Raw genomic sequence first — 115,343 nt, 5'->3', positions numbered from 1 at the left:
CAGCATGCCCCCGGGCGCGCCGCCGTTCCGTGCGAGGGTGCTGATCCACAGGCAGCCCTGGCAGCGCGCGTCCTGGGCCTCGTTGTTCCAGTACAGGACGGTGGTGACGCCGGTCCTGGCCAGCTCGATGAGGGCCGCCGCGTTGATGGCGATCCGCTTGCTCTCGGTCCAGGGGAGGCTCTCCGGCTCGACGTAGTACTCGTCCCACCAGATCGGCAGGTTCGTCTTCGAGCGCAGCCAGGCGTTGATGGCGCCGAGCTTGTCCAGTGCGGTCACCTCGTCGGGGTAGACGTCCCGGTCGTCACTGGCCGTCGGCCCGTCCACGGCGATGAAGTCGGCGCCGTGCTTGTGCGCCAGCCAGTAGTCGACGGCGTCGATGACGCGCTGGTCGACGCTCCCCCACGGCCCGCGCACCGTGGACCGGTGGGTGTCCCCGACGAAGCTGTACATCGGGATGTACGGCCCGCCGACCCGGGCGTCGGGGTTCACCGCCTTCACCGCGTCGTAGACCGTGTTGTAGAAGTCGGTGAAGTCCTCGTACCGCCAGCGGCCGGCCTTGGTGTCGAAGAAGCCCTTGAGCTCGTTCCAGACGGCGAAGTAGTGCACGTCCGGATAGCGCCGGGCGACCGTGGCGGCCAGTTCGGCGTAGTCGCGGTAGTGGTCCCGGGTCGGGGCGACCTCGAGCCTGCTCCAGTCCGTCTGACCGGACTTGCCGCCCTTCATCCAGTCGGGGGCGCAGCACAGGGTGATGATGGGAACGCCGTGCGTCTTCCTGACGTACTCGATGCGCCGGTCGAGGGAGCGGAAGTCGAAGGTCCCGGGCGAGGGCTCCGGGTTGTCCGCGCCCCACCCCATGATGTGCTGGTTCTGCAGCACGGGCCGGCGCGCGATGGCGTTCGCCGCGGTGCCGCTGGCCGGGCCCTCGTCGGCGCTGTAGTCGGTGTGCGTGAAACCCCACACCGGCCAGTCGGTGACACCGGGCGCCCCCACCACGCCGATCGGTCGCGCCTCCTCCCCCTTCGAGGTGGCCGCGCGCTGAACCGCGAACCCGAGGGTCGCGATCAGCGCCACGAACAGGGTGGCGAAGACGATCAGCATGGGCAGGCGCGAGCGGAAGGCCACGACGATTCGCCTCAGATCTCGTACGGTAGGCGCTTGATCCCGTTGTCGAAGCCGGACAGCAGGTACTCCGGCTCGCCGGTCACCCGGATTCCCGGCACGCGCGTGAAGAGCTCCCGGAACATCGCGGTCAGCTCCCGCCGGGCGAGGTTCGCGCCCAGGCACAGGTGCGGCCCCGGGCCGCCGAAGCCGACGTGCGGGTTGGGGGTTCGCCCGATGTCGAAGACGTCCGGGTCGGCGAACACGCTCTCGTCCCGGTTCGCGGACACGTAGAACAGCACGACCTTGTCGCCCTTGCGGTAGGACTGCCCGTTCATCTCGTAGTCGCAGGTCAGCGTGCGCCGGAACTGCATGATCGGCGACACGTGGCGCACGATCTCCTCGATCGCCCCGCCGATCCGGCCGTCGAAGTCGGCGAGCAGCCGCGCCCGCTGGTCCGGATGCTCGCTGAACAGCCTGAGCCCGTGCGCGAGCGCGTTGCGGGTCGTCTCGTTCCCGGCCACGAGCAGCAGGTCGAAGAACGCGCCCAGTTCGCGCAGCGACAGGCGCTCGCCGTCGACGTCGGCGGTCACCAGCGCCGACACCAGGTCGTCGGCCGGTCGTCGGCGGCGCTCACGGCCCAGCCGCGCGACCAGGCGGTGCAGCACGACGATGGCCTTGAGGTTGCCCGCCAGGAGGCGCAGCGTGCGGAGCCGTACGACGTCGCCGCGGACCCCGGAGTACTCCGTCATGGCGTCCACGCAGGCGGCGACCTTCGCGTGGTCCCGCTCCGGAACGCCCATCATCGCGCAGATCACCTTGATGGGCAGGCGCGCCGCGACGTCGGTCACGAAGTCGCCCGACCGGCGCGCTAAAACGTCGTCGACGATCTCCCGGGCGGTCGCCGCGATGTGCTCGTCGATGCGGCCCAGCCGACGCGGGGTGAACGCGCGCGAGACGATCCGCCGCAGCCGGGCGTGGCGTGGATCGTCCATGTTCACCATGGGCCGCCCGAACAGCAGGACGATCCACGGCGGCGGCTCGGGCGAGGTGGCCGCCGGCTCGCTGCTGAAGACCTTGGCGTTCCGGCTGGCGTGCAAGACGTCGGCGTGACGTACGAGCGCGTAGAAGCCCCGCCCGTCCCGGACGAACGGCACCCGCTTCTCCTTGACGAACACGGGCCGGTCGTATGAGCGCAGGCGCGCGAAGGCGGCCAGTCGCTCCTCGGCGGGGCGCGCCCAGAACTCGAGTGCGGCGAGGTCGACGTCGTGGTCCTCGGCCCGGGTTCGCGCGCCCATGAGACCCCCATCGCGGTTCGCGTGTCACCTCCTTGGACGCTAACCCCTGCGACCGCGGTTGACGCGGTATCGGCCGGATCGTGCCATAGGATGCGCGCGATTCAGCCAACGGCCGTGAAGGGGGCGTGCGTGAACCAGGTCCATCTGGCCGATCAGGTCGCCAGGGTTCGCAGCCGGGCACGGCCGTGGCGCTCGATCATCGCGACGGTGCTGGCCGTCCTCGCGATGGCCGGGTCGATCCTCGCCCGCCAGCAGTCCCGGCCGCCCGGCCAGCGGCTGCCCTGGCAGCTCGCGGCCGTCGGGTGCGCGGCGGTGTTCTGCCTGCTGGCGTTCGCCGCGACGCTGGGCCTGTCCGGCCGGGCCCGGGATCTCATGCTGCCCCGCTTCGGGACCAGCCACGCCACGATGGTGCGGCTCGTCCTCGTGCTGATCGGCGGGCTCACGACCCTGGTGGTCACGCTGCAGTTGTTCGGTCTGCCCGTGGGGCAGCTCGTGCTCGGCGGCGCGCTGACCGGTGTGCTCGTCGGCATCGCGGCCCAGCAGACCCTCGCCAACCTCTTCGCGGGCATCATCCTGCTGCTGTCGAGGCCGTTCACCGTCGGCGACGAGGTACGGCTGTCGTCGGGCCCGCTGGGCGGGGAGTTCCAGGGCACGGTGCTGGAGATCGGCCTGACGTACGTCCGGCTCGAGTCCGAGGACGGCGACTACCACCTCCCGAACGCCCAGGTCCTGTCCGCCGCCGTCGGCCCGCCGGTGGCGAACCCCGACGCCGAGACCGCCCCGGCCACGCCCGGCGCCACGAGCACACCCGGCGGCACGGCGACTCCGGGCACGCCGGACGCGGTGGGCACGGCCGCCGTGGCCGGCATCGCCGCGCAGACCGCCGCCGACGAGTCCGCGGAAGGCACCGGCCGCGGCCCGGACGGAGGCGCGACTCCTCAGCGGTGAGCGCCGCACCCGGCCGGAACGGAGGCACGCCCCCCGGCGGTGAGCGCCGCACCCGGCCGAGACGGAGACGCGGCCCCCGGCGGTGAGCGCCGCGCCGCGGTCGCCGCGGGCGGTCAGTGGTGCTTGCCGTGTCCGGGCTTCTTGTGCTTCTTCGGCCGCGGTTTCGGGCGCGGCTTGGGCCGCTTCAGCGTGGCCTGCGCCTTGGGCCGGGACGTCCGATGGACGGGCGGCGACGGCCGGGAGGAGACCGGATGCGAGGTGACCGGCGCGGAGGACGACGGCGTGGCCGCGGGGTGGTGCGGGGACGTGGGGCGGGCGAACCAGCCCACTCCCCCCGCCAGCAGGGCGATCGCCAGCCCCCCGACCGCCAGCGGGAGCGCCCGGCGACGCCCGGCCGGCTCGTCGGCCGTCGGCATGGCCAGCACCTGGGTCGCACCGCCCGGCGGGTGACCCATCCCGGTGCCGCCCGGCGGGTGGCCCATCGCCGCGCCGACCGGGTACGACGGGGGCGTCGCCGCGCCGACCGGGTACTGCTGGGGCAGCGCGACCCCGTCCACCCGGGTCCCGCCGGCCACGGTGACGCCCGGGTCGGCGCGCAGCCGGGCCGCCCGCTCGGCGACCAGCGCCGCGCCGGCGGGCCGCATCGCGGGGTCCTTGACCGTCAGCGCGCGGACCAGGTCGCGCAGACCGAAGGGCACGGACGCCGGAAGCTCGGGCAGCGGGGTGTCTCGGTGCGCGACGAGCACGGCGGTCGCGGGTCCCTCGTAGGGCGGTCGCCCGGTGAGCATCTCGAAGGCGATGATGCCCACCGCGTACAGGTCGGTGGCGGCCGTCGCCTGCTTGCCCGTCGCCTGCTCCGGCGCGAGGTACAGCGGGGTGCCCATGAGCATGCCGGTCCGGGTCAGCGGAATGGCGTCCACGGCACGGGCGATCCCGAAGTCAGTGATCTTGATGGAGCCGTCGCGGCCCACCAGCAGGTTCCCGGGCTTGACGTCGCGGTGCACGAGCCCGGCGGCGTGCGCGACCGCCAGCGCGGTCGCGGCGGACACGATGATCTCGAGCACGCGATCCGGCGGCATCGGCGCGTCCCGGGCGATCGTCGCCGCGAGGGACTCGCCCTCCACGAACTCCATGACGAGGTACGGCGGCTCGTCGCCCCGGCCCTCGTCGTAGTCGAAGACCTGGGCGATGCCGGGGTGCGACAGGGCCGCGGCGTTGCGCGCCTCGAGGCGGAACCGCTGGCGGAACTCCGCGCTGTCGGCGTACTCGCCGCGCAGGAGCTTGACCGCGACCGGGCGGCCGAGGGCGGTGTCCTCCGCCCGCCAGACCTCACCCTGGCCGCCGACGGCGACGCGCTCGACCAAGCGGTACCGGTCGCCGAGCACCGTGGTGGGGCCGAATGTGATAGTCATCGTTCGCGCCACGATACCGACCCGAACCGCCATGATTCACTCACTTCGGTCGGCGCTCGGCGGGCTCAGCCGGCGTCGGGCGCGGTGCTCAGGCCCAGGGCGTCCGCCATCGCCCGGGACTTCACCAGCGTCTCCTCGAACTCCGCGGCCGGGTCGGACGCCGCCACGATCGCTCCGCCGACTCCGAAGCCGACCGTCTCGGGCGTGACCACGATCGTACGGATGACCATCCCCAGGTCGGCGGCGCCGCTGAGGGAGAACCAGCCGAGCGCGCCGGAGTAGACCCCGCGCGGGCCGTCCTCCAGCCGATCGATGATCTCCATGGTGCGCAGTTTCGGCGCCCCGGTCATCGAGCCGCCGGGGAACGCCGCCCGTACGCAGTCGACGGCGGATGCGCCGGGCCGCAGCACGCCCCGGACGGTCGACACGAGCTGGTGCACCGGGGCGTACGTCTCGACCGCGAACAGGCGCGGCACGTGCACCGAGCCCACCTCGCAGACGGCGCCGAGGTCGTTGCGGACCAGGTCGACGATCATCAGGTTCTCCGCCCGGTCCTTGGCGCTGGCGCGCAGCTCGCGGCGCAGGGCGGCGTCCTCCTCCGGCGTCGCGCCACGCGGCCGGGTGCCCTTGATCGGCTTGGACTCCACGACACGGTCTGCGCCGACGGACAGGAAGCGCTCGGGCGAGGCGCTGAGCACCGCGACGCCCGGGAAGTCCAGCAGCGCCCCGTACGGGACCGGGCTGACCCGGCGCAGGAACGCGTACGTCCGCAGCGGGTCGGCGGCCACGGGGGCGACGGCCATGTTGGTCAGGCAGATCTCGTACGACTCGCCGTCGTGGATCTCCCGGCCGCACTCGGCGATCCGTTTGAGATAGGCGTCCTCGCTGTGCCGCAGCTCGAACGGCAGGGCGGGCGCGCGGTCCGGCGCGGGCGGGCGCTCCCCCTCGGTGGGCAGGCGGCGTACGAGCGCCTCGGTCGCGTCGAGCCACGCGGCGGCGCGCGGGTCGTCGGCGCCCTCACCGAGACACAGCAGGAAGCAGGTGTGCTCCCGGTGGTCGAACACCAGCGCGCGGTCGGCGAAGAGCAGCGCCGCGTCCGGCGTCGGAGCGTCGTACGCGGCCGTGCCGCCGGTCTCGGCCTTCAGCTCGTACCCGAGGTAGCCGACGTAGCCCAGGTTGAAGTCGAACGGCAGCCGCTCGTCCGGCGGCAGGGCGCGTTCCCGGAGGCGGGCGTCGAGGCGGTCGAAGAACGGTCCCGGCAGGAGCTCCGCGGGCCGCCCCGGCCGCTCGACCCGTACGGTCCGCTCCCGCACCCGGTAGGTGACGAACTCCGCCAGCGGCCCCGTGCCGTCCCCCATGATCGAGAAGCGCGATCCGACGGCGGCCCCGGCCGCGCCGTCCAGCCAGAAGCTCCGCGGCCGACCCGCGAACAGCTCCCGGTAGGTGGTCTCCGGATCCGGCGCCCGATCGAGCCGCCGCACCTCGAGCCGGTACGGCGGCTCGGCCGATGCGGGGGCCGGATCCGGGCCGGCGCACGCCATCCGGACGGGCGAGTGGGGGCGGTGCCCGCCGAGGTCACGCGAACCGACGAGATTGCGGGAGCCTCCGAAGTCACGTGAGCCGGTGAGGTCACGTGAGCCGACGAGGTCGCGGAAGTTGGCGAGGAGCTCCCGGCCGTACTCGGTCCCGATCGACTCCGGATGGAACTGCACGCCCCACAGCGGCCGCTCCCGGTGGCGTACGCCCATGAGGACGTCATCGGGCGTCCACGCGAGCGGCTCAAGCTCCTCCGACAGCGCGGTCACGGCCAGCGAGTGGTAGCGGACGGCCGTGAACGGCGAGGGGAGCCCCGCGAACAGGTCCCGCCCGCCGTGGTGGATCGGCGACGCGAGGCCGTGCACCGGCTCGGGGGCGTACCCGACGGTGCCGCCGAACAGCTCGCACAACCCCTGGTGACCGAGGCAGACCCCGAGCACGGGCCGGTCCCAGTCGCGGATCGCGCGGGCGCTGACCCCGAAGTCCCGCACCCGGCCGGGACGCCCCGGACCGGGCGAGATCACCACGCCGTCGAAGTCGCGCGGGTCGAGCGAGGACCATTCGACGTCGTTGCGGACGACCACGGGCGGCCGTCCGTTCACCTCGGCCATCAGGTGGAAGAGGTTGTAGGTGAAGGAGTCGAAGTTATCGATCAGGAGTGTTCGCATCGAGCGCGGGACCTCTCAGTGGTGTCCGCGGAGCTCACCTCGAAGGATATGCGCCCCGGAACTCAGGTGTCGCGAAGGATCCGCTGGAGGATCTTGACGGACGCGTTGGGCGGCTCCGCCTCGATGACGACGCGGTTCAGCACGTGCCAGTAGTAGTCGACGTCGCTCGTCTTCGTGGCGTAGACGGCGTTCGTGAGCTGCTCGAGGTAGACGACGTCGGGGATGTCGTCCTCGGGGAAGCGCAGCAGTGTGATCGGGCCGCCCGCCGCGGCGTGGCCGCCGGCGCTGAACGGCATGACCTCGACGGTGACGTTCGGCAGCTCGGCGACCTCGAGGAGGTGGCGGAGCTGGGCGCGCATGACGTCCGCGCCGCCGATCGGACGGCGCAGCGCCGCCTCATCGATCACCGCCCAGAGCTTCGGCGGGTTCGGCCGGTGCAGCAGGAGCCGCTGCCGCTTCATCCGCAGCGCGACGCGCCGGTCGATGACGGCCTCGGACTGCTCGCGGTGCGCGAGACGGATGACCGCGCGGGCGTACTCCGGCGTCTGCAGCAGACCCGGGATGAACTGCACCTCGTACGTGCGGATGACGCTGGCGGCCTGCTCCAGCCCGAGGTAGTCCTCGAACCAGCGCGGGACCACGTCGGCGTACTCCCGCCACCACGGCGGTTCGGTGGCCAGCTCGGCGAGTTCGAGCAGGGTCGCGCGCTCGGCGCCGCCGTCCACGCCGTACAGCGTCAGCAGTTCGGAGACGTCGCGCTGCTTGAAACCCCGCCGCCCGAGCTCCAGGCGGCTGATCTTGGAGTGGGACGCCTGGATGGCCGCGCCGGCGCTCTGACAGGTGAGGCCGCGCGCCTCGCGCAGCCTGCGGAGCTGGGCGCCGACGAGCATCCGCAGCACCGTCGGACCGGCCTGGCGGTAGGCCAGCAGAGCGCTGTCGGCCACGCCACCAGCGAGGGGGCCAGTGACCATGCCGTTTACTCTCCGCTCCACAGTCGTCGCCGACACTGATCGCCTTCGAAGCCTCTCACGATAGCCTCGGCGGTGCGAACCGGATTGGACGGTTTGCCCTATGGCATCCCTCCAGCGGCATCGAGGAAAGGTCTTCCCCGTGACCGACGACGTGCACGCAATCGATCGGCAGCCCTCCGGAACCGACCGCGGACTCCCCGAACCCGACCGGCCGGCCCCACCGGACATCGACACGACCGTGCCCCACTCGGCGCGGATCTGGAACTACTGGCTCGGCGGGAAGGACAACTACCCCGTCGACCGGCAGGCCGGTGACGAGTTCACCGAGATCTTCCCGGGCATCGTCGACGCCGCCCGTGCCGTCCGGCACTTCCTGGCCCGCGCCGTGCGCCATCTGACGGAAGAGGCCGGGATCCGGCAGTTCCTCGACATCGGCACGGGCCTGCCGACCGTCGACAACACCCATGAGATCGCCCAGCGGGTCGCCCCGGAGTCGCGGATCGTCTACGTCGACAGCGACCCGCTCGTCCTTGCGCACGCCCGCGCCCTCCTGACCAGCACCGCCGAGGGCGCCACCGACTACATCGACGCGGACGTGCGCGACCCCGACCGCATCCTCGAGGCCGCCGCCCGCACCCTCGACCTGGGCCGCCCCGTCGGACTGATGCTGATGGGGATCATGGGTCACATCGACGATCGGGAGGACCCGTACGCGATCGTGCGTCGGCTGCTGGCCGCCCTGCCGTCCGGCAGCCACCTGGTGCTGAGCGACGGCACCGACACCGATCCCGAGCGCCGGGCGGCGCACCAGCGGTACAACCGCAGCGGCGCGGTGCCGTACCACCTGCGCTCCCCCGAGGACATCGCCCGCTTCTTCGAGGGCCTGGAGCTCCTGGAACCCGGCGTGGTCCCGGTCTCCCAGTGGCGCCCCGAACACAGCCCCTTCGGCCTCCCACCCCGAGTGGAGACGTTGGGCGGCATGGCCCGCAAACCCTGACCGCCCAACACCCGGCGCGGACGCCCGGCCGAAACCGCCCGGTCCCGACCGACCTCGAGGGTCAGAGCTTGGTTCGCCTTGTCATAGGGCGGCGTGAAGTCGTAGGACTCGTTCTCCTTGCCGTTGGGGTCTTGGGCGAGGATCGTCCAACCCGGTAATCGCCGGTTGAAGTCCTCGTTCTGGTAGAAGGCAGGCCCATCCTGCGGGGTAGGCGTCGGCTCCGGACACGTCGTGGGCGACGTACCAGGTGGCCGGGCCGGCAAGGCGTTCGGCGGCTCTGGCCGTGCCGTCGGCGACGGCGACGGTGGGGCCGGGATCGGGCACGGCCGCGTCGTGGGCGCCGGTCGGCCGGTGCCCTATGAGCAGGACCGTGGTCGTGCTGGCGATCGCCGCTGCGGCGACCGCGGCACCGGCGCGGCCCAGTACGGCCGACACCGTCGCGGGGCCGCCTCGGCCGCTGACCGTGCGGGGATGGGGGCGGCGGTTACCGCGGCCGGAGCGGTAACGGCGGCCGGAACGGTGACGGCGGTCGGAACGGTGACGGCGGTCGGGGCGATGACTCCGGCCGTGGTGGCGGTACGCTCGGCGGCCGCCTCCTGCCGCCACCGCTCCCACATCCGCCAGTCCCGAGGCCGGGAGGGCGGAACCGGTCCGTGTCGCCTGGCCCGATCCTGCAGCGTCTCCACCAGGAATCTGAAGGCGGTGGGATCGCTCGGCACGGCTTTGCCGGACATCCACTCCGAGAGTGTCGCGACGGCCAGCTTGACCGGGGGCCGCTGTTGCCGGGCCAGGTCCACCAGCCGACGGTAGGACGGCCGTCCGGCCGCCTCGTGCAACCGCCGCAGTTCGCCGGAGAGTCGGGCCGGCGCCTCACCCATTCCACGCCTCCCCTGTGTGACCATTCGGATGCGGACAGTTCCCGAACGCCATGGTAAAGCGCCGCTGAGCAGGCCGGACACTGTTCGCCCGAACAGGCGACGGTGGCCGGACTCCTACCGGCGCGGGCTGAATCGGAGCCGTCCGACCTCGAACCGAAGGGACGCACGATGCGCATCACGATCAGTGGCGCGGCAGCCGCCGCCGCGGTGACACTGCTCCTCACGACCCCGAGTGCCGCCTCGGCCATGACGCCGGCCTACGCCGGAGCGGCCGGCCTCAGCGCCCGGGCGGCACAGACTCAGGCGTGCGCCGACCACGGCCGCAACGACGGGCCGGCCGGCCCGACCGGTGGCAACGCCCAGGAAAGGATCGAACGGGTGGTCGCCGCCGCGACATCGATGACCGGCAGGGGCCTGTCCTACTCCTGGGGCGCCGGCGGAAAAGGCGGACCGTCCTGCGGAATCGCCGACGCGAGCCCAGGCGGCCACCACGACTACAACGTCCTCGGCTTCGACTGCTCCGGTCTGACCCTCTACGCCTTCTGGAAAGGCACCGGCCTCGACATCGGCAGCAGCTCTTCAGCGCAGTACCGCAACGGCACCAAGATCCCGCGAGACCAGATGCGGCGAGGCGACCTGATCTTCTGGAAGACCCACGCCGAGCACATCGTCCACGTCGCCCTGTACCTCGGAAACAACAAGATCATCGAAGCGGCGCCGCCGCGTGGCACGAACAGCGTCCACGTCACCGACCTGTACTCCAGCGGAGGCGGCGACGTGGTGACCGACCACGCCGTCCGCTACATCGGCTGACGCCACTCTCCTGCCGGAGGCGTGGCGAGCCTGCCCCTCCCTGAGCGACGGCCCCCGCCGACGGCGGGGGCCGTCCGCTTCTCGCACCACGACCGCCTCCCCGGCTTACGGTCATCCGGCCGGGTGCCGCACGCGCCGGCACCGCCGGGCGGTGACGACCACCATGGCGATCGGCTTCCTCGTTCCTGGTGTGGCGGTGCCGGGTCGTACCGAAGGCTCGGGACAGGTCCGCCCCCCCAGCGGAAATCTGGGCGCTTTGCCCCCTTCTCGAATCGTGGTTCCCGAGCATTCGGTACGCCGTGGCCGGTCCGCAGTGACGGTGCGGCGGACGGCGAGTCGGGTCGCGATGCCGACCGGTGGCCCTCATCCGGCAACCGGCGTTCCCAAGAAAGCGGCGATCCTCAGGAATGTCGGTGCCGTACTGAAGTATCAGCCGCCATGACTGCTTGTGCTGACGACTATGCCTGGTTCGATGACTATCGGCGCGGTTGGCTATCTGAGATGTACTGCCTCACCTTGATCAAGGACCTGACGCCCGTCGAGTTCCTGTCGCGGCTCGACGCCGAATTTCAAGGTGATTTCACGGGCATGGACGCCTTCGCCGCCCGGGACATGGAGTTTCAGGACAGCCAGGACCTGTACGGCGACTACATGCTCGTCGGTGCGGCACCGCTCCTCGGCCCCGACGGCCCTTGGACACTGGCCGTGGAGATCAACGGCACTGTAGGGACCGACGATCGGCTCATGGCCACGGCCTCGGCCGGAACCCGGATCGTCTCCCACTACCGCAACGTCAACGCCCTCACCCTTTTCCACTGGTGGGAAGACGGTGATCTGCGCACCTCCTTCGAACGGCCGCGCAGTCGGTCCGGCAGCACTCCCGACGCCCTCCTGTCCGCCATGAGCCGCGTCGGATACGGCCTCGGTGCCGACGGATCCGACCCGGGCGTCCCAGGAAAGTTCGCCCTCGCCGAGGAACTCACCGGTGTCCGGATCACCGCCGATCTGCTGGACGACGCCACCTACACCGCCGGCATCGTCACGATGCCCGTCCCGGAGTGGACCAGCATCACCATCGACATACCCGACGCCAACGGCGAGCGCATCGGCAAGAAGGTGACCAGGCAAGAGGTCGAACGTGCGATGCGTCATCCATGAAGCCGGGGCTGGGTCTCCATGCCCGCTGCTGCTCACGCGGTCGACTCGCGGCCAGATGCTGCTGATGGCGAGTCCGCGTGACGGCACGATCGGCTGCTGGGACGTCGCCTCCGGAGAAGAGCGGTGGCGTGTCACCGATGATTCGTTCAGCTTCAGCCTCACGGCGGTACGCCTTCCTCAGGGCCGGATGCTGCTGGCCTCGGGCGGTGAGGACGGGATCTGTCGGCGGGATGCGCTGACCGGTGACGCGCTGCCGAGCAACCTGTGCCCGGGCGGAACCATCTGGTCGGTGGCGTCCGGGACCGTGCCCGGTGGAGAATCGATGGCCACGGCAAGAGCGCGAGGATGCCTATCTCCAAAGAGACGAACGCCTGGAATCCCTCCCCGCTCATCCGGTCGAATCGGGCGAGCGCGGCGTCGACGAACAGGAGTTGATCCGTGTCGCCTCGCCTACCGGTGCAGCGTCCACAAGCGTCGATTCCTTGCCGTGTCAGACGCCTGTAGGAGAGATGGGCCACCAAAGCGTTGCGCTCTGCGGGGGTTGTCCGTCACGTCCGTGGTGTGGCGGTGCCGGGCCGTACCGAAGGCTCGGGAAAGGCCCGCCCGCGGTGGAGATATGGGCATTTTGCCCTCTGCCCGAATAGCGGTTTCCGAGCATTCCGTACGCCGTGGCCAGGTGCGCGGTAACGGCGCAGCGGGCGGCGCGCCTGGCCGTGGCACCGCCCGTACGGCGCGGCTGCGCTCACCTCGCCGTACGACGCCTGGTCACCCGCCGCCCCGCGCAGCCCGTGGACGATCTGCGCAAGCGCCTCGAGGTATGGCGGCAAGTGCGGCGCTGCCGGCCTTGAGCGCTGTCACTGGCGTCCACTGCGGTGAGAGCGCAGCGAACGCCAATGATGCGTCGGCCGACGGATCAGGGTTTGCGGCCGACGCCGCCGTACAGGGCGACGTCCTCATCGGGCGTCAGCGGTGACACCTCGGGCCGCCACAGCGGGCACGACACCATCCCGGGCTCGATGGGGTCGAGGCCGTCGAGGAAACCGGCGAGCTGCCGCGGGCTGCGCAGGTGGTACGGGACCGCGCCGGTGGTGTTGTACTGGCGGAGCGCCTCGCAGTAGGCCGGGTCCGTGTCGACCCCGTCGCGGACCGCGAGGAAGCTGCCGGGCGGCAGCGGGTCGAGCAGGCGGCGTACGATCGACCGCGCCTCGTCGTAGTCCTCCACGTGGGCGAGGATCCCCATGAGGATCACCGCGACGGGCCGGTCGAAGTCGAGGGTCCGGGCCGCCTCCGCCAGGATCTTCTCAGGCTCGCGCACGTCGGCGTGGATGTACTCCGTCGCCCCCTCGGGAAGTCCGGTCAACAGCGCCTCGGCGTGCGCGAGGACGAGCGGGTCGTTGTCCACGTAGACGACCCGCGAAGCGGGAGCCACCCGCTGCGCGACCTCGTGGGTGTTGTCCACGGTCGGCAGGCCGGTCCCGATGTCCAGGAACTGTCGGACGCCGGCCTCTTCGGCGAGGTACCGGACCACGCGGCCGAGGAAGTAACGGCCGATCCGCGCCAGGTCGACGATCTGCGGGAACAGCTCACGGACGCGGTCCCCGGCCTCCCGGTCCACCGGATAGTTGTCCTTGCCGCCCAGCCAGTAGCCGAAGATCCTCGCCGAGTGCGGCACCGAGGTGTCGATCTTGGGGCGCTCGGCCGGCGGGGACAGTTCATCAGACATCGACTCAACTCCTGCCAAAACGGTTAACCCCAACGCTGCGAACGTAACCCACGCACCGGGGTTCACTCCTCCATCGGCACGGCGCGGCCACAGGTGGCCGGAGGCGGCCGCCGGAACCGGTGGCGACCGGCGCGACGACTCTGGGTCGACGTGAAGGGCAACGGCTACGCGATCCGAGGCGACACCGGGACGAGGACCCCGCGGACGGTTTCCAGACCCACCGGATCGTCGAGGGGTGGGGTACCGGCACCATATTCCGTGGCAACAAGATCGACTTGGCGGGCGGCGACGGTGGCACCAACGACACGGCCGGCGGCAACACGATCCTCTGCGACAACGAGGTGAGCGACGGTCGGCTCACCGAGGACGGCACGTGCGTCAACAAGTGAACCAAGGAGACAACTGCATGAACCCGAAGCCGACCGAGCTGCCCCGGCTCACCGTGATCGGCACCGGTTACCTGGGGGCCACCCACGCGGTCTGCATGGCCGCCCTGGGGTACGAGGTCCTCGGCGTGGACGTCGACGAGAAGAAGATCGCCAAGCTGGCCTCCGGCGAGGTGCCCTTCTTCGAACCCGGCCTGCCCGAGCTCCTCAAAAAGGCCCTCGACTCCGGACGCCTCCGGTTCGGCACGTCGTTCGAGGAGGCGGCGGCGTTCGGCGATGTCCACTTCATCTGCGTCGGCACCCCGCAGCAGCCGGGCTCAGACGCCGCCGACCTGACGTACGTCGAGTCGGCCGTCCGCGAGCTCGCCCCGCACCTGGAGCGCCGCGCCCTCGTCGTCGGCAAGTCGACGGTGCCGGTCGGCACCGCGTACCGCCTCACCCACCTGGTGCAGGAGCTCGCGCCCGCCGGCACGGAGGTCGAGCTGGCGTGGAACCCGGAGTTCCTGCGTGAGGGCTTCGCCGTCGAGGACACGATGCGCCCCGACCGGCTCGTCTTCGGCGTCGCCACCGACTGGGCGAACGAGCGGCTGCGCGCGGCGTTCGCCCCGATTCTGGACCTGGGCACGCCCGTCGTCCGCACCGACCTGGCCACCGCCGAACTGGTCAAGGTCGCGGCGAACTCCTTCCTCGCCACCAAGATCTCCTACATCAACGCGATGGCCGAGGTCTGCGAGGCGGTCGGCGCCGACATCAAGGACCTGGCCGACTCGCTCGCCCTCGACGACCGCATCGGCGGGAAGTTCCTGCGCCCGGGCCTCGGCTTCGGCGGCGGCTGCCTGCCCAAGGACATCCGCGCCTTCGCGCACCGGGCCGAGGAGATCGGCGTGGGCCAGGCCGTGTCGTTCCTGCGGGAGGTCGACGCCATCAACCGCCGCCGCCGCGCCCGTACGGTCGACCTGGTGCGCGAGCTGCTCGGCGGCCGGCTCGCCGGAGCGAACATCGCGGCGTGGGGGGCGGCGTTCAAGCCCAACTCCGACGACATCCGCGACGCGCCCGCCCTCGACGTGGCCCGCACCATGCACGGCCTGGGCGGCTACGTCCGGGTGTTCGACCCGGCCGCGCTGGACAACGCCCGCCGCGCCTACCCGGAGCTCCGCTACGGCGACAGCGCCCTGGACGTCGCGCGCGACGCCGACATCGTGGTGCTGCTGACCGAGTGGGCCGAGTTCCGCGAGGTCGACCCCGCAGCGCTCGGCGAGGTCGTCCGGCACAAGCGGATCGTCGACGGCCGGCACGCCCTGGACGCCGACGCCTGGCGCGCCGCCGGCTGGGAGTACCGCGCCCTCGGCCGCAACTGACCCCGTGGCGGCGCGGCCGGTGCGCCGGTCGCGCCGCGCTTCTTCTCCGCCTTCACCGAGCATAAGGCCTCGTTCACGCATTAGAGCTGTATCGAAAACGTTGCGACCCACTGACGTATCGAGAAAAGTGATCGACGCGCGGCGCGCTGCAGACACATGCTGCACAACCACGCATGAACCAGTCCCGGTCGAGAACGGCTCGCCAGCCACTTACGACCCCTTGACTCGATTCTCAGAAGGGCGAACCGAATGAACATCGGTATTCTCCGATCACGCGCATGCCGGCGTGTGGTCGCCGGTTCGATCGCTGCGGCCGCGATCCTGCCGATGGCGGCCGGCACGGCCGCCGCGTCTTCCTCCGCGTCCAGCGCGTTCCCGCGCGAGGTCGTCACGGCTCTCGCACATCTGAAGGCCACCGGATCCCTCAGCCCCACCGACCGCGCCGCCCTCCTGCGGCACCCCGAGGTGGCCGCCCAGGTGATCGAACCGCAGGCGGACACCTCCCTCCACAAGACGGTCGCCTCACCCATCTCCACGGCGAAGGTCAAGACGGGGTGCAGGCCGGTCCAGGACCGGTACATCGTCTACAAGACCCTGCTGGGGTTCAAGGCGTTCGAATGGCACAACTACCTGTACTACTGCATTCAGAAGGGCGGAAAGATAAAGCGCGTCGAGCGCAAGACCTACCTCAAGAAGTCCGACGGGACGAATTACCGGTCCGGGTACAAGATCAACAGTGAGGTCGGAAACAAGACCGCGCATTACAGCTCCGCCTACGAGGAGGCGGTCAAGAACTGCATCGTCAATCCCAAGGGCGGTGCGCAGCTGTGCACGAGGATCAACTACCCGTACAGCAAGTTCGTCGTGAATGGTAAGACCGGCAAGGTCACCTACTACTTCCGTAAGGGCTGACCGGGACCTCCCGACGCCTCGCGCGGGATCAGGGTCGACCGAGCGCACGGCCGCGCCCGCCGAGAGGGTTCTCGGCGGGCGCCGCCGTGCGCGTCAGCCGGTGACGCGGGTCGTGCGGTATGCCGGATCGGAAGCGATCTCGGCGTCGGTGAACCGATCCTGGACCCACCGCTTGGCCGAGAACAGGCGGGTCTGGTCGGTGTGGTGCGGCGAGCTCGGGTTCGCCGACTCGGAGTAGGTGAGGATCGTCGACGCCCGTGGCCCGGCCGACGTGAGGGACACCGCTATGATGAAGCTCGAGCCGGAGGTCACGTCGGAGTAGGTGCCGTCGGCCTGGAGCGGCAGGCTCGCGGGGTAAATGGCGTTGAAGCAGCCCTCGCCGCCCGGGCAGCCGGGGATCGCGATCCCGGCGTACCGCTGCGCGGCGCCCAGCGGCTCGTCCAGCGGCACCTTCAGCGCCGTCATCCGCTGGACGGTGTCCGCGAGGGCACGGCCGACCCCCGGATCGGCGGTGTTCAGGTCGCGCGGCGTGGTCACCGGATGCGCGGGATCGAACGGCGTGCGGAACAGCCGTGACGCCGCCGCGGCGAAGAAGAACGCCCGCCACAGGACGGCGCCCTTGCTGCCGGTGTCGGTGCGCAGGTCCCAGTCCGCCAGGACCCGGCACGCGGCGCGTACGTCCACCGACGTTCCGTCGGTCGCGGTCAGCGTCGGATGGGCGCGGCAGTAGGCCACGAGTTGGTCGCGCAGCAGCTCGGCGCTCAGGTCACGATCACCGAGCATGGTTCGCCGCAGGCTCGCCAGGTCGAAGCCGCGCGGTCCGAGCCCGTCCGTTCCGGCCAGCCGCTGCTTCACCATGTCCAGGCCGAGCCGGGTCCGCAGCGACCGCTCGGTGCCCGTGTCCCCGAAGACCTGCGGGAACCCGGTCAGCGGCGCGTCCGGGTTGGTCAACCAGGGGCTGTTGTTCGAGTTGGTCACATAGTCCGTACGGGACAGGCGCGGCGTACGGGAGGGCCCGAAGATACCCGGCTCGATCGCGTCCGGGTCGCTGCCCCACGCGCAGCGGGACGTCGACCCGTCCAGCGCCAGCTCCGGGCCGTCGACCGCACAGGTCTTCAACTGGTCGTCGGTGACGTGCGGGGCGACCGACGCGTCGGCGTAGTACGCGTGCCCGGTCGAGTCCGCCGCGATCGTGTTGGTGAACGGGATGCCCTGGTAGGTGTCCTGCGCCTTCCGCAGCCGCGCGACGCTGTCGGCCTGGTCCATCGCGAGCCAGGTGTTCATCGCCCGTACGTTGCGCGCGTTGACGTCCCGGATCGCGTACGCGTTCGTGGTCGTCCAGCCGTCCGCGACCACGGGCCCGTACCGCGAGTCGTACAGCGTCCGGCTGACGCTGCTCAGCCGTCCGTCCTTACCGCGCACCTGGACCGTCACGGTCCGCTTGGTCATCGCCTCGCGATGCCCGTCCACGACGTACGACGTGGGGTCCCCGGGCACGAGCGTCAGCCGGTAGAACGTGGCCCGCGCGGCCGTCGAGACGGTGTGGCTCCAGGCGAGATGCTCGGTGTGCCCGATCTCGACGAGCGGCGTCCCGTACAGGGCGACGCCGCTGACGTTCAGCCGGCCGGGGATCGTGAGCTGCACCTGGTAGAACCGGCCGACGCCCGCCCACGGGAAGTGCGGGTTGGCCAGCACCATGCCGCCCGTGCCGCCGCGCGTCGCCTCCCGACCCAGCCCGTACGCGTTGCTGCCCGCGTCCGCCTTCGGCAGGACGGGCGGCTTCGTCCGCACCGCCTTGCCCGCCGTGGGCGGCGCGGCGTCGACGATCGGGCCGATGGCCTGCTCGGCGCCCTCGAGCTGCGTGACCTGGTACATGTCCCGGTAGACGTCCAGCTCCGTCATCGGCCGTACCCACGCGGCACCCCGGCACGTGGAGTCGGGGAGCCGGGAGACGCCGGTGTCGCGGAGGTAGCGGTTGTAGCCCGCGACATAGCCGCGGACGATGTCCCGCACCTCCCGCGTCGGCCCGAGCGGCGCGGGCTGCGCGATGAGCCGCCGTACGGTGCCGGACCGCAGCTCGGCCCGCTGGTACACGTCACTGGCGAGGTTCGACGTGCTCACCAGCGGATCGTCGGTCGCGGCGTCCGGCCCGAAGTACCGCGACCGCTCCCCGGCCAGCGTGACCAGGTGCGACGCCATGACGCACAGGTTGTCCTGGGCGAACGCGTACCCTTCCCCGAACCCGAGACCGGCGTAGTCGGCCGCCTTGACGTGCGGGATCCCGTACGCCGTCCGCCGGATCTCGGCCCGATAGGGCCCGGTTGGCGCGGCCCCCGCCGGTACGGCGACGGCCAGGGGGAGTGCGGTGAGCGATGCCACCGCGCATGTGACGAGCTTCCATCTCATGGAGATCACCTCGGCCTCATGATCCGGCCCGGTTGCTCCTTTTACATCGCCCCTGCGACGGGTTCCGCCTTCCCCCAACGGATGACCCCGCCCACCCGTCCACCCCAGGTCGTACATCCTCGGACAGCCACAGACCATCCGAGGCGCCAGGCGTACACAAGGCCTCGACTTCAACGTCGATCGATGACGAGCAGACGCATGACATAGGCCACTGGAGTGCCCACAATGATTGCGCCGATCGCCCAGCCGTAGAGTTTCCGCGTCATGGGAACGAATCGCCTGGACAGCTCCGGCAACAGGACGCCGAGATTAACGGCTATCACGAGTGCGCCGAAGATTATCCGGCAGATCCAGTCCCCGACGTCCGGCCGGTAGTCGATGACATCGGGCGGCAAGAAGATGAAGAGGCCCATCGGCCAGGTCGCGAAGAAGACCAAGAGCCTTCGCAGATAGAGGAACTCGGACTGCACCGCTCCCACGACGGCAGCTTGGGCTATTAAGCCCACCTTCTCGCGACGCGACAACCCCATCCGTGATTCCTTCTTCTCAGTCATCATCACTGACTCTCCTCCTGCGAAAGCCGCTCTCTGAGTTTCGCCAGAATCACGTTCCCCTTGGCGACGACTTCTCGGCGCTTGCTCTCCGGGGCTCGCTCATAGTGCTTGCAGAAGGTCTGGAACGCCGTGGTGAATGTCGGGCCGTACGCGTCCGACAGCGCGGCCGCGCGAAACTCGGAACGTCCAGCCAACACGTCTCGCGCCATCTCCCGCAGCGGACTGTGCGTGGGGCCGGCGGCAAGGCTGCGGAGGCTCGACCTCACAAGCGCGGCGCGCGCCGGGTCACCGCCCGCCACGTCCATGAGCTCTGCCCACAGTGCGTCATCCTTCGCAGCAGACACATCGCTCCCTTCTAGGCAGCCTTCATGGGAGGCTTGTATCCGGATTTGGGCAGCGGGTGCTTGGCGAAGTCGGCGGTCTTCGAGGCCGACGTCTGCACGAAACCCACGAAGCCGTTGCCCACCTGGGTCGCTTTCTCCGGGATCATCTTCAGGCGTTCCCACATCTCCCAGATGCGCGCCGCCTCCACTCCCGAGATGATGCCGCCAACCGCGGCCCCGGCTCCGGTCTCGGCCGTAGCGGCGCCGCCTGCCGCCGCGGCCGACGCGATCAAGGCGGCGTCGATCATTCCTTTGATTATCCCGGCGGCCGTCTCCTGGAGGCGGCAGATTCCCATAGCCGTAATTTTGTATCTTTCGCCGAGCTGAGACAGCACCTCCTGCTGTTCCCCGGCCGCCTCACTGAAACCGTCGAAGTATTCCCATGCGGCGTCGGCGGCGTTGCCCGACCATGTGCCGTGGAGCTCGTTCGCGCCTTTCACCGTGTTGATGGAGATCGCCCCCATCATCTTGCCGACGTTCTCCAGGGCGCCGCCGCACTCGTAGCACTTCTTCCAGTCGCCGTCGAACCACTCCAGGAACCACTCGATCGGATCGTGTCCGATGAGGAGCTCGATCACCTTGCATGCCGCATTCGACGGGCTGAGGTAGTCGAAGACACCGCCGGGGTTGTTGACGAACTTCTGGAACGGCCCGAGCTCCGCGGTCTCGGGCTCCGTCAGGGTGGCCAGGGCATCGCTCGCATCGGCGAAGTTGTGGGTCGCGAGCGACATGCCGGTCAGATCTTGATAGTGGGACATGGTGAGGTCTCTATCCGACGGCGTGGAGCGCCTCTCCGGATAGGTCGCATCGACCCTGGCAGCGGTGGAGTGTTCCGTCGCCCGGTAATACTTCGCCGCATTCCTCAGACCTCTGTTGGAGGTGCTGGAGATGTCCTCGAGATGCCTGAGCATCTTGTCCACCGCACCGATGGCACGATCATGAGAGCCGGTGATCAGGGTCCAGATCCGCCCGGAGATGCCGCCGAAGTCCGCGCCGTGCTCGTCGACGTACGACTGCGCTTTCTTCGCGGCCGTCCCGACGCGCGAGACCAAGGCACCGTAGTGCTCGAGGTCGGCCGGGTGTACGGCGAGAGTGACCATACTAAGACCCCTAATCTGAATAAGACGCGTCAGGCATAAACAGATCCGACAATGCCGATCAACACATACGACGCCACCAGAAGACAGAATGCAATCAGGGACAAACGGTTCTTGCGACGCTCGTCCCCTGATCCGTTCATGGACATGACGGCGAGGACGTCAGCAGTGATCATGAGGCCGATGATGACGAAAAGCATCCCCCAAACGGGCAGCAAGTGGACCGAGATTTTCGGCGACGCACCACTCGCGAAAGTCGCCACGCCGGGCACCAGAAAAAGCGCGGTGAAGAAGAGCACCGCGAAGGCGACCTGCTTTCGCAGATCCTCCTTGCTCCTCTTCTGAAGTTGTCTCAACTTCACCCCATAGTTCGGCGGCAATGGCTTCTTCTGCCGTCCCATTCACCATCCTCCACCATCATGAGAGAAATTGCCGCCTGCGGCGGAATACGAAAACCCCGATACCGGCCACCAGCGAGAGAACCGCGATCCCTCCGACCGCGTACAGGATCGACGATGAGCCGCCGGATCCGCGGTGTGGCTTCGCCACGACCGAGTGGGGGGCCGAGGAGGTCGGGGAGGGTGTGGCGGTCGCGCTGCTCTGTTGCTCCTTGTCCCAGCGCTCGTAGACCGGGTTCGGCGCGTTCGCGGGCACCCTGTCGGTCAGCGCGTGGTACGGGCGGAGCAGCCCGTAGCCCGTCTGGAGGTCGACACCGGGGGGGCCGGTGTCGAGCGCCGATGCGATGATCCGCTGCACGACCTCCCGCCCCGACATCTTCGGGAACTTGGCCCGCACCAGCGCCACCGCTCCGGCCGTCAGCGCGGTCGATCCGCTGGTCCCGGAGGCGTTGCTGAACACTCCGGCCCGGCCGATCGATCCGGTGTCCACTCCAGGTGCGGCGACAACGACGTAGGGCTGCCGGGCAGTCTTCACCCAGGGTCTCGCCTGGTAGTCGACGGCCCCGACGCCGACGACGCCGGGGCATGATGTCGGGGAGGCGGTCGCGTTGGTCGTGTCTCCGTCGTTACCAGCGGCGGAGACCAGGACCACGTCGTGCTTGATCGCATAGTCCACCGCGTCCTGGGTGTAGTAATCACAGTGCAGAGGCCCGCGCGGGCTCACGTCCCCGGTCGACATGCTGATCACCTTGGCCCCGTGGTCGACTGCGTAGCGAATTCCCTTCGCTTGCGTGTCCTCGAGGGCGTAATTCGCGTTGTCCCGGTATACGGTGACCGGCAGGATTCTGACTCCCGGTGCGATTCCCATCATCGTCGGCCCCTGGCCGGCGATGAGAGCGGTCATACCGGTGCCATGGCCGCCGCCTTCCGCGTCGAAATCCGTGCGGCCGTCGTCCTTCCGCCCGGTCAGATCGGTTCCAGGCAAGACGACGTCCGCGAGGTCGGCGAGCCTCGCGTTCACTCCTGTGTCGAGTACCGCGACGGTGACCCCTCTGCCGGTGGAGAGCGGCCAGACCTTCTTTTGGATGTCCCAGGTCGAGAACCACCACTCCTCAGCACGAGGCTGAGGAGTGGCCCCGGCCACGGGCGTCCCGGTGAAGGTGACCGCCACCGCGCCGACGGCCGCGAGGACGCGGCGCGCCCAGAGCGCCGTCCGCCTAGCCATTCAGCAGCCGGTCGATGTCATTGACCTCTTCGACGCCCAGGTCGTCCAGCAACCCGGGGGACGCACTGGCCGCACTCTTCGAGGTACCCGCCGTCTCCTCTTCGGGGGCGATGATGACGTCGAGCAGTTCCTGGAGGCGTTCGGGATCCAAGATGTCCGACTCCTTGACCACCTCGAGCACCTCACCGGCAACTGCCTCGTCGTGCCGCGGCGGTGCCTCCCCGATCGTGCCCGACCCCGCCGTCTCTCCCCCGGTCCAGACGTCCTCGTCTTCGCCCAGCCAGCTCTTACGTCGCAGCTCGGTCTCCGACTTGCCGTCGGACCCGGCGGCCGTCGGCGTTCCGAGCGCCTGGCCGATGACGTCCTCCTCAGCACCCCACGTCGCCTCTTCTTCGGCGAGCCACGTCGTGCGCTCACGTTCGGTCTCCGTTGTCCCGGCCGCACCACCGGTTGCGCCCGGTGCGCCCGGTGCCCCCACCACTCCGCGCGCCGCTTGCGACGCCTCGGCCTCTTCTACCGCGGCGGCGCGGGAGGCCGCCACCTCCTCCGCACTGCTCATCCCGGACTCCGACGGCACTCTGCCGGACCCCGGACCGCCGCGGGGAAACGCGCCAGACCCTGGAAGCAGCGACGGTCCGCCGATACCGCCCGACGTGAGGCCGCCGACGGGGCTCGAAGGGGCTCCGCCGGACAGTCCCGAGGGCAAGGGGTTCCCGGTGTGCGGAGGTGTGGTGCCCAACCCACCACCCGTCGAAGGACCGCCGCCCGCGAGGTCCGCACCATGCCCGCCGTCCGGGATCGTGGGAAGCCCGTTTTCACTCCCCCGCGGAACATGTGGCAAGCGCGGCGAATGCGGCAGCCGGCCACCGGTCGGTGCACCACCGCCACCGCCACCGCCACCTACGCCACCACCGACTCGAGGAGAGCCGACGCCGGGACTGTAAGGCGTCTCCCTTCGATGACCGCCCAGAGTCGGCAGGTTCTGCTGCACCTTGTCCGGCATGGCGTCCCAGGCCGCGGCGATCTGATGGTTGACGGCCTGCATCACCCTGTTGGCGGCCGTCTGACGCCCCTCGTCCTCGGCTGGGCTGGCGCCGCCGGTCGGCCAGTTCGGCCATTGGAGACCTTTGAACTGCTTCAGTGCCGCACCGTAGGTCTGCAGCGCCGCACCAGCCTGCTGGCTCCGCCCGAACAACTCGTTCGCGGTCGCATACAGCTGCCCGAGCGCCTTCTGCGCCGCGTCGGCGTCGGCGCCCTCCCACTTCTCCGACAGCTTGGTGCCCACCACGTACAGCTCGTGCGCGACCATCCCCACGATCCTGGCCGCGTCGTTGTACGCCGCACCGGCGGTCGACACCTTCTCATGGTCCGTGGCCTCGAGAAGGGTCTGTATCTCGGTGTAGTTGTAGTTGGCGGGATGTCCCGACGGCCGCGCGCCCGTCTTGATCCGATACGTCTTGGAGCCGCTCATTCGTGTCCCCCGAATCAGTCCACGGACGGCGCGGTCCGCTGGGTCGGGATGGTCGGTGGCAAAGGCGGAGCCTCGCCGTCGTCCAGCCGCCGTGACGCCTTGGACGACGCTTCCTCGGCGTCGTTGTGATTGCGGTGCTGGGTGAGGAGCAGTTGGGACAGCCGCTTGCGGCCACATCTGTCGTACTCGGAGGTCAGGAGGAGAAGACATCGAGGACCGTCCGCTTGCCGTCGGGCGTTACCTGGATGACCGGGATGAGGCGGTGCGCGGGGTCGCCGGTCGGGCCGAGGTCGATGTCGCCGGACGCGCCGAGTACGCGGTTCGTGGCGTGCTGGGCGTAGAGCATGTTCCGGACGTTCTCCGGAATGGGGTCGTCCTTCCCCGCCGGACCGGTCGTACGGCGGATCGCCTGCGCCGCCGTGAGCATCGCGTCGTGCGCCATGATCGCCCAGCCGGTTCGCAGGTCCGCGACGTCGAAGTGCCGCCGGAACTCCGCGAGGAAGCCCAGGTACGCGTTGCGGGACGGGTTCCGGTCCCCGGCCAGCACCTCGGGGTCGGCCAGCGGCGCGTAGATGATCGAACCGGGTCCCGGGTAGTCCGCCATCGCCGAGGCGTCGGAGCCGGTGACCAGCGTGATCGGGCGACGGCAGCGCTCCGCGAGATAGCCGAACAGCGTCTTGATGAACTTCTGCCGCCCCGCGTAGAAGACCATGTCCGGCTGGTCCGAGCCGCAGATGTTGCTGGCGATGACGGAGAACTGGTTCGGCAGCCCCGGCTCGTCCGGCCGGTCCGCGGTGAAGACCTCCTCCAGCGCGTGGTGCCGTTTCAGGTACGAGTCGAGCGCGGGATTCCTGGTGAAGTCGGTCCGCAGCGACCTGGCGTACAGGTCGGTGGCCTTCTGGTCGGTCACCAGGGTCGCGGTGCGCAGGTCGTGCCGCTTGGCCAGCACCGTGCCGATCGCGTCGAGTTCGTCACCGACCTGCGGGTTGACGCGGGTGAGGCCGGGGATCGGGCCGCTGCCCAGGCCGACGGCGGTCCGCGCCGCGCCCTCGGTGTCGAAGCCGTCGCCGGAGATGACGTCCCCAACCATCGGGATCTTGGCCCTGGACAGTTCGAGGGCCGCCTGGACGGTCGCCGCGGTGCTGAGCGTCAGCCCGGCCACGGCGACGAGGTGGTCCGGCGCGCCGGTCATGTGCTCGAGCCGGCGGACCACGCGCCGCCACTCGCCCTGGTCGCCGCCCTGGTTGGCCAGGACGAGCCGGATCTGCGGGCGGTCGCCGCCGCCCTCGCCGCGGTTCGCACGGAGCTGCCCGACGTACGCGCCTTCGAGCTCGGGGATGATGCGGCCGGTCGCCAGGTCCCGCTCCGGGGCGGAGGAGAACGGTCCGAGGTAGGCCACGGTCACGTACGACTTGCCGCTGTGACGCACCCGCTGGTTCTCGTCCCAGATGGCCTTGAGGAGCGGCTTCCAGTTATTCTCCTGGCCTTTGGCGGCGAACCACGGGTGGTCGTGGTCGCGCCCGTCCGTCACCCCGATGCACTCGCCGTGGATCCGCGGCACGCCGGCGGCGCACCGCCCCAGCCGGCCGACGATCACGACGACCGTCGCGGCGACGAGGAGGAGCACGACCACGGCCGCGCCGGCGAGCAGCAGGCGGCGCCGGTGCCGGGGCCGTTCGAACGGGTTGTCGCCGATGGTCACGCTGTCGCCCTCCCGGAGTCGGCCGGCCTCAGTCCCATAGCGGCGCCTCGTTGCGGTGGTCCTGTGCCCGCAGCCGCAGCGCCTGCCGCCGGCGCGGGCAGAACCGCGTGATCGCGTCGTATCCGGCGGCGACGTCGTAGTGCAGGTCCCGGCGCCGTACGCCGGTGAGCGGATCGGTGACCAGCCACAGCGCCGTCACCAGCGGGGCCAGCGCCTGCACGGCCGGGGGCTCCTTCTCGGTGTCCGCCCAGGCGGCCAGCGCCTGCGCCTCCTCGGCGGGCTCGGTCCCACCGCTCGTACGGCGCGGCGCGGCCACGACGGCGTCGAGCAGTTCGAGCCACGACTCGCCGTCGAGCCCGGCCAGCCGGTGCGCGAGCCGCCGGGTCACCAGCGGGACGTCGCCCAACGCGAGGGCGTGGTACAGCTCGCCGGCCTCGTCCTTCTCGGCCTGCGCCGCGACGCGGAGCCGCTGGTGCACGGTCGACCAGTCGGCGGCGCCGTCGGCCGTGGCCAGGCGGCGGAGGAGCACCCGCCGCAGGATCGGCTCGAGCACCGCGGGCTCCGGTGGGTCGCCACCTCCCCACAGGTCCGGCGTGTGGACGGTCTCGGCGTCGGAGTCGAGCAGCCCGCGCGGCACGGTCAGGCGGTCCGCGTCGTCCTGGTGCCGGGCGGCCGCCGCGATGAGGAGCTTGTCGAGCTCCCGCTGCGTACGGTGGCCGAGCAGGTCGGCCGACAGCCGCTCGCCGACCGTGCCGGTGCCCGACGGGTCCGGCCGGTCGAGCAGGTCCCGCACGTCGTACGGCCCGTCCGGCTCGTCGGCGATCGCCCAGAGCAGGCGGCGGGTGCCGCCCGGGTGGCCGCCGGTGAACTGGTAGACCATCGCGGCGATGCGGCGGTCGTTGGCCGCCTGCAGGCCCAGCCCGGTCACCATCGTCGTGACCTGGCTCTGGTCGAGGTTGGGCAGCACGACCGGGTACCACCAGCGCGCGGCCGGGCCGCGCCGTCGCCGGTCGGTGCGCCCGGCGTTGTCGGGACGGGCGTACGGCCGGATGTTCCGGGCGACGCGGGTGGTCAGCAGCCCCCGGCTGGTGGCCACGAACATCAGCGGGTCGGCGGCGCGGCCGTCCGCCACCCGGTCCTGGCGGCTGCGCGCGAGGTCGAGGAGGAACTGCTGGCCGTCCCGCGTGTCGGCGTTGTCCAGCAGCACGGCGGCGGTGAACGGCTGCCTGGCCGCCTTCCGGTTTTCGAAGTTGTCCCGCAGATCCGCCAGGAACGCCGCCATGAGCAGGCCGTCGACCATCTCCCGGCTGTCGGTCTGGAAGCGGACGTTCAGCCGGATCAGCTCGTCGATGGGGTCCCGGCCCAGGCCGAGGTCCTGGTCGCCGTACCAGTCCTGGCCCGCGCCCAGCAGGAGCCGGCGGCCGCGCCGCCCGCTCGCCAGCAGGCCGTCGACGAGCAGCCCGGCGAAGTCCGGCACCGGGATCTGCTGCGGTATCCCGAGGATGGCCTGCAGTGGAGGCGCGACCCGCTGGACGAGTCCGCGCAGAGCCGCGACGTTGCGGTACTGCTCCAGGCGGGCCTTGACCTGGGCGTACGCCCGCGCGTGGTCCTTGACGTCGAGCTTCTCCTCCAGGACGGCGCGCCCGATGATGAAGCGGGGGAATCCGAGCCGCCCGTAGTCCCCGCATTTGCGATTGAGCTCGAAGGCGAGCGCCGCCAGCACCTCGTACCCCGCGACGCTGCCGATCGCCTCGAAATCGACGCGGGCGTACGGGACGTTCGCCTCGAGAAAATCACCGAGACAATCGAGCAGCGCGGTCTTCCCGCTGCCGCGCGGCCCCTCGAAGAGCAGGATGGGAGTCTCCCGCGTGGTGCGCTTCCGCCCCTGCTCAGGGCGTTCCATGAACTCCTGTACGACCAGGACGGCGCGGTCCCGGCCGAAGATCCGGGCACGCCCACCCGGCGGCATCGCCATTCCCGCCCCCTGTCTTTACCCGCACGCGAGATCGACCAGCGTAACTGCCGCCTTTCCACGGCAGCAATATGACGACATCGAGCGCCCAGCGGTTCATTTCCCGATTAAGATCGTCGATCGCCCGACGGGAACAGAGCGCCCAAAAACGGAAAACCGAAAAAGCCATTCCAGGCAAGTCGAATACACCCCCCTCACGCCTCGTTCGGCGCGCGATGGAGAATGCGGTCCACGGGCGCCGTACGAGGAGGGGGCATGGACGAGGTCGCGGAGTTCGCGGAGCATCGGCCGCGGCTGTTCGGTCTGGCGTACCGGATGCTCGGCGAGGCCGCCGAGGCCGAGGACGTGCTCCAGGACGCCTATCTGCGCTGGGCGGCGAGCGGGCCGGTCGAGGTCCCGGTGGCCTGGCTGACCAAGGTCGTGACGAACCTCTGCCTCAGCCGCCTCAGCTCCGCCCGCGCCCGCCGGGAGAAGTACGTCGGCCCCTGGCTGCCCGAACCGATCCCCACCGACGACGGCCGGCTCGGCCCGCTGGAGACGGTCGAACAGCGCGAGTCCCTGTCGTTCGGCGTCCTCATGCTGCTCGAACGCCTGACCCCGCCCGAGCGCGCGGCGTTCGTGCTGCGCGAGGCGTTCGGGTACCGGCACGCGGAGATCGCCGACGTCCTGGACATCGACGAGGCCCACGCCCGGCAGCTCTACCGCCGCGCCCGCGAACACGTCGGCGAACCCCGCCGGCGGTTCACCGCGAGCCCAGCCCACCGCGAGGAGATCGTGCTGCGCTTCATCGCCGCCGCGACGGAGGGCGACGTCGCCGGCCTGGAGAAGCTGCTCGCCGAGGACGTCGTCTCCTGGTCCGACGGCGGCGGCAAGGTCACGGCCGCCCGGCGCCCGGTCATGGGACCGTCCAACGTGGCGCGGATGATCTGCGGCCTGGCCGCTCACCCGCGCGCGGCCGGCATGGACATCGAGCTCCGCACGGTCAACGGCCGCCCGGCGGTCGTCCTGAGCGAGGCGGGCGCGCTGTACATGGTCCTGGCATTCGAGTTCGCCGACGACCGGGTGGCCGCCCTGCACTCCGTGCTCAACCCGGACAAGCTCGCGTACGCCGCCGCCCACGGCATGTGACCACCGTCACCCCCAGGGCTGTCACGAACCGGCGGGCCTACCGAGTCACCCCTGTCGACGGACATCCTCGGTGAAGGGGTGGTTGAGATGACGGCACGCATCCTGGTCCTCGGCGCGGGCTATTCGGGTCTGGTGGCGGCCCGGCTGATCGCCAGGGACCGCGGCGCGCGGGTGACGCTGGTCAACGCGAGCGACCGGTTCGTGGAGCGCGTACGGCTGCACCAGGTCGCGGCGGGCCAGGACGTACGGACGCGCGCGCTCGCGGACCTGCTCGACGGCGCGCCCGTCGACCTCGTCCTGGGCCGGGTCACCGCGATCGGCGCGGCGGAACGCGAGGTCGCGCTGGCCGACGGGCGGCGGCTCGGCTACGACACGCTCGTCTACGCGCTCGGCAGCAGGGCGGACGCCGAGAGCGTCCCCGGCGTCGCCGAGCACGCCTACCCGCTCGCCCTCAGCGAGGACGCCGTACGGCTGCGGGAGCGGCTCGCCGCCGGCGGCACCGTCGCGGTGGTCGGCGGCGGCCTGACGGGGATCGAGGCGGCCACCGAACTCGCGGAGACGCGGCCGGAACTGACCGTACGGCTGCTGACCGCCGGTCGCCTCGGCGCCACCCTGTCCGAACGCGGCCGCCGCCACCTGCGGCGCGTGTTCGACCGGCTCGGCGTGGACGTTCTGGAGAACGCGCGGGTCGCCGAGGTGCGCGCGGACGGCCCGCTGCTGACCGGCGGCGACCACGTGCCCGCCGACACCGTCGTGTGGGCCGCCGGCTTCAGCGTCCCCGACCTGGCCCGGAAGGCGGGCTTCGCCGTCGACGAGCGCGGCCGGACGCTCGTCGACGCGACGCTGCGCTCGGTGTCGCATCCGGAGGTGTACGCGATCGGCGACGCGGCGGCGATGCACCGGCAGGACGGCCAGGAGCTCCGCATGGCGTGCGCCACCGGCCTGCCCGCCGCCCGCCACGTGGCCCGCACGGTACGCCAGGGCCTGGGCCGGCGCGCGCCGGGCCCGTTCCGGTTCCGCTACCTCAACCAGTGCATCAGCCTGGGCCGACGCGACGCCCTGATCCAGTACGTACGGGCGGACGACAGCCCGGTCGAGTTCGTCCTCACCGGCCGCCTCGCCGCCCTGTACAAGGACGCCATCGTCCGCGGCGCCCTGGCAGCCCAGCGCCACCCGGGCCTGGTCGCCCTCACCCCCGGCGGCGGCCCCTCCCGAACCCGAATCGGCGCGGCCGACGTCTCCCGCCTCTCCTGACTTCATCCGCGTTCAGAAGCGGAATCCGAAGAGCCCTCCATCGGGTTGGTCGGTGAGATGTGGCTCGATGACGTATGGATCGGGGTCAAAGCCCACGGTCGCTGCTTTGTTCAGGTCATCCGAGTTCATGGTGACGATGTATTGCATCGACTCCGCTTCAGTGACCTCCGCGGCGAGTTCAAGGGCGCGGGCCACCTGACGTTCGTCGACACCGTCATAGAGGTGGCTGTCGTGAACGAGGAAATCCGGTCCACGTCCGGCTCGGTGTGCGGTCACCGCCAATGTCAGATCGAAGCAGAAGATGACCATACTGTGGATGCCCCGACTGCCGTCGTCCTCGATATGCGCTTCGATCTTCATGCGCTGCCGACTCGGCTGGAAGACGAGGTAGGGGTTCCCGCCGTCACCGTACAGTCGCCGGGCGTATTGGTTGAACAACGCGTTGGCATTATCGGTGACGGAGTCTCGCTCCTCGATGTCCGTCACCATTGCGTCCTCGAGCTCGAGCCGCTTGGCCTCGATCTCTCGCCGACTCGCCTCAAGTGTCTGAGCGGCCTGAAAGCGGTGGCGCAATGACTCGAGGTGGGCTTGCTCACGGGCGAGCGAGTACTGCAGAGCGGTCAACGCGTCAAGGGCGCCACCGGAGTTGAGAGTCCGAAGCAACGCCGCCTGGCGGTCTCCCAGCCGATCACGCTCGCGTGCACGCTGCTCCAACGCCCGCTCGGTCCGATCGATCTCGTCGCGGAGCTGCCGCTCACGATTGAGGACCACGGTGCGATGGAAGCTTCGGACCTCATCGAATCGGCGGCGCACCTCAGGTCCGAGGACGACGTTGAGCTGGTTGAAAGCCGATTCCAGATAACGATCGTCGGGCTCGTTCACATCGGCGGCCGCCTGCCGCATGTCCTGGAGGTTCCGCCGGTCGATGTCGTCCGCTGCGCGCAGCTCGCGGATCTGCTTGTCAAGCTCATCCGCTTCGCGGCGTATGTTCTCGTATTCGGGCACGACTCGGAACTCGTCGATCTGCGCCTGGAGCTCGTGGACCCGTTGCTCGACGGCGCCGATCTCACCGCGCAGCTCTGCGGACCGGCCGACGATCTTTCCCCATGCCGGGTCCTTCGCGGCTTCGACGAGCTTCTTCCGGGTCGCCTCTTGGTTGGACAGATTCCGATATTCCGCCGCCAGCCCCGAATCGAGCCCGAAGAGGTAGCACAGGTTGACCATCGCGTCATGGGGGGACTGCTGGGTCACGGCCTTGGTCGGGTCGAGGAAGCCGCCCCTGTCGACACGGCGCATCGCGAAGGACAGCATGGCGCGCCCGCTGACCTGGGCCGCTTCTCCGGGAACTCGGTAGAGGTCACGTTCGATGGCCCACTGCCAGTCTTTCAACGACACCTCGGCCGCCGGTTCGAATAGTCCTTCCGACGCGCTCCGCGTTATGTCGGGCTCAAGCCTGACCTTCCCGGGCTGCACTCCCGATCGACTGACCCGCAACGGACTCGCCCTCTCAGGCCAGTCCAGGGAGAGATCGAACGTGCATTCCCGAAGGCCCTCGCGTACCCACAGGGCCTTGTTCTCGTTGCGAGCGCCCAGGAGAAAGTGCAGTAGCTCGATGACACTCGACTTACCAGAACCGTTACGGCTGTCGGTGTCAGTGGAGATGTCGTCACGCTCGGCAACGAGCAGGTTCAGGCCCGGACCGAACTCGACCGTCTTGAAGCGCTGGTCGCCGGAGCCGAGTCTACGGAGCATCGCCGCGCGCCCGGAAGACGAGAACGTCGCGCTCCAGATCGACGAGACCCATCGCATACAGGGTGTCCAAGGCCAGCGCGAACCACCAGAAGGGAACAGGCGCGTGATGCCTGTGCTCATCTCGCCAAGCCAGCAGCCGCCGCCATGCTTGCGTGACCGTCACCGGCTGCCGGCCGGTGGCGAGCACGATCTGAGCGCTCACGGCCAAGAGCGCGCGCTGGGGCGCGACTCCCTTGGTAGGAAGAATCACGTGATCACCCCCATCTGCGTCGTCGGCGCCCATCCGTCGGGCGGCACCTTGAAGATCTCACACTCCCCGAAGAAGTACATGAGTATGACCAACGCGTTCAAGGCGGTGGCAGGCGACTGGGCCGCATTACCTAGAATGTGCCGTTCCAGCTCGGCAAGCACGTCGTCGGGGTCTTCGTAAATGCCGGCAACGATCTCATAGTGAGCCTTGAAGCCCTTCGCCACCTCGTCACGCTCGTTGGGGTCGAGGCGGTTCGCATAGTAGGCCTCGACGTGATGCACGTAGCACAGGGCACCCCGCATGCGGTACTTCGTGTCCGGCGAGAAGTTGTTGTAGTCCATCTTCTCGGCGGAGGGGCGCGGCACCTTGGGCGGTTCGTCCACCGGTTGCCGATAGGTCGCCAAATGGTCCAGCAACGGGATGAGATCGGCGAGAACGACTCCCGTGACGACCGGCTGGGCGGGGAACGGCCCCAGGAGGTCTTCGACCTGCCATCGCTCCAGTCGACACAACTCGTTGTAGAAGCTTCTGTGCCCGAAGTTCTCGAAGCTCAAGCGAGGGTAGGCGTTACGCGCATCGGCGAGCGCGGACGAGACAGCGGGGAGCATGCCCCTGCGGTCGTTGTGTACGAAGACGAAGGTCTTGAATTCACCGCCCCGTAGGGCGATGGCCTTCCGGACGTCCGTAGCGATCTTGGATTTTAACCGCGAAGGGTTCACCGCCTGCGGACCGTTACAAGCATAGAGCTTGCCGTCCGACAGAAGCAGGCCATCCGATCCTCGATCACCGAGGTTGCCGTGGGTACGGACATCCAAAAAGCTCGGATATCGGGCGCACATCAGATCATAGAAGAAGTCCTCGAACTCCTGGCCGTGGAGTTCGTCGAGCTTGGCGTTCAGCATGAACCGGATGGACGAACGCTCCCATGGCTCAAGTGATGACATCCTGCCCCCTCGGTCGACCCACAGCGCGCCCCTTTGACTCCCCGGCTGCGAATGTCGGCACAGATCCTATCCGCTCCCCTCATGTTGGACACGCCATTCCTGATCACCCGGCCAAGTTCACGGTCGGCGTCCGCCTGATTTTCGGCGCGACCTATAAGTGCTATTCAAATTGACCGGAATGAGCGCCGCCGTGCGCAACTCCACTGCCCGCCGTCCGCGGGCGGCGTGGTCGTACGGCCGCATCGGGCCTCGGAGACGGCGAGTCGTCCGTTCCGGGGCGGTTCGGCGCGTACGGTGGCTGACCGTGGAGGGCGATCTGGAGCGGCTGACCGCGTACACGTACCTGACCGTGCCGGACCGCGCGGCGTACATCGCGATCATGCGGGTCTTCACCTCGACGCTCCTGGCGGATCTGTCGGCGCATGACCTGGCCGAGCGGCTCGACGACCGGTTCCCGGTCGAGACGGTCGCCGCGAAGCTGGACGCGCTGACGACCTGGGGGAATCTCATCCCCAGCTCCCGGCCGGTGAAGGCGGGCAGCATCCGGGAGTACCACCGGGTCCGGTCCCGCTATCAGCTGTCCGCCCTCGGGGAGCGGATCCAGCGGCAGGCGGACGAGATCCTCATCAACGCCGACGCCGCGCGCGAGGTCAGCCGGGAGCTGCTCGCCCTCGTGGCTCGCGGGCTGGCCGAGCTGGAGGAGTCGACCGGGCGGCCGGGCGGCATCGACCCGCGCGAGGCCCTGGACCGCGTCTCGACACTCTTCGCGCAGTTCGGCCAGTTCGCCGACTCCGTACGCGACTTCTACGCCTACCTCGGCCAGGTGATCTTCCGGTACGACCTGGACGGCGCGGAGTTCACCGGGTTCAAGGAGCTGCTGCTGGACTACGCGGAGACGATCACCGATGAGGTGGCGCTGTTCGCTCCGCAGATCGAGGCGAACATCCAGGGCTTGTGGCCGCGGCTACCGGCCCTCCTGTCGAGCATCGACGCGGTGGACCAGGGCCTCGCGGCTCTCCAGGACGCCGACGTGCGCGTCCAGCGGAGCCGGGGCCGGGAGCTGGAGGACTGGACGGGACTGCGCGCGTGGTTCTTCGACGACACGGGCCAGGGCAGTCAGGTCGACCAGCTTCGCGACGCGACGTTGCGGGCCTTGCAGGCGCTGCTGGCCAACGCCAAGCGCATGATCCGCTCGGCGGGTGGCGGGCTGTCCCGGCGGCGCGACCTGATCCGCCTCGCGCAGTGGTTCGAAGGAGCCGACGACGCGACCGCCCACGACCTTTTCGTCGCGGCGTTCGGGCTGTACGGGGCGCGTCACCTCGGCGTCGCCCCGGACACCGACCAGGACGTGCCGGCGACGACGAGCTGGTGGGACGGACCGGCCGCCCGCGTACCCGTGGCGCTGAAGGAACGCGGTTCGCGCGCGCCCCGGGGCCGTACCGCCGGTCCGGAGGACTACACGGACCAGCGGGCGCGGTTGCGAGAGCAGGCGGAGGAAGAGGCCCGCCGACAGCGGGCCGCGGCGGCCGAGTTGCGCGCGGCGGGCCCGCGGCTCGGCGACGTACGGCTGTCGGGCCCGGCCACGCGGCTGTTCCTCGATCTGCTCGCGCGATCCCTGGCGGGGGCGCCTCCGGGGTTCGACGACGCGGAGACCTCCGACGACGACCTGGACGTCCGGCTCCGCCTCATCCGTACGGCCGGCGTCGAGACCGTCGTCCACGGCGCGGACGGCGATCTGATCCTCGACGGGCTGCGCGTCCACCTCGGCGCAGCCGCCCGCCCGGACCTGGAGGCGGCCGGATGACCGCGGGAGTGAGCGAAGCGAAGGAATCAAGAACACAGCGGGCCCGATCACTCCTCCGACGAAGGAGGACACATGAGTGACTTCGCCGACGAGCTGGCGGCCGAGCGGCGCGCGGCGGCCCGGCTGCTGCTGCGGGAGCCGCTGGTGACCCCGGAGACGCATCCGGAGGAGTTCCCGCTGATCCGGCGGCACGCGGACGAGCTGGCCCGGCAGTTCGGGCAGGTGCTGGGGTACCGCCTCGTCGTCGAGGCCGGCTTCGCGCGCCTGTTCAAGGCCGGTCTCGGCCGAAAGTCCGGCCGGTGGCTCGAGCGCGCGTCCGGGGCGCCGTTCACGCCCCGTACCTACGCCTATCTCGCGCTGGCGCTGTCGGTCCTGGTCACCGCGCCCGAGCAACTGCTGCTGTCGGAGATCATCACCCGTACGCGGGCCGCCGCCGCCGAGGCGGGCATCGACCTGGGCGAGCCCAATCGCATCGTCGAACGCCGCGCGCTGGTCGCGGCGCTGAAGCAGTTGATGACCTGGCACGTGCTGGCAGAGGACGAGGGGTCGGTGGAGTCCTACTCCGGCGACGGTGGCGCTGAGGCGCTGCTGACCGTCGACCGGGAGGTCGCGCGCCGCCTGGTGAGCGGCCCGATCGGCCGGGCCTCCTCGCTCGATGAGCTGATCGATCTGGCGGGGACGCCCGAGCACGCCGGTCCGCGGCACGCCGTACGGCGGCGGCTGGTGGAGACCCCGGTCGTGTACGTCGACGAGCTGACCGACGAGGAACGCGACTGGCTGCGCCGCAACCAGCGCCGCGAGCAGCGCGCGTTCGAAGAGTTCCTGGGCCTGGACGCCGAGATCCGGGCGGAGGGCGTCGCCCTGCTCGACCCGGCCGGGGAGCTGAGCGACATCGAGTTCCCCGGCACGGGGACCGTGCCCTGGGCCGCGCTGCTGGTACTCGAACGCCTGGTCGCCGAGCTCACCCCGGACGGCGGCTCCGCCGACGTCCCCGAGGGACGGATCGAGTCCGTGCTGGCCGAACTGGTCGATCGGCACCGCAAGGCGTGGGCGGAGCGGTACACCGAAGCGCCCGAACTGCTGTGCGGAGCCGTCACCGACCTCCTGTCGCGCATGCGTCTGCTCGACCGGTCCGGGGACGGCGCCCTGCGCCTGCTCGCCGCGGCCGCCCGTTACTCCCCGGAGGTGACGACGTGACCCCGCTGCCGAGGAATCCGCACCGGTTCCGGCTGAGCCGTGCCGGGATCCACCAGGTGTGGCAGTACGACGAGGAGTTCCTGTTCGGCGGTGGGCGGCTGCTGCTGCGCGGCAAGAACGGCGCCGGCAAGTCCAAGGCCCTGGAGATGCTGCTGCCGTTCCTGCTGGACGGTGACACGCGCAGGATCGACGCCGCCGGCGGCGGCAAGACGACGCTCAAGTGGCTGATGCTGGACGGCTGGACGGCCGGCACGAACCGGCTGGGCTACCTGTGGATCGAGTTCGCCCGGACCACCGACGACGGGACCGACGAACGCCTCACGCTCGGCACCGCGGTCCGGGCCTCCCGGTCGACGGGCGAGGCGAAACCGACGTTCTTCGTGACCTCGCTCGCCGTCGGCGACGACCTGCCGCTGCACGACCCCGCCCGCCGCCCCACGCCCGCCGAACTGCGGGAACTGATCGGCCCGGAGAACTGCTTCGACCGCGCCGCCGACTACCGCGCCCGCGTCGCCCGGGACCTGTTCGGTCTCACCGACCTGGCGCGCTACCGGAACCTCGTGCACCTGCTGTACGGGCTGCGCCGGCCCACGATCGGCGACCGGATCGAGTCCGGTGAGCTGGTGAAGGTGCTCAGCGACGCCCTGCCGCCCCTCGACGACGAGGTCATCGACAAGGTCGCCCGCAACCTCGACGATCTCGACACCGTACGCGACGAACTGGCGCGGCTGGAGCGGACCGACGCCGCGCTGACGACGTTCCTGACCGCCTACCGCGGCTACCTGCGCGGCGTCCTCCGCGGCCGGGTCGCCCAGGTGGGCGATGCGCTGGGCCTCCTGCGCGAACGGCGCCGCGCGGCCGGCGACGCCGAACGCACCCTCGCGCGGCTCAGAGAGCAGGAGGCCGAGGCGGAGGCCCGGGTGGCGAGCCTGGAGCAGACCCGCGACGCGGCCGACGCCGACCTGCGGGCGCTGCGGGAGAGCGCGGCGTACGGCGCGCTGAACGACCTTCGGGAGAAGCGCAACACCGTACGCGCCGTGGAGGACGCCGCGCGCAGTGCCTGGACCGCCGCCGACCTGGCCCGCCGGGGCGAGGCGACCGCGGCGGACCGGCTTCTCACGGGAACCGCCGAGATCGCCCGGGACCTGACCGACCTTCGCGGCTCGCTGCGCGACGCCCGCGCCGGCGGCCGCGCGTGCGGGATCGACGAGGCGCTGCTGGGCGAGCCGCCCGTCGGGACGGTCCGGACGCTGGCCACGGTGGAGACCGAGACCATCACCGATCCGGACGGCCGCGGCCAGAGTGTCGTACGCCCCGGTGGCGGAACGTTCCGCGAGGGGACGGCCGAGGACCTGGCGACCTGGCGGGACGGCCTGGCCGAGGCCGTCAAGGTGATCAAGGCGCGGCAGCGCGCGGCCGACGCGCTCACCGCGCGGCTGAAGGAGGTCGCGGACGCGGAGACCCGGGCGGCGGCCCTGCGCCAGGACGCCGAGCGCCTGGAGGCGCAGCTCAGCGGGGCACAGGACCGCGAGCGTGAGCGCGGCGTCCGCCTGATCGAGGCGTCCGCCGCGTACGCCCGGCTCGTGCGCGAGTGGGCGGACCGGCTGCCGGACGCGGCCACGATGCAGACGCTCGTGGCGCTGCCCGACGAGGACGACGACCTCCCGGTCACCGACCGTTGCCTGGATCGCGACATCCATGAGGCGGTCGCCCAGGCCGCGCACGAGGTGACCGACCCGGTGCTCGCGGCCTGCGACCTCGAACGCGACGACGCGGTCGCCCGCGAACGCGCCTTCGACGCCAGCCTGGCCGAGGCGCGCGCCGAACGGAGCCGCTGGGAGCGGCAATCCGATCCCGAACCGCCCCGCTCCCCGTACGCCACCGCCGATCGGCCACCGAATGGTGGCGCCCCGCTGTTCCGGCTGCTGGACTTCGCGGATGGGCTGCCCGACGCCGACCGCACCGGCCTGGAGGCCGCGCTGGAGGCGAGCGGGCTGCTCGGTGCCTGGGTGTGCGCCGACGGCACCGTGCTGGCCGCCGGCACGCGCGACGTCCTGCTGCGCCCGGGAACGCCCGTCGTGGGCCCGAGCCTGGCCGACGTCCTCCGGCCCGTACCCGCCGATGGGGTGAGCGCAACCGGCCTCTCGGGTCTGCTGCGCTCGATCGGGCTCGGCGAGACGGAGTCGGCGTCGAGCTGGGCGGCCACGGACGGCCGCTGGCGGCTCGGCGTCGCCCGTGGCGCGTACGGAAAGGACCACCCGGAGTACGTCGGCGCGGGCGTCCGCGCGGCGACCCGGCAGCGCCGGATCGCGGCCCTGACCGCGCGGATCGGGACGCTGGAGGTCGAGCTGGAGACCGCGCGGGCCGAACGCGGGCGGATCGAGAAGCGGCGCGACGCGCTCCGCCGGGTGCTGCGCGAAATTCCCCCGTCACGCGCCTTCACTGACGCGTGGACGGCATACGAGGAGGCCATCGCCGAGACGGCACGGCTCACCGCGGACCTGGCGGGCGTCCGCCGCGCGGCCGAGGACTCCCGCGCGGCCGCCGTGAAGCTGCGCGCCCGCGCCGAGGCACAGGCCGGCGCCGACGGCCTGCCCGCCGACCGGGACGACCTCGCCCGGATCCGCGCCGACCTCGGCACCCTGCAAGCCCGGGTCGGCACGCTCGGCCGCGACGCCGGACGAGTGCTGGACCGGCTGTCGGCGCACGGCGCGGTCCGCGGCGGCTGGGAGAAGGCCCGCGCCGACCGTACGCAGGCCGAGGGCGGTTACGCGACCGCCCTGTCGGCGCTGACCGCCGCGCAGCGCGAACTGGCCCTGCTGGAGGACTCCGTCGGCGCGAGCGAGCAGGAGATCCTCGCGCGGGAACGCGAGGCTCAGGACCGGCTGGACGCGGCGGCCCGCGGGCTTCCGCCGCTCAGGACACGGCACGACGAGGTGCTCAAAGAGCGCATCGAGGCCGGCGTACGCCGCGAGAACGCCCTGACCGACCTCGCCGGACAGGAGCAGATCGTCGTCGACGGCGGCGTCCGGCTGCGCCGCCCGCTCGGCCTGCCCGGCCTGCCGCTCGCCGCCGCCCTGGGCGACGTCGAGGAGCCGCTGCGCGCGTACGACACCGCGCAGGACGGCGACGTGCGCGCTCGGATCAGGGCGCTCAACGCTCTCGCCGACGACATCGCCACCCGGCTCGGCCCGGCGTCCGCCGACGTCAGCGACTCGCTGATCCTCCGCCGTGGAGAGGAACTGCGCGACAATCTGGCGGGCGGGTACGACGCGGGCGTCGACGAGGTGGACGGCGTGAAACGGTTCGCGCTGCACGACGACACCGGGGCGCACGACGTCGCCGTCGTCGGCACGCGCATCGGCACGGCCCTCGCCGAGGCCCGGCTGCGGCTGTCCACGCGAGAGCAGGAGGTGTTCGAGCGGTACCTGCTCGGCGAGCTCGGCGACCACCTGTCCCGGCAGGTCCTGGCGGCGCACAACCTCGTCGCCGCGATGAACGCGACGCTCGAGGAGGTCCGCTCCTCGCACGGCATCGGAACCCGCCTCGTGTGGGAGCTGCCGGCCGGCGCCGACGCCGACATCCGCGCGGCCGTCGAGCTGCTCCGCCGCCCGTCGGCGCTGCGCACCCGCGACCAGTCCGCACGGCTCCGCGACGCCCTCCGCCGCCGCATCGAGGACGCCCGGCGCGCCGACCCGTCCGCTGGATACGCCCTGCACCTGCGCACGGCGCTGGACTACCGGGCCTGGTTCGCGTTCCGGGTGAAGGTGACCGACGCCGCCAATCCGGACCGGGAGCGGGTGCTCAGTCACCGGACCGCGCTCAGCCAGGGCGAACAGCGCGTCGTGTCGTACCTGGTCCTGTTCGCGACCGCCGCGGCGCACTTCTCCTCGCTCGGGGACGCCGCCCCTGCCGCGCCGCGCCTCATCCTGCTGGACGACGCCTTCGCCAAGGTCGACGAGCCGACGCACGGACGGCTGCTGGGCCTGCTGGTCGAACTGGACCTGGACTTCGTCATCACCAGCGAACGCCTGTTCGGCTGCTTCGCGACCGTGCCGAGCCTGCACATCTACGAGTGCCTGCGCGACCCGCACGTCCGAGGCGTGGCCACCGTCCACTTCACCTGGGACGGCCGGCACAGACGTCTGGTGGGCACGTGACCGCGACCGGCCCCGAGATGACCGCGCGGACCCGCGCGTGGCTCGACCAGCCCGACCTCGCCCGGCTGTGGGACCGGCTGCACGACCGCCTGGAACGCAACGGCCTGCGGGTCCACGGCCGGCTGCGCCTCGACGGCGTCACGCCCGCCGAACGCGAGGCCCTGGCCCTCCTCACCGGCCGCCCGTACACCGGAGACACGATGTCGCTCGCCCTCGCCGACCTCGACGCGCAGCTCCGTACGGGGGCGGCCGAGCGCGGCCTCGTCGAGGTCGTCACGGAACTCCGCGGCCCCCTCACCGACCGCCCCGCCGCCCGCGACGCCCGCCGAGCCGCGGCAGAGGCGATCCGGTCCGCCGCGGACGACGCGCTACGGTCGTATGGCCTGGCCGACTCGGCATGGTCAAGGCCGTGGCTGGAAGAAGTACGGCGCGCCGGCACCTTGGCCAGACTCGCCCCGGACGACGCGAAGCGGCTGATCGTCCAGGCGGTCGACGTCATGGCGGGCCTGACCGGCCCGGCGTCCCCGGATCCGGCGGGCAGGCCAGGGCGCGGCGAACTCGCCGAACGTGTGACCGGAACCGCGCACGGCCTGGACGACGGCACCCTGCTGTCCCGGATCGTCCTGCGCGCCCTCGCCCGCTCTCTGGAGGTACCGCCACCGCAGGACGCCCGCTCCCGGCGCGAGCTGTGGGAGGCGGCCGGCGTGGCCGTCGACCGCGTGTCGACCACGGTTCTCACGCTCGGCCTCGCGCCCCTCGGCGACGAACCCGCCGTACGGCTGCTCCGCGACCGCACGCGGGCCGGCTTCGAGACCCACCTGACGCTGCGCGACCTGACCCGCATGACCTGGCGCCTCCCGCCGGACACCGAGGTCCTCGTCTGCGAGAACCCCCGCGTCGTCGAGGCCGCCGCCGACCGCGGCTGCACCCGACCGCTGGTCTGCGTATCCGGCAACCCGACGACCACCGCCCTCACCCTGCTCGACGCCCTGTACGCCGCCGGAGCGCGCCTCGCCTACCGTGGCGACTTCGACTGGCCCGGCATCGCGATCGCCAACCGTATGATCGGCCGATACACCGCGCGCCCGTGGCGCATGCGAGCGACCGACTACGAGCAGCACGTCGCCACGGCCCGCGACCGGGGCACCCCGCTTCCACCCCTGGCCGGCGCGCCCGTCGACGCGCTCTGGGACCCGGAACTGACGCCTGCCATGACCGTCCTGGGCGTCGCCGTCCAGGAGGAGTCGGCCCTCGAACTCCTCCTCGCCGATCTGCTCGCGCCCTGAGAGACACCGGTACCTCTAGGCTCCCGACTCATGTCCATTCGCTTTGACCAGACCGGCTGGGAGCAACTGCAGCCCGGCGCCTACCGGAACTCCGACGGCGACATCGCCGAGCTGCATGGCTTCGACATCCCGCCCAACCTCGCGGCACCGCTGGAGAACCTGGACGCGCTCCGGCGCGACACGGTGGCGCGCACGGCCGCCGCCGGCGGAGGTCTGATCGAGCTGGACCCGGTCACCCTGCACGGCCTCCCCGCGTTCCAGCAGATCGTCAAGCTGCCCCTGCCCGACCGGCCCGGCGTGGCCTACATCCCGTCCTTCACCCTGCCCCGGGCCGACCGCAGCCTGGTCTTCAAGTTCATGTGCCTCGAACAGGGCGTGACCGGGATGCGGGACGCGGTGGCGCTCGACCGCTTCATGGCCGAGCACGGGAACGGCCGGCCCCCTCAGGAGATGATGCGGTACTGGGCGCAGCACCCGTACGCGCCCGAGGTGCAGGGCGGCCTGCCGCGCAACTGGTCCGAGGACCCGTGGTGGGACCAGCACTTCCCCCAGCACCCGCTGTCCCGCGCCCGCCGCCTCCTCTACACCCTGGCCCCGACGATCGAGGTGCACCCGGATTTCCACGCGGCACCGCCCTGGCGCGGCTAGGCCCCGGAGCGCTCAAGCCTCCCGAACGGGTCTCACGTGGGCGCGGGGTCGCCGCCCTCCGAGTGGACAGGGCCCGCGTCCTGTGGGCAGGATCTCGCCGGCAGTCCCTGCGGCGGGAACGGCCGTGGCAGCATGGCCGCGCCGTTCAGCCGACGGGCACGCCGAACCACGCCGCCATCGGGCCGCACCGCGCCACCTGGCCCTCGCCGACCCAGTCCACGTGACCGTCCAGCCGCAGCAGTACGGCCGCCACGTCCGGCTCCTCACTGCCGCTGACGACATGATCGACCTGGTTCGTTCGCCTGCCGAGATTGACCGAATTCGCTTTGATGAGTCGTATGGCCGGCGTTCCGATGTTCTCGAAGGATGATCTGCTCGACCTCGCGGGCGACCGGTCGTATACGAGGGGTCAGGGCTACCTCGACGCGGTCACCGGTCTGGAGGCCACCGAGGCCGGCGTCACCGCCACCGTCTACGGCAGCGACGCATACGAGGTCAACCTGACCTTGGACGCCGACGGCGAACTGTCCGGCGACTGCGGCTGCCCGTACGGCATGGACGGCAACTTCTGCAAGCACTGCGTCGCCGTCGGCCTCGTCGTCCTGGAACGCGGGCTCGACCTGAGGCAGGCGAAGGCCCGGGCGGCCGGTAACGGCCGGCGGCTGGACGCCTGGCTGGAGGCCCTTCCTCACGAGCGGCTGCTCGCCCTGCTACGCGAGCAGATCGCCGAGGACCGGAATCTCCGCCGCCGTCTCGAGGTACGGGCCACCGCCGAGCAGGCGGACGCCGACCTCGACCTCGCGACCCTGCGCGCGCAGATCAGGTCGCTGCTCGACACCGCGCCCTACGGCCGGTACGGCTTCGTCGAGTACGCGGGCGCGTCCGGTTACGCGGCGCAGGTCGGCGAGGTCGCGGGCGTGCTGCGGTCGCTGACCGTCGCCGGGAAGGCGTCGTACGCGGTGCCGCTGGCCCGGGAGGCCATCGGGTACCTGTGCGACGTGTACGAGCAGATCGACGATTCCGACGGCGCCGTGGGCGAGGCCGGCGACGCCCTGGAGAGGGCGCACCGGGAGGCCTGCGCCGCCGCCGACCTCGACCCGGTGGAGACCGCCGAGTGGCTGGCCGGTCACATGCTCGGTGACTGGTCGAACCTGCCGGAGATCGACCTCGGAGACTACTGGTCGCTGCTGGGCGACTCGGGCCGGGCCAGGTTCATCGAACGGGTCACCGAGGCGTCGCGGAACCGCTCCGACTGGGCCGCGAAGTACCTCAAGCAGGAGATCGCCCGGGTCGGCGGCGACGTGGACACGCTGGTCGCCGTACTCGCGGCCGACCTCACCCCGGATGGCGGCACGCATCTGCGGATCGCCGGAGAACTCGACCGCGCCGGGCGGGGCACCGAGGCCTTGGAGTGGGTGGAGCGCGGACTGCGCGACACGGCCCGGTATCCATACGCCGATGACCGGCTCGCTGACTACGTGGTCGACCGATACCAGCGGGACGGCCGGCTCGCCGACGCGGTCGCCGTACGGCGGGAACGGTTCCGCGCGGCTCCGTCACTCGAGCGCTACCGGAAACTGCGCGACGCCGCGCACGCGGCCGGCTGCTGGGACACCGAACGTACGGCGGCGCTCGACCTGCTCGGCCGCGAGATGCCCGGGAACGACGCGGATCCGTTTTACGGCGGGTCGGTACTGGTCGACGTGCTGATCGACGACGGGGAGGCGAACGCCGCATGGCAGGCCGCGGAGGGCCGGGCGAACGAACGGCAGTGGCTCGCCCTCGCCGACCTCGTACGGGACGAGCGTCCGGCCGACGCGCTACGGGCGTACTTGCGGGCGATCGAACCGCGCACCCGCCGCACCGGGGACGGCAACTACCGGGAAATCGCCCGGCTGCTGCTCCTGGCCCGCGACTGCCACCGCCGTCTGGGCACCGAGGATGAGTTCACCGCGTACCTCGCCGCCCTGCGCACCGCCCAGAAGCGCAAACGGAACCTGATCAGCATCCTGGACCAGCGAGGACTCTGAGCCCGGTTGGAGGGCAGAGCCGCTCAGCCGCGGCCGAGCGGGCAGCGAGCGTCCCGATCCCGGTTGGGGCAGCAGATGACGGCGAAGCTCGCGAAGTCACCGCCGGTCAGCCACCAGGCCCAGACGACGTCGTTGCAGCGGGTCAGTGTGTCCAGGGCGGTGGCGGCCATGACGTCAACCGTCGGCGCGTACCGCTGCCGCTCGCGGTGCAGAATCAACGGCCCGGTCTCGGCGTACTGCCGCCGCAGCCAGGCGACCGCGTCAGCGGGGTCGTCCCAGGTGTCCTTGATGAATCGTTCGGGCTTGGCGAGCCAGGCGGCGGTGCGCTCGGGCGGGACGGGCGAACTGTCGAACCCGGCCCCGCCCGGCGACCGTACGGCGTCGTATGGCCGGACGGCCTCGCCGGACCCCCGGTAGCCGTACGCGTGGAAGTGCACGGCGCTCCCTCCCGTGGGCGCGGCCCGGGGCGATCCCCGGGACCGCCGCCCGTCACTCACGGTCGGCCCGCCTCGACGACCGCGACGAGAACGCACGCCTCGCCGTCCTCGCCCGTGTAGCCGCCGCACCGCGTCGTCTTGCGCCACGACACGCCGCTGAGCTGGTACTCCATGCTTTCACCTCCCCCCGGCCGTCGCGGGGGACCCGGACTCCGGGCAGGAGAGGACGGCCGTCGCGGGCGGTTCCGCGGCGAAGACGGCGGTGACCGTACGGCCCTGGTCGTTGCCGTGCCAGCCCCAACTGTCGGCGAGGAGCGCGACCGTACGCAGGCCGCGCCCGCACTCGGCGAACTCGTCCGCGTCGGCGACCGCCGGCTCGGCGGGGCCGCCCTGGTCCGTCACGGAGATCTCCGTACGGCCGGCCGCGTGGTAGACGTCGACGGTGAAGGAGCCGCCCTGCCCGGAGCGGGTGTGCCTTAACGCGTTGGCCACGAGCTCGCCGACGGACAGCAGGACCTCGTCCAGCCGCGGCCGCCCGGGCAGCAGCGTGGCGACGAACGCCCGTACGGCGTGGGCCTGGTCGGGGGTGCCGGGGAACACCGCCCGCCAGTACATGACCGGCGCGAGGGCGGCCGGTTCCGGTTGCGCGAGAAGCATGGACACCTCGTGGGGGTGGACGATCGGCGTCGTACCGCCGGAGTGCTTCTCACCTCACATGAGGCACACGCCTCGTCACAGTCGGTAGGCGGACCTGAAGGCCCGGAACCGGGATTCGCACGCGAGACCGCGGCACGCGGCCGATCGGCGAGCACCGTGCCGTAACCGTCACCGTGCGGAACGTTCGGCCGTCAGCTCGCGCTCCGGGGGCGGCAAAGCACGACAGACGGCGCATTTGGGAGACTGTGCGGATCTTGGAGTCTGTTTTCGGAGTTCTTGAATGCATCGCCGGGCTCTCATCTGCCTCCCGCTCGCTCTGCTGGCGCTGAACGCCTGCCGGGACAACGGCAAGTCCAACGCCGCCCCCTCGGCACCGCCGTCGGCCGCGACCACCTCCCCGACGGCCGGCCCGACGACGAGCACGCCCGTCCCGAGCCCGACGCACCCGAAGACGCACCGCCCCGCCCCTTCGCCGACCACCCACAAGCCGACACTGGCCGGACCGGGCAGGACCTGCGGCGTCGTCCAACCGCCCGGCAACGGCCCCGCTGCCGCGATCGGCGTACTCAAGGGACACGTCGACTGCTCCACGGCAGTGGCGATCTTCCGCACCTACTACCGGACGGACACTCCGAAGCAGGGCAGCGCGGGCGTGGCGACCGTCCACGGCTGGCGCTGCGCCAGCAACTCGGCCGCCCAGACGAACCTCACCGGCCGGATGTCCACCTGCCGGACCTCGACCATCACGATCGCCGCCGACGTCATCCCCTGATCAGGATCAACACCCTCGGCCGGCGCGCCGTCGAGCCCGCCGCGCGTGCCCGGAGCCACCGCGCTCCGGCCGGTGTCTCAAAGGCGGACGACCACCAGGGCGATATCGTCGGAGGCGCCGGAGCGGAGCCGGTCCAGCAGGGCGTCGGCCAGATCCTGCGGTGGCAGCCCGCGGTACTCGGCGAGGGCGGTGGTGAGCCGGGCCAGCCCGAGGTCGATGTCCTCATCGCGGCGTTCGATGAGCCCGTCGGTGTAGAGGACGAGGGTGTCCCCCGGGCCGTACTTCATGGTGGCCTGGGGCCGGGGGACGGCTTCGGAGCGGACGCCCAGCGGCGGGTCGGTCGCCTTGTCGAGCAGTTCATGACCACCGCCGGAGTGCGCGAGCACCGGCGGCAGATGACCGGCGCTGCTGTAGGCGATGATGCGGCTGCGGGGGTGGATCACGGCCTTGACGGCGGTCGCGGCGAGCGCCCCTTCCACGGAACCGGCGTACTGGTCCAGGGTCTGCAGCGCCTGCGCGGGGCTGTGGGTGTTCCGGACGGCACCGCTCAGGATGAACCGCAACGTCCCCATGATGGCGGCGGCCTCCAGCCCGTGGCCGACGACGTCGCCGACCGCCATGGACAGGGCCCCCTGGGGCAGGTCCACGACGTCGTACCAGTCGCCGCACACGTTCAGCGAGTCGGTCGCCGGCTCGTACCGCACCGCGATCTCTCGGTGCCGGGCCAGGTCCGGCGAATGCAGCATGCGGTCCTGGATGGCCAGGGCGACCTCACGTTCGCGGGCGTACGACTGGCGCAGCTCATCGTTCAGCCGCTGCAACTCCCGCGCCCGGTCGAACAACTCGGCCGCCAGCGCCTGCTCCCGCCCGCTCGGGTTCTCGTTCGACGGCCGGTCGCCGGAGTCGCAGAAGTCGACGAACGCGGTGACGTCCATCGTCCGCATCAGAAGGCACGTCAGCGCGCCGTCCGGGCCGACCACGGGGGTGTTGATCGACGACCACCAGCGCTCCTCGAACTCCCCAGGCCGCCCCGGCACCGGAACGTCATACCGGATCGGCGCCATCGTGTCGGGCCGGTGCGACGTCGCCACCCAGCGCAGCGAGGCCTCCAGCCTGCGCTTCCCGTCGCTGGAGGGACCCGCGGGATCGGCCGGGAAGGACTCGAACAGGTTCTTCCCGATCAACTCCCCACGGGTCCTTCCCGCCACCTCGAGAAGCGCCTGGGTGACGTCTGTGATCACAAAGTCGGGGTCCAGCACCGCATAAGGGGTCGGAGCGACCGCGAACAGCGCCCCATAATCGATCTTCGCAGTACTCACGGACCCCTGCCCGTCCTCCTGCCACCTGACGATTCACCCACCGAAAATGCTATTTCACGAGCCCCACTCCCGACGAGCACCGATCCGACACGATCAGTGCGGTACGGCGCGGCGATGTCGGCCTGGCCGTCTCGGGCTCGAAGTACTAGCGGAGGTAGGAGGCACCGTTGAGGTCGATCACCGCGCCGCTGGCCCACAGGGCGTCCGGCGAGGCGAGCCAGGCCACCGCGGCGGCGATCTCCTCAGGCTCGGCGACGCGACCGAACGGGCTCTGTGCCCGGATGGCCTCGCCCGCCGGGCCGGAGAGCATCGTCTCGACCATGTCGGTCCGCACGAACCCCGGGGCGACGGCCGCGACGCCGATGCCGTGCGGTGCCAGGGCGACCGCCAGCGACTGGGTCATCGCGTGCACCGCCGCCTTACTCGCCCCGTACGCGACGGCGACCGGCTCACCGCGGTAGGCGCCGCGCGAGCCGACGTTGATGATCCGGGCGCCCTCGGCGCCCTCCGGCCGGGTGCGCAGGTGCTCGACGACGCACCAGGTCACGTTCGCCGTACCGTGCACGTTGACGTCGATGACACGCCGCCAGCCCTCGTGCCACTCCTCGTACGAGGTCGCGTCGATCGGCTGATGGCCGTGGACCGCCGCGTTGTTGACCAGCACGTCCACGCCGCCGAGCCCGGCGATCGCCTCGGCGACGAACTCCTGGACCCGGGCCGGATCGGCGAGGTCACCGGAGACGACGACGTGACCGTCCCCCGGAAGCCCGGCGGCGACGGCACGCGCCGCGGTGACATCCGATCCGCAGTGGACGGCCACGGTGAAGCCGTCCGCCGCCAGCCGCGCGGCCACGGCCGCGCCGATGCCCCGCGATCCTCCGGTGACGAGTGCACGTTTTCCGGACACGCGATCCCTCCTTGCCAGATGTCCGACAAACGTAGCGGGCATCGCCACCGGGCATCGCTGCGCGGGTGGACAGCATCTCGAAGACCGCGGATCGCGGCCCGGAACTTCGCGACCGGCCAACAGGACCTGATGGTCGCTCACCTTTCAGGCGGGGTTCACCAGCTGATTGCGGCCGCTACCGGGAGGTGGTCGCTGCCGGTGGCGGGCAGCACCCACGAACGTACCGGCCGCACGCCTCGGACCAGGATCTGGTCGACCCGCACCATCGGGAACTCCGCCGGCCAGGTGAAGCCGAAGCCGCTCCCGGCCACGTCCTGAGCCGAACGCAGCCGCGCGGTGATTCCGGCGAACGCACGGTCGTCCATGGCACCGTTCAGGTCGCCGAGCAGCACCATCCGCGTGTTCGGCTCGGCGGCGATGGCCTTGGCGAGCGCGTGCGCGCCGGCGTTCCGCTGGCTCGTCCAGAAGCCGCGCCTGGGCATCACCCGTACGGAGCCGAGGTGAGCCACGTACACCGCCAGCGGCCCCCGGTTCGTGGTCACCGTGGTGCGCAGCGCCCGGACCGTGTGCATCGCCGGGTCGCCACCGATGTCGAGCGGCCGGGTGTCCGACAGCGGCAGCTTGCTCCACAGCCCGACGTTGCCCTGCATCGTGTGGTACGGGTACGCCTTTCCCAGCACCTTCTCGTACGTGACCGTGGCCTGCCGGGCGCGCAGCTCGGTGGGGTCGACCAGCCGCCGCGCATCGCTCTCCGCCAGTTCCTCCAGCGCCACCACATCCGCCCCAGACGCGATCAGGTCGCGGGCGGTCCCGACCGGGTCGGCGTTGCCGGCGCTGACGTTGTGGCTGACCACGGTGAGGTCGCCACCTGGGTGGGACTTGTCGCTGAGCAGCCCGCCGAAGAGGGCCGGCCACACCGTGACCGGCAGCAGCAGCGCGGCCACCGCGGAGGCGGAGCGGCGCCAGAGCGCCCCGGCCAGCAGCACCGGAACGAACAAGCCGAACCACGGCAGGAAGGTATCCACTAGGCTGCCGAGGTTTCCGATCCGGTTCGGGATCTGCGCGTGCAGCAGCATGACCAGGCCGAGAAGCAGCCCCAGCGCCGCGAGGACCAGGCCGCGCTTCCAGGGCCCCGGCCGGCAGCCGACGCGAATCGCCTGGCGGATGCCCGCGCGCCGGGTACCGGAGCCGGTATCCCGGCGACCGGCGCCGCCCTGTCCGGTCTCCGCGGTGTCCATCTGCTCCATCGTCTGTCCTTGTTCGCTGGGCCCTCGGGTTCGAGCCATACCGCCAGTCAAGTCAGGGTGGCGTTGCCAGCGTGTATGTGATTTTCGATATGCCGACGATATGCACCCACTTCTGACATCGAGAGCAGGCGTGTACTGATCGTCGAGGAACAGACCCCGGACCTTCCGCGCGCGCCTCCCGAGGTTCCAGTTGACGCTACATCTGTCACATAGCGGGCGTACGGTGCGATCATGGCGCTCACCGACATCACGCGCGAAGCAGTCCTCGCCGCGATCGGCGAATTCGACCGCCTGGGCCGGGACGTCTTCCTGGAGAAGTACGGGTTCGACTCTTCCCGCGGTACTGGCTCCTGCACGACGGAGCGCGCTACGACTCCAAGGCCATCGCGGGAGCCGCGCATGGCCACCTGCCCGGCAGGTCTCCCCTGGCGGCGAAGGACTTCTCCGGCGGCAGGGACCACGCGGTGACCGTCCTGCGACGCCTGGGCTTCGAAGTGACCAGCGCACCCAACACCGACTCGTCCGGCCTTCGAACCGCGGACGAGATCGCCGCGACCATCGGCGACCTGCGTCCTGCCTCGGCCTCCGGCAAGCCGATGCTGAAGCAGGCCGTCGTCCTCCTGTGGGCGATCGGCCGTGCCCGGGTCGGCCACGACCGGCTCCTGGGATGGGCCGACACCGTAGCCGCACTGACCCCGTTGCTGCAGACTCATCGCCGGAACGGCGAAAGCCGCCACGGCCGGCCGGACTACCCGATCGCCGCGCTGTTCCATGCCGGCCTGTGGGAGCTGCCCGGCCACACCGACGTCCCACGAGCCCACGGCAGCACTGTATGGACGTGGTTCACCGAGCAGGCACCCGAAGGCGGCCTACCGGAGTCCGTCTACGCGCTCGCCCGCCGCTCGGGCACGGCGCGGGTCCGGATGATCGACGCGATCACCTCCCGGTTCTTCGAAGACTTCGACGAGAGCGGCTTCCTCACCGCAGTCGGGCTCTACGACGAAGACGTCGCCACCGACGAAGCACCGCCGTCCGGAGACTCCGATCAGGAGACGGTGTCCGGGAGCATCCGCGCGGCCTCCGAATTCGACTACGCCCGTTTGTGCGAACTGGTGGCGCGCCGGGAGAAACGCACGTACGGGCAGCGGCGCACCAGGATCGCCAACGATCCGATCCGGATCAGTGCCGCCCGCGAAGCGGTCCTGCTCCGCAGCCGTGGCCAGTGCGAGAACCCCGGATGCTGCCGCCCGGCTCCGGATCTCAACGACCTGGGCCGGCCGCTCCTGGAGGTCGACCACATCGTGGGCCTCGCCGATAGGGGCCGCGACCATCCTGAGCAAATGATCGCGCTATGCCCCAACTGCCACCGGGTGAAGACCTCCGGGCGAACCCGCCATGAGCTCATCACCGTGCTGGCGCGTACGGCGAAGGAGCGCCACGATCAGTGGCTGACCGGGAGCGATCACCGCTGACCATGGCGGGACGGCGCAGCCCCGCCACGGAATCGTGGTCCGCGATGATCGGCCGTCCCGTGCCTCGCCCGAGTGTCAGACCTCCACCACATCCAAATCGGACCTCACGGCGATGTCCTCCTGATCAAACATCTCCAGGACTTCCTCGCCCTCGTAATCGATCAGGTCGTTCTGGACCGGCTTGCCTGTGGCCCGCTCGATGAGAGAGATGATTCTCCCCAGGCGTCTGTCGAAGAAGGCGTCGAAGTTATCGGCCCGGAGCTCTGCGGCAGCCACCAGGTGCGTCGCGACGACGGCGTTCAGTTGCGCCGGATTAATGCTCGCCCGCTTTTCGATCTTAAACAGGTACGCGGATGGCGCCACGCCACCGATGGCGCGGTTCGTGTCGGCTGAAAGCGGGGTCTTGTTGACGATGCTCTCCCGCAACGCCGGGTCGATGCCGTGGTCGATGCACCACTTCGACGGGAAGATGTGGTGAATATCCACCTTGAGGTCTACGTATTGCACCTTGTCGAGCGCCTTGTCGTACATCCAGTCCTTCGCACCCTGGGACAGAATAAGCGCGTAAATGCCCTTGTATGCCGCCGCGTTTTTGGTTCGCAGTGACAGGAGGCGCGATGCCGCGAAGGTGCAGTCCGCGACGGTCCGGGGCACCGCCGTCTCGAAGCCGCGCGCCCAGTTAGGCACGGATTCGACGTCACGCACGAAGCGCGTCTCGATCGTCGAGCCGTAGAGCTCGCCGAGGATGCCGCACCAGAACCACTGGGCGAGCTTGGCGCGTACGCCGTGCAGGTCGGCGTCGTTGCCGAGGACGACCTTGATCGCCGCGAGCGGGACCAGTTGCTTCGGGTAGGGGATGAACTTTGTCTCGAAAATGTGGTGGTCGGCAAGGAAGTTCGCGGTCCAGATGAAGGCGTCGCGGACGGGCTGGACCCACTCCAGATAGTCATCGAGGCCAAGCTTGAGCAGGTCCTCCTTCCGGGCGGAGACGGCGCGCGGCCGGTCGGAGGTGTCTTCCTTGGCCCGCTTCAGGGTCGCGAGGAGACTCACGGCCTGGAGGAAGTCGGTGTTCTCCACCGAGCTCAGGACGGGGTGTGGGGCGAAGGCCTGCTGCGTGGCCTGCCAGTCATCGTTGAGCCGAAAGTCGGTTCCGTGGGTGTCGTAGTACTTCTTGTCGCCGGCGAAAGTAGCGGTGAGGAGTTCGAACACGTTGAGCGGCAGGCCGCCCGTGTTCACCTTCTCGAAGACGGTGGCGACGGCCGCTTTGGTGGTCGTCTTGTCGAGCTCAATGGAGGGGATGGTGTACTTCAGGCAGGGCTCGATGACCTTAGCGTGGAACGTACTGGCCTGCTCCTTGTCGTCGCAGGCGAAGAGCCAGTTGACGGTCTCCGCCCCGGCGAAGAGAAGGCGAGCGGGGAAGTATCCCTCGGCGCGCTCGCGCTCGAGGGTGGACAGGTCACGCACGATGTCCTTGCCGAAGTTGCTGCGCAAGACACCGTCGCCGGGCATCGAGATGACCGCTTCGTCCATCCGGTCCTCGCCAAGCAGCGCCGTCTTCATGTGGATGTAGTAGCGGCGGTCCATGAGCTTGCCGCGGCTGTCCTTGGTGTGGACAACGCCGTCACCGGTCAGCGCTTGTGTGAGGGACGTAAGCCGCTGCTGGCCGTCGAGAAGCAGCAGGTTGGGTTCCGTACCGTCGGGGAGAGTGACGCCTTCGATGGAACGCGGCTTGAAGCGGATCTGATCGTTGCCCGTCTCCAGCATCATGACGACGCCGAGCGGATGACCGCGGAGGATGGTGACAAGAAGCTGACGGATGCGCTCGTCATCCCACTTGTAACTACGCTGGAAGTCGGGAAGCTGGACGTATCCGCTCGTCGTCCATTCCAGGTACTTGGCCAGTGGATGAAGAGGGGTTTGGAAGCCCAAGATCACTATCCCTTTCAGAACCGTGAGTTGAAACGAAATGCGGGGCGAACGGCGGGGTCAGTGCGACCGCGCCGCGACCGGGAGGAAGGCGCTCGGCTTGCCGTTCCAGGAGACGTACAGGTCGTCCCGGGCGCGAGTGCAGGCAACGAAGAGGAGCGAGCGTTCGGCGAGCATGTCGACCTCGTGCTGCATCCGGTCGACGTCGGCCGGGGTGACAGCGGGCTCGAACGGGAAGGCCCGGTCGTTGACGCCGACCGTAGCGACGCAGCGGAACTCCAGGCCCTTCATCGCGTGCATGGTTGCAATGCGCACACCGTCGTCGGAAGCATCGGGGCCGTCCTTGAGGGCGACCGCCGGAATGCCGGCGCCGGCCAGCCGTTCCTTGGCGCGCGCCCCGAGTTGGTGGAAGCGCGTCGCGATGGCGATCTCGGACGGCGCGACGCCGTCATCCACCCAGGAGCGGACCTTGGTGACCAGCGCATCGAGTTCGGCCGCCTGAGTGCCGGCCGGGACGGCGGTCGGGCGGCCGCCGTGCAGCGCGGAGCGGTACCCGGCGAGGGTGTCGGAGCCGCCGTCCAGGTCGTCGACCTGCTCGCCGGTCATGATGCCGGATGACCAGGCGAGGATCTCCTGGGTGCTCCGGTAGTTGATCTTCAGTCGGCTCGACCGGCCGACGACGCTGATGCCGAGCGAGCGCAGGGACACGCGGGTGTCGTAGATCCGCTGGTGCGGGTCGCTGGCGATGAACAGGTCGTCCGGTCCCTCGGCGACGACACCGCGCAGCACCCGCCACTGCGCGGGGTGGAGGTCCTGCGCCTCGTCGACGACGACGTGGTCATAGCGCGGACCGGCGGTCTTCAGCAGGTCGGCAGCGTCCGCGCACAGCTGCAGGTACGTCCGCTTCCCCTCGGCGCCGAGCCGTTGAGTGAACTCCTCGATGGCCCGCCAGACCTGCTCCCGCTGCGCGGCCTGGAGCGAGGCGCCGCGGCCGGCCCGTGACGCGCGGAGGTACTCCTCGATCGAGCCGATGCCCTGGGCCAGGACGACGTGCCGGTACTCCAGCGCCAGGAAGTGCTCGCTCCACGGGAGGTCGAGGCGGCGTACGATCCGCTGCCAGCGCTGGCGCGCGTCCGCGTCCGCATCGGGCGCCAGAACCGGTACGGAGCCCTGCTCCGCGGCGATCTGGTGGGCGACGGCGTTCACGGTGGTGATGTCGACGCGCTCCAGCAACGCCGGGTCGTCGACGAGCAGGGCGAGGTTCTCCCGGAGGGAGTCGGCGAGCGCGTTGGTGAAGGTCGTCAGGAGGATCCGGGTGTCGTCGTTCTTCTCCAGTAGGTGCTTTACCCGGTGGAGGGCGACGACGGTCTTGCCGGTGCCCGGCCCGCCGGAGACCTGCGCCGGTCCGCTGTACGACGGCCGGTAGGCCACCCGGCGCTGTGCCGGATGCAGGAAGATCCGCCAGGCGCTGAACGGCTTGGTGAGGATGTCCTCCAGCTCTTTCGGGCCGGACACGAGCGCGATGCGGTCGCGGGTGTTGGCGATCGCGGCGGCCAGGTCGGCCGGTTCGGCCGCGGCGGCCTCGGTGGCCGGGCGCCGTACGGACACGACATCGCGCCAGACCTCGTCCGGGCTGTGGCCCTCCGCCAGGTAGAACAGCACCTCGAACTGATCCTCGGGGAACAGCGTGGCGAACGCTTGCAGCTGCGGCTTGTCGATGATCGTGCGTACAGCCGGGAGCAACCCGTCGTCGATGCCGAGGCGCCGCAGCACGGCGTCGGAGTGCTTCTCGAACAGCAGCGACGGCGCCGACTCGGCCGCGCGCTGGAACATGGGGGTGAGCTCTTCGATGGCCGCGACGTTGCGCATCTCCAGCCCGCCCGTGGCGGCGTTGACGGTGGCGACCCGCTTCATCGCCCACTCGTACGCGGCGTCGTGCTTCATGACCCGCAGCAGCAGGAACGTTTCGCTCCCGTCATCCGGGGCGAGCACCACGCCCCGCCAGAATCCGGTGATCCGGATGCTGCGCATCCGCGGGTCACGCGCCTTGGCCACCGGCTCCAGGTGCAGGCCCTTGTCGGCGTAGAGCTCGGCGACGGTCAGCTGCTGGAACTTCTCCATCGCGCCCCGGACACCCTGCCGCACCGGCTTCTCCAGGCGCTCGTACTCCTCGAGGAAGCTGGTGGCGAATGCGAGCTGCGGCACTGATCCCCCCGGGCGACACCATTCACCGATATACGAAAACACAAGGTAATCGATCGATAACGAATCTTCAGCGCAGCGCGCCGACAAATCACCCCTTCCGCCCCCCGATGCCCATATCCGGCCACTAACAAAAAGGCCATATGGGTCCGACCGATCCACGATGATCAAGTGACTTCGCCTTGACGTCGCGTTAAGAGGTGGATTAACCGTAGGACGCTAGAGCCGGATGAGCCGACGCGCGGAGAGGCATCCCAGGAGACGGTGGACCGAAACAATCACCAGGGCGGCTACGCGGAGGCCCTCGTCCGGGTGCTGAGCGCCGCCGCCGGCCTGAGGCTCGCCAAACCGGAGCCCGACCTCGACGGCATCGACTTCTGCCTGTGGCCCGATCGCGTCGGCGGGCGCCGTGGCGCGCGGTCGACGCCGATCAACGTGCAGGTGAAGTCCGACTCGATCGCGGCCGGGGACGCCACGCACTGGCGCCACTACCTCAAGGTCCCGCACTTCAACGCCCTCGCCGACCCGGACACGACCTTCCCGACCTACCTGTTCCTGGTCATCGTCCCGTCGGAGCCGCGCCACTATGTCAGCCTGCACCCGGACGGCCTGCTGCTGCGCAAGAGCGTGTACTGGCATTCGCTGGCGAAGGACGGTCCGGTCGTCGACGCGAAAAAGGACGCGAAGAAGCGGGTCGATATTCCCAAGGCCAATCTGCTGACCGTAGATTCGCTTCGTACACTGGTGAACGCCGCCGACCCTGGTGGGGAGCCGTCGTGACCGCGAGCCGCACCGAGCTGGAGCGCCTCACGCCTGACGACATCGAGCGCTACCTGCGTACGTCCGGGTGGCGGCTGGTCGGGGACCTGAACGGCCGCGCGACGATCTGGGCCCTCGAGCCGGACGAACTCGAAGTGATCGTCCCGGTCTCGTCGCGGTTCCGCGACTATCCGCAGCGGGTCAACGACGTGATCCGTACGCTCGCCGAAGCCGAGTCCCGTCCCGAGTCGCAGATCATTCACAGCGTGACCGCCTCGTACGTCGACCGGCAGTACATTCGGACGTTCCCCGACGCACCATCAGGCATGATCTCGGCCGCCGACGCCGCCGAGGCCTTCCAGGGCGTACGCGAGCTGCTCATCGCCGCCGCGTACGCCGAGGAGACCCGCCGCGGAGAGCTCGTCCTGCCTCGCCGGAAGCCGAAGATCGTCGAGGAGTTCCCGGCGCGCACGCTCGTCACCACCGGGCCGGGCAGTTTCGTCATCGCCACCCACATCGAGCTGCCACGAAACGACACGCTCTTCCCCGCGACTCCGTTCGAACGCCGAGCCTCGGTCAAGCTGCGGGAGATGCTGCTCACCACCCAGGCGGCCGCAGCGGAGGCCGACGAGATCGCCGATCTGTCGCCGTTCGCCGAACGCGTCGAACAAGGGATATCGAAGACGCTGTGCCGCGCGCTGGCCCGGCTGGGTGGCACCGATCGTGATCAACCCGTCGAGATGCGGTTCGCCTGGGCCGGGGACGAGCCGATGAATCTCCCCACCGACCCCATCCGCTTCGAGGCGGATCAGATCACCATGCTCAGGCACGCCGCCGACGATCTGGGGCGAAAAGAGACCACTGAGCGCGCCATGTTGCACGGCCGGATTCAGGGACTCCGACGGGAGGGCCCCGACCAGCTCGGGTGGGCGGTGGTCCGTGGCCGGGTCAGCACCGAACGGGGCGATCTGCAACGGCAGGTCTGGGTGCAGCTACCGGCCGATGACTACGATCGCGCCTTGCGCGCCCACGGTCAGGACCTCGAGATCCGCGCGACCGGCAGCCTCAGACGCAGTGGCCGCCGCACCGAGCTGCAACACCTCGAACTGTTCCGAGTGCTGCCGACGTGAGGTCCGCAATCTCGCACCCGTACGCCCGTCATCCCGCCCTGCGGCAGCTCCCCTGATCCCACGAACCGGTGGCCGCCCGACGCCCCGGAGTAGGCCGGCCGGTCAGCCCTCGGCATCGGGCCGTGTGGGCACCGTCGAGGCACCCATCACTCAGGATCTCCTCTGCCCGCCCCGGGGCGTACCGGCCTTCCCTCCCGTCGGGGCGGCCGCTACCGCACCTCCTTGGCCCGTTTGCGTCCACGCGACGACGGCTTTCCGTCCGGTTCCGGCGACACCAGGATCCTGAGGGTCTCCTGGGCGTCCCGCCGGCGCCGCCGCTTTTTCGCGCGTGCGGCGGTGACCGCGACGACGCCGATGGCGGCGGCTTTGATCACCGCGGGCAGGCCCTGGGACGCCATCAGGGTGGTCAGGCCCGTGAGCACCGTCGCCGCCGTCATCGGTCGCCCCTCAGCCGCGCCTCGTACGGCTTCGGCAGCGCACCGGTGAGGAGCAACGGCGACAGCTGGTCGCGCAGCTCCCCGGTACGGCGGCTGATCTCCGCGTGGAGGGCCGCCTTCTCGTCGAGCGCGCTCAGGACGCCGCCGATCGCCTCTTGTACGGGCACGGGGGGCAGGACGAGGGGCATCTGCCGGATCGTCTCGGTGTTGATGCTGTAGATGGTCGAGTTCAGCGAGTTCTGCGCGATCCATTCCCGTACGAGCGGGTTCCGCAGGTAGTGCAGGAGGTAGCCGGGATGCACGTCATTCTGGTTCGGGCGGATTCGCAGGCACGCCGTGTTGAACAACCAGCCCGCGTGCTCCACGCCGATGAGCGCGTACTTGCCGATGCCGGCCGTTCGGACGCCGACGACGTCTCCGGGTTCGAGGCGGTAATTTCTCAGCTGTACGGCCGTCTTCTCGGAGACGTACGTGATGTCGTCCGCGACGATCCGGCCTTCGCCGATGTCCTTGGGGGCGATCAGCGGTATGCGGGCTTCGCCGGTGCCCGGCCTCGGCGGGGCACCGGGCGCTCCGCCGGACGGCCCGGCCTTCACCTCGCAGTACTTCCCGAGCAGGTCCGTATTCCAGTCGTCGGGCACGTCCCCGATCAGGGTCTTCATCGGAGCACCTCGCTCACCAGGTCGTCGACGAGGGCGTCCACCTCGGCCGCCCGGCGATGCAGGTCCCCCAGTCGCTCGTGGAGCCGGCGCGTCTTCTCCTCGGCGTCCGGGTCGGCGCTCGGCTCGGCGGTGACGTACCTGCTGGCCGCGAGGCTGCACGCCAGGTCCTTGATGGTCTCCGCCGAGGCGACGGCGGCGAACCCCTCATCGCCGCCGTACGCCGGACCGGTCCGCCGCCATTCCTCGTACGCTCCGGCGATCCTGTCGATGTCCTCCGGCCGCAGGGCGCGGTGTTTGCGATCGACCTTGGCGCCCAGCGTTCTGGCGTCGATGAACAGGACGTGGCCGGAGTCGCCCGGAGGGCGGTTCCGCAGCAGCCAGAGCGTCACGGGCACGGGCGTGGACCGGAAGAGCTGTTCGGGCAGCATGATGACGCAGTCCACGACACCCTTTTCGACCATCTTCTGGCGGATGCCGTACTCCTGGGTGTTGGCGGAGACCGCCGCGGTGTTCGGCATCAGCACGGCGGCCCGTCCGCGCGGGGACAGCTTCGCGACGGCGTGCTGCAGCCAGCCGTAGTTGGCGTTGTGCCGGGGCGGGGGCCCGAATCGCCGCCACCGCGGATCGTCCTTCGGATCGCCCCGGCTCCAGTCGCGCATGTTGAACGGCGGATTGGCGACGATGACGTCGAAGTTCCCGGTACGAGAAGGGTCCTCGCGCAGTGCGCCGCCCCGCCGGAGCTCCGTGTCCCTCGTCAGGTCGTGAATCGCCGAGTTGAGGGCGGCCATGCGCAGCGACCGCACGCTCATCGTCTGCCCGCTGAACGAGAGCTTCTGCGACGCCTCACCCCGTTCCTCGACGTGTGCGGCGGCGCCGGTTAGGAACGCGCCGTCTCCGCAGGCCGGATCGTAGACGTGGTCTCCGGGCTCGGGGGCGAGCAGGCGGACCGCCAGCTCGACGACGCACTCCGGCGTGTGGAACTCGCCGCCGCGTACGCGATCGTCCGTGGCGAACCCGTCGAGGAGGGCACGGCACACGACGGCCGCCCGTGTCATGGTCGGCGGCACGTCCCGGCGCTCGTCGGCGCAGACGCCGTCGAGGATCTGCACGACCTGGGCGAGTTGCCGATCCGTCCAGATTCTCAGCCGGACGTTCCGCAGGGCGTCACGGACGACGGGGTACCGCCGCTGATGCGCACCGAGGGCCTGCGCCAGGACCGTCCCGAAGGGGGGCGCCTCCTGGCCGGCCGCCCGCGCCAACGACGCCCAGCGCCCCGGGTCGTGGCGGCGCAGGTGGAGCAGCACGAGCAGCAGTTCTTCGTACGACTCCGGGTCTCCCTCACCGCGCCACTTCTCCAGGTTCTGCAGGAGATCCGGGGGCGGCTCCCACGCCGAGCCGGCGGCGGAGCGCATCGTCGCCTGCGCGGACGTCTGCCCGTGTTCCGGGTTCTCCGACTGTGGTATGAGACCGAGGCTCCTGGCGAACCGATCGCCGAAGGTGGTGCCGGCGGGCTCACCGGGCCGTAGCGCGTTCGCCGGAATTCTTCGGTGCATGAGCCACCGCGCCAGCGCTTCGACCTCGTACCGGTCTCCCTCATCGACCGCCCGGGGGAAGTCGGCATGCCGTTTCTCCCAGTTGTTCACAGCCGGTCTGCCGACACCTGCCGCTTTGGCGATCTCGGCTTTTGACAAGCGCCTGTCGCTTGCGTCTACCATCGAATCCGCTCCCCTGCCATCCTCGTCCGGCGAGAACAAGCTAGCGCGGAGCCTGGATAGCTCGCCATCGCGCACCATCGTGCGCTCAAAGTGTGAACTCTCCGGATCCCAAGGGTTCGGCAGTGGGCGGAGCGCGCGCGTGCGGGCCGGTAGCTCTCACCAGCGAGTGACGACTCGTCGATTCGCACGGGCGGTCACGGCGTCGAACGATCCCGCCGACCACCTGAAGAGGAACGACGGGTCGGCCCTTGGACGCAGAAGCCTTCCCGCCGTTCTCTCGCGCGCCTGCCGACGGGTGACTGGTCCACCGCTTACGAGGAGGGGCTTACGTGGGGTCGTGGCGGAGGCGCGGCACGGCGAAGGTCGCGTGCACGGTGCGGGAGCAGGGAGTGCCGCTCCAGAACCAGGCGGTGGCAAGGGTCGTGACGGTGAGCAGACCACGACCGCACTCGGCGAGACCGATCGGGTCGGTGGCATCGGCAAGGGGCTGGACGCGAGGCTCGGTGGGGGCGCCCTGGTCGGTGACGCTGACGAACACCCCCGCGGCGTCGCGGTGAACCGCCACGGTGAACGTGCCGCCGGGACGCCCGGATCCGGTGTGCCGGATGGCGTTGACGGCGAGTTCCCCCAAGACGAGGAGCACATCGTCCAGCGGCGGGAATCCGGCCAGCAGATAGGCGACGAATGCTCGGGCGGCCCCGACCTGGATCGGTTCGCCGGAGAAGGTGCGACGCCAGTACATGGGCGTGAAAGGCTCGTCGGAGGCGACAGCGGCGGCAGGCAACGACATCGGCTCCCTTGAAGTCGTAGGTGGCCGCGGGCGCACGCGGGCCTGATCGGGATCACCCTCGGCACAGCTCCGCCGGCCCGGCGCTTCGGGGTCGAGGTCGCGCGTGCAGGGCGGATGGTCGCCCTCGCCGCGACGGCCGACGAGTACGGAGCGAGCGGCCTCGGTGCAGGAAAGGCGATCACCGCGCGCTTCGATCAGCTTCGCGACCATCGGCCAGCACGCGGCGCAGTGCGGCGCGTTGACGTCGCCGAACACCGTGACAGCCACCAGCGACGGATGCGCGCAGCCGACGCACGGATCAGCGCACGCGTCCACGGGGAGGGACGACGACGGGTGTACGCGCCGTGGCACGCCGACGGCCTGGACGCGCACGCGACTCGTGAGCCATCGCCCGCTCCAACGGCCCGTCCCCGCCGTGCCCGCAACCATGCGATCCTCACCAGCGATTCGAAGGACAGGCCACCATGGCTCCGTCCGGTCGCCGTAAGTTCACACCGGCTGCTCGGCCTCGTACAGCCAGTCACCGAGCCTCGATGCGGGGATCCGCGATTCGCACGCGCTGTTGCGGAACCTCTTCCTCCCGCAAGCTCCCTACCGGAACATCAGGCGGCCGAACGTTCGGGTGCGGCACGGTACTCGTGCGCTCACCTGCGTCGATGTCCGCCGATTCCGGAGCGTGTTCGAACAACACCTGCTGTAATCGGACCCGACAGTCAGGTGATCGACGGCCCTCGGGAGGTCGAGGATGAGCAGCCCGTTCGTGCGCCGCCGGCGACTCGCCGCGGAACTCCGTACGATCCGCGAACAACACGGTATGACGGCCGACCAGCTCGCCTGCCAGATCCATCAGTCGCGCATGAAGATCTCGAAGCTGGAAAACGCGCACATCCGCCCTGACCTCGCCGAGGTAATGAAGATCCTCGACGTGTTAGGAGTCACCGGCGAGAAGTGGCACGAGATCGTCAAGATCGCCCGCGACGCCGCCGAACGCGGCTGGTGGGACTCGTACGGCGACGCGATGGGCGACCGGCAGCGGCTCTACGCCGACATCGAGTCGGGCGCGAAGACGATCCGCGAGTACCAGCCCGGCGCGATGCCCGGCCTCCTCCAGACCCCGGACTACACCTGGGCGCTGATCGAGCATGCCAAGGCCGAAGGCCCGATCACCTATATCCCCGAACGCCTCGTCGAAGCACGGTTTCAGCGCCAGCGCACTGTCCTCCGACCTGACGGCCCGGAGTACGAAGTCATCCTCGACGAGGTTGGCCTCCGCCGCTTCAGCGTTCCACCCGACGTGATGTACACCCAGCTCCACCACATCATCAAGGTCGCGGAAACTCAACCACGAGTAATCGTGAAGGTATTCCCGATGGTCACAGGCATGGTTCCAAGGCTGATGCCGAGGAGCCAATTGATCATCTTCGACTTCACCGACGAGAGCGATCCGACCATGGCGGTTACAGAAACCGTATCCGCAGACCTCTTCTATACCGAGACCAAGGAGGTAGCGCGCCACATCCGCAGGTATGAGTTCGTACGAAGTGCTGCACTCTCAGAGGTAAAGACACTTTCGTTCCTCAGTGAGCTTGCCGACCAGATCATCAGCGTGTAGGACCGAGATATGACCAGCAGCAACGCCGATTGGCGCAAGTCCCGTTGGAGCGAGCCGAACGCCTCCTGCGTTGAGGTGGCAAGCGTCACCAAGCCAAGCGTTCGAGTTACAGAACAAACGTGTCCAGAAGATTAAGCCACTGCCCGTACAGCTCACAAGGAACCCCCCTCGAGACCATCCGTGATCGTGACACTCCGTTCCGTTACACGTCAACCGGTGTCGGATGCCGCGGTCCATGGCCGGGATGCGGGTCGAGGATGCTTCGATATGGCTCGCCGGTACGGATCGCTTGCGCTATCGCGTCATAGGTATTCAAGATCAATGCCTTCGTCCGCTGGAAGCGTTCCGGATCGTTCCGCCGAAAGGCGCCAAAGGTGTCCATAATGAAGCCGACGTCATCCCGGCCCACCTGATACAGGTGGAAGTAAGCAGCCTCCAACTCGGATCTGATATGGAGACGGCGCTCCTCATCCCATATGAACGGCGGATAATCGTCCGACAAATCTCGCGCGAACGGCCTCATATCCCATGCCGTATAAGTAAGTTCCAGGACGCGCGCGTCGATCCAGTCGCCAAGGGTTTCCGACTTGCCCCATATCGCCCACTCTTCATAAATCTTCGGCGGAAGAGCAGGCAATTGCTTAAGAATAAAGTAGCTCATTGACGTACCAGCCAACTTTTGCCGAGCTACATAGTCAAACGCCAAAGAGCTAAGGTTAGCAGCCAGGCGCCATCCGCCATAGGTAGCGAACAGTAGGGGGAACTTATGCCCCACGGCCACACGAGGAATAACATCACAAATCATGGAGCGTTCATCAGTGCTCCGGGCGACATCCCGCCAACCGAGGAGCCAGCCATGGGGCCAAGAATCCTTAAGACGCTCACGAACCTCTGCTTCGGCGACCCAGTAGCGAGACAGAATACGAAAGTATGGGTCTCGCTTTTGGGTCAAAGTAAGCCTCGGCAGCGTGCCCATGTTGGCCTGAGCCCGAGTCTGCCCTTCGTACGTTCCGAGACGATGGTCGAAGTGATATACCATTTTCGCCTCGTATAGCGGGAGCATCGTCTCGCCATAACGAATGAAGCAATTTCCCCGGAACGTCCACCCAGCGGACTCCAGCTCCTCCCGGGTATGGAATAGACCGGAGTCGTTCGCCATATCGAACATCCTCATAAACGACAGATTCCACGGATTACTGCTAGGGATATCCCGCCATAGAACCGGAACACGACGGTAGATGCCGAGCGTGATCTGCGCATCCCTACGCGAGCGGAACAGCGGCGCAGTCCCAGTATTGGGATTGAGGAGCAGGATGTCCTCTGGAGGCATAACGAACCGGCGGGCCTCGATATCGGAAATTTTTCGAGAGCCGAAAGCGAAGTCGGCCTCAGGTACCTTCACCTCTCGGCCGCCGACCGTCAGAAGGCAAAACCGTACAGAGTGGTGCACAGCTCTGCTCAGCAGGAATTCTTCATTCTCGAACTCGAGGAGAGAAGCCAAACTGCTGCACCGCACCAGATCACTGAAGAAGGGTGCGGTAGTGGCATCAGTGGCGATTCCGGTAGGCAACACCAAGCCGCTACGCCCGTTCGGGCCGGTGACCGTACGCCCCGTCTCGGCGAACACCGAGTAGGTGTTTACGTCACCCTGGCCCGTCAGCGGATAACGACCAGATGAGCGCAATAGATGGCTCATTCCAGCTGCCTTACGCAGCTCGCTGTGGAAGTCGGCATACAGCGCACGGTCCGTGGGCTCTTCGCTCCCGGCCAGAGCTTCAATCAGCCTTTTGCGAGCAGCAGCGTTACGCGCCTTGGCAATTTTTTCGTCGCGGGCGGCGAAGAACTCTTGCTCTTGGAGCTTCACTCGCTCCCATGGAGGGTTCCCCAGCACGCAGGAAAAGCCACCTTGCCAGCCGGTGTATGGGTTGGCGTCATCAGCGGCATCGTCTCCGACCCGGAAGATCGTTGGGAACTCCAGGTACCAATGGAAGAAGGCGTACCGCTCGGCCAGTTCCCGCACCTTCGCCTCGGTGTCCTCGGTGGGGATTGCCCGGGGGTACAGCTTGGCAGCCTCCTCGTCTCCTCCGAAGATCTGAAGAGTGGCAGTGGTGACGGAGCGGGGGGCGGCCGGGAATCTGGGCCAGACGAACGCAGCGCACCAGGCGTCGGCGACGCGCTTGCGAACGGCTAGGTCGGGTGATTCTTGAAGCGCCGTATAACGGCAGGCCTGCTTATGAATGTCGGCCAGCGATGCCGAGGACATCCGGTCGAGCTCTCCTACCTGGGAAGCTAGGTCCGTAGTGTCGACCGGCACCACCGGCCCATCGAAGAGTGAGACTTCAAGCTCGATCTGACCGGAACGCTCAGTGGTGTTCTCTTTTCGAAGCTGATTGACGATTTTCTTGTCGTCACCGATGAGCGGCTTATACGCTGCGTCTGGAATGCCCTTAAGTAGCAATGCCGGTGTGGTTCCGAGCAGGGCGTTGCCGACCTTGAGGTGGGCGTCAAGGAAGCCGAGCGGCTTGCCCGGCTCCAACGCCTCCAGCCAGAGGGAGACCTTCGCCAGCTCAATGGCCATCGGGTTGATGTCGACGCCGTAAATGCAGCGGGTGACGACCTCGCGCAGCGCGCGGCGGACCTCTTCGTTCGAGGGCTCGGGGTCACCGGTCCGGACGAAGGCCAGTCGCTTGGCGATGCGGCGAGCGGCGGCGACGAGGAAGTGGCCGGAGCCGCAGGCCGGGTCGCAGATGGTCAGCGCGAGCAGTGCGCGCTCCTGCTCCTCGACCGTACGGCCGGACTTCACCGCGTCGTCGATGACCGGTTCGAGGGCGGAGTCGAGCAGCACATCGATGAGGGAACTGGGCGTGTAGTAGGAGCCGCTGGTCTTGCGCTCGTTGCCGCCGAGCTCCCGCAGGCTGAACGTCCGCTCTGCCGGGTCGTACTTGGGGACGTACGACAGCAGCCACTCGTACACCGAGCCGAGTTCCTCGGCACCGAGGTGCTTGAAGTCGACGCGGCGGATGCGGCGGGCCTTCTCATCGCGCACCCGCGACAGCGACCGTACGGCCGTGAACAGGTGCTCGTTGGCGAGGGAGCAGCCGTGCAGGGCGGTGTCCGCGCCGGTGAGTTCGAAGATGCCGCCGAGGGCGGGGAGACCCAGCTCGGGGCGGCCGCATTCCTGGCCGAGGCCGTCCAGGATGAGGGTTAGCGCCTGCCATTCGTCGGAGTGCCGGCCGCCGTGGCGGCGGGCGGCGAGGCGGCGCAGCCGCTCGGTGGAGAAGTACGTGGCATACCGGTCATGAGCCTCCTGGGAGGCCGCCGGGTCGAGCAGGACCTCGCGATCCTCGGCGACGAACAGGAACAGCAGCCGGTAGACCGTGCGCAGCAGTGCCCGGTGCAGGGTCTCGGGCGTGACCTCGTCGTACTGGCGGTCCTCCAGTGCCTTGCGCAGCTCTTCGTTGTCCGGGTGCTGGATGAAGCCGGTGCCGAGGGTCTCGATCGCCGTCTTGACCGTCTTCCGGAGCTCTTCCAGGACGCGAACGCCGGAGTCGATGGCCTCCTGGCGCCACTTCTCCAGCCAGCAGGACGCCGGGCCGGCGTCCTCGCCCTGGGTTTCGAAGCGGGAGACGTGGGCGACGCGATACAGCAGTAGGAAGGCGTCGAACGCCTCGCCCTCGAAGATGGCCTCCAGGTCGAACTCGACGTACGCGGAGCCGGCGAGCGCGCTGGAGTCGCGCAGTACCCGCAGCAGCCTGCCGTTGGTGACGATGCCCCACAGGGCGGCGTCGCTGCGGTTGAGGTACTCCTGCACCAGCGACTGCGGGGCCGAGTCGGCCGCTCCCGGCACGCCCTTGGTGCGCTTGTCGAGGGCGACGCCCCAGCCGAGCTGGTGGATCGGGACGTGCTGCCACTGGTGGCTGATGGCGAACTGCTTCTCGCCGTCGTCGCTGGTCAGTCCCCCGGCGGGGGTGTGCGGCAGGCGGCCGAAGCCGAGCTCCTGGAACAGCCGGCCCAGCCAGTACTCCCGGGTGACGCCGATCGCCGGGTCGTCCTCGGGGAGCTTGGCAAGCTGGTCCTTGAACGACGCGTACCGGCCGCGCAGGTACGTCCAGGCGCGTTCGGCCGCGTCGACGACGGTCTCGTCCTTGCCGAGGTGGTAGGCGGCGGGCGCGGTGCCGGACAGGCTGTTGCCGGTGGACAGGCGGCGCAGCGTCTCTTCGGGGAGCAGGCCGCCGACGGAGGCGACGCCGACGGGGAGGGTGCTGGTGCGGCTCATCGGGAGACCTCTCCGGTGATCGGCAGGTAGACGTACAGGCCGAGGACGTCGGCGTCGGGTTCGGCTTCGACGCGCAGGCCGCGCCGGATCGCGCCGACTGCCTCGCGGACCCGCGCGTGCGACGCGCGCAGGGCGTCGGCGAGGTCGGCGCCGTACTGCTCCAGGTGGGGGCGGATGGCGTCCAGGCCGTCCAGGACGCGGGTGGCGGTGGACCGGGCGAACTCCGGCGCGGTGTTCTCGTCGGCTCGTGCCTCGAGCAGGGCCAGGGCCTCGTCCTCGGTGAGCCATTCGGCGTTGGCGGGGCTGCCGCGGAAGGCGAGCACGCGGGCGTCCTCGGCGATCTGCTGGCGGCGTCCGCCGTCGCGGGTCGGCAGGTACAGGTGGAAGCGATAGCGGACCAGCAGCAGGGTGGTGCGCTTGGGCACGGACCTCGTACGGATGACGCCGCTGCGGCGGGCCGGACGCTGCCAGCCGTCCAGTTTCGGGTCGAGGGCGGCGTCCAGGACGAACCGCGCGACCGTGCCGACGGCCGCGTCCGTACGGACGAGCGCGGCCTCGCCGCGTTTGACCGGTGGGAGCGGGCGGAAGGCGATGGTGCGCGCGTGCTTGGCGCCGAGCACGGCCTCCAGGCCGCTGAGCAGCGCGGACGGCAGGCCGGCGGTGTCGGCGGTGAAGCCGCCGTCGGCCGCGGGGGCGATCTGCCCGCGCAGCTTGACCAGGGCCGTCTCGGTGAACTCGGTGACCTCCGCGCCGGAGCCGAGCACGGCGCGGACCTCGGCGACCTCGCGGGCCACGTCCTCGGCGCGGATGGCGTGCTGAGCGAAGCGGGCCCGGGACGCCTTCTCGCGTTCGGCGGCGCTGACCCACTCGGCGTGCAGGTCGTCGCGCCGGGAGGTGACGCCGAAGTCGAGGGTGAGCTGTTCGGCGTCCTCGCGGCGCAGCAGCAGCCCTTCGAGGACGGCGTTGACCACGCTGTCGGACTCGTCGAGGACCGCGACGGACACGCCGGTGGCCTTGCGGATCTCGGCGTGCTTGCGGATCAGGACGTCCAAGACGATGCCGTCGATCTGGTTGTCCGCGCCGTACAGGGTGACGGCGCGGACGACGTCGCGGCGCTGGCCGTACCGGTCGACGCGGCCCTCCCGCTGCTCGTGGCGGGTCGGGTTCCAGGCCAAGTCGTAGTGGATGACGGCGTCGAAGCCCTCTTGGAGGTTGACGCCCTCCGACAGGCAGTCGGTCGCCACCAGCACTCGGCGCTCCGGCGGCTCCCGATCCTCGATGTCGTCAGCGGTGGCGCCGGAGACCAGGCGCTGGACGCGGGACTCGCGTTGCGCCGGGGACAGCGTTCCGGTGACGGCGGCGACGGCGGTGTTCTTGCCGAGCGCGGCGGCCAGGTGCTCGGCGACGTATTCGGCGGTGGGGATGAAGCGGCAGAAGACGATCGGGTTGTAGCCCTTTTTGAGCAGGTCCTTGACGATGGTCGTCAGCTCGGTGAGCTTCCTGTCGGCCTTGCCCTCCAGGGCATCGGCCTGCTTGGCCAGCCGGCGCAGCCGCTGCTGCGGGGCGCCGCCGGAGCCGTCCTCGGTGTCCGCGCCGGGTGCGGCGTCGACGACCTGGGTCGAGTCGTCGTCGGTGAGGTCCAGGACGGCGGCGCGGCCGAGCGTGTCGGCCTCCTCCTTCGAGGTCGCCTCCAGGTTCGCCGCGCGGGTGCGGAGGGTCTGCGCGGCGGCGCGCGGCGACGACGCCAGGGAGCGCAGCAGCGCCAGCGCCGACCACCAGCGGACCCGCTGCCGTACGACGCCGTCGCTCTCGTCGAGCGCCTGTTCCCGGGCGTAGTCCAGGACCGCTTCGAACAGCTTCCGGTAGTCGGTGGACAGCTTGTAGGAGACCTCAAGGCTCTTGCGGTCCTTGGGGAACGGGGTCTCCTCGCCGATGAAGGTGCGGATGTCGGCGCGGCGGCGCTGGACGAAGTGCCGGGCGAGCCGCCGACGGCCGGCCTCGGTGTCCAGCTCGACGGTCTCCAGCTCCGGGTCGAGCAGGCCGAGGAGGGTGCGGAACGACTCGTCCTTGCCGCTGTGCGGGGTCGCGGTCACCAGCACCAGATGGCGGTCCCGGCCGTCGGCCGTCTGCTTCGTGGCGATCTCTTTGACCAGCTTGTAGCGGAGTTGCCTGCCGTCGCGGCCACCGGTCGAGGCGGCGGGAACGCAGGTGTGCGCCTCGTCGACGATCACCAGGTCCGGGCAGTGCCGGACGAACTCGTCACTGTGCTTCGGGTTCTTGATGTAGTCGGTGGAGACGATGACGTTCGGGTATCGGTCGAACAGCGACTCGCCGACGTCGAGGGAGCGTTCCAGCCGCCGTACGGTGGAGGCCAGCACCAGCTCGGTCTCGATGCCGAACTTCGCGCGCAGCTCCCCCTGCCACTGCTCGGCCAGCGCCGGGCTGCACAGCACGGCCAGGCCGGTCGCCTCGCCCTGGGCCAACAGCTCCGCGGCGATCAGCCCGGACTCGATGGTCTTACCGATGCCGACGTCGTCGGCGATCAGCAGCCGTACGGTCTCCTGCCGCAACGCCATCAGCAGCGGCACGAACTGGTACGAGCGGGGGTCCACGGCGAGCTGCGCCAGGGAGCGGAACGGGCCCGCGCCGGAGCGGAAGCCGATGCGCAGTGCCGAACGCAGCAGCCCGGCGGACGACTGGTCACCCAGGTCGTCGGCAGTGGGCGGCGGGAAGCTGGCCGGCTCGACCTTCTCCAGCGCCGGGAGCACGCCGACCAGGTCGTCCTTGGCACCGCCCAGCGGGCGCAGCACCAGCAGGTCGGCGTCCGAACCGGGCTGCACGACCCATTCGCGTCCTCGGGCGCGTACCAGTGCACCGGGGGCGTATCGGACGGCTTCCGGCGCGTGGGTGCTCATGAGTTGACGTGTCCTCTCGGGGGGTCGCCGCGGCTCAGTTCTCGCCGGGCCCGAAGATGCTGCGGTTCTCCTGGACGACGCGAAGCCAGTCGTCGTCATGGCGGAAGCGGATGACGTGCCAGCCCGCGTCGATCAGCCGCTCCTCGGCCTCCGCGTCGCGGGCGGCAACCGGGCCGGTGTGCGCCGGGCCGTCGACGAAGACCGCGACCTTGGCACCGGGGAGCCGGTAGACGTAGTCGGGCTGGGCGACGGCCTCGGTGACCAGCACCTGCTGCTCGGTGGGCAGCCGGTAGCCGCGCCTGCTCAGCCAGGTGATGAGCTCGCCCTCCAGGCGGCTGTCGGCCTTCTCGATCAGCTGCTCGGCCTCCTCCTTGCGCCGGACACGGCCGGCCGCCAGGCGAAGCAGCAGGTCGCGGACCGTACGCCGGTCGATCAGGTGGTGGACGCCCTGATTCCCGAACGACAGCAGGCAGTCGTAGCAGCCGCGCTCGCAGCGGGTGCGGATGAGCGGGCCGCCGAGGTCCGCGCCGGTGTCGGGGTCGAAGTGCGCGATGCGCAGGGCCTCCCGCGCGACCCGCGCCAGCTCCCCCGGCTCGGCCTGGAGGCGCCGCAGCACGCCGGCGCCGCCCTCGGCGCTCTCGATGAACAGCATGCGCATCCGGTCGGGGCCGACGTCGGGCGGCAGCGGCTCGCTGTTCAGCTCCGAGTCCTCGAGCTGGAAGACCGCCTCGATGCCGCGTTCCAGCGCGTACTGCAGCGACGTCGCGACCTCCACCGGGACCGGCTCGGCGAGGGTCAGCACCAGGATGTTACGGCGGTCCTCGACGTACGGGATGACGCGCTGGCGTCGTTGCGTATCCTCGGTCTCGCCCTCGGCCAGGCCGGTCTCCTCGTCGGTGATCTCGGTGCCCGGCGTGGGCTTCTTGGGGTCCCGCGACGGGAGCCAGCGGCCGTTGACCGTGTCCAGCCAGAATCCCGTCTCGGGGTTCCGGCCCCGGCGGTATCCGAGGTTGGCGACGCGGACCGTGGCGCTGTCGCCGTAGCTCAGCTTGGCGACGCGGCCGTCCTCGTCGGCCGCGACGGCGTCCAGGCGTCCCTTCCGCCGGCCGTGGTCCTGGAAGCGGTAGGACGTCTCCAGCTCGAACCCTGCCCTGCGGCGCTCCTCCTCGTCGGACGAAATGCGCTCGCGCCGCTCGGTGAAGACGGTGTGCAACTGCATCAACCCGCTGACCGCCGTGGGTAGCGGCATGTCGCACATCTCGCAGCGGTCCAGGCCGGGTTCGGGCGTGTGGTGGTAACCGCAGTTGCCGCACCGGCGCGCCTCGCCCGTCGCGACCTCGCCGCTGGCCTCGGTCGGCACCTGCACGCGCCGGACCTGGAACGTGCTGCCCTCGTGGTAGATCAGCGCGCCGGGGCCGAACTCCCGGATCGCGATGAAGCGGGAACGCTGCAGGTACTCGCCGTCCCGGTCGGCCTTCAGGCCGCCGCGCCCGGGGATGTACGCGGCGAGTGGCAACCTCGGGAACGAGTAGCCGGGCAGGAAGCCCTCGGAGGCGAGATAGCGGTACGGGTTGAAGTCCGAGAGGATCTCGCCGTCCTGCTCGTTGCGCAGCAGCCGGAGCTGGGTCTCGGCCTCGGCGCGGCGGCGCTTGGCGCGGTTCCTGGCCTCCGTCGTGAGGGTGTAGTCGTCGGCGCGCAGGTGCTGGGTCTCGCGCTCGGTCTTGGCCTTCCGATAGAGGTCACGCCACCGCTCGCAGGCGGCGTCGAACGCGCCGGGCGCCGACCGTACGACCCGTTCCAGCCACTCGTCGTCCCACCAGGAGGTCTCCTCGTCGAGCATCTCCTCCAGGCCGGCGAGCATCCGCTGCGCGCGGCGCAGGGCTCGGTCCTGGGCCTGCGAGTCGCGGAGCTGGTCCCGGACGTGGCCGTGCAGGGCCAGCTTCCGCTCGTCGGACAGGTCGATCAGTTCGGGCATCGCCCGGCCCAGCGGCAGGTCGGTCTCCGCGAGCCAGATGGCGTGAACGTGCGAGCGGATCAGGTCCTCGTTGCTCAGGTCGAGCCGCGGTGGGGCCACCGCACCGGCCACCATCTCGTCCGAGCGCCGGAAGTAGTACCGGTCGTGACTGTTGCCACTGGCGCAGTACGTGGTGACGAGGGCCGCCTGCCCGGACCGGCCGGCCCGGCCGCTGCGCTGCGCGTAGTTCGCGGGCGTCGGTGGGACGTTCCGCATCGTCACGGCGTTGAGGCCGGCGATGTCGACGCCGAGCTCCATCGTCGGCGAGCAGTACAGCAGCGGCAGCTTCGCGTCGCGGAACGCCCGTTCGCGATCCTGCCGGACCGGACCGGGCACCTGTGCGGTGTGCTCGCGGGCGAACAGGCCGGCGAAGCCCCTCGACCGGTTCCGGTAGAGGTTCCGGAAGAACGGGTTCACGCGCGGGCGGTTGTCGGTGCCATTGAACTGCCAGCGCAGCGGATCGGCCACGCCGTACTCTCCGCCGCCCGCCCGCCAGACGATCGCCGCAGCGTTGATGCGGTAACCGGGTGCGCCGCCGTCCCGGGGCTGAACGACCTCAGCGGCCAGCCCGTGCACGGCCAGGACCTTCAGCAGGTCGGAGATGATCCGCTGCGCGTCGTCGGTGTCGACCCGGTCGGTCCAGGCGGGGAAGCGCCCCTGTCGGCGCAGGTAGCGGCCGAACCTGCTGCGGCCCGACAGGTTCAGCTCGCTGCGGCTGCCGCCGGCCCGGCCGGACCGGGCGAACGCCGTGCCGACCGGCGCCATCTTCTCCCGCTCGGCGAGCGCCCACGGGTCCTTCAGCTGCCGCGACAGCCGGCTCATCTCCTCGAACCCCAGGTCGGTGAGGCAGTCGACGTCGATGGCCAGGACCCGCCGCATCTCGTCGAGCAAAATCCGCGTCAGCTCCGCGCGCAGCTCGGCGTCAGCGGTACGCAGCGGACCGTACGTGCCGTCCCACACGTTCTCGATCGCGGCCAGCTCGTCGAGGTCGGCGTAGTCGATGCTGATCAGGCCGGTCTGCTCCAGGTTGGGCATGGTGACCCGCCAGCCGCGCTCCAGGTCGACGTACAGCCGGTACGCGACGACGTCCCGAAGCGCCTTGTCCGTGCGCCTGCGCTGCGTCGTCAGCTCTTCGGGGTTGGCCGCGTAGTCGGCGTGGCCGAGGCCGAGCTGGGCGGCCACCGCCTGGGCGACGTTCTCATGGTGCAGGCCCTCGTCGCCGGCCGCGACGGCGGCCCGGTAGAGGGCGCCGCGCAACTGGGCAACCTGCGCGAAGTCGTTGAAGTGGCCGGCCTGCAGGCTGGCGTCCTGCCGGTTGTCGACGAAGGTCAGCAGCTTGCGGGCGTTCTCGCTCAGCTCCTCCGGCGGCATCTCCTGGAGGCTGCGGACGACGCTGCCGCTCAGCACCGACACGGCCGAGCTGCGGCCCTCCTGGTCGAGCCGGGCCAGCTTGCCGAAGTCGTTGCCGCGCATCTGGTCGTACGCGACGCCGCAGCTCAGGCAGAAGCCGAACGGCGTCGGGATGAACGCCGCCCGTACGCCGCCGGTGCCGCCGAGATCGCGGTCGAGGATCGTCCCGTCGGGCAGGACGTTCAGGACCTGCGGCACGTACTTACGCCGGGAGGAGAGCACCTCGGGGTTGCCGCCGGAGTCGACGGTAAGCCAGGAGTCGGGCAGCCGCTGCTCCGCCAGGACCTGGGCCAGGCTGTCCGGCCACGGGGCGCCCTCGGAGATGTAGAGGTACCCGGCCTCACCGTCCTCGTCACGGCGGTGCCGGATGCGCGGGCGGCCGCCGCTGTCGTCCCGCGCCACCGACAGGTACTCCTGGCCGCACTGGCGGCAGAAGGCCAGCGGAAGCAGCAGCTTCTCCGGCTCGCCCGGGACCCACAGCTGGTAGTCGCGGGTGATGTGCCGCGTGCCCTCCGATTCGAGCGAGACGTAGACCGTCTCCCCCTTGGACAGGAACTGGTGCAGTCGGAAGGCGAACAGCGCGCGATTCTTCTGGGGATGCAGGGCCTCGGCGCCCGCTCGGAGCGTCGTCTTGATCGCATCGCCGCAGTCGCCCTCGTCCCGTCCGGTGAGCGCCGCGAGGTCGGCGGCAGCCCGCCGGATGGTCGTGGGACGACGGCGGATGAGTCGGCCGGTGCCCTTCTCGGTGTCCAGGCCGAAGGTCGACTCGATCCACCGGGCGAGGGGGTCGCGGGTCAGCTCGTCGTACGTCGCCTTGGACGTCGGCTCGGCGACCTTGGCCGCCAGCTCCGCCGGGTCATGCCGGCCGTCCTCCGTGGCCCGCCGCAGCGTCTCGCCGATGACCCGGTCCGGCTCGATCGGGACGCCGAACACCTTGCTCGCGACGTCGGCGACGTCGCGTCGCTGGTCCTCGCTGCTGCCGCCGCTGGCCATGGTCGCGGACGTGCCGACGCACTGCAGGTCGGGAGCCTCACACGCGTCGCGGACCCGGCGCACCAGCATGGCCACGTCGGCGCCCTGCCGGCCACGGTAGGTGTGCAGCTCGTCGAGCACGAGAAAGCGCAGGCCCGCGGCCGCCCGGATCAGGCCCTTCCGCTCGCGCGGACGCGTCAGCATCAGCTCGAGCATCATGTAGTTCGTCAGGAGGATGTCCGGCGGGTCGTCGAGGATGTCCCGGCGCTCGGCCTCCGTCTCCTGGCCGGTGTAGCGGGCGAACCGTACGGGCTCGCGCCCCTGCCCGTAGCCGTGACGCAGGTACTTGGCCAGCTCCTCTCGCTGGCTGTTGGCCAGCGCGTTCATCGGGTAGACGATGATCGCCTTGACGCCGCCGTGGATGCCCTGGCCGCGCTCGCGCAGCACTCGATCGACGATGGGGACGACGTAGGCGAGCGACTTGCCCGATCCGGTGCCGGTCGTCAGGACGTAGCTCTCCCGCGTACGGGCGGCCTCGATCGCGTCGCGCTGGTGCTGGTAAAGCTCCATCGGCTCGCCGTCGAGGGAGTCCTCGGGCTTGTCCCTGCGGAAGATCCGCTCGCATTCGGGGTGGAGCACGTCGGCCTTGACGAGATCCGAGACCGTTCCGCCGCTCGCGAAGCTCGGGTTGAGGGAGAGCCAGGGGTCGGGCCACTGCTCGCCGTCGTCGAGACCCTCGCGCACCTTGGCGGCGATGTTCTCGTCCCTGACGCTGACGGCACCGGAGGTGAACGCTCGGTAGTCGTCGATGAGCTGCCCATGAACCCGAAAGACGTCCACGCACTCCCCTTTGCACCCCGCGCACGCCTGCGGTCCGCCAGGATGCCCCGACACTCTCCTGCCCGCAGCAACTTCGTCACGCAAGTTACCGATAAAGGCGCGAATCGTCGATAGTTAGACCTCGAAATGTTATTCGGAGGCCACAATCCGTCGATTCGAGCACATACCAGGGCAGGAGCAGAGAGAAGCCCTCGCGGCCGAACTACGGAACTTCAATGCCGGATATCGACAACCGTCGAACGCGAGAACAACTCGATCCGTCTCATGTGAATCAGACGCCGAACCCTCGAGATCGGTTGACACAAGCGACCATCGTCGCCCTGACCTGGGGGAACTTCTCTAGAAATGATCAGCCCCGTGGTGACGCCTTGAAGATGCACGTCTCGTGCCATTCGAGGAAGTCCCGATTGGGACGGTCGGCGGCGCGCTCGGGCACGGCGATCGGCTGGCCGGCTCGCGCGTAGAGCTCCTCGCCGTCCTCGAAGTCCGCCTGCAACCGTGGACTGACCTTGAGCCGGTAGTCCTGGTCGACGCTGAGGTAGCCCTTGTCGAACAGGACATGCACGTCCGCACGCAGCAGCAGGCCGTTGTCCAGGCTGTGCAGACCACCCTTACTGACCGGGAGGATGTGCGCGGCCTGGAGGGTCGGGCGGATTCGGCTGCCCGTAATCGCGCACCGCCGACCGTACGCTTCGAGCACGGCCGTCTTGAACGAGCCCTGCCCGAGGCGGCGAGGCTGCAGGCGAGGGTCCCCCAGCACAGGCCCGGGCAGATGCCATGGCTTCGAGTCGTCTATCTCGACGTCGTATCCGAGTAGTCGAGCGGCCAGGCGAGTGAGGTAGGCGGCCTCTGGGTGTTCCTTGAGGTCGTACCCCCTCCCCTGCACGAGGTTGCGCGCGAAGTCCTGGGGCGGGTCGGCCTCCTCCCCCGCCGGGAAGAAGCGCACGTCACGGACCAGGATGCATCCAATGACCGGATCGTCACCGACCGCGATCGGGTTGTCCCTCCGGTTGGCGTTGAGGCGTTGCCGCAGCTCATCCAAGCTCGCCGCGCCATTGGCCTCGCCGAACAGGTCCCACGCCTCCGACAGGGGAAACCGCTCGAAGCCGCTGAAGAATCCACCACCGACGATCCGGTTGTGCGGCGCCTTGGTCTTGAAGAAGAACGGATCACCTCGGCCGAGCGCCCTGAACTCAACCTTGCTGGACGGCCGCCAGAAGTTGACCTCACTCAGCTCCGGGCGTTCGGCAAGGAACCGATACCACGGCCCGTCTGTGACCCCGACCCACGCTTTCTTCACCCATCGGATTATCCGGATCTAACGATCATCTCGCCAATATCGGGCACTGCGCTTCTTATAACAGAATTCGTCCTTCTGATGGTTCTGGGCGGTATCGCGCGAACGTTTCGGCAGCATCTTGCCGCACAGGCATACCGAAACGCCGGGAGGACACTCGTTCCGCTGCACTTGCACATCTCACGGGAGCGACATCGATCGACCTCCGCTCGATCAACCTCCTTCCAGGAGGGGGCGGCGCCAACGGCCCGGGTCTCCGGCCAGTCGGCGCGGATGTCCATGGCGGTGAGGCGACCGAAGTTGACGCCGGCGAAGGGGACGGCGATGTACCGGACCTGATGTGCGCGACGCCGGCGGGGCTGACGGTCACCAGGGCGAGCCGGTAATGAGAAGCCGCGTTCCTGCCGGTGAGGACCTCGTTGGGGTGACGTAGAGGTCCCCACCCGCAGGGAGGCGAGGGGACGGCACCGACGGCCTGATGTTTGGCCGAAGCACAAGCTGCTGCCGTCTTGCCGGGTACGACCCCGGCCACTCGGGCACCGGACACGAGATCCTCGGGCCTCGCCCGTCGCCTCCAGATCGACGGCCTGCCTCAGGTCCTATCAACGAGCACGACATCGCTGATGAGCGCGACGTCGACGCCGCTTGTGGCCTTGGAGGTCACATTCCCCGTCGCAGGCTTCTCGTTTACCATCGCTCACGCTGACCCGTCGACCATCTCCGTAGCGAGGCATGGACAGAACAGAGCGCGAACAGGTTCGTCACCTTGTAGCGGATTTCCGGCGATGGAGTGAACAAGCCACCGACGTACGGTCCTGGCGTCAGGCGATCTCGGACAGCGCCGACAGCGTCGAGCAGGATCTGCTCGCCCGCAGCCTCGTGATCGACCGGACGGGCGAGTCCGCCTGGCGGGTCGTTCCGCTCGGCAAGGACGACACCGGGATCGTCCGGCATCTTCGGGAACGCGCCAACCTGCCGGTGATGACATCCGCCGACCAGTCCCTGCTACGGCTGCTCACCGAAGATGTGCCTCGCGCTCTCGCGGACGTGGCCCGCGGGCTCGGCGTACGCCGTTTCCTCAGCGGCTCGGCGAAGAAGCAGACGGCCGACGAGGCGGCTGAATTCCTGCGCAGCCGGCATCCGACGGTCATCGGGGCAGACGCGCCGCAGCGCCTGGAGCAGCTCGGCGTCTTCTCCGCACCCGTCGACCGGGCGGACTCCGGATTCGAGGCACTGCTCGACCCGGCCCTCCGCTTCTCCCTCCTGCCGGGGCCGAGCGGTCCGAAGCCCGAGCTCCTCGACCGGTCCGCCGTCGACGGCCTGGCCGAGGCCCTGGGCACCATCGACCGCGCCGTCGCGGGCGAGGCCTCGTACCGTTCGGCCGCGCTCGACGCGGGGCAGCAGGTCCGGGCCGCCGACGTTCGGCGGATGCTGGAGGAGATGTCGGTCGAGGCGTTGAAGGCGGCCACCGGTGAGCGCCTCCGGCTGGGCGCGCTCACCCAGGCGGGCATCCGTACGGTGCAGGAGGTGCTGGACCGGGACGGCTCGCTCCAGACGCTCTCAGGCGTCGGGGAGACCTCGGCACGGTACATGCTCGGAGCCGCGCAGACGATCTGGCAGACGACGTACGACGAGATGCCCGTACGGATCGACGTCGACGACCGCCGCCCGGAGACCACCGAGCTGCTGCGCCGCCTCGCCGAATGGGACGCGTACCGGCAGACCCGTGGCGCGGCGGCCGACCTCGAGCGCGCGGCCGAGCTCGCGCCGTTGCGGGCGGCGATCGGCCGTAGGACGAGTCATCTCCTGGTGATTCCGACGGGAACGCTCGCGGTCGCGGACCTGCGCGAGAGCATCGACATCGTCAAGCGGCGCGCCGAACTGCTCGGCGCCTCCGCCTCACCCGGCCGCCGGAAGGATGTCGCCGCGGACCCGTGGGAGGACTTCCTCGCCCGGCCCGCCGACTACTTCGCGATGCTCGCCGAGCTCGGGTTCCTCACCGAGGACGAGGACGCGGTACACGGCGATCTCCCCGAGGAGATCGTCAAGGCCGTACGCGACCAGGCGCTCAGCGGCGAGTACCTGACCGCGTCACTGCGCGGCTACCAGAGCTTCGCGGCGCGCTTCGCGCTCGTGCAGCGCAAGGTGATCATCGGAGATGAGATGGGCCTCGGGAAGTCCGTGGAGGCCCTCGCCGTACTCGCCCACCTGCGCAGCCGGGACGAGACGCACTTCCTCGTCATCTGCCCGGCGGCGGTGGTGACCAACTGGATCCGCGAAGTGACGGGCAAGTCGAAGCTTCGGGCGCATCGGGTGCACGGGCCGGAGCGCAACCGCGCGGCCCGCGCCTGGAGGCGCGATGGTGGCGTCGCCGTCACGACATACGAGACCTTGGCGTGGTGGGAGCGGGCCCTGGCGCAGATCGGCGATCTGGCGTGCGTCGTGGTCGACGAGGCGCACTACATCAAGAACCCGGAGGCCCAGCGGACGGTCAGGACGAAGCGCCTCATTGAGCGCTACGACCGCGCGATCCTCCTCACCGGCACGCCGCTGGAGAACAGGGTCGCCGAGTTCCGTAACCTGGCGTCGTACGTCCGTCCCGACCTCGTCGTCGACGCCACGGGACTGTCGCCGCGGACGTTCCGACGGCAGATCGCGCCCGCGTACCTGCGCCGGAACCAGGAGGACGTACTGACCGAACTCCCCGAGCTCATCGAGGTCGAGGATTGGCTGCCCATGTCCGCGGCCGACGCCGACCGCTATCGCACCGCCGTCCGGCGTTCCAACTTCATGGAGATGCGCCAGGCGGCCATGCTCCAGGGTTCCCGCTCCCAGAAGGTGCGGCGACTCATCGAGATCGTCCGCGAAGCGGAGGCGAACGAGCGGCGGGTCATCGTGTTCTCCTACTTCAGGGAGGTGCTGGACCTGGTCGCCCGGTCGCTGCGGGGACCGGTGTTCGGGCCCCTGACGGGGTCGGTGTCAGCGGACCAGCGGCAGCAGATCGTGGACGAGTTCTCGGCGGCCGAGCACGGGGCCGTCCTGGTCGCCCAGATCGTGGCCGGCGGCGTCGGGCTCAACATCCAGTCCGCGTCCGTCGTCGTCATCTGTGAGCCGCAGCTCAAGCCCACGAGCGAGGCCCAGGCCATCGCCCGCGCGCACCGGATGGGGCAGGTGCAGTCGGTGCAGGTCCACCGGCTGCTGTCCGAGGACAGCGTCGACCAGCGGATCGTCGAGCTGCTAGCGCGAAAGAAGCGGCTGTTCGACAACTTCGCCCGGGTCAGCGACCTGGCCGACTCCACTCCCGAGGCGGTCGACCTGTCCGAGGCCGAACTCGTCCGCCAGGTCATCGCCGCCGAACGCCAGCGCCTCGCCGAACGCACCGCCGCCGGAAGCTGAACCGCACGCCCTCCCGCAGCGGCGAGGTCGCCGGGACGGCCACGCTGCCGGTCTTACGCGGAAGGTCGTTGTCCGAGCCGTGTCGCGGTGTGATGCTCTAAGCCGAACGGGAATCAGGCGGAGACGCGATGAAGCGACCTTGGGAGGCCGACCCGGCAGCCGGGTTCAGACGGCGCCTCGGCAAGTCGACCCTCGAACTGGGGAACACGAACGCCACCCCGGCGTGCCCTGACATCTGGGAACTCGACAACGGCGATATCGCGGTGATCGGCCGCGACCTGACCGAACAGTACAAGGCACGCCTGCCCGAGGACGTCAGCATCGTTGCCGACGAACGGCTGGTCATCATCCCACGGAACATGCTCATCGCCGCCAAGCCGCACATCCCTGATGCTTGAGCGGGTCGCGGGGCTCCCCGGTGTCGGGCTCAAACTGGACGACTATTTCACCGACTTCGACTCGCGCCTTTGGCAGGTCGACTCCACCTGGAAGCTCGAGAGGCGCCAGAGCTTCCGGGAACCCGACGTGCCGAGTTGGGTGGCATGGGCCGAAGGTGACCGAGAGCGTTCTCTGGCCCTCGCCGAGGAGATGCGCGCCGGCATATCCGAGCTTCAGCGGCGCCTCGACGCACACGGCATCGTCCAGCGCCGAGTGCGAATCGTCGATCTGCCCGCGACCGACTACCTGTGCTGGGAGCTGACCGTCCTGCGAATCCGAGCCGAACTCGGCGAGCGCATCAGGGTGCTCCCGTCCTCCGCTCTGGCAACCCTGGAGGCTTCCGGCCCGTTGCCCGAGGTGATCCTGCTCGGTGAGCGCGTCGCCTATCAGGTGCGCTACGCCGATGACGGCGTCGTCACCGGCGCCAAGCTGATGACCGAACCTCGGGTCACGGCCGCATGCTTGTCCGAGATGGCAGGTCTGTGGGACCAGGGCGAGGACCTCGGTGTGTTCCTGGCGCGGACGAACGTACTTCCCAGCGGGCGTTCCTAGGATCGGGTGAAGAGCCCATGGCAGGGCGGTTACGACGGACGACGTCGACGGGGCTGCTCTTGCGGCGCCTCGTCGCCATCGCGCTCGCGGCCGTCTCCATCATCCTGGTCGCCATCTCGCCACTGGCGCTCGACTTGTTCGGTGGAGATACGGGGTCGTGGGCTCGGCGAGGGAACATCGGACAGACCTACGGTGCCGCCGCCGCTCTGCTCTCCGTCCTCGCGCTGGTCGGAGTGGGCGCGTCACTTGTCTTGCAGGCGCGCGAGTCGAAGGCCGACCGCGAGCAGGCGTCGCGGTCGGTCCATACGGACCTGCTCAAGATGGCGATGGACGACCCGGCGTATCTGGAGTGCTGAGGTCCGTACTACTCGACCGACGATCCGGTCGAAACCCGTCAGGCGCTGTACGTGAACATGATCGTCTCGTACTGGGAGAGCAGGTACGAACTGGGGCAGCTCACCGAGACTCATCTGCGCGCGGCGGCGGCCCACATGTTCCAGTCGGCACCGGGTCACCGTTTCTGGGCCGACGCACGATCCGTACGCGTCGACACGGCCGAAAGCCGTAGGGCGCGGCGATTCCATCGGATTCTGGACGATGAGTATCTCAAGGCGGTCACGCCTGGGCCTTTTGTCGGCGGTGAGCAACCAAGTGCCTAGCGGAAGATGGCGAGGATCCTACTGATCGGCTGCAGGAGGAAGCAGTGGGTCATTGGCCTGTACGGCGATATAGGTCTCCGCTGTCGCCCCTTCCAGGACGGACGGGTCATCGACGACGACCTGCGGACGACGACCGGCAGTCAGATTCGACCAGGATGACTCACCCGCGTCTCGGTATGCGCGGCGAACATCCGACCGAAGCCGCCCGCGCCGTTCGTCCATCAGCTCTCGATGCTGCGCACGCCGCTGATAGCGGAACTCGACCAATTGGTCGTCGTCTTCCGCAGCCGACGTGTCCGGGACTTGTGGGATGCCCGATGGATATCCGGCCTCTTCGGGTACCTGATAGCGCGTCGGCGGTTCAGGGGGAAGGTCAACGTCGCTGGCGACCTCCATGTGCTCCTCATAGAGGCGCGCGCAGGCAGCGAACAGCTGGCGGGACATGCCTAGTCGCACATCGGTTCCCGGGACTCGCCCTACCAGGAAGGCGCTCGCATCCGTATTGCGCCGAAGATCCGACTCGTCTGTCAACCGCCGCGCCCTGAGCTCGTTGCGGACTCCGATCGTTTCGGGGTCGGCCTCCAACGGAGTCAGGAAGCCCGTGCGCATGCGCGGTCTGTTCCGGCGGGCGGCGCTGAGCGGCACCAGGCGCAGATCGGCCTGCGGACCGTAACGAAGGTTCAAGTAGACGAGGAGCTGCGCCTCGGCCACGGCCAGCAGCGCATCGTCATCCTCGTCAAGGTGGTCTTCCGCGTCGGATTCGCCATCGGAGGGCGACGAGAGAGTCGGACCGTCGTAGTACGACCCACCATCGATTGCCAGGTCGTCGATCGTCATGAACACCTGGTCGTGCAGGGACGTACCGCAGAGCAACAGCCGGTGCGGCTCATCACCCATGAGTTTGCTGCCCTCACGCAGCTGCTCCGCCCCTTCCCGAAGCTCGGGTAGGCCTATCTTTCGCGCGGCCTTGGCTTCGATCAGCCACCAACACTGCGCGTCCAAAGGATGCCTTCCCCAGAGGTCCGGCCGACGCTCGTACGGACTGTCGAACCCGGAGATGTCGTTCGGGCCTCGTGTCTCAGCGTGCGTGGTGGCACCCAGCCCCATCAGTCCGCAGCACGCCCACTGCGCCATGGTCATCCCGAGTCGATACGCGAAGGCGGCCCGAGCGCTCCTCTCGGTGCCATGCTCATGAGCGATGCTGGCTACCAATCGACGGCCGGCGTTATGCGGGTAGGGCTTGAACTTGGCATCCTCCAGAGACAGGTACGCCTGCAGAGGCGAGATACGGGCCAGCAACTCCTGACCTGCCAGCTGCGGCACCATCTTCAACCAAGGGGTGACGTCTCGCCCCACCTCGGCGGCGTGTTTGATGATTTCTCGCCAAATCGTCGTCACCAGGTACCAGCCATTCGGCGGTACACCACCCGGACCTGGCCATGGTTCGCGCGCCCAATGCCAGTGGGGCGTCGGTCGCCTCGCGGGCGCGGAGCGTACGAGGACCGGGACATCGATCCTGTCCTGGGCATCCAGAACGGCGTCGATGGCGTTGTGCGGCGGCTGCATACTGCCAACCTTTCCGAAGACACGACACTGGGACAGGCGATTCGCACTATGTAAGGTCTGGCGGATCGGTCCGGCGACGGCGCGCTGGGCGGGGGGCGAGAATGAGCGAGCGGACGCCGCCCAGCGCTTTCCCGGACGAGAGTCGTCAGCGTCGCTTGGGTGGGGGCTTAGGGAGGCCGATCAGGACGTCGAGGTCAAGGTGTTCCTTGCAGAGGTACTTGATCTCTTCGCACTCCATGATCTGAATGCGACCGTGGCGGGCGGCGAACGCGTGGCCGTCCTTGGTGACCCACGAGGTAGTGATCATGATGCCTTTGGTGGCGTGTTTGTCCTCCATGACGCCGGCCAGCGCTCGTACGGCCTCGACGTTGACGGGGCCGCTGTAACGCTTGGCCTGTATGACGCACAGTCCGCCGAAGACCGGATCCTCATTGATGGCGACGGCGTCGACGCCGTCGTCCTTGGACGCCTGGGTCACCCACGACTTCATGCCCATCGTCTCGAACAGCTGACGGGTGAAGTGCTCGAACTCGTTCGGCTTCATGTCAAGCAGGTCGGGGCGGGAGTCGAGGCCGGCGACGGCGTCCATGCCCTCGACGAACTTGTACTGCGACAACAGCGCCTCGAAGTCGACGACCGGTCGCACGGCCTCCAGGTCGTACGGGTGCTGGGAGATCAGCGCGTTGAGCTTCTTGAGGCAGGCGACAGGGTCCACATCGGCAAGCACGAAACTGGAGAACAGCCCCTTCTCCGCACTGACACTGAGCAGACATGGCCGGACGGGTTGACCGGTCGCGGGGTCGGTGGTGGACACGTGCCCGTTGAACGACGCGACCTCGATGATGCCGACCGGGTCGCCGGCGAAGACCTCATGCAGCGTGCGCAGCGCGACCTGAGCGATGAGACGGGCGTACCGATCCTTGATCTCCTTAACCGATCGCGCGGCCTTGTCGATCTGGTCGCGGGTCTGTACGTACTTGTAGTCACGTTCGGCCGGGATGACGGACTGCGGCGGTAGCTCGTACTCCACGACCAGTTCCCGGGGCTCGGGCCGGTAGATGGCACGGGTGCGATGCGGAAAGCCCTCCGGGTACGGCGATGAGTCGAGGACGAGGGTGAAGAACCGCGCGACGGCATCAGAGTCACCGGCGCGAACCTGGCGCTCGAACTCATCGATCTCGGCGTTGTGGCGACGGATGCCCTCAGACTCCGTCGCCAGCCACTGGTCGTAGGCGCGGCGTCGTTCGTCCAGGAGCCGCAGGCGATCGGCCTCGACGGCGGCGTGCCGGGCGCGCTCACGCTCGTACGCCTGGCGAGCCGCGGCCTCCTCGCGCTCGTACCGTGCACGGCCGCCGAACAGGTTCCCGACTGCGCTCGGCGGCCGGGGCGGGACCCACTGCGGTTGAGGCACCGGCCGGTCGAGTCCCTCCGGTTCGAACGGCGGCGGCTGGAATGTGCGCCGCAACGACGCGAACGAGGCGTCCGGGCGTCGCCGGACTCCGGCGACGAGCACCGAGTCCAGTTCCTCGATCCTCTCCTGGAGATCCGCGGCCAGGTCGGCGGCCTCCGCCTTGCGTTCTTCGATGTAGAGCCGCTTGTGTTCACGTTCGTCCTGCGCGGCCTGCCGTGCTGCTGCACGCCGGGCCTGCTCACGTTCCCGCTCCGCCTTCTTCGCCGCTTGCGCGGCGGCACGGTAGGCCTGCTGCTCCAGGCGTTGCCTACGTGCCCGCTCTCGTTGCAGATCCGCCCATACTCCCCGCCGCTTCGCCATGCGCCTCTCTCTGCCCCCGTTGGCTCCGAGTCCGATTTACCAAGAGTTACGAGAAGTGACCGTAATCGCGGGAAGCCGGACGTAGGGTGCCGATCGCTGACCGCTTTCGGTCAACCACCGGTCCTTTCCGGTCGAGGCGGTGGTCGTAGTGACTCTCAACGCAGGGGAACGTACCTGAGCGCCCGCCGGAAGCCATGCTCCAGCCTCGAGCGGGGGAATGTTGTACGTCGGTTTCGTCGCGAACAGCAGCGGCAGCATGCACTTTTGTGAACTGCGGTTACATATCTGGACGATTGTCGTCAGCCGACCTGACCGCGCGAGGCGGTGGATCGTCCACTCTGTCCGGATCTCGTTGTCGCGTAGACCCTGCTCAACGTGTTGTGGGATGGATCTCGAGTGAGACGAGGAGCCGCCATACGTCGGTGGACGGATCGCGATCGAGGAAGGGGCAGTCCGGAGCGTGTCCGGAGCGGGCCGCCCACTGCTGCGGAGATCGAGTTCCGACATCTCGGTCGACCGGAGCGGTGACCGCCCTGCTGGGAGCACAGGAACCGTGAGGGCAGGACTTCACCAGACCGCGGGCCCGCGCAACGGCGTTGTCCTGGTTCCTTTCCAGGGCGTCGCGTCGAGCCGCCTCGATGCTCTTGTCGCTTCTCTTGCCGTAATCCTTGAACGCGGCATCGGCCTGCCGCAGTTTTTCGATGACGACCTTGCTGCTCCCGCTCTGCGTCCCTCCGAAGGCCTGGAAGTGCAGTAGTAACCACAGGTCGAAGGACGGATGTGAGAAGGCAAGGTCGACGTTGCAGGCAGCGGCATCCTTGACGGCTTCGAGGATGTCGTGATGTTCATCGCGGTCGAACAGCGCCCAGGCTTCATCCTCCGCAGCGATCTCGCGTACCGCTTCGACGGTCTCGCGGGGAAGCATTCCGTTCTTACGGTAGACCGGTTGGATACGGAAAGGCGTGTTGCCAGCATCGCCGTACCGCTCGTTGAGGTACTCCAGGTAGTCGGGCTCGGTCGACTCACCCTCGCAGGCCACGTACACAACGCGTACACGGCGGGACCGCCCGCCGGCTCGGCGCACCAGCGGGCGTTCATCCTCCAGATGACCGCGCCTTCTGCGCTTGCCTCGCCCGTCCCGCGGCTCGCTCCGCCGAGTCACGCCGTCACCTCGTCTCCATGCCGAGACAGCGCCCGAACGATCTCTCCGGCGGTGACCCGCGGCACTCCGCCGTACCGGCCCCGCAGGTAGGCCCGCTCGATGTTCTCCTCCTTGCGCGGCTTCGCCTCGGTCAGCGGGTACAGCTCCGTTTCACCGGATCGGTTCTTCACAATGAGCCATATCTGGTCTCGTCCGATCGGGCGGTCGAGGACCGCGTTCCCCAGCAACGTCGCGTCGTGCGTCGTGAAGATCAGCTGTGCTCCGTGCGGGTTCGCGTCCGGATCCTGGAAGATGCGTACGACCTCGGCCGCCAGCATCGGGTGCAGGCTTGAATCGAGTTCGTCCACGACAAGAACCGACCCTTCGTCGAGCGCGATGAGCATCGGGCCCAGGAATCCGAACCAGGCGTGGGTTCCGAGGGACTCCTCCATGAAGTCCATCGGAGCATCGCCACCGTCAGGGGTGCGGTGGCGCAGCTCGACCTTCCCGGTCTCCGGGACCACGTGGAAGCCGGTCAGCCCCAGGTCGGCCATCTGCAGCATCCGCACGATGCGCCGGGCGTAGTCGGCCCGCTGGTCGAAGTCGGTCATCAACCGCATGGTGAAGTTCGTCCGCACTCTGACGTCCGCGTCGGGTGCGATGAACAGCAGGTTGTTCACGAACCAGCGGTACAGCATCGACAGCTGCGGATCGTTGAGTGCGGCACCCGTGGACAGGAACAGGGCGTTCGGCCGCGTGAGCGATACAAGATCGTCACGGCGCCCTTTGAAACCCGTGCCGCGGAAGATGAACTCCCCACCCTCGGATTCCGGTCTGTCCGCCTCACGGTCGAACCACACGTTGCGACGGCCGTGCGGGTACGCGTGGAGCCACTCGGCCTCCACTCGCTCGTCTGACAGCTCGAAGCCGTAGGTATAACGCACCGGCTCGGGTCCCAGGACGAGATCGACCTCGAACAGGCTCGTCTCCTCACGAGACGTGGGGTCGAGCTTGAAGGGCTCACGCGGCACCACGTCGGGCACCTTCGCCCAATCCGCGAACGAGTCCAGCACCGCTCGCCGCATGAACCACAAGCTCTTTATCAGATTGGACTTGCCGGAGGCGTTGGCCCCGTACAGGGCGAGCACCGGAAGCGCCGGCACGTCCCTGCCCTTGTAGTGAAGGCCGGTGTCTCGGGCGGTGCCCTCGTTGAACTCGGTAGCGATCAATGACAGCTCATGCTCGCCACGGATCGATCGATGGTTGGCCACGCGGAAACGGAGCAACATCGCCGACCTCCTGATAGCAGGCTAGTCCTCCTGGCATGTTAGTCGCGGTCTCATGCACGAATCACGCATGAAAACGCCTGAGACCGACTCTAGACGGCCGCCTACACGCCCTTGAGCTCCTCGGCGAGGTCGGAGCGGCCGTACGTGGTCATGACGTGGGCGGTGTTCTCGATGAGGCGTTGGCGGTCGATGGCCTCCAGGCCGGAGACGAAGCGTTCCAGCACCTCGGCGACCTGCAGCAGGTTGTTCACGCGACCGTCGTTTGCCGTGGTGAGGGCGGCGAGGCGGTCGAAGGCAGGGCCCATGTCCGCGAGCTTCTCAAAAGGCGTTCGGGGTGGTCGGCCAGCCACCAGGCACACGCCATGACCGGGTCGGCGAGGACGTGGTCCTTGAGGAGTCGCATGTCGTCCAACTTCGCGCGGTTCTGCTCGCTCTCCCGCGCCGTCCTCATCGTGTCCTCGTCGACCGCGATTCTGACGGTCGCGTGGGTGATCACCGCGGGGCTGTGGGGCACCTGGTGCGGATAGCCGAGTCGGGCGTTCAGCCGGTGCTCCGCCGCGAGCGGGTCGAGGACGGACATCTGGGCGGTGATGGTGGACGCGAGGGTGCGCGCGTGATCTCGGGCAGCGTCCTCCGGGTTGCGGTGGTGCGCGCCGGTGACGCGGTTCTCCCAGGTCATGTCGATGACCGCGCTGAACGTCAGGCCGTCGATATCGCTGGGCAGCCGTGCCGCGAATTGGGTCTGATGCTTGGCGGCGCGCTCGAGGAGGCCGCGGAAGAACTGCCGGAAACTCGATCCGGTGTCGTACGAGGTGGTCATGCCGTGCCTTCTCCTTCCTGGGCGGACAGCAGCGGGTCGGCTGATGAGGCGGTCTCGATGAGCGTTCGGCGGAGGGCCGTACGGTCCGGCGTGGGGTCGTCCGTCTGGGCGTACCAGGCGTCCACCGCGCGGACGAGTCTCGGCAGATAGCGGGCGTCATCTCGGGCCGCATGGCCGAGGACGCGGACGACCGTGCGGGGGCGGTCCGCGTCACCGGTCTGCAGAGAGGTGAGGGCGTCGTCGAGCCAGGCCGCGATGAGCGTACGGGCGCGGTCCGTCGTGGCGGGTTCGACGAGTGCGGCGCGCCAACCCTTGCTGAGCGCCTCCGCGAGGCGGCTTCTGCTGCGCCGCGCCGCCTCGCCGATCACGGCCAGGTGGTCCTGGTCGTCGCGGGTCTGCACGACATCGAGGAACGCCTCGCAGCCGACGGGCCGGCCCTTCGTGCCCTGTAGCCAGATTCCGAGGCCGTCGAGGACTCTCGTCCGCATGCGGTCGTCGCCGGCCAGGTCGGTGACGGCCTGCCGTACGGCGCTCCGTACAGTCTCGTGCTCGACGGCGGCGAGATGACGCAGCCGGGTGAGCGCGTTCTCAGGGTAGACGGTGCCGTACTTGGCGCAGGCCTCCGCGACGGCGGTCAGCGTTGCCGCCGCGCCTCTGCGGTGGTAGGCGCTGTCGTACATCCACTGACGCGCCCCGCGGCCCAGCGCGGTGTCGACCGCCGCTGCCATGCCGAGCACCTCGACCGCGAGCGGTCGCAGCCCAGATGTGGCCGACCAGGCCTCCGCCGCCCGCCGCAGGAGGTCCAGGTCGTCCCGGCGGGCCGCCAGTTCCGACACTGTACGGGCCAGCCGGGCGAGGACGGACGGGGCATTGGGATCACCGCTCAGCCGCTGGGGCAGTTCGACCGTCCACTCCCGTACCTGCTGCCATGCCTCGGGATAGGTCCGCGCGACGTAGTCCAGGACCGACTCGGCGAAGGCGGGCTTGACGAACCGTACGATGCCGTCATCGCAGCTGGTCTCGGCTCCGTCGCGCAGGCAGCGGGTGCCCGCGCCGGCGAGGCCGTGGCCTTCCTCGGTGGGGAGCCCGAGCTTCTCCGCCAGCGTGGTCGCGGCCTGGTACGCCGCCTGTTCAGGGGCGGTCTCCACCATGGCGACGGCGATGAGGCGTACGCGTTCCCGCAGGTCCAGCACTGATGGGGCGAACCTGGTCTGGAGGTGCCCTCCCAGTTCCGGTACGCGTCGATGAGGGCGGCGACGGCCGCTTCCGTGCGGCCGTGGACCGCCATGGTGGGCGGGATCAGCTTCACGAGCCGTACGACGTCCGCCGGGCGGGCGCCCTTGACGGTGGGTTCGAGGTCCTGGCGGTCGCGCCACCAAGCGGCCTCGGCTGGGCGGAGGTGCGCGGCCAGGTTCCGGCGGAAGACGCCTTCGGGCGAGGAGGTCGCCGCCGGCATCACGGCCATGACGGGCGGCGTACGGGTCCGGGTGGCGCCGCTCGACCTGGCCGACCGGGCGTCGATCGCGGCGTTCACGGCCGCGTGGGACGAGCCGCTGCACATCCTCGTCGACAACGCGAGGGTGATGGCCTCGCCGGAGACGCGGACCGCGGAGGGGTGGGAGCTGCAGTTCGCCACGAACCACCTCGGGCACTTCGCGCTCACCACCGGCCTGCACGGCGCGCTCGCGGAGGCGGGCGACGCCCGGGTCGTCGTCGTCAGCTCGGTCGGGCACATCAACGGCGAGGTGCTGTTCGAGGATGTCAACTTCGAGCACCACCCGTACGACCCTTGGGCCGCCTACAGCCAGTCGAAGACGGCGAACATCCTGTTCGCCGTCGAGGCCGCCCGCCGGTGGGGCGCCGACGGCATCGCCGTGAACGCCCTCAATCCCGGACGCATCGACACGACGAATCTCGGCCGGCACATCGGGGAGCCCACGAACGCCCCGGCCTCGTACGAACCCGGCCGGAGCAGCGGTGTGTCGTTCAAGGACATCGAGCAGGGTGCCGCGACCTCGGTGCTGCTCGCCGCCTCTCCCCTGGTCGAAGGCGTCACCGGGAAGTACTTCGAGGACTGTCAGGAGGCCGAACCCCATCGGCCGGGCGTACGGCGCGGCATCGCGGACCACGCGCTGGACCCGTCCAAGGCGGCCCGGCTGTGGCGGCTCTCGCTCGACCTGCTCGCCGCCGCCGAGCAGCGATCCTGACCGTCCATGGCGCTACCGCTCGTACGGGTCGTCGGCGGGCAGCCAGGCGTCCGGCTCGTTAAGCCCGAGGTCAGCGACGCCCTCGATCAGGGCGTCGGCGGTTGCGAACACGGCGGGCCGTACCTCGCCGCCGCGCCGCCGAAGCGGTCCGAGCCGGGGAACTGGCCGTCGCCAGCCACCTGTTCCGGCTCTGGCACCCGGTCGGCGAACGGCGCAGCATCGGCATCGGGGCGCGCCACCGACGAGACCGAACTGCACGAGAAGGTCCTCGGCACCCTGCCCCTGCATGACTGGATGACCTTCGCGGTCACCGCGCTGAACCCCCACGCTAATGATCCGGGCCGGGACGACGCTGCCGGCTGACCACGAGACGCCCCGTCCCCTGTGGCTCGCCGTTGTCGCCCCTAAACGGTGAGAGCCGCGCTTCGGCTCCCCGCCGCCTTCTCGCGGCGGGGAGCCGATCGCTTCCCAAGCGAAGAACTGCCGGAGTCGGTTCGTTAGGCTTAGAGAGCATGACCGAGTGGTGTGAAAAGTGCGGGCTTATCGTCGGTCTCGGCTGTGCGTGCAATCTTGCTCCCGTCGGGCGGCATCGCCCGAACGAGAGCCGCTGGAGCCGGTTCAGTCCCGACACCCTGCTGATCTCTAGCCGCAATATGGCTCATGTTCCCGGTGCCTGCGAGCACATGACCGAGGAACAGGTCCTCAACCCGGAGAACGGCTGGGGTTGGATTCCCAATCCTGATCCAGCTCTCTGGGACCGCATCAGCGCGGGACATCCCGTGCAGGCCACTGAAGGCGACACCTCCCGCGCTGCCAGGTCCCGCTGCAAAGACTGCGCGGCCACCCTCGCCTCCTGAACCATTAGGGTCATGGTGGCCAAGACGCCGGGCTGAACACAGCAGATTGGGCTATACGCTCCAGGATTACGCAGGAGGCGTATCGTGCAACTCGCCCTTTCTCATGGGGTACTTGTCACGCCTTGAGCGGTGGCGGCGCGTACGGTTCGGTGAGCGTGTGCCGGGCGGTGTCGAGGATGAGCGAGCGGGCGAGTTCCGCCGGGGCGTGGGCGCCATGCGGGAGGAAGACCACGTGGTCGCGGAAGCAGTAGCGGGCGGTCGACCAGACCTTCCACGCCATCTCGCGGAGCGGGGCTCCGCGGCGGAAGGCGCTCATGCGTACGTAGCCGATGACCATGCAGATCAGGCCCGAGAGCCATAGCGGAAGCGTCATGAACAGTGGTGCGATGACGGCGGCCCACATCGGTGCGGGATGCGACGAGCTGTGGTGTGCGCTCAGGGAGACCAGCACGAACAGCGCCGCCAGCGGCACGCCGCTCAGCGTGAGGATCCAGCCGATGGTGACCATGCCTCGCGGCGGCCGTACCACCGGGAGACTCAGCATCCCCGCCAGGTTCGAGCTCGCCGTGCCGTACGCGCGGTAGCCCCGGACGTACGCGCTGCTGTACGACGTCTGGGACGAGACGATGCCGGGCACCGGCTGGGTCTGCTCGGTCATGCGGCAGACCGGGCAGGCGTTCGGAGCCGGGCCGAAGTCCATCCGCGAACCCCCTGAGTGATCTGCCGAAACGGCCATGCCGACAGGAACATATCGGACGTTGATCAGCCCCGTACTCAGACGATCGGGTAGGCGGACTGGAAGGCGAGGCGGCGGTCGGCGTCCGCGACGATCCCGGTCAGAAGGTCGTCCAGGTCCATGAACGCCTGCCAGGTCTCCTGCCCGCTCGCCTCCGTCAGGTGGTCGACCACCCGCTGCTCCAGGTCGGGGACGCGCTTGGCCTTCCAGACCTTGTCGGCGAGGCTGACCAGCAGGTCCTCGAGCGTGGTGCCGGGTTCGGTCCAGGCGGCGTGCGTACGGGCGAAGCGGGCCAGGCGCTCTTCGACTCCGTGGTCCAGGAGCAGGCGGTGACCGGCCTTCTCGTGGGCCGATCCGGGGCCGGAGAGCTCATCCACATGGACGGTCTTGCCGATGTCGTGGGTGGCCGCGCCGAACAGGACCGCCTCGCGGTCGGCCGCCACGTTGCCGTGGTCGCGGCCGAGCCGGTCGAGGATCTGGTGGGCGACATCGTGGACGGCGCGCAGGTGGGCGGCGAGCCTCGGTGGCGCGTCCAATGCGCGGAGCAGGGCCTCGGCGCGTGGAGGAAGCGGACGCAGGTCCGGGCCGGGCTCGGTGAGGGCACGCTGCAGGGCGGTGGTGGCCACCTGATCACCGTAACCAGCGACCTCCCCCCCAAGATCAAACAGCACTCCGGAACATGTCAAGATCGTCTTATGTGGACGAACCGGTGTGCACGCCCCGATCCGGCTTCCCCGTCCCTGCGCCGTGGTCCCATGACCGCGGTCGAGTTCGTGGGCGCGTGACCATGGCCGTTGAGGACAACGAGGTGATGGGTCGGCTGCTCCGCCCGTACGTGCTGGCCGCGGGCGAGGGAGAGAGGGCGGCGGCGCCCGAGGGCTCGGTCATGAGGCTCAAGGCTTCCGCGGAGTCGACCGGTGGCGGGCTGGGGCTGCTGGAGGGCGTCGACGCGCCCGGCTTTGCCACGCCCCTGCACCGGCACGACGTCGCCGAACTCTGGTACATCCTCGACGGGCACTATGACTTCTACGTCGCCGGCGAGTGGGTGTCGGCCGGCACTGGAGCGGTGGTCTTCGTGCCGGGCGGGCTGGTCCACGGCCTGCGTGCGGGGTCGGCGGGCGGGCGCAAGCTGACGATGATCGTCCCTGGCGGGCCGGAGGGCTTCTTCCGTGACGTGCATCGCGCGATCGAGGAGGACGCGGCGATGCCGGAGCGGATCCGGGAGTTGGGGGCCGAGTACGGCATCGAGCTGATCGGCCCCCTTCCGGAGCGCTGACCCGCCTCCTCGGGGGTGAGCGGTAGACCGGTCGGCCATGTACGGTCCGACGCGGATGGCGTTATCCGGCGGCGCTCATCAGGTCCACGCCGCTCTGCTGGCGGGCCGCGTCGGTGGAGTCGAGCGGGCCGGCCCAGTGGTAGCCGTACTGGTCGAGCGGGTTGCGGTCGTGGGCGTAGGCGGAGTCGGCCTGGCGGTTCAGGTAGGCGGTGTACGGGTGGTCGCCGAGCGCCTTGTTGAGGGCGGCCAGGCCGCGGGCGTACACGCCCTTGAACGACGGGCCGTCCGCGCCGCCGTTGGACTGGGGTTCGCCCGGGTCGGCGAGGATGCCGTTCGGGTTGAGGGTCGGGTCGGTCGTCGAGGCGCCCGCGAGCGTACGGGCATCGGTGAGCACGCCGGCGTCGCCGGTGGCGCGGTACAGCTCGGTCAGGCCGTTCAGGATGACGCCCTGGTTGTAGGTGTAGACCGGCTGGCCGTTGTTCTTGCACGTCGACGTGGTCAGGCCGTCGTTGATCAGGTGAGCTGAGTTGATCAGCCCGGAGGCCTTGAACCAGGACCATTCGTTCTTCGCCTGGGTCAGGTACTTGGTGTCGCCGGGGATGCGGTTGTGCAGGGCGGCGGTGAGCTGCAGGTACAGCTCGTTGGTGATGGCGTTCTTGTAGTCGCGCTGGGTTCGCCACCAGACGCCGCCCCCGCACGTACCGTCGGAGTACGACGTCATCCAGTCCGCATCGGTCTTGGCGGTGGTCAGGTAGCGGCTGTCGCCGGTCAGATCGTAGGCGTCCACCCAGGCCAGGCCCCACCAGCCGGTGTCATCCATGTAGTCGTTGCGAAACCGGCCGCCCTGGGCGGACAGGTTGTCGTCGTACGTGGTCGCGATGGCGTATTTGTAGCTGCCCATTCCGCTGACCCGGACGTTGTCGATGACGGCGGTCAGCGCGTTCGCGGAGTTCCACCAGTTGGTGGTGATCCACAGGCCGGTGCCGGCGTTGTAGTACATCATCAGCGCGGTGGCCGCGGCGGTGGACCGGCTGCCGGCGTTCCAGGTCGTACGGGCCCACGGGGTGCAGGCGATCTCGACGCGGTCGCCGGCCTTGCCGCAGGCGCGTACGGCGCCGACACCGCGGTTGTTCCAGTCGTCGACGTTGTACATGAGGGTGCGCCGGCCGCGTTGGCCGCTCGGGACGGTGGTGTCGCCGAGCTTGCTGCCCTGGCTCCAGCTCTGGCCGCCGTCGAAGGAACGGTCCAGCCACACCTCGTCGGCCGGGTTGCCGTTGTCGATGCTCGCCCAGGCCATGTCGTCGGCGTCGTCGAAGTGCAACGCGATCTGCCGCGAGTAGATGGTGGCCTGGACGGGCGTACGGTCGCCGGCGGTCAGCGCCGGGTCGCGGCCGTCGCAGTACTTGTCGCAGATGGACGTGGCGGCCGCGCTGTTCCCGGCGAGTGCGGGGATCACGGCGGTGGCGAGGAGGGAGGTGGTCGTCAGCAGGCGGATGAACCGGCGAACGGACGGGCGGGCGGGGCTCCGTCGGCCTGGAGCGGGGAGGGAGGACGACATGACCGACTATTGATCCGGACCATTAGTCACGTCAATGGTCAAAATAGGCGTAGATCTACGGACCTCAGCGGTTTTCATCGTCGTGAGGCGGCGCACACCGGCGAGAGCACTGAGCGGACCGACGAGATCGTCGCCGGATTCGATCAGCACTCTCTTGGTCGTGTCGGGGCTGCTCCTCACGTGCATGGTCTGTGATCGAGCGGGCATCAACGGGCCGTCAACGATCAAGGGTCGATCGGTCTTTCTCCGGGGTGGGAGTGGTCAGGGTGAGTTGCCTGTTCAGGGTCGGTGAAGAGACCGTCTGGGCCCCGTCCGCGGAGGCCGGCCGGCTGTACGTCGGAATGACGAAGTGCCTCGCGGCGGGCGGGGGTCGGGCGACCGGCGTCAGGACGGTCGCCGAGGACGTCTTCGAGATCGACCCGCAGCCGTTCGACGCCCTGGTCGAGGTGGCCTACAAGGAGTACTTCGCCTCGACCAACCAGGTGTACCGAAGCCAGCTCCACGGCTGGCTGCTCACGTCGCTCGTCCTGCTGGCGCGGGCGGGCGTCACGGTGACCCCGTCCACCGAAGAGGAGCGCGAGTTCGTCGAGGACATCTGCGAACACGCGAAGGCGATGCCCTCCTAGCCAGGACCCGCCCGGTGGATCTTGTCGTGCTCTACGGCAGTGCGGAGACCGGGCTGATCACTGTCCGATGGCGACGGGTTCGTCACCCAGGCCGGCCGAGTCGGTGGCCGGGAGGGCTCCGGTCCGCTGCCCGTGTCATACCGAACGCTCGGCGACTGCGGTTCCGGACGGGGTCAAAGCTCGCATGTAGGCACCGCAGGTGGGGTTTTGCCGAGCTTCCGGTACGGCCCCGCACGAGGTTCCCGAGGACAAAAGGGACGATCTCCGCAGATCGCATGCCCGGGTCGCCTGTCGTCTTTCACCTGCGTCTACTGAGAGGAGAATTCGTCTCGCCTGAGTGGACGCCACCAGAAACGACGCCCCGCCCGGCGGGCGGACCGTTCCGTCCGGCGACGCACGCAGGCCTCACCACGCCGCACAGGCACAGATCGACCAGCACGCGATCCACGGGCGGCCTGCGTCGCCGACGCGCGGAGGTTGTCGACGTCCGTCGACTTGAAGCCCGCGCCGCCGAGCGTGCACTTGTCCTTCTCGGACTTGGCGCTGAACGAGACCGTGGTCTCGGGCATGGCACTGCCGTCGTCGAGGCCGATCGAGGTGTCCTCGTCGTTGACCGTCCAATCGGCCGGAACGTCGTAGGACAGGCCGTTCTTCTCGGAGGCGACGACCACCTGCCAGCCCGGCACCACCGGCGGGAAGCGGCCGCTCGGCGTCGGCGTGGGGGTGGGGGCGACGTACGGAGTGGTCGGGGCCGCGACCGGATGCTTCTTGCCGTCACCCCGGCTGACGAGCACGATGGCGACCGCGCCGACGATGATGAGGACCGCGACGACGGCCACGATGATCAGCGGCGCGGCGGATCGGGAGGCGGGAAGCCGGGTGGTGGAGGCCCGCCGTACCCGGCGCCGGGTGGGCCGCCGTATCCGCCTCCGGGCGGCCCCTCGGCGCCGCCGCGACGGCGTCGGTGCCGGCCGCACCGCCGACGGTGCGGCCGGGCGTCCCGACTACGTCTCAGGAGACGATGGTCAGGTGGTGCCGTACCACACGGTCGGAGAGCAGTACTGGGCGACGCAGAGCTCGAAGTAGATCTTCTTGTGTTCCTTCATGTTGTATTTGGCGTGGTAGACACCGACCAGGGTGGACCAGTCCTTGCGGTGGATCGTCTCGCTGCCCTTGTATCGCCACAACAGGTGAACGGTTCCACTGACGTGCAGGTTCTCGTTGTAATAGACGTCGAACTTGTCACCCTTGGGGTGGAACACGACCCCGGCGGCGTTCGAGTATCCCTGGGCGTTGACGCGGGTCCAGTTTCGGTGGGAGCTCGCGGCGTTCGCGGCGGTGGCCCCCAGAGTCATGCTTCCGAGCGTGAGCGCCGCAGTGGCCCCGAGTGCTGCCAGTGAGGTCTTCAGCGTAGGCACTGTCCTACCTCCTCCGATGTGGCCCCCGTTTGACCACATCTTTGACAAGCAGCGGACATTAGCATTTTTCGTGCCGTTTTCCCGCACTTTCCGGCGAGTGGCCGGATGAGGACCGGGTGAGGCGGTGCGGTTACCAGGCGGCGCGTTGCCAGCGGTTCTCTGCGGCGTGGGTGAGGACGTGGTGGGTGGCGTCGGTGACCGTGATCGCGATGACCTCGCCGTAGCTGAGCAGCAGGTGCTGTCCGGCGTGGTCGAACGCCAGGCGGACCTCGTCCGGGTCGTCCCAGGAGCAGGGACGCTGCCAGAGCACGCGAAGTGGACCTCCGTCGACCGGCAGCACCGCGACGTTGAACGTGGCACCCTCGTCGCCGGTGTACGCGAGGGCCAGCCGCGATCCGTCCGCCGAGAGCTCGGCGGCGCGGAGCTGGTGGATGCCAAGGTCGCCGTCCTCGACGAGCAGGACACCCGAGGATGGGGTGCGCGACCGGACGACTCGACGGTGCTGCGGGCGGCCGGTGGCTCCGACGGTGAGCATCGCGAGGTCGCGGTCCGGACCGGCCGAGATGCCGAGCACGTGGGCGGCCGGGTCGAGCGGCCAGACGCGGACCGGGCCGTCGCCGGACGCGGGCGCGACCAGGAGGTACTCCTCCCGCTCGGTGTCACCGGCGTCGAGGGCGAGGAAGATATCCGCGCCGTCGGGCGAGATGGCCAGGTCGATGGCGCGGCCGTGGCGGATGGGCGGGAGCGGCACCGGCCGGACGCCGCGCGCCTCCGTGATCGCGTAGAGCCTGGACGGTGCCGCCGGGTCGTCGATGGAGTGGGTGGTGGCGGCGATCGTGTCGCCCCGGACGGCGATGGTGGCGTCCCAGCTCTCGCCCGGCGGCGGAGCGACGTGGACGGGATGGCCGTCGGGGGCGGCGTGGTGGACGACCAACTCCTGCGGGATGGATCCGTCGTTTCGCCCGCCGATCGTCACAAAACGCCCTATGCCCATCCCAACTCCAGCAAATGATGTCCCGCCGCGAACCATGATAATTCAAAAACACTGCAATAGAGATTCTTGAATGTCCGAAACATGGCAATCAAAGATCATCTGCCCCACGCTCGAAAACTTGATCCGCGTCTTGCGCATAGCCTAGGATTACCGACTGTTAACCATCGGATTACACAGCGCGACAACGGGCCGCATGCGGCGGTCCGAGTAAGTGGTCGACAGGCCCGAGGAGGCGATGCACCATGGATCTTGCGGACAGGCTCTTATCACTGACCGTCACCGCCACCTCGCCCGATGGGCGGATAAATGCCACTTTCGGCGATCGAGGCGGAAGAATAGAGCTCGCATTTCGCCCGGGTGACTACCGGCACTACTCCGGGACCTCGTTGGAGCAAGAGCTCTCCCGGTTGGCGATGCGGGTCATGGCGGGATATGTGCGCGCCCAGACGAAGCTCATCGACGCGGCGGTGCCGGACGTGCTGCACGACGACGCCATCGAATACGGGCTCGAAGACCGGGAGTTCCGCCGGCACCTCGCGGCGATCAGGACGGCCGCCACATCACCCGACGGGCGGATCACCGTGGTCAGTCAGGCGCTCGTGCGCTGGGACGTGCGCATCGCGGACGGCACGGTCGGCCGAGTTTCCGAGGACGCGTTCACGGCCGGTCTCCTCGCCGCGTTCCATGAGGTCCTGACCCGTCACCAAGCCGAGGTACGGAGGCTCAAGGACGAGCACTACGGCTCAGGCATCGACGACACCACACGCCGCCGACCCGGTCCTCCAGGGCGGCACACACTGCGGTAGACACGACGGGAAGGCGGCGACCTTGGCCGGCCACAGGAATCCGATTCGCACTGCTGTGCCCGACCGTGTAACGGGCGACCGAAGCGCTCGGTCGGCACGTCGCACCGTCGCGGTCGTCGCACTCATCACGCTGGCGACCGCCTGCGCGTCCTCGCACCGTCCCGGGGACCACCGCACACCGCGCGCGCAGCCGTCGACGCACGGACCGTCGTGCGCGGTGCGGGTCGCGGAGTCGGCGGTCACGCGCAAGGACCACTACACGGTCGGCGAGCGGGACCAGCAAAGCGACCTGTTCCTCGTCAGCGCGATCCTCGAGAATCCGTGCCGGCGGACCGCGACCAATGTCAGGTTCGTCGTGTCAGCGTTGGACGACCAGGGACACGAGCTGATGTCCGTGGGCGGACCGGTCCAGGCCCACCTCACCAGTTCGCTGATCATGCCGGGTCAGCGGGCCGCCAGCTGGACCTACTTCGACCGTCGGCAGGCACCCGATGGGGTCCCGAGCGTGAGGGTTCAGCCGGATCCCGGGCCGTTCGGGGGCGGAGTCTGCTGGATCGATCCGTCCACCTCGGGTTACCAGACGGTTTCCCGCGCCACCGACGTCACGGTCGGGAAGCGCGATAACAGTCGAACTCTGCTGAACGGTCGGGCCGACGTGTCTTTCACGGTGACGTGGACTCCCGCTGAGTCATCCCCGGGAAGACGCGGAGCGTCCGTGATCTTCCGAGACTCGTCCGGGAGGCTGCTCGACGTCAACGGCCAGGGCATCGGCCCGGACCTTAAGCGCGGTCAGCGGGTGCGCTTCACCGCGTGGGTTCCGAAGGACGCCGACCCGGCGCGGACCGACGTCCTACTGGACCCCGACCCGGTAAGTCCCGGCCTGCCGGTCTACAGCCCGTCGTCATCATGCCTGCCGGGTTCGTGACGGGCGGCGTCCGGCGATCCATCTCTGATCCAGCGCACCGACAAGAACCGAGGACGGAATGACCGATCCACTCTTCGTCGTAGAGCTCACCCATTTGCTGGCGGCCGGAAAAGTCACCCTGCCGCACCTGGCCTGGACATATGCCACGTTGAACAATCGCGTCGCCGACACCACCGGCTATGACAACACCGCGTTCGCCTCCTGCCCCGCGACCGGAGGAGCGCAGGACCAGCTTCGCGCGCCGTGGACCGCGCTACGCAACCGACTCCAGGATGTCCTCGGCCGGTCGGCCAAGAGCTTCGAGGCGGCGGGCACGGCCATCGTCCACATCGCCGCCCATTACGAGGCTGCGGAAGCCGACGCCGCGGCGCAGGTCCGGAAGGCGTGGCGCGGTGGAGCGCCCGACGAAGTCATCAGCATCCCTGCCGACAAGGTCCTGCCCGCGCCACCGCCCCGCGTGATCATGACTCATGACTGACGGAGGGATGCGGCATGTCATATCACCATGCTGACGAGATGAGCGCGTGCGGCCGGCAGGTGCTGGAGGCCGCGCTCAAGGTGATTCGGCACAACTACAGCGCCACCGTAGACCCGTACAGGGGACAGGCCGAGATGAACCAGGTCAACACCGAGTACGCGGGCGTCCCTCAACTGTTCGCCTCGTACGGCATGACCGACCCGGCCACGTGCCAGGCGGCGGTCGATGACCTGTTCAGCGTCGCCGACAACATCGACCCTGCGAACGCTGTGAAATTGGATCCGCGGAGCGGGAACTCCGGCAAACAGCTCCTGAGCCCGCTGCCCAAGCACACCGGAGGATGGACCGACCGCCTATCGATCGCCGAGCGTACGCACGACATCGGCACCCATCTTCAGAACTGGCAGGGTGCCGCGCGGGCTCAGTTCGACACGTTCTTCGTCAATCACATCGACACGGCGATCCCACTGCAGGCTGCGCTGGCCAGATCGCTGGCGCTCATTCTGCAGGCGCATCAGGAGATTCGGGCCCGCGCGAACGCCGACGTCTGGGAGATCGGGCAGAAGACCATCCAGGCGCTGCACGCGGAGCTGGCGATGTGCGACTGCTCCCCTTCCACGATCACGGCGACCGTCACCGTTGGCACCGCCGCCGCCTCGGTCTTGACCGCCGGCGGTGCGCTCGCGGCGACGATGGCCGCCTTCTCATTCGCCAATGCGATAGCCAATGCCTCGATGGCGGGATCACGCGAGGACAAGGCGAAGATCTCGGGCGGAACCCCGCTGGCGATCCTCGCCAACATGCGGACCGCCATCGGCAAGGTCAAGCAGGCGATAGCCGATCAGGAGCGTGAGTTGGCCGCGCTGACCAACACGTTGGCGGACAACGTCGCCAGCGTCGGGGAGCGCATGGAGATCCCCTCCCCGAACGACGCTCCGGGGTTCCGGACCGCCATCCGGAACCCCGACAGCCCCTGCGGTTTCCGCCCCACGTCGAGGTGACTCCGCCCTCGACCCGCAGGGCCCCAGCTCAGGCGGCCGGGGTGATGGTGACGGGGGTGGACTTCGTCTGGGGGCCGGCGGTGACCGTGACGGTCACGGTTCCGGGGCGGAGGGCGGTGAGGGTGCCGGTCTCCGGGTTCAGCACCGCGAGGACGTCGTGGCGGTGGCGGGCGGCCTTGGTCTCCTCGGGTGACGCGGTCACCAGGAGGCCCGTGCCTCCGCTCCAGGTCACGCTGGCCGGGTAGCGCAGCGGGAACTTCAGGCCGAAGCCGCTCGTCAGGCCGGTCGCGGTGACCTTCTCGGCCCCGCCCACGGGCAGTGGTCCGGGCGCTGGCAGGTCGATGCCGTCGATCAGCGGGCGGCTCTCCGCCTGTAGCCAGTCGCGCGTCCCCGGGTCCGGGAGCCCGGCGGGCACCTTCCCCGGGTGCGGGTCGACGCCGACGCGCATCCAGCCGAAGAAGCCGCCCTGGTCCGGGGAGCTGTACGGGGTCTTGCCGACCGCCGGGGTGTTCACCTCGAGCACGCCGTCCGCCCGGGTGACGGCGGCGGTGTGGGCGTGGCCGCTGAACAGCGCGATCGGTTTGCCGGACTCCTCCCTGAACGTCGCCAGCCACCGCTCGACCAGCCCGGCCTCGAGCTGGTCGGTGAGCTGGGAGTCGCCGGCGCCGGACGGGTCGTGCGGCGGATGGTGGAACACCACGACGACGCCGGTGACCGTACGGTCGGTGGCGGCCTTGTTCAGCTCGTCCTGCAGCGCGGGGATCTGGTCCCAGTCGGAGGTGCGCAGGCTGCCGCTGTGCGAGTCGAGCAGGATGAAGCGCGTGCCCTTGTGGTCGAACACCTGCCGGGTCTTGCGCCCGGTCGCGCTGACGAAGTTGTCGAGTCCGCCGCTGGACCCGAGGCCCGCCTCGTGGTTGCCGGGCACCCAGTAGACGGGCAGGCTCGCCGGGACGTGATCCTTCAGCAGTTGCTGGGCGAACGCGAAGTCGGCCGGGCTGTCACTGTCGACGAAGTCCCCGCCCAGCAGGAGGAAGTCCGGCTTGGCGGCGACGGCCTGGTCGAGGGCGGCGGCCGCCTGCTTGGCGGCGAACGAGTCGGCGCCCGCGGCGGCGCTGACGTGCAGGTCGGACATCAGGGCGTACGTCCAGCGGCCGGCGCCGACGCCGCGCTGCTCCAGGACGTACGGGTCGGAGGCGGGCGGCTCCTGTGCGTCGGGCTGCTCGCCGACCTGGGCGGCGAGGGCGTCGAACTCCAGCTCCCCGGCGTCCTTCTTGTCCTGCGCGGTCTCGACGACGTAGAGGTTCAGCAGCGTGATCGGGGTGGCGAACCCGGCGGGGAGGGTGCCGGTGACGCGGCGCCAGCCGGTCCAGTCGACGCTGAGCGCGAACGTGAACGGCACGTTCGTCGTGCCCTGCGAGCGGAGGGTGGCGCGCAGCCAGTGTTCCTTGCCGTCGCCCTTGACCCACAGGGCGAGGCCGCTGGCGCCGCCGGGCAGGGTGAGCGGGGCGGGCTGGACGACGGCGTACCCGGCGGAGGTGCTGGGCTGGCCGGTGAAGTCGTACGTCAGGCGCAGCGCGTGGTTGCCCGCGGGCGCGCCAGGGCGGTCGGGGGCCGGGGCGGTGGTGACCTTGGCGGTGCCGCGCGCGGCCGACGCGGTCCACTTCTCGTCCGGTTCGAACTCGGCGAGGGACTTGTCGATGAGGCCGACCGCGATGGGCACCTTGGCGGTCACGCCGCGCGCGGTCGCGGTGAAGGTGGTGCCGGTGCCGGTCGCGCCCGGCCTGCCGGTGACCTTGAGGTCGCCGTCGGGTTCGGCGGTGACGTCGATGGCGTCGTGGTCGTAGGAGAGGGTGACGTCGCGCGGGGCGACGGGGGCGCTGAAGCCGTCGGCGTCGTAGCCGGTCAGCCCGATGCTCGTCGCGGTGCCGGGCTGCAGCGTGACGGCGCGGCTGGTGAAGGCGAGCCGGTGCAGCGGGCCGAGGACGCGCAGGTCGTGCTCGCCGCTCGCGGCTCCGGCGCGGGCCCGCAGCCGGCCCGCGCCCGGCGCCGACGCGTGGAAGACGCCGCCGCTCACGTGCCCGAGCCGGCCGGGGACGGCGTTCCAGGAGACGTGCCGCCCGCTCGCGGACACGGCCGCGTACGTCTCGTCGTAGCCGGCCGCCGCGACGTCACGGGTCAGGCCGGGGAAGACGCGGTCGGCGCGCGGCCGTACGTCCAGGCCCTGCAGCGTGCCCGAGCCCTTGCGGCTGAACAGGCCGACGCCGTTCGGGACGGGCCGTTCGTTGCCGTCGGACGGGGTGTTGACGACGCTGACGCCGGAGTCGCCGGGGCGGCGCGCGACGGCCTCGGTGGAGCCGCCGCCGTCGAGCATGTACGCGTCGCCGGCGCCGAGGCGGGCCATCAGCCGGGCCGTGTCGTCGAAGGACAGTCCCGCCGAGAAGCTCGACGATCCGTCCACGGCGACGAGGAGCAGGCGGCGGCCGCCGTCGCTCCAGCCGATGGCGGTGCGGGGTTTGAGGGCGTCGTTGCCGGTGCTCGGCGGGAAGTCGACCGCCTCGCCCTGGTGGACGAGGACCGCGCCGCTGCCGAGCGCCGTCTTCAGCTTCGCGTCGGTCTTCGGGGCGAACGCGATGGCGGCGGAGTCACCCGGCCGGGCGGTGGCGAGTTGTTGCGCGGCGGCGCCGCGGCCGAGGAGGACGAGGCCGTCGTCGGGGACGGGCGTGGTGGTGAGGTGGTCGTTGACCGCGGTGACCTTGCCGCCCGCGACGACGACCTCGGTGTACGGGCCGGAGTCACGGATGAGGGTGCGCAGGCCCGGTCCCCACTGCGGGGTGAAGGCGTCGATGCCGTCGGCGGGCACGCCGGCGGAGTTGAGCGCGGCGAGGGGATGTTCGGTGCCGGCGACGGTGACGGTGCCCTGGATGGCGAGGTCGGCGAGGCGGGCGAGGCCGTCCGTGCCGATGGCCGCGACGGTCGACGGCTGGGCCGTGCCCTTGCGGAGGGTGCCGTTCTGGATCTCCGGGCCGATGGCGGCGTTGGTCTCGGTGATGTCGAAGTAGTCGCCGTTCACGGCGGCGACCGCGCGCTGCTCGTCGGCGGCCTGGGCGAGGGGCCGCGCCTCGCTGACCTTGCGGCCGACGAGGTCGACGCCGACCGAGTGGTCGCTCAGGTCGGCGCTGAGGACGTGGACGCGCGTCCAGCCGGTGCGGCCGAACGTGTCGAAGGTGGTGCGGACGATCCCCGGCGCCACGGGCTGGTCGACCCGGTCGGCCTCGACCGACTCGCCGGGCACGGCGGTCTGGTAGGAGGGCGCCGGGACGCGCGGCGGCCGCTCGGCCCAGGCCGGAACGTTCCAGGCAGGTGCGCCGAGAACGCCGAGGGCGAGGGCGCCTGCGGTCAGCAGGGATCGTACGCGCATGGGGGCCTCCGTGGGGGTGCCGCAGGAGGTTAGCGCTCCGTGGCGGTGGATCACTATTACCGATCTTGACGGGTCGCCGTCGCGCAGATGAACATCTTTCGCCACGAGGTTTCTTCCGCGAAAAAGATCGTGTTCCGGTACGATCCGGGAACCGGCCTTTGGTGCGATCCACCAGCGATCCCCCTATTTCAGAGACCGGCATACGACGACGTCCCGGCCTGTTCTCGGCGTGCCACCCCGCCCCTTTTCTGTGGATCGATCCCTGACGCGGCACCGTCGAAGATCGTGGCCGGTATCCGACCGGCCGTCCCCCGTCCGACGCCGCCCGCCCTCCGAGGCCGGCACCGGACGCGGCGGACCGGCATGAACGTGAGGAGATCGAATGAGGTCGTTCGGCCGACGAGTGCTGCCGATAAGCTCGGTGGCGGCGCTCATTCTGGCGGGCGGCGGTCTGACGGACGCGGCGGACGCCGCGCCGGCACCGCCGAAGCCGGGCGCGAACCTCGTCGCGCGACCCGCGACCACGGCCATGGCGCCGAAGGTGGCCGCCGCCGCGGCGGCCGCGGCTCCGACGTCGGCGAAGCTGTCCCTCAAGGGGCAGTACCAGGCCACGAACATGAACTGCGTGCCGACCTCGTCGTCGATGAGCCTGTCGACGTTCGGCGTCTCGGTGAGCCAGACCACCCTGGCCAAGCAGATGGGGACCAGCGCCACCAAGGGCACCACGGGCGCCCAGGCGCGGCCCGTGCTCAACTCCTACGTCGACCCGCTGGGCTACTCGTACGGCTTCGCGGACGCCTCGACGTCCTCGAGCCTGATGGCGAAGGTGTCCTACGACGTCGGCGTGCTCAAGCGGGCGCCCGTGCTCGGCGTGTGGATGGAGAAGCTGCCGTGGAACTCCAAGATGACCGGCAGCAAGGTCGGGCACGCGATCGTCGCGTACGGGTACGACCGTAGCGCCGGGACGATCACCGTCTTCGACCCCTGGAAGTCCACCGGCGGAACGCACACCATCGCGGCCTCCAAGCTCGCCGCGGACATGCAGCCGACCGGGATGTTCCTGGTCACCGGCCGCACCGACATGGGGCTGTCCACCCTCGGCGACCAGACCGGGGACGGCACGGCCGACGCCGTGGCGGTCGACCAGGCCACTGGCAAGCTGTGGCTGTACCCCGGCCCGAAGTTCGCCGTGACGAGCCGGAAGCTGATCGGCAGCAGCGGCTGGAACGGCATGCGCGAGCTCACCGGCATCGGCGACCTGACCGGCGACAAGAAGGCCGACCTGATCGCGGCGCGGAAGAGCGACGGCACGCTGTGGCTCTACCCCGGCGCGACGAACGCCGTGGGCACCCGCATCAAGATCGGGAACAGCGGCTGGAACGGCATGGCCGAGCTGACCGGCATCGGCGACATCACCGGTGACGGCCGGGCCGACCTGATCGCGGTCCAGAAGAGCGACGGCACGCTGTGGCTGTACCCGGGCGGCGTCAAGAAGGTGGGCACCCGGATCAAGATCGGGAACAGCGGCTGGAACGGCATGGAGAAGCTGGCCGGCGTCACCGACATCACCGGGGACGGCAAGCCGGACCTCCTCGCGGTCCGCAAGTCGGACGGCACCCTGTGGGTCTACCCCGGTGGCGTCAAGAAGGTGGGGACGCCCAAGCAGCTCGGCTCGGGCTGGGGCGGCGTCCGCTCGCTGACGCTGACCGGTGACATCACCGGAGACGGCGTCTCGGACCTCGTCGGCGTCGAGGCGAGCACCGGCGTGATGTACGTCTACGCCGGCCGCGCCACCGGGTACTCCGCCCGGCAGCAGCTCACGACCGGCTGGAACGGCTCGGCGAGCTGATCCGGGACCCGCACGTCCGCGACGGGCGCGGTGCCGTGAGGCGCCGCGCCCGTGCGCGCTCCCGGGCCCGGCCGGGGCGATCAGGGAACAGAATGATCTTCACATTCGTTGCCTGAGGCGACAAACTTGTCAACGAACACACGCGTACCGAAAAAGAGGGGGGAACGCGATGGGAGACGAGGAGATCCCGGTTCACGACCTTCGTACGGACCGGCCCACGCCGGCCCGGATGTACGACTACTACCTCGGCGGCAAGGACAACTTCGCCGTCGACCGGAACGCGGCCGAGCAGGTCCTGTCAGCGGCCCCGGAGGTGCGCGTGCTGGCGCGGGAGAACCGCGCGTTCCTCGGCCGGGTCGTGCGCTTCCTCACGGAGGAGGCCGGGATCCGGCAGTTCATCGACGTCGGGACCGGGCTGCCGACGCAGGGCAACGTGCACGAGGTGGCCCAGGCCGTCGCGCCCGACGCCCGCGTCGTCTACGTCGACAACGACCCGATCGTCCGCGCGCACGCGAAGGCGCTGCTGCCCGACAATGGCACGACGGCCGTGGTCGAGGCGGACATGCGGGATCCGGGCCCCATCCTCGACCACCCGGAGACGCGCCGCCTGATCCGGTTCGACGAGCCGGTGGCCGTGCTGTTCATGTCGGTGCTGCACTTCATCACCGACGAGGAGGACCCGTACGGGCTGGTCTCGGCGTTCCGGGACAGGTCCGTGCCGGGCAGCTACCTGGCGCTGTCCCACATCACCCCGCCGGAGCAGGGCGCCGACGGCGCGGCGTCGGCCGCCGACGTGTACAAGCAGCGCGCCACCTCACCGGCCATCCTCCGCTCGCCGAAGGAGATCGAGGCGCTCTTCGACGGCTACGACCTGGTCGAACCCGGCCTCGTCAACCTGCCGAAGTGGCGGCCCGACGACCCCGAGGCCGTGAAGGACGCCGATTCGGTCTGGATGCTCTGCGCCGCCGGCCGCAAGCGCTGAGGGTGACCGTTCGTCCTCCGTCGCCCGCGCGGGTCGTCTTCCGAACCTCGGAATGACCCTCCTCCGCCGGGACAGCGGATCACCGGTATCGACATAATGGGGTCAACGGTCGACAGGAGCTGGTCAGGAGGCTCGGCGCGTGGACTCGTCCTTCCCCATGGTCCCGACCGGCGACGACCGGTCGCCGGCGCGCGGTGGCGGCGGCGGACTGGACCGCTCCTCAGGGGCCACGGCCCCGTTGCACCAGGCCGCGCAGATGGGCCTGGACGGCGGTGAGAAACTCCGCCAGGAATGCTGGGAGATGATCGGCCAGCGCACCCGGGAACGCCTGATGGAGCTCGCCGGCGGCGTCATCGACTGGTACGCCCGGCGTGACGGCTCGAGCCTGGACGGCCGGCCGTACGCCGTCGTCTTCGGCGACCGCGGCCTGGCGATCGCCGAGCCCCGGATCAGCACCGAGCACCGGCCCGTCTACGCCATCTCGGCCTTCGTGTTCGAGCCCCGCTCGCTGCGGCACGTCCAGGTGGACCACCGGCCGCCGCCGCACACGGCGCCCACGGCCGGTCCCGCCCTCGCCTCCGGGCCGCGCCCGCCGGTCGCGCCGGTCGACGGCCTCAGCGCGGCCGACCGGGGGCTGCTCGGCAACCTTCCGCCGCGCGCCCAGGAACTGCTGCAGACCCCGTTCACGTCCGGGCAGCGCGTGCTGCGCTGCAACTGGGCGTACGAGGGGTTCGAGCACCAGCTGACCATGTTCATGGTCTTCCTGGCCGGGGCGCGTGACGTCACCGTCGCGTGCGGCACCAAGGTGATTCCGGCAGGCCACTCCGACGCGACCGCGCACTGGTCGCTGACGTGCTACCGGGCGTCGGTGGCGCGCCGGATCGGGAGGTGAGGTCGGCGGACTTCGCCGAACTCGAGGGGAACGACGCGTACGAACTGCTCGGCGTCGACCCCGACGCCACGCAGGAGGAGATCCGGCAGGCGTTCCGCGCGCTGGCCAAGAAGTACCACCCGGACCTGTTCCCGGATCCGCGGGCCAAGGTCATGGCGGAAGAGGTCATCCGCCTGCTGAACGCCGCCCGGGACGTCCTGCGGCACCACCGCGCCGAGTACGACGCCTACCGGTCCGGCGCGGTGGAGCCCGAGGAGTTCGACGAGTACGACGATTTCGACGAGTACCACGAGCCGGAGGACACCGAGGCCGTCGACGACCCGTGGGCCCGCGCGGCGCCGGGCGCGGCGCCGCCCCGGGACGCCTGGGCGGACGCCGAGACCGGCCCGACCGCTCCCCCGGACCCCTGGGACGCCGCCGACCTCGGCCGCCCGCCGCCGCAGTACAGGCCCCCGCCGCAGTACGAGGGTCCGCAGTACGAGAACCCGGCGCGCGGGGGATACGAGCACGAGCCACCGCCGCCACCGGTGTCGCCGCCGCACGAGCGGTCGCTCACGGACCGGATCAAGCGTGGCCTGAAGACGCTCTGGTGGACCGTCGTCGTGACCGCGCTCAGCCTGTGGCTGCTCGGCCACCTGTTCTCCGGGAAGGACGAGCACGAACCTAAGACGGCCGTCCCGTCCTCGTTCGCCGGCACGTGGTCGGGAACGGTGCGGGAGGCGACCGAGCGGCACGGCAAGCCGGTCCGGTGGAACGCCGAGGTGACGCTGCGCGCGGGCAAGCACGACGGCAAGGTGCGCTACCTCGACGGCAAGTGCGCCGGCACCGCCATGCCGATCTCCTTCGCCAAGGACCGGCTGACGGTCCGCACCGTCTTCGGGTCGGGAAAGCACGGCTGCGACGTCGGTGACATGCACCTCGTCCCGCGCAAGGGCGGCAAGCTGGCTCTCACCTACTACGACGCGAACGGCAAGGTCTCGGCGTCGGGCGTGCTCACCCGGCGCTGAATTCCCGCACCACCCCTTGACGAGGCCGCGCTACGCGTTGATTATTAACACACTCGTTCTAGAACAAGGTGGTTATGAAGTGGCGGACGACCGGATCAGCCTGGTCTTCGCGGCTCTCGCGGACCCGACGCGGCGCGCGATCCTCACGCGGCTGGCCGAAGGTGACGCGACCGTGGCCGAGCTGGCCGCGCCGTTCGACGTGTCCCAGCCGGCGATCTCCCGGCACCTCAAGGTGCTGGAGAACGCCGGGCTGATCTCGAGGACCCGTCGCGCGACGGCCCGGCTCAGCCACCTGCAGGCCGAGCCGCTCCGTGAGGTGACCACCTGGCTGGCCCGGTACCAGCGGTTCTGGGACGAGAGCCACGAGCGGCTGGACGAGTTGCTCGCGGCGCTGCAGGGACGAGGACCGGACGGCCGCACCGACGTGGCCACGAAGGAGGAGGACGATGGGCAAGACCGAGATCACCGCTGAGCCCGGCATCCCGCAGATCGTCACCGAGCGGGAGTTCGAGGCGCCCCGCGACCTGGTGTTCCGCGCGTACACCGACCCGGACCTGATCGTGCGCTGGCTGGGTCCCCGCGACCTGACCACGCGCTTCGACCGCCACGAGCCGCGCGACGGCGGCCGCTGGCGGTACGTCAGCGTCGACCCCGCCGGCCGGGAACACGGCTTCCACGGCGTCTTCCACGGCGCGCCGTCGGTCGACGGCGGCATCGTGCAGACCTTCGAGTACGAGGGCGTTCCCGGCCACGTGGCGCTGGAGACGGTGACGTTCACCGAGGCCGACGGCCGGACGCTGGTGCGGTCGGTCTCCGGCTTCCAGTCGCTCGAGGACCGCGACGGCATGATCGCCTCCGGCGCGGAGTACGGCGTCCGTGAGTCCGGCGAGCGCCTCGAGGAGCTCCTCGCCGACCTCCAGGGCCGCTGATGCCCGGCTCCGGGATGCTCGGCGGGAGGAACGCCGTCGTCTACGGGGGCGGCTGAATGATCGGCGGCGCGGTCGCGCGGGCGTTCGCCCGCGAAGGGGCGCGCGTCCACCTGGTCGGGCGGACGGCGGAGCCGCTCGAGGCTTCGGCCTCCCTGCAGACCGGCGGCGTCCCCGGCTGAGGCGACCGGCTACCAGCCGCCGCCTCCGTCCGCGCCGCCCATGTCCGCGCCGTCCGAGTAGCCGGACGCGGCGTCGTTCAGGCGGGTGTCGGGCTGCAACAGGTCGACGGGCCGGTCACGCTTCGGGTTCGTCAGCGGCGAATGCTTCGGCGGCGTGTAGACGTGGGTCTCGAAGACGGCCCGTAGCTCGTCGTCGGCGATGCCGGCGACTCCCCGGACCGCGACCCGCATGAGACCTTCGGGCGCCTCGGCCGGTTCGCGGCGCAGGGACCGGACCCTTCTGGCCCGGTCCCTGCGCCAGAGCCCGCTCAGGCGAGAGCCCGGCAGTAGTCCGTCGGCGCGAAGCCGCCGGCCGATCTCGGCGACGGCCGGGGACGCGGCGATCAGCGCCCTGGTCAGGCCGAGGACCCGGCCGACGTCGGGGATGAGGTCCAGCGCGGCCGTCTCGACCGGGTTCTGTTCGCCGTCGCGCGACACGGCGTAAACGCGGTGCCGGTCGGCCGTGATCCGGATGCGCCCGGCGGCGTGCAGGCCGACGAGCGCGACGACCGCCACACGGTCGGGTCCGGCGAGCAGGTAGGCGACGTCGTACGGGGACAGGTCGTGGTCGGGCGTCATGCGCCGTCACCTCCCGCGCGAGGCACGTGTCGTTCCCCCGACACCCGATGGGACGCACGGCGCCCCGCGACGGTTGCCCGCGCCGGGCCACCGGTCGTTCCCACGCCGCCGGCCGTCGCCGCACCGGAGCCGCAGGCCGGCCGGAGGACTACTCCTAGAGCTCGCGGAGGCGGGCGGCGGCGGTCTCGGGGAGGACGTCGTTGATGTACGCGCCGCCGCCGGTCTCGGCCGTCGCCAGGAACTTGAGCTTGTCGGCGGTGCGCTGCGGCGTGTAGATCCGGGCGCAGAGGTGGGCCGCGTCGCGCGAGGCGCGTGCCGGGGCCTGGTACCAGCAGGCCATGTACGGCGTCGCGCGCTCGTAGAGGGCGTCGAAGCGGCGCAGCACGTCGGCGTACAGGCGCATGAGCTCGTCGCGCCGCGTGGCCTCCAGGGCGGGCAGGTCCGGCACGCAGGCGCGCGGGGCGACGTACACCTCGTACGGCCAGCGGGCGGCCTCCGGCACGTACGCGAGGAAGCCGTCGGTCTCGGCCACGACGCGCGGCCCGGCGGCCTCGCGGGCGACGACGTCGCACATCAGGCACCGGCCCTGCTCCGCGCGGAACCGCTCGGCGGCGGCCAGCATCCGGCGCGGGGTCGGCGGGACGTACGGGAAGGCGTAGATCTGGCCGTGCGGGTGCGGCAGGGTCGCGCCGATCGCCGCGCCGCGGTTCTCGAAGAGGAAGACGTACTCCACGTCCGGCCGGACGCCGAGGTCGGCCGTGCGGTCGGCCCAGGCGCGGCCGACGGTCGCCGGCCGTTCGGGCGGCAGGGTGGCGAAGGACCCCTCGTGGTCGCTGGTGAAGCACAGCACCTCGCAGCGCCCGCCGGCCGGGCCGCCGAGCGAGGGGAAGCGGTTCTCGAACGACACGACGTGGTAGTCGGCGGCCGGGATCTCGCTGAGGCGGTCGCCGTGGGAGGGGCAGAGCGGGCACTCGCCGGGCGCGGGCTGGTAGGTCCGGTTCTGCCGGTGTGCGGCGACGAGGACCTCCTCGCCGTGCAGCACGTCGTAGCGCAGCTCGGCGGCGGGCGCGTACGGCGGCAGTTCCCGTCGGTCCGGTGCGGAACGGTCCAATCCGGGCTTGTCGTCGAAGTAGATGATCTCTCGTCCGTCCGCGAGCCGCACGGAGGTGCGAGCGGCGGACGCGGTGACGGCGTGGGCGGACATCGTCTTCCTTTCGCGGAGACCGGGCGTACTACGCGGGGGGTCGCCCGGCGCTGCTGCGGCTGACCAGCTCGGTGGAAATGATGATCTTCTTGTCGCTGCGGCGGCCGGTCTCGATCTGCTCGAGCAGCAGGTTCACGCTGGACCGGCCCACGGCGGCGAAGTCCTGCCGGATCGTGGTGAGCGGCGGGATGAAGTAGGCCGCCTCGGGGATGTCGTCGAAGCCGATGACGCTGACGTCGTCGGGCACCCGGCGGCCCGCCTCGTGCAGGGCGCGGAGCAGGCCGAGGGCGTTCTGGTCGTTGGAGGCGAACACCGCCGTGACGTCCGGGTCGGCGGCCAGCGCGAGGCCCCGGTCGTACCCCGACCCGGCGCTCCAGTCGCCGGGGATGGTCGGCGGCACCGGCGCGCCCGCCTCGGTCAGCGCGTCGTGCCAGCCCCGGGCTCGCTCGCGCGACTCCAGCCACGACATCGGGCCGGGCAGGTGGTGCACCGTTCGGTGGCCGAGATCGAGGAGGTAGCGCGTCGCCGCCTTCGGGCCGGTGTACTGGTCCACCCCGACCGCCGGGACGACCGTCTCGCTCTCCATGACGACGACGGGCAGGTCGGACGGCAGGTGCTTCGTGGTCTGCGTGAGCGGCACGTGCCCGGGGATCACGATGAGCCCGTCCACGCCCTGCCCGCGCAGCCGCTCGGCCGCCGCGGAGATGGAGCGCTCGCTGGCCGACTGCAGCGCGATGACGCTGGTGAAGTAGTCGGCCTCCCGGGCGCACCGCTCGATCTCGCTGATCATCGACGCGGGCCCGAACAGGGTGGCGTCGAAGCTGACCACGCCGAGCGTCCGCGACCGGCCGGTGGCCAGGGCACGGGCGAAGGCGTTGGGCCGGAAGTCGAGTTGGGCGGCCGCGGCCAGGACCTTGGCCCGGGTCTCCGAGCTCACCCGTGGGTGGTCCTGGAAGACCCGGGACACGGTCTGGTGCGACACCCCCGCGAGTTTGGCCACATCCCGGAGACCGGGGCGCGCCGTGACTCGCGCGTCGCCCCGCTCCTCGGGGTCTGCGGTCATGGAATCGATCCTAGATTGTTACCGGGAGGCGCCGGCGCGGCGCTTGGTCCAGATGTCGAACGCGACGGCGGCCAGTAGCACCAGACCCTTGATCAGCATGACCCGCTCGCTCGGCGCGCCGAGCAGCGACATGCCGTTGTTGATCACGGCCATGATCAGGCCACCGGTGATGGCGCCGACCACCTTGCCGACACCGCCCTGCACCGCCGCGCCGCCGATGAACGCCGCCGCGATCGAGTCCAGCTCGAAGTTGGTGCCGGCGGTCGGGCCGGCCTGGTTGAGCCGTCCGGCGAAGATGATGCCGGCCAGCGCGGCGAGCACGCCCATGTTGACGAACAGCCAGAACACGACGGACTTGGTCTTGATGCCGGACAGCCGGGCGGCCTGCAGGTTGCCGCCGAGGGCGTAGATGTGCCGGCCGAAGACCGCGCGGGTGGTGACCAGGGTGTACGCGAGGACGAGGACGGTCAGGACGACGAGCACGACCGGCATGTTCTTGAACCGCGCGAGCTGGATGACGATGAACATGACGACCAGCGCCGCGAGCGCCATCTTCACGATGAACAGCGGTAGGGGCTCTACCCTCTGGCCGTAGCCGGCGCGGCCCTGCCGGGCGCGCCACTGGGTGCCCACGATGCCCACCACGGCGATCACGCCGACGATGAGGGTGAACAGGTCGGCGCCGCCGAGCGGGCCCAGGCCGACGTTGCCGAGGTAGCCGGGCAGGAAGCCGTTGGCGAGCGTGCGCACCTGGTCGGGGAACGGACCGATGCCCTGGTTGCCCAGCACGGTCAGGGTGAGGGCGCGGAAGACGAGCATGCCGGCCAGCGTCACGATGAACGCCGGGATCTCGAAGTAGGCGATCCAGTAGCCCTGCCAGGCGCCGATCACCGCGCCCGCGACCAGGGTGAGCACGACGGCGAGCGGCCAGGGCACGTGGTGGTTCACCATCAGCACGGCGGAGATCGCGCCGCAGACGGCGACGACCGAGCCGACGGACAGGTCGATGTGCCCGGCGATGATGATGAGGATCATCCCGATCGCCAGGATCAGGATGTAGGAGTTCTGCACGAGAACGTTGGACATGTTCTCCGGCGAGAGCAGGTTCCCGTGCGTGAGGATCGCGAACAGCGCGACGATCAGCGCGAACGCGACATAGATGCCGTTCTGCCGCAGGTTGACGGAGAAAATCCGGTCGGCCACGCTGCGGGACGGGGGCGGGGCCTCGCCCTCGTCCGAGCGGGCCGGTGCCACGCTGCTCATGAAACTACCTGCTCCTCGTCGTAACGGGTCATGTACTGCATCAGCCGCTCGGGCGTGGCCTCCGCGCGGGGGACCTCACCGGTGATGCGCCCGGCCGACATCGCGTAGATGCGGTCGCAGATGCCGAGCAGCTCGGGCAGCTCGGAGGAGATGACCAGCACGGCCTTGCCCTGGTCGGCCATCTCGTTGATGATCGAGTAGATCTCGTACTTCGCGCCGACGTCGATGCCGCGGGTGGGCTCGTCCAGGATCAGCACGTCCGGGTCGGTGAACAGCCACTTGGACAGCACGACCTTCTGCTGGTTCCCGCCGGACAGCTTGCCGGTGACCGCCGCGACGGTCGGCGCCTTGATGTTCATGCTCTTGCGGTAGCCCTCGGCGACGCGGGTCTCCTCGTTGTCGTTGACCCAGCCTCGCTTGGCGAGCTTGCGCAGCCCCGCCGTCGAGACGTTCCGCTTGATGTCCTCGATGAGGTTCAGGCCGTACCGTTTGCGGTCCTCGGTGGCGTACGCGATGCCGTGCCGGATGGCCTCGCGGACCGACCGGACACGGATCTCCTTGCCGTCCTTGAAGATGCGGCCGGTGATGCCCACGCCGTAGCTGCGGCCGAACACGCTCATCGCCAGCTCGGTACGGCCGGCGCCCATCAGCCCGGCCAGGCCGACGATCTCGCCGCGCCGCAGCGTGAGGTTGGCCCCGGACACGACGAGGCGCTCGTGCTGCGTCGGGCTGCGCACGGTCCAGTCCTCGATCCGCAGCACCTCCTCGCCGACGTTCGACTCGTGCTCGGGGTAGCGGTGCTCGAGGTCGCGGCCGACCATGCCGGAGATGATGCGGTCCTCGGTGACGAGGTCCTTCTCCATGTCGAGGGTCTCGATCGTCCGGCCGTCCCGCAGGATGGTCGTCGAGTCGGCGATCGCCTTGATCTCGTTGAGCTTGTGACTGATGATCACGCAGGTGATGCCCTGGTCGCGCAGGCCGCGCAGCAGGTCGAGCAGGTGCGCGGAGTCGGCGTCGTTCAGGGCCGCCGTCGGCTCGTCCAGGATGAGCAGCCTCACGTCCTTGGACAGCGCCTTGGCGATCTCCACGAGCTGCTGCTTGCCGACCCCGAGGTCCATCGCCGGGGTGACCGGGTTCTCGTCCAGGCCGACGCGGGTGAGCAGCTCGGCGGCGTCGGCGTTCGTCTTGTTCCAGTCGATGAGGCCCCGGCTGACCCGCTCGTTGCCGAGGAAGATGTTCTCGGCGATCGACAGGTAGGGGCTGAGCGCCAGCTCCTGGTGGATGATGACGATGCCGTGCTTCTCGCTGTCGCGGATGCCGGAGAAGCGGCAGAGCTCGCCGTCGAAATGGATCTCGCCCTCGTACGAGCCGTGCGGGTAGACCCCGGACAGCACCTTCATCAAGGTGGACTTGCCCGCGCCGTTCTCACCGCAGATCGCGTGGATCTCGCCGCGTCGCACCACCAGGTTCACGTCCTGCAGCGCCTTGACGCCGGGGAACGTCTTGGTGATCCCGCTCATCCGCAGAATCGCGTCGTCGGTCATGGATCCTCCTGCGTCGGAGGAGTGACCAGAGGGACTGCGCCTCTCGACTCCCTCGCTTCGCTCGGTCATGGATCCTCCTGCGTCGGAGGAGTGACCAGAGGGACTGCGCCTCTCGACTCCCTCGCTTCGCTCGGTCATGGGACCTCCTTCGTCGGCGCCATGACCAAGGTGCTGTGCCTGATGATTCCCTCGCTCCGCTCGGTCATGATGCCCTTCACTGTGACGCCGGGCGGGGGGGGGGGGGGGGCGCCCCCCCCCCCCCCCCCCCCGCGGCCGGGGGGGGGGCGGGGATTGTA

92 protein-coding genes and 1 pseudogene (1 of these 93 only partly in view) are annotated in these 115,343 nt (G+C 69.8%); 41 read left to right on the top strand and 52 right to left on the bottom strand.

Translation table 11 applies throughout. The annotated features are described in order from the left end of the window. Both AB0K82_RS05300 and AB0K82_RS05295 read right to left on the bottom strand, forming a co-directional pair. On the bottom strand, positions 1 to 1,122 hold the 5' portion of the coding sequence (locus tag AB0K82_RS05300; RefSeq protein ID WP_364392978.1) for a xylan 1,4-beta-xylosidase. The gene continues 201 nt to the left of window position 1, outside the view; only the first 1,122 of its 1,323 coding nucleotides appear in the window; it begins with the start codon at positions 1,120 to 1,122; its stop codon lies beyond the left edge, outside the window. Between the two features lie 11 nt (positions 1,123 to 1,133). Next, positions 1,134 to 2,396, bottom strand: a complete 1,263-nt coding sequence (locus AB0K82_RS05295; protein WP_364392975.1) for a cytochrome P450 — start codon at positions 2,394 to 2,396, stop codon at positions 1,134 to 1,136. A 129-nt stretch (positions 2,397 to 2,525) separates the two neighbouring features. Here AB0K82_RS05295 and AB0K82_RS05290 point away from each other — a divergent pair, with 129 nt between their 5' ends. After that, a complete protein-coding gene (locus tag AB0K82_RS05290) occupies positions 2,526 to 3,344 on the top strand; it encodes a mechanosensitive ion channel domain-containing protein (protein WP_364392973.1) in 819 nt (272 codons plus the stop codon). 113 nt (positions 3,345 to 3,457) lie between these two features. Here the strand turns inward: AB0K82_RS05290 and AB0K82_RS05285 are convergent, their stop codons facing one another. The 3 genes from AB0K82_RS05285 to AB0K82_RS05275 form a co-directional block, all read right to left on the bottom strand. Then, positions 3,458 to 4,756 carry a serine/threonine-protein kinase gene (locus tag AB0K82_RS05285; RefSeq protein WP_364392970.1) on the bottom strand — a complete coding sequence of 433 codons (1,299 nt, stop codon included), beginning with the start codon at positions 4,754 to 4,756 and terminating at the stop codon, positions 3,458 to 3,460. Positions 4,757 to 4,821: 65 nt separating this feature from the next. Further along, positions 4,822 to 6,960 (bottom strand): aminodeoxychorismate synthase component I, encoded by a 2,139-nt coding sequence (pabB, locus tag AB0K82_RS05280; protein WP_364392967.1) that lies wholly within the window; start codon positions 6,958 to 6,960, stop codon positions 4,822 to 4,824. 62 nt (positions 6,961 to 7,022) lie between these two features. Continuing rightward, a complete protein-coding gene (locus AB0K82_RS05275; protein WP_364392965.1) occupies positions 7,023 to 7,931 on the bottom strand; it encodes a helix-turn-helix transcriptional regulator in 909 nt (302 codons plus the stop codon). Between the two features lie 226 nt (positions 7,932 to 8,157). Between AB0K82_RS05275 and AB0K82_RS05270 the strand changes: the two genes are divergently transcribed. The 3 genes from AB0K82_RS05270 to AB0K82_RS05260 all read left to right on the top strand — a co-directional run bounded on the left by AB0K82_RS05270 (position 8,158) and on the right by AB0K82_RS05260 (position 11,777). Beyond that, on the top strand, positions 8,158 to 8,928 hold the full coding sequence (locus AB0K82_RS05270) for an SAM-dependent methyltransferase (RefSeq protein WP_364393231.1): 771 nt from the start codon (positions 8,158 to 8,160) through the stop codon (positions 8,926 to 8,928). 1,046 nt (positions 8,929 to 9,974) lie between these two features. Next, positions 9,975 to 10,619, top strand: a complete 645-nt coding sequence (locus tag AB0K82_RS05265; RefSeq protein WP_364392962.1) for an NlpC/P60 family protein — start codon at positions 9,975 to 9,977, stop codon at positions 10,617 to 10,619. Between the two features lie 438 nt (positions 10,620 to 11,057). Continuing rightward, complete coding sequence (locus AB0K82_RS05260) at positions 11,058 to 11,777, top strand: DUF6461 domain-containing protein (protein WP_364392959.1); 720 nt, start codon at positions 11,058 to 11,060, stop codon at positions 11,775 to 11,777. A 913-nt stretch (positions 11,778 to 12,690) separates the two neighbouring features. Here AB0K82_RS05260 and AB0K82_RS05255 read toward each other — a convergent pair. Continuing rightward, positions 12,691 to 13,500, bottom strand: a complete 810-nt coding sequence (locus AB0K82_RS05255) for an SAM-dependent methyltransferase (RefSeq protein WP_364392958.1) — start codon at positions 13,498 to 13,500, stop codon at positions 12,691 to 12,693. 119 nt (positions 13,501 to 13,619) lie between these two features. Between AB0K82_RS05255 and AB0K82_RS05250 the strand changes: the two genes are divergently transcribed. From AB0K82_RS05250 to AB0K82_RS05240, 3 genes are all read left to right on the top strand, one after another. Continuing rightward, a complete protein-coding gene (locus tag AB0K82_RS05250; protein ID WP_364392956.1) occupies positions 13,620 to 13,889 on the top strand; it encodes a hypothetical protein in 270 nt (89 codons plus the stop codon). A gap of 17 nt (positions 13,890 to 13,906) precedes the next feature. After that, the gene (locus AB0K82_RS05245) at positions 13,907 to 15,244 is read left to right on the top strand and encodes a UDP-glucose/GDP-mannose dehydrogenase family protein (RefSeq protein ID WP_364392953.1); all 1,338 of its coding nucleotides are present in this window, start codon (positions 13,907 to 13,909) and stop codon (positions 15,242 to 15,244) included. Between the two features lie 288 nt (positions 15,245 to 15,532). Beyond that, positions 15,533 to 16,156, top strand: a complete 624-nt coding sequence (locus tag AB0K82_RS05240) for a hypothetical protein (RefSeq protein WP_364392950.1) — start codon at positions 15,533 to 15,535, stop codon at positions 16,154 to 16,156. 93 nt (positions 16,157 to 16,249) lie between these two features. Here AB0K82_RS05240 and AB0K82_RS05235 read toward each other — a convergent pair whose 3' ends face one another. The 9 genes from AB0K82_RS05235 to AB0K82_RS05195 all read right to left on the bottom strand — a co-directional run bounded on the left by AB0K82_RS05235 (position 16,250) and on the right by AB0K82_RS05195 (position 27,367). Then, on the bottom strand, positions 16,250 to 18,562 hold the full coding sequence (locus AB0K82_RS05235) for an acylase (RefSeq protein ID WP_364392947.1): 2,313 nt from the start codon (positions 18,560 to 18,562) through the stop codon (positions 16,250 to 16,252). Positions 18,563 to 18,732: 170 nt separating this feature from the next. Next, complete coding sequence (locus AB0K82_RS05230) at positions 18,733 to 19,116, bottom strand: hypothetical protein (RefSeq protein ID WP_364392944.1); 384 nt, start codon at positions 19,114 to 19,116, stop codon at positions 18,733 to 18,735. Between the two features lie 2 nt (positions 19,117 to 19,118). Beyond that, the gene (locus AB0K82_RS05225; RefSeq protein ID WP_364392942.1) at positions 19,119 to 19,460 is read right to left on the bottom strand and encodes a hypothetical protein; all 342 of its coding nucleotides are present in this window, start codon (positions 19,458 to 19,460) and stop codon (positions 19,119 to 19,121) included. Positions 19,461 to 19,471: 11 nt separating this feature from the next. Continuing rightward, positions 19,472 to 20,599, bottom strand: coding sequence for a hypothetical protein (locus tag AB0K82_RS05220; RefSeq protein WP_364392939.1), 1,128 nt, complete (start codon positions 20,597 to 20,599; stop codon positions 19,472 to 19,474). Between the two features lie 29 nt (positions 20,600 to 20,628). After that, complete coding sequence (locus tag AB0K82_RS05215; RefSeq protein ID WP_364392937.1) at positions 20,629 to 20,997, bottom strand: hypothetical protein; 369 nt, start codon at positions 20,995 to 20,997, stop codon at positions 20,629 to 20,631. A gap of 16 nt (positions 20,998 to 21,013) precedes the next feature. Continuing rightward, the gene (locus AB0K82_RS05210; protein WP_364392935.1) at positions 21,014 to 22,165 is read right to left on the bottom strand and encodes a S8 family serine peptidase; all 1,152 of its coding nucleotides are present in this window, start codon (positions 22,163 to 22,165) and stop codon (positions 21,014 to 21,016) included. Between the two features lie 46 nt (positions 22,166 to 22,211). After that, positions 22,212 to 23,690, bottom strand: a complete 1,479-nt coding sequence (locus AB0K82_RS05205; protein WP_364392932.1) for a hypothetical protein — start codon at positions 23,688 to 23,690, stop codon at positions 22,212 to 22,214. A gap of 193 nt (positions 23,691 to 23,883) precedes the next feature. After that, on the bottom strand, positions 23,884 to 25,392 hold the full coding sequence (locus AB0K82_RS05200; protein ID WP_364392929.1) for a hypothetical protein: 1,509 nt from the start codon (positions 25,390 to 25,392) through the stop codon (positions 23,884 to 23,886). Between the two features lie 28 nt (positions 25,393 to 25,420). Continuing rightward, positions 25,421 to 27,367 (bottom strand): hypothetical protein, encoded by a 1,947-nt coding sequence (locus AB0K82_RS05195; protein WP_364392927.1) that lies wholly within the window; start codon positions 27,365 to 27,367, stop codon positions 25,421 to 25,423. A gap of 252 nt (positions 27,368 to 27,619) precedes the next feature. On the opposite strand from AB0K82_RS05195, the gene AB0K82_RS05190 reads away from it, so the two are divergent. Together AB0K82_RS05190 and AB0K82_RS05185 are read left to right on the top strand one after the other, a co-directional pair. Next, positions 27,620 to 28,492: an RNA polymerase sigma-70 factor gene (locus AB0K82_RS05190; protein ID WP_364392925.1), complete on the top strand. Its 873-nt coding sequence runs from the start codon at positions 27,620 to 27,622 to the stop codon at positions 28,490 to 28,492. 87 nt (positions 28,493 to 28,579) lie between these two features. Then, positions 28,580 to 29,746, top strand: coding sequence for an FAD-dependent oxidoreductase (locus AB0K82_RS05185; RefSeq protein WP_364392923.1), 1,167 nt, complete (start codon positions 28,580 to 28,582; stop codon positions 29,744 to 29,746). Positions 29,747 to 29,758: 12 nt separating this feature from the next. On the opposite strand, the gene AB0K82_RS05180 is transcribed toward AB0K82_RS05185, so the two are convergent. From AB0K82_RS05180 to AB0K82_RS05170, 3 genes are read right to left on the bottom strand one after another with little or no spacing between them, the layout of a single operon-like run. Continuing rightward, positions 29,759 to 31,498, bottom strand: a complete 1,740-nt coding sequence (locus tag AB0K82_RS05180) for an ABC-three component system protein (RefSeq protein WP_364392920.1) — start codon at positions 31,496 to 31,498, stop codon at positions 29,759 to 29,761. Then, positions 31,488 to 31,781, bottom strand: a complete 294-nt coding sequence (locus tag AB0K82_RS05175; RefSeq protein ID WP_364392917.1) for an ABC-three component system middle component 6 — start codon at positions 31,779 to 31,781, stop codon at positions 31,488 to 31,490. The genes AB0K82_RS05180 and AB0K82_RS05175 overlap by 11 nt, the downstream gene beginning before the upstream one ends. Next, a complete protein-coding gene (locus AB0K82_RS05170) occupies positions 31,745 to 32,650 on the bottom strand; it encodes an ABC-three component system protein (RefSeq protein ID WP_364392915.1) in 906 nt (301 codons plus the stop codon). Before AB0K82_RS05170 ends, AB0K82_RS05175 begins: the two co-directional genes overlap by 37 nt. 346 nt (positions 32,651 to 32,996) lie before the next feature. Here AB0K82_RS05170 and AB0K82_RS05165 point away from each other — a divergent pair, with 346 nt between their 5' ends. The 6 genes from AB0K82_RS05165 to AB0K82_RS05140 all read left to right on the top strand — a co-directional run bounded on the left by AB0K82_RS05165 (position 32,997) and on the right by AB0K82_RS05140 (position 43,817). After that, positions 32,997 to 34,496, top strand: a complete 1,500-nt coding sequence (locus tag AB0K82_RS05165; protein ID WP_364392913.1) for a TIGR02677 family protein — start codon at positions 32,997 to 32,999, stop codon at positions 34,494 to 34,496. 72 nt (positions 34,497 to 34,568) lie between these two features. Next, the gene (locus AB0K82_RS05160) at positions 34,569 to 35,693 is read left to right on the top strand and encodes a TIGR02678 family protein (protein WP_364392912.1); all 1,125 of its coding nucleotides are present in this window, start codon (positions 34,569 to 34,571) and stop codon (positions 35,691 to 35,693) included. Continuing rightward, entirely contained in the window at positions 35,690 to 39,853 is a 4,164-nt protein-coding gene (locus tag AB0K82_RS05155; protein WP_364392911.1) for a TIGR02680 family protein, read from the top strand. The genes AB0K82_RS05160 and AB0K82_RS05155 overlap by 4 nt, the downstream gene beginning before the upstream one ends. Further along, positions 39,850 to 41,139: a TIGR02679 family protein gene (locus tag AB0K82_RS05150; protein WP_364392909.1), complete on the top strand. Its 1,290-nt coding sequence runs from the start codon at positions 39,850 to 39,852 to the stop codon at positions 41,137 to 41,139. The genes AB0K82_RS05155 and AB0K82_RS05150 overlap by 4 nt, the downstream gene beginning before the upstream one ends. A gap of 30 nt (positions 41,140 to 41,169) precedes the next feature. After that, the gene (locus AB0K82_RS05145) at positions 41,170 to 41,787 is read left to right on the top strand and encodes a hypothetical protein (protein ID WP_364392906.1); all 618 of its coding nucleotides are present in this window, start codon (positions 41,170 to 41,172) and stop codon (positions 41,785 to 41,787) included. 338 nt (positions 41,788 to 42,125) lie between these two features. Further along, positions 42,126 to 43,817, top strand: a complete 1,692-nt coding sequence (locus AB0K82_RS05140; protein ID WP_364392903.1) for a DUF6880 family protein — start codon at positions 42,126 to 42,128, stop codon at positions 43,815 to 43,817. A 23-nt stretch (positions 43,818 to 43,840) separates the two neighbouring features. Here the strand turns inward: AB0K82_RS05140 and AB0K82_RS05135 are convergent, their stop codons facing one another. Together AB0K82_RS05135 and AB0K82_RS05130 are read right to left on the bottom strand one after the other, a co-directional pair. After that, on the bottom strand, positions 43,841 to 44,254 hold the full coding sequence (locus AB0K82_RS05135) for a hypothetical protein (RefSeq protein ID WP_364392901.1): 414 nt from the start codon (positions 44,252 to 44,254) through the stop codon (positions 43,841 to 43,843). Positions 44,255 to 44,431: 177 nt separating this feature from the next. Next, positions 44,432 to 44,911: an ATP-binding protein gene (locus AB0K82_RS05130; protein WP_364392899.1), complete on the bottom strand. Its 480-nt coding sequence runs from the start codon at positions 44,909 to 44,911 to the stop codon at positions 44,432 to 44,434. A gap of 280 nt (positions 44,912 to 45,191) precedes the next feature. Here AB0K82_RS05130 and AB0K82_RS05125 point away from each other — a divergent pair, with 280 nt between their 5' ends. Further along, positions 45,192 to 45,683: a hypothetical protein gene (locus AB0K82_RS05125; RefSeq protein ID WP_364392897.1), complete on the top strand. Its 492-nt coding sequence runs from the start codon at positions 45,192 to 45,194 to the stop codon at positions 45,681 to 45,683. A gap of 77 nt (positions 45,684 to 45,760) precedes the next feature. Here AB0K82_RS05125 and AB0K82_RS05120 read toward each other — a convergent pair whose 3' ends face one another. From AB0K82_RS05120 to AB0K82_RS05110, 3 genes are all read right to left on the bottom strand, one after another. After that, positions 45,761 to 47,002, bottom strand: a complete 1,242-nt coding sequence (locus AB0K82_RS05120) for a SpoIIE family protein phosphatase (RefSeq protein WP_364392894.1) — start codon at positions 47,000 to 47,002, stop codon at positions 45,761 to 45,763. A gap of 145 nt (positions 47,003 to 47,147) precedes the next feature. Then, a complete protein-coding gene (locus AB0K82_RS05115) occupies positions 47,148 to 47,909 on the bottom strand; it encodes an SDR family NAD(P)-dependent oxidoreductase (RefSeq protein ID WP_364392892.1) in 762 nt (253 codons plus the stop codon). 155 nt (positions 47,910 to 48,064) lie between these two features. Next, positions 48,065 to 49,156, bottom strand: a complete 1,092-nt coding sequence (locus AB0K82_RS05110; RefSeq protein ID WP_364392889.1) for an endonuclease/exonuclease/phosphatase family protein — start codon at positions 49,154 to 49,156, stop codon at positions 48,065 to 48,067. 464 nt (positions 49,157 to 49,620) lie between these two features. Between AB0K82_RS05110 and AB0K82_RS05105 the strand changes: the two genes are divergently transcribed. Next, the gene (locus tag AB0K82_RS05105) at positions 49,621 to 50,628 is read left to right on the top strand and encodes an HNH endonuclease signature motif containing protein (protein WP_364392887.1); all 1,008 of its coding nucleotides are present in this window, start codon (positions 49,621 to 49,623) and stop codon (positions 50,626 to 50,628) included. A 75-nt stretch (positions 50,629 to 50,703) separates the two neighbouring features. Here AB0K82_RS05105 and AB0K82_RS05100 read toward each other — a convergent pair whose 3' ends face one another. Together AB0K82_RS05100 and AB0K82_RS05095 are read right to left on the bottom strand one after the other, a co-directional pair. After that, positions 50,704 to 52,557: a DUF262 domain-containing protein gene (locus tag AB0K82_RS05100; RefSeq protein ID WP_364392884.1), complete on the bottom strand. Its 1,854-nt coding sequence runs from the start codon at positions 52,555 to 52,557 to the stop codon at positions 50,704 to 50,706. Positions 52,558 to 52,614: 57 nt separating this feature from the next. Beyond that, a complete protein-coding gene (locus tag AB0K82_RS05095; RefSeq protein WP_364392883.1) occupies positions 52,615 to 54,759 on the bottom strand; it encodes a DEAD/DEAH box helicase in 2,145 nt (714 codons plus the stop codon). Positions 54,760 to 55,020: 261 nt separating this feature from the next. Between AB0K82_RS05095 and AB0K82_RS05090 the strand changes: the two genes are divergently transcribed. Together AB0K82_RS05090 and AB0K82_RS05085 are read left to right on the top strand one after the other, a co-directional pair. Beyond that, positions 55,021 to 55,536 carry a DUF4365 domain-containing protein gene (locus AB0K82_RS05090; RefSeq protein WP_364392881.1) on the top strand — a complete coding sequence of 172 codons (516 nt, stop codon included), beginning with the start codon at positions 55,021 to 55,023 and terminating at the stop codon, positions 55,534 to 55,536. Beyond that, positions 55,533 to 56,645, top strand: coding sequence for a hypothetical protein (locus AB0K82_RS05085; protein WP_364392880.1), 1,113 nt, complete (start codon positions 55,533 to 55,535; stop codon positions 56,643 to 56,645). Before AB0K82_RS05090 ends, AB0K82_RS05085 begins: the two co-directional genes overlap by 4 nt. 209 nt (positions 56,646 to 56,854) lie before the next feature. On the opposite strand, the gene AB0K82_RS05080 is transcribed toward AB0K82_RS05085, so the two are convergent. From AB0K82_RS05080 to AB0K82_RS05065, 4 genes are all read right to left on the bottom strand, one after another. Continuing rightward, positions 56,855 to 57,082, bottom strand: coding sequence for a hypothetical protein (locus AB0K82_RS05080; protein WP_364392878.1), 228 nt, complete (start codon positions 57,080 to 57,082; stop codon positions 56,855 to 56,857). Beyond that, the gene (locus AB0K82_RS05075; protein ID WP_364392876.1) at positions 57,079 to 57,744 is read right to left on the bottom strand and encodes a restriction endonuclease subunit S; all 666 of its coding nucleotides are present in this window, start codon (positions 57,742 to 57,744) and stop codon (positions 57,079 to 57,081) included. The genes AB0K82_RS05080 and AB0K82_RS05075 overlap by 4 nt, the downstream gene beginning before the upstream one ends. Beyond that, complete coding sequence (locus AB0K82_RS05070) at positions 57,741 to 59,387, bottom strand: N-6 DNA methylase (RefSeq protein ID WP_364392874.1); 1,647 nt, start codon at positions 59,385 to 59,387, stop codon at positions 57,741 to 57,743. Before AB0K82_RS05070 ends, AB0K82_RS05075 begins: the two co-directional genes overlap by 4 nt. Before the next feature lie 397 nt (positions 59,388 to 59,784). Beyond that, positions 59,785 to 60,516: an ATP-binding protein gene (locus AB0K82_RS05065; RefSeq protein WP_364392873.1), complete on the bottom strand. Its 732-nt coding sequence runs from the start codon at positions 60,514 to 60,516 to the stop codon at positions 59,785 to 59,787. A gap of 478 nt (positions 60,517 to 60,994) precedes the next feature. Here AB0K82_RS05065 and AB0K82_RS05060 point away from each other — a divergent pair, with 478 nt between their 5' ends. Beyond that, a complete protein-coding gene (locus tag AB0K82_RS05060) occupies positions 60,995 to 61,861 on the top strand; it encodes a helix-turn-helix transcriptional regulator (protein ID WP_364392872.1) in 867 nt (288 codons plus the stop codon). Between the two features lie 9 nt (positions 61,862 to 61,870). Beyond that, positions 61,871 to 61,996, top strand: coding sequence for a DUF397 domain-containing protein (locus AB0K82_RS05055; protein ID WP_364392870.1), 126 nt, complete (start codon positions 61,871 to 61,873; stop codon positions 61,994 to 61,996). Positions 61,997 to 62,063: 67 nt separating this feature from the next. On the opposite strand, the gene AB0K82_RS05050 is transcribed toward AB0K82_RS05055, so the two are convergent. The 4 genes from AB0K82_RS05050 to AB0K82_RS05035 form a co-directional block, all read right to left on the bottom strand. Continuing rightward, on the bottom strand, positions 62,064 to 66,137 hold the full coding sequence (locus AB0K82_RS05050) for an N-6 DNA methylase (protein ID WP_364392866.1): 4,074 nt from the start codon (positions 66,135 to 66,137) through the stop codon (positions 62,064 to 62,066). Beyond that, positions 66,134 to 69,052: a helicase-related protein gene (locus AB0K82_RS05045; protein ID WP_364392864.1), complete on the bottom strand. Its 2,919-nt coding sequence runs from the start codon at positions 69,050 to 69,052 to the stop codon at positions 66,134 to 66,136. Before AB0K82_RS05045 ends, AB0K82_RS05050 begins: the two co-directional genes overlap by 4 nt. A gap of 34 nt (positions 69,053 to 69,086) precedes the next feature. Further along, the gene (locus AB0K82_RS05040) at positions 69,087 to 74,288 is read right to left on the bottom strand and encodes a DEAD/DEAH box helicase (RefSeq protein ID WP_364392863.1); all 5,202 of its coding nucleotides are present in this window, start codon (positions 74,286 to 74,288) and stop codon (positions 69,087 to 69,089) included. A gap of 349 nt (positions 74,289 to 74,637) precedes the next feature. Beyond that, positions 74,638 to 75,588, bottom strand: coding sequence for an HNH endonuclease (locus AB0K82_RS05035; protein ID WP_364392861.1), 951 nt, complete (start codon positions 75,586 to 75,588; stop codon positions 74,638 to 74,640). Between the two features lie 729 nt (positions 75,589 to 76,317). On the opposite strand from AB0K82_RS05035, the gene AB0K82_RS05030 reads away from it, so the two are divergent. The 4 genes and pseudogenes from AB0K82_RS05030 to AB0K82_RS05015 all read left to right on the top strand — a co-directional run bounded on the left by AB0K82_RS05030 (position 76,318) and on the right by AB0K82_RS05015 (position 80,630). Next, positions 76,318 to 78,981 (top strand): DEAD/DEAH box helicase, encoded by a 2,664-nt coding sequence (locus AB0K82_RS05030; RefSeq protein WP_364392860.1) that lies wholly within the window; start codon positions 76,318 to 76,320, stop codon positions 78,979 to 78,981. 128 nt (positions 78,982 to 79,109) lie between these two features. Then, the gene (locus AB0K82_RS05025) at positions 79,110 to 79,379 is read left to right on the top strand and encodes a hypothetical protein (RefSeq protein ID WP_364392859.1); all 270 of its coding nucleotides are present in this window, start codon (positions 79,110 to 79,112) and stop codon (positions 79,377 to 79,379) included. Continuing rightward, positions 79,372 to 79,971: a DUF6879 family protein gene (locus tag AB0K82_RS05020; protein WP_364392857.1), complete on the top strand. Its 600-nt coding sequence runs from the start codon at positions 79,372 to 79,374 to the stop codon at positions 79,969 to 79,971. Before AB0K82_RS05025 ends, AB0K82_RS05020 begins: the two co-directional genes overlap by 8 nt. Continuing rightward, positions 79,878 to 80,630, top strand: a pseudogene (locus AB0K82_RS05015) (DUF6082 family protein). The gene AB0K82_RS05020 and the pseudogene AB0K82_RS05015 overlap by 94 nt, the downstream one beginning before the upstream one ends. A gap of 18 nt (positions 80,631 to 80,648) precedes the next feature. Here the strand turns inward: AB0K82_RS05015 and AB0K82_RS05010 are convergent. The 7 genes from AB0K82_RS05010 to AB0K82_RS04980 all read right to left on the bottom strand — a co-directional run bounded on the left by AB0K82_RS05010 (position 80,649) and on the right by AB0K82_RS04980 (position 88,410). Further along, positions 80,649 to 82,196: a hypothetical protein gene (locus AB0K82_RS05010; protein WP_364392855.1), complete on the bottom strand. Its 1,548-nt coding sequence runs from the start codon at positions 82,194 to 82,196 to the stop codon at positions 80,649 to 80,651. Between the two features lie 145 nt (positions 82,197 to 82,341). Further along, positions 82,342 to 83,967: a restriction endonuclease gene (locus tag AB0K82_RS05005; RefSeq protein WP_364392853.1), complete on the bottom strand. Its 1,626-nt coding sequence runs from the start codon at positions 83,965 to 83,967 to the stop codon at positions 82,342 to 82,344. A 370-nt stretch (positions 83,968 to 84,337) separates the two neighbouring features. Further along, positions 84,338 to 85,006, bottom strand: coding sequence for an RloB family protein (locus tag AB0K82_RS05000; RefSeq protein WP_364392851.1), 669 nt, complete (start codon positions 85,004 to 85,006; stop codon positions 84,338 to 84,340). A 119-nt stretch (positions 85,007 to 85,125) separates the two neighbouring features. Continuing rightward, positions 85,126 to 86,397: an ATP-binding protein gene (locus AB0K82_RS04995; protein ID WP_364392848.1), complete on the bottom strand. Its 1,272-nt coding sequence runs from the start codon at positions 86,395 to 86,397 to the stop codon at positions 85,126 to 85,128. A 101-nt stretch (positions 86,398 to 86,498) separates the two neighbouring features. Beyond that, positions 86,499 to 86,648 carry a hypothetical protein gene (locus AB0K82_RS04990; RefSeq protein WP_364392847.1) on the bottom strand — a complete coding sequence of 50 codons (150 nt, stop codon included), beginning with the start codon at positions 86,646 to 86,648 and terminating at the stop codon, positions 86,499 to 86,501. Further along, positions 86,645 to 87,217, bottom strand: coding sequence for a hypothetical protein (locus tag AB0K82_RS04985; RefSeq protein ID WP_364392844.1), 573 nt, complete (start codon positions 87,215 to 87,217; stop codon positions 86,645 to 86,647). The genes AB0K82_RS04990 and AB0K82_RS04985 overlap by 4 nt, the downstream gene beginning before the upstream one ends. Then, a complete protein-coding gene (locus AB0K82_RS04980) occupies positions 87,214 to 88,410 on the bottom strand; it encodes a hypothetical protein (RefSeq protein WP_364392842.1) in 1,197 nt (398 codons plus the stop codon). Before AB0K82_RS04980 ends, AB0K82_RS04985 begins: the two co-directional genes overlap by 4 nt. A 51-nt stretch (positions 88,411 to 88,461) precedes the next feature. Here AB0K82_RS04980 and AB0K82_RS04975 point away from each other — a divergent pair, with 51 nt between their 5' ends. From AB0K82_RS04975 to AB0K82_RS04965, 3 genes are all read left to right on the top strand, one after another. Next, the gene (locus AB0K82_RS04975) at positions 88,462 to 89,424 is read left to right on the top strand and encodes an SDR family NAD(P)-dependent oxidoreductase (RefSeq protein ID WP_364393229.1); all 963 of its coding nucleotides are present in this window, start codon (positions 88,462 to 88,464) and stop codon (positions 89,422 to 89,424) included. A gap of 6 nt (positions 89,425 to 89,430) precedes the next feature. Continuing rightward, the gene (locus AB0K82_RS04970; RefSeq protein ID WP_364392840.1) at positions 89,431 to 89,787 is read left to right on the top strand and encodes a muconolactone Delta-isomerase family protein; all 357 of its coding nucleotides are present in this window, start codon (positions 89,431 to 89,433) and stop codon (positions 89,785 to 89,787) included. A gap of 149 nt (positions 89,788 to 89,936) precedes the next feature. After that, entirely contained in the window at positions 89,937 to 90,281 is a 345-nt protein-coding gene (locus tag AB0K82_RS04965; protein ID WP_364392838.1) for a hypothetical protein, read from the top strand. A gap of 115 nt (positions 90,282 to 90,396) precedes the next feature. Here the strand turns inward: AB0K82_RS04965 and AB0K82_RS04960 are convergent, their stop codons facing one another. Further along, entirely contained in the window at positions 90,397 to 90,939 is a 543-nt protein-coding gene (locus AB0K82_RS04960) for a hypothetical protein (RefSeq protein WP_364392836.1), read from the bottom strand. A gap of 116 nt (positions 90,940 to 91,055) precedes the next feature. Continuing rightward, a complete protein-coding gene (locus AB0K82_RS04955) occupies positions 91,056 to 91,643 on the bottom strand; it encodes an HD domain-containing protein (protein ID WP_364392833.1) in 588 nt (195 codons plus the stop codon). Between the two features lie 161 nt (positions 91,644 to 91,804). Between AB0K82_RS04955 and AB0K82_RS04950 the strand changes: the two genes are divergently transcribed. Beyond that, on the top strand, positions 91,805 to 92,293 hold the full coding sequence (locus tag AB0K82_RS04950; protein WP_364393227.1) for a cupin domain-containing protein: 489 nt from the start codon (positions 91,805 to 91,807) through the stop codon (positions 92,291 to 92,293). 61 nt (positions 92,294 to 92,354) lie between these two features. Here the strand turns inward: AB0K82_RS04950 and AB0K82_RS04945 are convergent, their stop codons facing one another. Further along, positions 92,355 to 93,851, bottom strand: a complete 1,497-nt coding sequence (locus tag AB0K82_RS04945; protein ID WP_364392831.1) for a glycoside hydrolase family 76 protein — start codon at positions 93,849 to 93,851, stop codon at positions 92,355 to 92,357. Positions 93,852 to 94,117: 266 nt separating this feature from the next. Here AB0K82_RS04945 and AB0K82_RS04940 point away from each other — a divergent pair, with 266 nt between their 5' ends. Beyond that, a complete protein-coding gene (locus tag AB0K82_RS04940) occupies positions 94,118 to 94,477 on the top strand; it encodes a DUF6086 family protein (RefSeq protein ID WP_364392829.1) in 360 nt (119 codons plus the stop codon). A 308-nt stretch (positions 94,478 to 94,785) separates the two neighbouring features. Here AB0K82_RS04940 and AB0K82_RS04935 read toward each other — a convergent pair whose 3' ends face one another. The 3 genes from AB0K82_RS04935 to AB0K82_RS04925 form a co-directional block, all read right to left on the bottom strand. Then, on the bottom strand, positions 94,786 to 95,316 hold the full coding sequence (locus tag AB0K82_RS04935; protein ID WP_364392827.1) for a hypothetical protein: 531 nt from the start codon (positions 95,314 to 95,316) through the stop codon (positions 94,786 to 94,788). Between the two features lie 186 nt (positions 95,317 to 95,502). Beyond that, the gene (locus tag AB0K82_RS04930) at positions 95,503 to 95,832 is read right to left on the bottom strand and encodes a hypothetical protein (RefSeq protein ID WP_364392825.1); all 330 of its coding nucleotides are present in this window, start codon (positions 95,830 to 95,832) and stop codon (positions 95,503 to 95,505) included. A gap of 193 nt (positions 95,833 to 96,025) precedes the next feature. Further along, complete coding sequence (locus AB0K82_RS04925; protein ID WP_364392823.1) at positions 96,026 to 96,889, bottom strand: hypothetical protein; 864 nt, start codon at positions 96,887 to 96,889, stop codon at positions 96,026 to 96,028. Between the two features lie 242 nt (positions 96,890 to 97,131). Here AB0K82_RS04925 and AB0K82_RS04920 point away from each other — a divergent pair, with 242 nt between their 5' ends. The 4 genes from AB0K82_RS04920 to AB0K82_RS04905 all read left to right on the top strand — a co-directional run bounded on the left by AB0K82_RS04920 (position 97,132) and on the right by AB0K82_RS04905 (position 100,099). Next, positions 97,132 to 97,695, top strand: coding sequence for a hypothetical protein (locus tag AB0K82_RS04920; protein WP_364392821.1), 564 nt, complete (start codon positions 97,132 to 97,134; stop codon positions 97,693 to 97,695). A 217-nt stretch (positions 97,696 to 97,912) separates the two neighbouring features. Then, positions 97,913 to 98,620, top strand: coding sequence for a hypothetical protein (locus tag AB0K82_RS04915; protein WP_364392818.1), 708 nt, complete (start codon positions 97,913 to 97,915; stop codon positions 98,618 to 98,620). Between the two features lie 58 nt (positions 98,621 to 98,678). Continuing rightward, the gene (locus AB0K82_RS04910; protein WP_364392816.1) at positions 98,679 to 99,098 is read left to right on the top strand and encodes a hypothetical protein; all 420 of its coding nucleotides are present in this window, start codon (positions 98,679 to 98,681) and stop codon (positions 99,096 to 99,098) included. A 38-nt stretch (positions 99,099 to 99,136) separates the two neighbouring features. Next, entirely contained in the window at positions 99,137 to 100,099 is a 963-nt protein-coding gene (locus AB0K82_RS04905; protein ID WP_364392813.1) for a hypothetical protein, read from the top strand. Positions 100,100 to 100,127: 28 nt separating this feature from the next. Here AB0K82_RS04905 and AB0K82_RS04900 read toward each other — a convergent pair whose 3' ends face one another. Then, entirely contained in the window at positions 100,128 to 103,517 is a 3,390-nt protein-coding gene (locus AB0K82_RS04900; protein ID WP_364392811.1) for a phosphodiester glycosidase family protein, read from the bottom strand. Between the two features lie 382 nt (positions 103,518 to 103,899). Here AB0K82_RS04900 and AB0K82_RS04895 point away from each other — a divergent pair, with 382 nt between their 5' ends. The 7 genes from AB0K82_RS04895 to AB0K82_RS04865 all read left to right on the top strand — a co-directional run bounded on the left by AB0K82_RS04895 (position 103,900) and on the right by AB0K82_RS04865 (position 109,355). Next, positions 103,900 to 105,366 (top strand): FG-GAP-like repeat-containing protein, encoded by a 1,467-nt coding sequence (locus tag AB0K82_RS04895; protein ID WP_364392809.1) that lies wholly within the window; start codon positions 103,900 to 103,902, stop codon positions 105,364 to 105,366. Positions 105,367 to 105,535: 169 nt separating this feature from the next. Further along, positions 105,536 to 106,348, top strand: a complete 813-nt coding sequence (locus AB0K82_RS04890; protein WP_364392806.1) for an SAM-dependent methyltransferase — start codon at positions 105,536 to 105,538, stop codon at positions 106,346 to 106,348. Between the two features lie 139 nt (positions 106,349 to 106,487). Next, positions 106,488 to 107,240 carry a hypothetical protein gene (locus AB0K82_RS04885; RefSeq protein WP_364392804.1) on the top strand — a complete coding sequence of 251 codons (753 nt, stop codon included), beginning with the start codon at positions 106,488 to 106,490 and terminating at the stop codon, positions 107,238 to 107,240. Beyond that, positions 107,237 to 108,247 (top strand): DnaJ domain-containing protein, encoded by a 1,011-nt coding sequence (locus AB0K82_RS04880; RefSeq protein WP_364392801.1) that lies wholly within the window; start codon positions 107,237 to 107,239, stop codon positions 108,245 to 108,247. Before AB0K82_RS04885 ends, AB0K82_RS04880 begins: the two co-directional genes overlap by 4 nt. 79 nt (positions 108,248 to 108,326) lie before the next feature. Further along, complete coding sequence (locus tag AB0K82_RS04875; protein ID WP_364392799.1) at positions 108,327 to 108,719, top strand: metalloregulator ArsR/SmtB family transcription factor; 393 nt, start codon at positions 108,327 to 108,329, stop codon at positions 108,717 to 108,719. Beyond that, on the top strand, positions 108,694 to 109,176 hold the full coding sequence (locus AB0K82_RS04870) for an SRPBCC family protein (RefSeq protein WP_364392797.1): 483 nt from the start codon (positions 108,694 to 108,696) through the stop codon (positions 109,174 to 109,176). The genes AB0K82_RS04875 and AB0K82_RS04870 overlap by 26 nt, the downstream gene beginning before the upstream one ends. Positions 109,177 to 109,232: 56 nt before the next feature. Beyond that, positions 109,233 to 109,355: a hypothetical protein gene (locus AB0K82_RS04865; RefSeq protein ID WP_364392795.1), complete on the top strand. Its 123-nt coding sequence runs from the start codon at positions 109,233 to 109,235 to the stop codon at positions 109,353 to 109,355. A 9-nt stretch (positions 109,356 to 109,364) separates the two neighbouring features. Here the strand turns inward: AB0K82_RS04865 and AB0K82_RS04860 are convergent, their stop codons facing one another. From AB0K82_RS04860 to mmsA, 5 genes are all read right to left on the bottom strand, one after another. Beyond that, positions 109,365 to 109,973 carry a TIGR04222 domain-containing membrane protein gene (locus AB0K82_RS04860; protein WP_364392793.1) on the bottom strand — a complete coding sequence of 203 codons (609 nt, stop codon included), beginning with the start codon at positions 109,971 to 109,973 and terminating at the stop codon, positions 109,365 to 109,367. A 154-nt stretch (positions 109,974 to 110,127) separates the two neighbouring features. Next, positions 110,128 to 111,177: a galactose-1-phosphate uridylyltransferase gene (galT, locus tag AB0K82_RS04855; protein WP_364392791.1), complete on the bottom strand. Its 1,050-nt coding sequence runs from the start codon at positions 111,175 to 111,177 to the stop codon at positions 110,128 to 110,130. Positions 111,178 to 111,205: 28 nt separating this feature from the next. Beyond that, positions 111,206 to 112,240: a LacI family DNA-binding transcriptional regulator gene (locus AB0K82_RS04850; RefSeq protein ID WP_364392788.1), complete on the bottom strand. Its 1,035-nt coding sequence runs from the start codon at positions 112,238 to 112,240 to the stop codon at positions 111,206 to 111,208. A gap of 18 nt (positions 112,241 to 112,258) precedes the next feature. Continuing rightward, complete coding sequence (gene mmsB, locus AB0K82_RS04845; RefSeq protein ID WP_364392786.1) at positions 112,259 to 113,503, bottom strand: multiple monosaccharide ABC transporter permease; 1,245 nt, start codon at positions 113,501 to 113,503, stop codon at positions 112,259 to 112,261. Then, complete coding sequence (mmsA, locus tag AB0K82_RS04840; protein WP_364392784.1) at positions 113,500 to 115,047, bottom strand: multiple monosaccharide ABC transporter ATP-binding protein; 1,548 nt, start codon at positions 115,045 to 115,047, stop codon at positions 113,500 to 113,502. Before mmsA ends, mmsB begins: the two co-directional genes overlap by 4 nt. Positions 115,048 to 115,343: the final 296 nt, after the last annotated feature.

It is taken from the genome of Actinoallomurus sp. NPDC052274 (genome assembly GCF_040679475.1).
In the GTDB taxonomy this organism is placed as follows: domain Bacteria; phylum Actinomycetota; class Actinomycetes; order Streptosporangiales; family Streptosporangiaceae; genus Actinoallomurus; species Actinoallomurus liliacearum.
This window is presented reverse-complemented; position numbering and strand designations above follow the sequence as displayed.

What these genes read in the sequence shown, in the direction of transcription:
- AB0K82_RS05295 (WP_364392975.1), bottom strand. Translation starts at nt 2,396, where the DNA reads ATGGGCGCGCGAACCCGGGCCGAGGACCACGACGTCGACCTCGCCGCA.
- AB0K82_RS05285 (WP_364392970.1), bottom strand. Translation starts at nt 4,756, where the DNA reads ATGACTATCACATTCGGCCCCACCACGGTGCTCGGCGACCGGTACCGC.
- pabB (WP_364392967.1), bottom strand. Translation starts at nt 6,960, where the DNA reads ATGCGAACACTCCTGATCGATAACTTCGACTCCTTCACCTACAACCTC.
- AB0K82_RS05275 (WP_364392965.1), bottom strand. Translation starts at nt 7,931, where the DNA reads ATGGTCACTGGCCCCCTCGCTGGTGGCGTGGCCGACAGCGCTCTGCTG.
- AB0K82_RS05265 (WP_364392962.1), top strand. Translation starts at nt 9,975, where the DNA reads ATGCGCATCACGATCAGTGGCGCGGCAGCCGCCGCCGCGGTGACACTG.
- AB0K82_RS05260 (WP_364392959.1), top strand. Translation starts at nt 11,058, where the DNA reads ATGACTGCTTGTGCTGACGACTATGCCTGGTTCGATGACTATCGGCGC.
- AB0K82_RS05255 (WP_364392958.1), bottom strand. Translation starts at nt 13,500, where the DNA reads ATGTCTGATGAACTGTCCCCGCCGGCCGAGCGCCCCAAGATCGACACC.
- AB0K82_RS05245 (WP_364392953.1), top strand. Translation starts at nt 13,907, where the DNA reads ATGAACCCGAAGCCGACCGAGCTGCCCCGGCTCACCGTGATCGGCACC.
- AB0K82_RS05235 (WP_364392947.1), bottom strand. Translation starts at nt 18,562, where the DNA reads ATGAGATGGAAGCTCGTCACATGCGCGGTGGCATCGCTCACCGCACTC.
- AB0K82_RS05230 (WP_364392944.1), bottom strand. Translation starts at nt 19,116, where the DNA reads ATGACTGAGAAGAAGGAATCACGGATGGGGTTGTCGCGTCGCGAGAAG.
- AB0K82_RS05220 (WP_364392939.1), bottom strand. Translation starts at nt 20,599, where the DNA reads ATGGTCACTCTCGCCGTACACCCGGCCGACCTCGAGCACTACGGTGCC.
- AB0K82_RS05215 (WP_364392937.1), bottom strand. Translation starts at nt 20,997, where the DNA reads ATGGGACGGCAGAAGAAGCCATTGCCGCCGAACTATGGGGTGAAGTTG.
- AB0K82_RS05205 (WP_364392932.1), bottom strand. Translation starts at nt 23,690, where the DNA reads ATGAGCGGCTCCAAGACGTATCGGATCAAGACGGGCGCGCGGCCGTCG.
- AB0K82_RS05195 (WP_364392927.1), bottom strand. Translation starts at nt 27,367, where the DNA reads ATGGCGATGCCGCCGGGTGGGCGTGCCCGGATCTTCGGCCGGGACCGC.
- AB0K82_RS05190 (WP_364392925.1), top strand. Translation starts at nt 27,620, where the DNA reads ATGGACGAGGTCGCGGAGTTCGCGGAGCATCGGCCGCGGCTGTTCGGT.
- AB0K82_RS05185 (WP_364392923.1), top strand. Translation starts at nt 28,580, where the DNA reads ATGACGGCACGCATCCTGGTCCTCGGCGCGGGCTATTCGGGTCTGGTG.
- AB0K82_RS05180 (WP_364392920.1), bottom strand. Translation starts at nt 31,498, where the DNA reads ATGCTCCGTAGACTCGGCTCCGGCGACCAGCGCTTCAAGACGGTCGAG.
- AB0K82_RS05175 (WP_364392917.1), bottom strand. Translation starts at nt 31,781, where the DNA reads ATGGGCGCCGACGACGCAGATGGGGGTGATCACGTGATTCTTCCTACC.
- AB0K82_RS05170 (WP_364392915.1), bottom strand. Translation starts at nt 32,650, where the DNA reads ATGCTGAACGCCAAGCTCGACGAACTCCACGGCCAGGAGTTCGAGGAC.
- AB0K82_RS05160 (WP_364392912.1), top strand. Translation starts at nt 34,569, where the DNA reads ATGAGTGACTTCGCCGACGAGCTGGCGGCCGAGCGGCGCGCGGCGGCC.
- AB0K82_RS05145 (WP_364392906.1), top strand. Translation starts at nt 41,170, where the DNA reads ATGTCCATTCGCTTTGACCAGACCGGCTGGGAGCAACTGCAGCCCGGC.
- AB0K82_RS05140 (WP_364392903.1), top strand. Translation starts at nt 42,126, where the DNA reads ATGGCCGGCGTTCCGATGTTCTCGAAGGATGATCTGCTCGACCTCGCG.
- AB0K82_RS05130 (WP_364392899.1), bottom strand. Translation starts at nt 44,911, where the DNA reads ATGCTTCTCGCGCAACCGGAACCGGCCGCCCTCGCGCCGGTCATGTAC.
- AB0K82_RS05125 (WP_364392897.1), top strand. Translation starts at nt 45,192, where the DNA reads ATGCATCGCCGGGCTCTCATCTGCCTCCCGCTCGCTCTGCTGGCGCTG.
- AB0K82_RS05110 (WP_364392889.1), bottom strand. Translation starts at nt 49,156, where the DNA reads ATGGAGCAGATGGACACCGCGGAGACCGGACAGGGCGGCGCCGGTCGC.
- AB0K82_RS05080 (WP_364392878.1), bottom strand. Translation starts at nt 57,082, where the DNA reads ATGACGGCGGCGACGGTGCTCACGGGCCTGACCACCCTGATGGCGTCC.
- AB0K82_RS05075 (WP_364392876.1), bottom strand. Translation starts at nt 57,744, where the DNA reads ATGAAGACCCTGATCGGGGACGTGCCCGACGACTGGAATACGGACCTG.
- AB0K82_RS05060 (WP_364392872.1), top strand. Translation starts at nt 60,995, where the DNA reads ATGAGCAGCCCGTTCGTGCGCCGCCGGCGACTCGCCGCGGAACTCCGT.
- AB0K82_RS05055 (WP_364392870.1), top strand. Translation starts at nt 61,871, where the DNA reads ATGACCAGCAGCAACGCCGATTGGCGCAAGTCCCGTTGGAGCGAGCCG.
- AB0K82_RS05050 (WP_364392866.1), bottom strand. Translation starts at nt 66,137, where the DNA reads ATGAGCCGCACCAGCACCCTCCCCGTCGGCGTCGCCTCCGTCGGCGGC.
- AB0K82_RS05045 (WP_364392864.1), bottom strand. Translation starts at nt 69,052, where the DNA reads ATGAGCACCCACGCGCCGGAAGCCGTCCGATACGCCCCCGGTGCACTG.
- AB0K82_RS05030 (WP_364392860.1), top strand. Translation starts at nt 76,318, where the DNA reads ATGGACAGAACAGAGCGCGAACAGGTTCGTCACCTTGTAGCGGATTTC.
- AB0K82_RS05025 (WP_364392859.1), top strand. Translation starts at nt 79,110, where the DNA reads ATGAAGCGACCTTGGGAGGCCGACCCGGCAGCCGGGTTCAGACGGCGC.
- AB0K82_RS05020 (WP_364392857.1), top strand. Translation starts at nt 79,372, where the DNA reads ATGCTTGAGCGGGTCGCGGGGCTCCCCGGTGTCGGGCTCAAACTGGAC.
- AB0K82_RS05010 (WP_364392855.1), bottom strand. Translation starts at nt 82,196, where the DNA reads ATGCAGCCGCCGCACAACGCCATCGACGCCGTTCTGGATGCCCAGGAC.
- AB0K82_RS05005 (WP_364392853.1), bottom strand. Translation starts at nt 83,967, where the DNA reads ATGGCGAAGCGGCGGGGAGTATGGGCGGATCTGCAACGAGAGCGGGCA.
- AB0K82_RS04995 (WP_364392848.1), bottom strand. Translation starts at nt 86,397, where the DNA reads ATGTTGCTCCGTTTCCGCGTGGCCAACCATCGATCGATCCGTGGCGAG.
- AB0K82_RS04985 (WP_364392844.1), bottom strand. Translation starts at nt 87,217, where the DNA reads ATGACCACCTCGTACGACACCGGATCGAGTTTCCGGCAGTTCTTCCGC.
- AB0K82_RS04975 (WP_364393229.1), top strand. Translation starts at nt 88,462, where the DNA reads ATGAGGGCGGCGACGGCCGCTTCCGTGCGGCCGTGGACCGCCATGGTG.
- AB0K82_RS04970 (WP_364392840.1), top strand. Translation starts at nt 89,431, where the DNA reads ATGGCGCTACCGCTCGTACGGGTCGTCGGCGGGCAGCCAGGCGTCCGG.
- AB0K82_RS04965 (WP_364392838.1), top strand. Translation starts at nt 89,937, where the DNA reads ATGACCGAGTGGTGTGAAAAGTGCGGGCTTATCGTCGGTCTCGGCTGT.
- AB0K82_RS04960 (WP_364392836.1), bottom strand. Translation starts at nt 90,939, where the DNA reads ATGACCGAGCAGACCCAGCCGGTGCCCGGCATCGTCTCGTCCCAGACG.
- AB0K82_RS04950 (WP_364393227.1), top strand. Translation starts at nt 91,805, where the DNA reads ATGGCCGTTGAGGACAACGAGGTGATGGGTCGGCTGCTCCGCCCGTAC.
- AB0K82_RS04945 (WP_364392831.1), bottom strand. Translation starts at nt 93,851, where the DNA reads ATGTCGTCCTCCCTCCCCGCTCCAGGCCGACGGAGCCCCGCCCGCCCG.
- AB0K82_RS04930 (WP_364392825.1), bottom strand. Translation starts at nt 95,832, where the DNA reads ATGACTCTGGGGGCCACCGCCGCGAACGCCGCGAGCTCCCACCGAAAC.
- AB0K82_RS04925 (WP_364392823.1), bottom strand. Translation starts at nt 96,889, where the DNA reads ATGGGCATAGGGCGTTTTGTGACGATCGGCGGGCGAAACGACGGATCC.
- AB0K82_RS04920 (WP_364392821.1), top strand. Translation starts at nt 97,132, where the DNA reads ATGGATCTTGCGGACAGGCTCTTATCACTGACCGTCACCGCCACCTCG.
- AB0K82_RS04910 (WP_364392816.1), top strand. Translation starts at nt 98,679, where the DNA reads ATGACCGATCCACTCTTCGTCGTAGAGCTCACCCATTTGCTGGCGGCC.
- AB0K82_RS04905 (WP_364392813.1), top strand. Translation starts at nt 99,137, where the DNA reads ATGAGCGCGTGCGGCCGGCAGGTGCTGGAGGCCGCGCTCAAGGTGATT.
- AB0K82_RS04900 (WP_364392811.1), bottom strand. Translation starts at nt 103,517, where the DNA reads ATGCGCGTACGATCCCTGCTGACCGCAGGCGCCCTCGCCCTCGGCGTT.
- AB0K82_RS04895 (WP_364392809.1), top strand. Translation starts at nt 103,900, where the DNA reads ATGAGGTCGTTCGGCCGACGAGTGCTGCCGATAAGCTCGGTGGCGGCG.
- AB0K82_RS04890 (WP_364392806.1), top strand. Translation starts at nt 105,536, where the DNA reads ATGGGAGACGAGGAGATCCCGGTTCACGACCTTCGTACGGACCGGCCC.
- AB0K82_RS04870 (WP_364392797.1), top strand. Translation starts at nt 108,694, where the DNA reads ATGGGCAAGACCGAGATCACCGCTGAGCCCGGCATCCCGCAGATCGTC.
- AB0K82_RS04865 (WP_364392795.1), top strand. Translation starts at nt 109,233, where the DNA reads ATGATCGGCGGCGCGGTCGCGCGGGCGTTCGCCCGCGAAGGGGCGCGC.
- AB0K82_RS04860 (WP_364392793.1), bottom strand. Translation starts at nt 109,973, where the DNA reads ATGACGCCCGACCACGACCTGTCCCCGTACGACGTCGCCTACCTGCTC.
- galT (WP_364392791.1), bottom strand. Translation starts at nt 111,177, where the DNA reads ATGTCCGCCCACGCCGTCACCGCGTCCGCCGCTCGCACCTCCGTGCGG.
- AB0K82_RS04850 (WP_364392788.1), bottom strand. Translation starts at nt 112,240, where the DNA reads ATGACCGCAGACCCCGAGGAGCGGGGCGACGCGCGAGTCACGGCGCGC.
- mmsB (WP_364392786.1), bottom strand. Translation starts at nt 113,503, where the DNA reads ATGAGCAGCGTGGCACCGGCCCGCTCGGACGAGGGCGAGGCCCCGCCC.
- mmsA (WP_364392784.1), bottom strand. Translation starts at nt 115,047, where the DNA reads ATGACCGACGACGCGATTCTGCGGATGAGCGGGATCACCAAGACGTTC.